98 protein-coding genes and 17 pseudogenes (2 of these 115 cut by a window edge) are annotated in these 114,884 nt (G+C 65.2%); 50 read left to right on the forward strand and 65 right to left on the reverse strand.

The features are described 5' to 3' along the window. Window positions 1-32: the 5' portion of a glutaredoxin family protein gene (locus tag MYXE_RS20275; RefSeq protein ID WP_003919671.1), read on the reverse strand. The gene continues 223 nt to the left of window position 1, outside the view; 32 of the gene's 255 nt are visible here — the first part of the coding sequence; its start codon is at window positions 30-32; its stop codon lies off the left edge, out of view. 98 nt (window positions 33-130) lie between these two features. On the opposite strand from MYXE_RS20275, the pseudogene MYXE_RS20280 reads away from it, so the two are divergent. The 4 genes and pseudogenes from MYXE_RS20280 to MYXE_RS20295 all read left to right on the forward strand — a co-directional run bounded on the left by MYXE_RS20280 (window position 131) and on the right by MYXE_RS20295 (window position 4,532). Then, window positions 131-1,048: pseudogene (locus MYXE_RS20280) on the forward strand (HAD family hydrolase). Window positions 1,049-1,213: 165 nt separating this feature from the next. Beyond that, entirely contained in the window at window positions 1,214-1,726 is a 513-nt protein-coding gene (locus MYXE_RS20285; protein WP_003919673.1) for an FAS1-like dehydratase domain-containing protein, read from the forward strand. 11 nt (window positions 1,727-1,737) lie between these two features. Then, window positions 1,738-2,619, forward strand: a complete 882-nt coding sequence (locus MYXE_RS20290) for a cyclopropane mycolic acid synthase family methyltransferase (protein ID WP_085196425.1) — start codon at window positions 1,738-1,740, stop codon at window positions 2,617-2,619. A 137-nt stretch (window positions 2,620-2,756) separates the two neighbouring features. Then, window positions 2,757-4,532: an IS1634 family transposase gene (locus MYXE_RS20295; protein WP_232061663.1), complete on the forward strand. Its 1,776-nt coding sequence runs from the start codon at window positions 2,757-2,759 to the stop codon at window positions 4,530-4,532. Window positions 4,533-4,685: 153 nt separating this feature from the next. Here the strand turns inward: MYXE_RS20295 and MYXE_RS20300 are convergent, their stop codons facing one another. The 9 genes from MYXE_RS20300 to MYXE_RS20345 form a co-directional block, all read right to left on the reverse strand. Then, a complete protein-coding gene (locus MYXE_RS20300) occupies window positions 4,686-5,768 on the reverse strand; it encodes a lysophospholipid acyltransferase family protein (protein WP_232061664.1) in 1,083 nt (360 codons plus the stop codon). Next, window positions 5,758-6,876 (reverse strand): SDR family oxidoreductase, encoded by a 1,119-nt coding sequence (locus MYXE_RS20305; RefSeq protein ID WP_003919676.1) that lies wholly within the window; start codon window positions 6,874-6,876, stop codon window positions 5,758-5,760. Before MYXE_RS20305 ends, MYXE_RS20300 begins: the two co-directional genes overlap by 11 nt. Window positions 6,877-6,988: 112 nt before the next feature. Further along, entirely contained in the window at window positions 6,989-7,090 is a 102-nt protein-coding gene (locus MYXE_RS20310; protein ID WP_003402602.1) for a 30S ribosomal protein bS22, read from the reverse strand. Between the two features lie 147 nt (window positions 7,091-7,237). Continuing rightward, window positions 7,238-7,501: a helix-turn-helix domain-containing protein gene (locus tag MYXE_RS20315; RefSeq protein WP_003919677.1), complete on the reverse strand. Its 264-nt coding sequence runs from the start codon at window positions 7,499-7,501 to the stop codon at window positions 7,238-7,240. Window positions 7,502-7,640: 139 nt separating this feature from the next. Continuing rightward, a complete protein-coding gene (gene proC, locus MYXE_RS20320; protein ID WP_003919678.1) occupies window positions 7,641-8,516 on the reverse strand; it encodes a pyrroline-5-carboxylate reductase in 876 nt (291 codons plus the stop codon). 250 nt (window positions 8,517-8,766) lie between these two features. Next, on the reverse strand, window positions 8,767-9,582 hold the full coding sequence (locus tag MYXE_RS20330; RefSeq protein WP_085196427.1) for a thioesterase family protein: 816 nt from the start codon (window positions 9,580-9,582) through the stop codon (window positions 8,767-8,769). Between the two features lie 16 nt (window positions 9,583-9,598). Further along, window positions 9,599-10,441 carry a sugar phosphate isomerase/epimerase family protein gene (locus tag MYXE_RS20335; RefSeq protein ID WP_003919680.1) on the reverse strand — a complete coding sequence of 281 codons (843 nt, stop codon included), beginning with the start codon at window positions 10,439-10,441 and terminating at the stop codon, window positions 9,599-9,601. A 17-nt stretch (window positions 10,442-10,458) separates the two neighbouring features. Next, window positions 10,459-11,448 (reverse strand): hypothetical protein, encoded by a 990-nt coding sequence (locus MYXE_RS20340; protein WP_085196429.1) that lies wholly within the window; start codon window positions 11,446-11,448, stop codon window positions 10,459-10,461. After that, entirely contained in the window at window positions 11,445-12,464 is a 1,020-nt protein-coding gene (locus MYXE_RS20345; protein WP_003919682.1) for a Ppx/GppA family phosphatase, read from the reverse strand. Before MYXE_RS20345 ends, MYXE_RS20340 begins: the two co-directional genes overlap by 4 nt. 100 nt (window positions 12,465-12,564) lie before the next feature. Here MYXE_RS20345 and MYXE_RS20350 point away from each other — a divergent pair, with 100 nt between their 5' ends. Beyond that, window positions 12,565-13,359 (forward strand): hypothetical protein, encoded by a 795-nt coding sequence (locus MYXE_RS20350; protein ID WP_085196431.1) that lies wholly within the window; start codon window positions 12,565-12,567, stop codon window positions 13,357-13,359. A 3-nt stretch (window positions 13,360-13,362) separates the two neighbouring features. Here MYXE_RS20350 and MYXE_RS20355 read toward each other — a convergent pair whose 3' ends face one another. Beyond that, window positions 13,363-14,094: a FadR/GntR family transcriptional regulator gene (locus MYXE_RS20355; protein WP_085196433.1), complete on the reverse strand. Its 732-nt coding sequence runs from the start codon at window positions 14,092-14,094 to the stop codon at window positions 13,363-13,365. A 28-nt stretch (window positions 14,095-14,122) separates the two neighbouring features. Here MYXE_RS20355 and MYXE_RS20360 point away from each other — a divergent pair, with 28 nt between their 5' ends. The 5 genes from MYXE_RS20360 (at window position 14,123) to MYXE_RS20380 (ending at window position 19,226) form a co-directional block, all read left to right on the forward strand. Beyond that, complete coding sequence (locus MYXE_RS20360) at window positions 14,123-15,073, forward strand: hypothetical protein (RefSeq protein ID WP_085196448.1); 951 nt, start codon at window positions 14,123-14,125, stop codon at window positions 15,071-15,073. Next, window positions 15,070-15,399, forward strand: coding sequence for a hypothetical protein (locus MYXE_RS20365; protein ID WP_003919686.1), 330 nt, complete (start codon window positions 15,070-15,072; stop codon window positions 15,397-15,399). The genes MYXE_RS20360 and MYXE_RS20365 overlap by 4 nt, the downstream gene beginning before the upstream one ends. After that, entirely contained in the window at window positions 15,396-17,273 is a 1,878-nt protein-coding gene (locus MYXE_RS20370; protein ID WP_085196435.1) for a GMC family oxidoreductase, read from the forward strand. The genes MYXE_RS20365 and MYXE_RS20370 overlap by 4 nt, the downstream gene beginning before the upstream one ends. A gap of 264 nt (window positions 17,274-17,537) precedes the next feature. After that, entirely contained in the window at window positions 17,538-18,236 is a 699-nt protein-coding gene (locus tag MYXE_RS20375; RefSeq protein ID WP_085196437.1) for a TetR/AcrR family transcriptional regulator, read from the forward strand. 135 nt (window positions 18,237-18,371) lie between these two features. Next, window positions 18,372-19,226, forward strand: a complete 855-nt coding sequence (locus MYXE_RS20380) for a metal-dependent hydrolase (protein ID WP_415624499.1) — start codon at window positions 18,372-18,374, stop codon at window positions 19,224-19,226. Window positions 19,227-19,248: 22 nt separating this feature from the next. Here the strand turns inward: MYXE_RS20380 and MYXE_RS20385 are convergent, their stop codons facing one another. The 4 genes from MYXE_RS20385 to MYXE_RS20400 all read right to left on the reverse strand — a co-directional run bounded on the left by MYXE_RS20385 (window position 19,249) and on the right by MYXE_RS20400 (window position 24,581). After that, window positions 19,249-21,162, reverse strand: a complete 1,914-nt coding sequence (locus MYXE_RS20385; RefSeq protein WP_112650231.1) for a flavin-containing monooxygenase — start codon at window positions 21,160-21,162, stop codon at window positions 19,249-19,251. Between the two features lie 434 nt (window positions 21,163-21,596). Continuing rightward, window positions 21,597-22,475, reverse strand: coding sequence for an SDR family oxidoreductase (locus MYXE_RS20390; protein WP_085196440.1), 879 nt, complete (start codon window positions 22,473-22,475; stop codon window positions 21,597-21,599). A gap of 37 nt (window positions 22,476-22,512) precedes the next feature. Then, window positions 22,513-23,712: a lipid-transfer protein gene (locus tag MYXE_RS20395; RefSeq protein ID WP_085196442.1), complete on the reverse strand. Its 1,200-nt coding sequence runs from the start codon at window positions 23,710-23,712 to the stop codon at window positions 22,513-22,515. 11 nt (window positions 23,713-23,723) lie between these two features. Further along, a complete protein-coding gene (locus tag MYXE_RS20400) occupies window positions 23,724-24,581 on the reverse strand; it encodes a MaoC/PaaZ C-terminal domain-containing protein (RefSeq protein WP_085196444.1) in 858 nt (285 codons plus the stop codon). A gap of 151 nt (window positions 24,582-24,732) precedes the next feature. On the opposite strand from MYXE_RS20400, the gene MYXE_RS20405 reads away from it, so the two are divergent. Next, window positions 24,733-25,782, forward strand: a complete 1,050-nt coding sequence (locus MYXE_RS20405) for an AraC family transcriptional regulator (RefSeq protein WP_085196446.1) — start codon at window positions 24,733-24,735, stop codon at window positions 25,780-25,782. A gap of 152 nt (window positions 25,783-25,934) precedes the next feature. Here MYXE_RS20405 and MYXE_RS20410 read toward each other — a convergent pair. From MYXE_RS20410 to MYXE_RS20425, 4 genes and pseudogenes are all read right to left on the reverse strand, one after another. After that, window positions 25,935-27,244, reverse strand: a pseudogene (locus MYXE_RS20410) (IS256 family transposase). 438 nt (window positions 27,245-27,682) lie between these two features. Then, window positions 27,683-28,006 (reverse strand): globin family protein, encoded by a 324-nt coding sequence (locus MYXE_RS20415; RefSeq protein ID WP_085193719.1) that lies wholly within the window; start codon window positions 28,004-28,006, stop codon window positions 27,683-27,685. A 96-nt stretch (window positions 28,007-28,102) separates the two neighbouring features. Then, entirely contained in the window at window positions 28,103-29,482 is a 1,380-nt protein-coding gene (locus MYXE_RS20420; RefSeq protein ID WP_085193717.1) for an aldehyde dehydrogenase family protein, read from the reverse strand. Window positions 29,483-29,600: 118 nt separating this feature from the next. Continuing rightward, window positions 29,601-30,284, reverse strand: a pseudogene (locus MYXE_RS20425) (acyl-CoA dehydrogenase family protein); the annotation flags it as partial. A 121-nt stretch (window positions 30,285-30,405) separates the two neighbouring features. Here MYXE_RS20425 and MYXE_RS20430 point away from each other — a divergent pair. Continuing rightward, complete coding sequence (locus MYXE_RS20430) at window positions 30,406-31,806, forward strand: IS1380 family transposase (RefSeq protein ID WP_161552128.1); 1,401 nt, start codon at window positions 30,406-30,408, stop codon at window positions 31,804-31,806. Window positions 31,807-31,977: 171 nt separating this feature from the next. On the opposite strand, the pseudogene MYXE_RS20435 reads toward MYXE_RS20430, so the two are convergent. The 11 genes and pseudogenes from MYXE_RS20435 to MYXE_RS20485 all read right to left on the reverse strand — a co-directional run. Next, window positions 31,978-32,568: pseudogene (locus MYXE_RS20435) on the reverse strand (acyl-CoA dehydrogenase family protein); the annotation flags it as partial. Window positions 32,569-32,614: 46 nt separating this feature from the next. Next, complete coding sequence (locus MYXE_RS20440; RefSeq protein ID WP_139821128.1) at window positions 32,615-32,824, reverse strand: hypothetical protein; 210 nt, start codon at window positions 32,822-32,824, stop codon at window positions 32,615-32,617. An 80-nt stretch (window positions 32,825-32,904) separates the two neighbouring features. Beyond that, complete coding sequence (locus MYXE_RS20445) at window positions 32,905-33,891, reverse strand: SDR family NAD(P)-dependent oxidoreductase (protein ID WP_085193917.1); 987 nt, start codon at window positions 33,889-33,891, stop codon at window positions 32,905-32,907. Further along, a complete protein-coding gene (locus MYXE_RS20450) occupies window positions 33,888-35,561 on the reverse strand; it encodes an AMP-binding protein (protein WP_085193915.1) in 1,674 nt (557 codons plus the stop codon). Before MYXE_RS20450 ends, MYXE_RS20445 begins: the two co-directional genes overlap by 4 nt. After that, a complete protein-coding gene (locus tag MYXE_RS20455; protein ID WP_161552130.1) occupies window positions 35,558-36,568 on the reverse strand; it encodes an alpha/beta hydrolase in 1,011 nt (336 codons plus the stop codon). The genes MYXE_RS20450 and MYXE_RS20455 overlap by 4 nt, the downstream gene beginning before the upstream one ends. Window positions 36,569-36,621: 53 nt before the next feature. Next, a complete protein-coding gene (locus tag MYXE_RS20460; protein ID WP_085193910.1) occupies window positions 36,622-37,524 on the reverse strand; it encodes a short-chain dehydrogenase/reductase in 903 nt (300 codons plus the stop codon). A 2-nt stretch (window positions 37,525-37,526) separates the two neighbouring features. Then, window positions 37,527-38,954 carry a flavin-containing monooxygenase gene (locus tag MYXE_RS20465; RefSeq protein ID WP_232061666.1) on the reverse strand — a complete coding sequence of 476 codons (1,428 nt, stop codon included), beginning with the start codon at window positions 38,952-38,954 and terminating at the stop codon, window positions 37,527-37,529. Between the two features lie 156 nt (window positions 38,955-39,110). Beyond that, on the reverse strand, window positions 39,111-40,130 hold the full coding sequence (locus MYXE_RS20470) for an LLM class flavin-dependent oxidoreductase (RefSeq protein WP_085193906.1): 1,020 nt from the start codon (window positions 40,128-40,130) through the stop codon (window positions 39,111-39,113). A 13-nt stretch (window positions 40,131-40,143) separates the two neighbouring features. Then, on the reverse strand, window positions 40,144-41,583 hold the full coding sequence (locus MYXE_RS20475) for a flavin-containing monooxygenase (protein WP_085193904.1): 1,440 nt from the start codon (window positions 41,581-41,583) through the stop codon (window positions 40,144-40,146). Between the two features lies 1 nt (window position 41,584). Then, window positions 41,585-42,214, reverse strand: a complete 630-nt coding sequence (locus tag MYXE_RS20480; protein ID WP_085193902.1) for a TetR/AcrR family transcriptional regulator — start codon at window positions 42,212-42,214, stop codon at window positions 41,585-41,587. Next, a pseudogene (locus MYXE_RS20485) lies at window positions 42,211-42,933 on the reverse strand (NAD(P)H-dependent flavin oxidoreductase); the annotation flags it as partial. The gene MYXE_RS20480 and the pseudogene MYXE_RS20485, both read right to left, overlap by 4 nt. Window positions 42,934-43,013: 80 nt before the next feature. Between MYXE_RS20485 and MYXE_RS20490 the strand changes: the two are divergent. The 3 genes from MYXE_RS20490 to MYXE_RS20500 are packed head-to-tail and all read left to right on the forward strand — an operon-like array spanning window position 43,014 to window position 44,962. Continuing rightward, the gene (locus MYXE_RS20490) at window positions 43,014-43,448 is read left to right on the forward strand and encodes a PaaI family thioesterase (RefSeq protein ID WP_085193898.1); all 435 of its coding nucleotides are present in this window, start codon (window positions 43,014-43,016) and stop codon (window positions 43,446-43,448) included. 44 nt (window positions 43,449-43,492) lie between these two features. Continuing rightward, window positions 43,493-44,635, forward strand: a complete 1,143-nt coding sequence (locus tag MYXE_RS20495) for an acyl-CoA dehydrogenase family protein (RefSeq protein WP_085193896.1) — start codon at window positions 43,493-43,495, stop codon at window positions 44,633-44,635. Window positions 44,636-44,680: 45 nt separating this feature from the next. Then, window positions 44,681-44,962, forward strand: coding sequence for an acyl-CoA dehydrogenase family protein (locus MYXE_RS20500; protein ID WP_232061667.1), 282 nt, complete (start codon window positions 44,681-44,683; stop codon window positions 44,960-44,962). Window positions 44,963-45,127: 165 nt separating this feature from the next. Here MYXE_RS20500 and MYXE_RS20505 read toward each other — a convergent pair. Beyond that, window positions 45,128-46,530: pseudogene (locus tag MYXE_RS20505) on the reverse strand (IS1380 family transposase). A gap of 163 nt (window positions 46,531-46,693) precedes the next feature. Here MYXE_RS20505 and MYXE_RS20510 point away from each other — a divergent pair. Continuing rightward, entirely contained in the window at window positions 46,694-47,482 is a 789-nt protein-coding gene (locus MYXE_RS20510; RefSeq protein ID WP_085195685.1) for an acyl-CoA dehydrogenase family protein, read from the forward strand. A 170-nt stretch (window positions 47,483-47,652) separates the two neighbouring features. On the opposite strand, the gene MYXE_RS20515 is transcribed toward MYXE_RS20510, so the two are convergent. Genes MYXE_RS20515 through MYXE_RS20530 form a run of 4 tightly spaced genes read right to left on the reverse strand, consistent with a single transcriptional unit; the run spans window position 47,653 to window position 52,114 of the window. Next, complete coding sequence (locus MYXE_RS20515; RefSeq protein ID WP_139821159.1) at window positions 47,653-47,883, reverse strand: hypothetical protein; 231 nt, start codon at window positions 47,881-47,883, stop codon at window positions 47,653-47,655. Window positions 47,884-47,908: 25 nt separating this feature from the next. Next, on the reverse strand, window positions 47,909-49,375 hold the full coding sequence (locus tag MYXE_RS20520; RefSeq protein WP_085195689.1) for an acetyl-CoA acetyltransferase: 1,467 nt from the start codon (window positions 49,373-49,375) through the stop codon (window positions 47,909-47,911). Between the two features lie 10 nt (window positions 49,376-49,385). Next, the gene (locus tag MYXE_RS20525; protein WP_161552131.1) at window positions 49,386-51,734 is read right to left on the reverse strand and encodes a CaiB/BaiF CoA transferase family protein; all 2,349 of its coding nucleotides are present in this window, start codon (window positions 51,732-51,734) and stop codon (window positions 49,386-49,388) included. 50 nt (window positions 51,735-51,784) lie between these two features. Beyond that, window positions 51,785-52,114: a hypothetical protein gene (locus MYXE_RS20530; RefSeq protein ID WP_085195693.1), complete on the reverse strand. Its 330-nt coding sequence runs from the start codon at window positions 52,112-52,114 to the stop codon at window positions 51,785-51,787. A gap of 366 nt (window positions 52,115-52,480) precedes the next feature. On the opposite strand from MYXE_RS20530, the gene MYXE_RS20535 reads away from it, so the two are divergent. After that, window positions 52,481-53,728, forward strand: a complete 1,248-nt coding sequence (locus MYXE_RS20535; RefSeq protein ID WP_112650229.1) for an IS256 family transposase — start codon at window positions 52,481-52,483, stop codon at window positions 53,726-53,728. A gap of 46 nt (window positions 53,729-53,774) precedes the next feature. Here MYXE_RS20535 and MYXE_RS20540 read toward each other — a convergent pair whose 3' ends face one another. The 7 genes and pseudogenes from MYXE_RS20540 to MYXE_RS20570 form a co-directional block, all read right to left on the reverse strand. Next, entirely contained in the window at window positions 53,775-54,020 is a 246-nt protein-coding gene (locus MYXE_RS20540; protein ID WP_085196170.1) for an acyl-CoA thioesterase domain-containing protein, read from the reverse strand. Beyond that, entirely contained in the window at window positions 54,017-54,448 is a 432-nt protein-coding gene (locus MYXE_RS20545; protein ID WP_085196168.1) for a MaoC/PaaZ C-terminal domain-containing protein, read from the reverse strand. The genes MYXE_RS20540 and MYXE_RS20545 overlap by 4 nt, the downstream gene beginning before the upstream one ends. Continuing rightward, window positions 54,448-54,876 (reverse strand): FAS1-like dehydratase domain-containing protein, encoded by a 429-nt coding sequence (locus tag MYXE_RS20550; RefSeq protein ID WP_161552132.1) that lies wholly within the window; start codon window positions 54,874-54,876, stop codon window positions 54,448-54,450. Before MYXE_RS20550 ends, MYXE_RS20545 begins: the two co-directional genes overlap by 1 nt. Continuing rightward, window positions 54,873-55,454, reverse strand: coding sequence for a carboxymuconolactone decarboxylase family protein (locus tag MYXE_RS20555; protein ID WP_085196164.1), 582 nt, complete (start codon window positions 55,452-55,454; stop codon window positions 54,873-54,875). The genes MYXE_RS20550 and MYXE_RS20555 overlap by 4 nt, the downstream gene beginning before the upstream one ends. Next, a pseudogene (locus tag MYXE_RS20560) lies at window positions 55,451-56,134 on the reverse strand (zinc-binding dehydrogenase); the annotation flags it as partial. The pseudogene MYXE_RS20560 and the gene MYXE_RS20555, both read right to left, overlap by 4 nt. Then, window positions 56,131-57,222 (reverse strand): IS630 family transposase, encoded by a 1,092-nt coding sequence (locus MYXE_RS20565; protein ID WP_085193132.1) that lies wholly within the window; start codon window positions 57,220-57,222, stop codon window positions 56,131-56,133. The pseudogene MYXE_RS20560 and the gene MYXE_RS20565, both read right to left, overlap by 4 nt. Window positions 57,223-57,316: 94 nt before the next feature. Then, window positions 57,317-57,739: pseudogene (locus MYXE_RS20570) on the reverse strand (alcohol dehydrogenase catalytic domain-containing protein); the annotation flags it as partial. 105 nt (window positions 57,740-57,844) lie between these two features. Between MYXE_RS20570 and MYXE_RS20575 the strand changes: the two are divergent. The 12 genes and pseudogenes from MYXE_RS20575 (at window position 57,845) to MYXE_RS20630 (ending at window position 71,398) form a co-directional block, all read left to right on the forward strand. Then, window positions 57,845-58,162 carry a hypothetical protein gene (locus MYXE_RS20575; RefSeq protein WP_085196885.1) on the forward strand — a complete coding sequence of 106 codons (318 nt, stop codon included), beginning with the start codon at window positions 57,845-57,847 and terminating at the stop codon, window positions 58,160-58,162. Continuing rightward, the gene (locus MYXE_RS20580) at window positions 58,159-60,030 is read left to right on the forward strand and encodes a GMC family oxidoreductase (RefSeq protein ID WP_085196887.1); all 1,872 of its coding nucleotides are present in this window, start codon (window positions 58,159-58,161) and stop codon (window positions 60,028-60,030) included. The genes MYXE_RS20575 and MYXE_RS20580 overlap by 4 nt, the downstream gene beginning before the upstream one ends. Before the next feature lie 49 nt (window positions 60,031-60,079). Beyond that, window positions 60,080-60,802, forward strand: coding sequence for a FadR/GntR family transcriptional regulator (locus MYXE_RS20585; RefSeq protein ID WP_085196889.1), 723 nt, complete (start codon window positions 60,080-60,082; stop codon window positions 60,800-60,802). Beyond that, window positions 60,799-61,458 (forward strand): annotated as a pseudogene (locus MYXE_RS20590) (sterol desaturase family protein); the annotation flags it as partial. The gene MYXE_RS20585 and the pseudogene MYXE_RS20590, both read left to right, overlap by 4 nt. A gap of 167 nt (window positions 61,459-61,625) precedes the next feature. Beyond that, a complete protein-coding gene (locus MYXE_RS20595) occupies window positions 61,626-62,423 on the forward strand; it encodes an MlaE family ABC transporter permease (RefSeq protein ID WP_085196893.1) in 798 nt (265 codons plus the stop codon). A 1-nt stretch (window position 62,424) separates the two neighbouring features. Further along, window positions 62,425-63,294: an ABC transporter permease gene (locus MYXE_RS20600; protein WP_085196895.1), complete on the forward strand. Its 870-nt coding sequence runs from the start codon at window positions 62,425-62,427 to the stop codon at window positions 63,292-63,294. Between the two features lie 5 nt (window positions 63,295-63,299). Beyond that, the gene (locus MYXE_RS20605) at window positions 63,300-64,511 is read left to right on the forward strand and encodes an MCE family protein (protein ID WP_085196896.1); all 1,212 of its coding nucleotides are present in this window, start codon (window positions 63,300-63,302) and stop codon (window positions 64,509-64,511) included. Next, the gene (locus MYXE_RS20610; protein ID WP_085196898.1) at window positions 64,508-65,533 is read left to right on the forward strand and encodes a virulence factor Mce family protein; all 1,026 of its coding nucleotides are present in this window, start codon (window positions 64,508-64,510) and stop codon (window positions 65,531-65,533) included. The genes MYXE_RS20605 and MYXE_RS20610 overlap by 4 nt, the downstream gene beginning before the upstream one ends. Next, the gene (locus tag MYXE_RS20615; RefSeq protein ID WP_085196900.1) at window positions 65,530-67,071 is read left to right on the forward strand and encodes a virulence factor Mce family protein; all 1,542 of its coding nucleotides are present in this window, start codon (window positions 65,530-65,532) and stop codon (window positions 67,069-67,071) included. The genes MYXE_RS20610 and MYXE_RS20615 overlap by 4 nt, the downstream gene beginning before the upstream one ends. Then, window positions 67,068-68,630: a virulence factor Mce family protein gene (locus MYXE_RS20620; protein ID WP_085196902.1), complete on the forward strand. Its 1,563-nt coding sequence runs from the start codon at window positions 67,068-67,070 to the stop codon at window positions 68,628-68,630. The genes MYXE_RS20615 and MYXE_RS20620 overlap by 4 nt, the downstream gene beginning before the upstream one ends. A gap of 122 nt (window positions 68,631-68,752) precedes the next feature. Continuing rightward, a complete protein-coding gene (locus MYXE_RS20625; RefSeq protein ID WP_232061878.1) occupies window positions 68,753-69,841 on the forward strand; it encodes a virulence factor Mce family protein in 1,089 nt (362 codons plus the stop codon). A gap of 3 nt (window positions 69,842-69,844) precedes the next feature. Next, the gene (locus MYXE_RS20630) at window positions 69,845-71,398 is read left to right on the forward strand and encodes an MCE family protein (RefSeq protein ID WP_085196906.1); all 1,554 of its coding nucleotides are present in this window, start codon (window positions 69,845-69,847) and stop codon (window positions 71,396-71,398) included. Here the strand turns inward: MYXE_RS20630 and regX are convergent. The 6 genes and pseudogenes from regX to MYXE_RS20660 form a co-directional block, all read right to left on the reverse strand. Next, window positions 71,395-72,078, reverse strand: coding sequence for a two-component sensory transduction protein RegX (regX, locus tag MYXE_RS20635; RefSeq protein ID WP_003919701.1), 684 nt, complete (start codon window positions 72,076-72,078; stop codon window positions 71,395-71,397). The genes MYXE_RS20630 and regX overlap by 4 nt on opposite strands. Window positions 72,079-72,315: 237 nt before the next feature. After that, on the reverse strand, window positions 72,316-73,542 hold the full coding sequence (locus MYXE_RS20640) for a sensor histidine kinase (RefSeq protein WP_112650228.1): 1,227 nt from the start codon (window positions 73,540-73,542) through the stop codon (window positions 72,316-72,318). 132 nt (window positions 73,543-73,674) lie between these two features. After that, on the reverse strand, window positions 73,675-74,424 hold the full coding sequence (locus MYXE_RS20645; RefSeq protein WP_003919703.1) for a phosphoglyceromutase: 750 nt from the start codon (window positions 74,422-74,424) through the stop codon (window positions 73,675-73,677). A 21-nt stretch (window positions 74,425-74,445) separates the two neighbouring features. Next, window positions 74,446-74,967 (reverse strand): type III secretion system chaperone family protein, encoded by a 522-nt coding sequence (locus MYXE_RS20650; protein WP_003919704.1) that lies wholly within the window; start codon window positions 74,965-74,967, stop codon window positions 74,446-74,448. A gap of 141 nt (window positions 74,968-75,108) precedes the next feature. Continuing rightward, window positions 75,109-76,470, reverse strand: a complete 1,362-nt coding sequence (mshA, locus tag MYXE_RS20655; protein ID WP_172468605.1) for a D-inositol-3-phosphate glycosyltransferase — start codon at window positions 76,468-76,470, stop codon at window positions 75,109-75,111. Between the two features lie 47 nt (window positions 76,471-76,517). Further along, window positions 76,518-77,832 (reverse strand): annotated as a pseudogene (locus MYXE_RS20660) (ROK family protein). A gap of 177 nt (window positions 77,833-78,009) precedes the next feature. Here MYXE_RS20660 and MYXE_RS20665 point away from each other — a divergent pair. Beyond that, window positions 78,010-78,756: an SDR family NAD(P)-dependent oxidoreductase gene (locus MYXE_RS20665; protein ID WP_003919707.1), complete on the forward strand. Its 747-nt coding sequence runs from the start codon at window positions 78,010-78,012 to the stop codon at window positions 78,754-78,756. Here MYXE_RS20665 and MYXE_RS20670 read toward each other — a convergent pair. Both MYXE_RS20670 and MYXE_RS20675 read right to left on the reverse strand, forming a co-directional pair. Further along, entirely contained in the window at window positions 78,734-80,104 is a 1,371-nt protein-coding gene (locus tag MYXE_RS20670) for a L,D-transpeptidase (protein ID WP_112650227.1), read from the reverse strand. The genes MYXE_RS20665 and MYXE_RS20670 overlap by 23 nt on opposite strands. Further along, window positions 80,101-81,192, reverse strand: coding sequence for a UDP-N-acetylmuramate dehydrogenase (locus MYXE_RS20675; RefSeq protein ID WP_003919709.1), 1,092 nt, complete (start codon window positions 81,190-81,192; stop codon window positions 80,101-80,103). Before MYXE_RS20675 ends, MYXE_RS20670 begins: the two co-directional genes overlap by 4 nt. Before the next feature lie 26 nt (window positions 81,193-81,218). Here MYXE_RS20675 and MYXE_RS20680 point away from each other — a divergent pair, with 26 nt between their 5' ends. The 4 genes and pseudogenes from MYXE_RS20680 to MYXE_RS20695 all read left to right on the forward strand — a co-directional run bounded on the left by MYXE_RS20680 (window position 81,219) and on the right by MYXE_RS20695 (window position 84,752). Next, window positions 81,219-81,731 carry a DUF2505 domain-containing protein gene (locus MYXE_RS20680; RefSeq protein ID WP_085196912.1) on the forward strand — a complete coding sequence of 171 codons (513 nt, stop codon included), beginning with the start codon at window positions 81,219-81,221 and terminating at the stop codon, window positions 81,729-81,731. A 22-nt stretch (window positions 81,732-81,753) separates the two neighbouring features. Continuing rightward, window positions 81,754-82,566: a carbon-nitrogen hydrolase family protein gene (locus MYXE_RS20685; RefSeq protein ID WP_003919711.1), complete on the forward strand. Its 813-nt coding sequence runs from the start codon at window positions 81,754-81,756 to the stop codon at window positions 82,564-82,566. Beyond that, window positions 82,563-83,605: pseudogene (locus MYXE_RS20690) on the forward strand (LmeA family phospholipid-binding protein). Before MYXE_RS20685 ends, MYXE_RS20690 begins: the two are co-directional and overlap by 4 nt. Before the next feature lie 43 nt (window positions 83,606-83,648). After that, window positions 83,649-84,752: an LmeA family phospholipid-binding protein gene (locus MYXE_RS20695; protein ID WP_050947646.1), complete on the forward strand. Its 1,104-nt coding sequence runs from the start codon at window positions 83,649-83,651 to the stop codon at window positions 84,750-84,752. Window positions 84,753-84,754: 2 nt separating this feature from the next. Here the strand turns inward: MYXE_RS20695 and deoC are convergent, their stop codons facing one another. From deoC to MYXE_RS20725, 6 genes and pseudogenes are all read right to left on the reverse strand, one after another. Beyond that, window positions 84,755-85,426 carry a deoxyribose-phosphate aldolase gene (gene deoC / locus MYXE_RS20700; protein WP_085196916.1) on the reverse strand — a complete coding sequence of 224 codons (672 nt, stop codon included), beginning with the start codon at window positions 85,424-85,426 and terminating at the stop codon, window positions 84,755-84,757. Beyond that, entirely contained in the window at window positions 85,426-85,836 is a 411-nt protein-coding gene (locus tag MYXE_RS20705) for a DUF2599 domain-containing protein (protein WP_003919715.1), read from the reverse strand. Before MYXE_RS20705 ends, deoC begins: the two co-directional genes overlap by 1 nt. Window positions 85,837-85,840: 4 nt before the next feature. Further along, entirely contained in the window at window positions 85,841-86,065 is a 225-nt protein-coding gene (locus MYXE_RS20710) for a DUF2516 family protein (RefSeq protein ID WP_232061879.1), read from the reverse strand. Between the two features lie 176 nt (window positions 86,066-86,241). Next, window positions 86,242-86,858 (reverse strand): annotated as a pseudogene (locus MYXE_RS20715) (heparin-binding hemagglutinin). A 66-nt stretch (window positions 86,859-86,924) separates the two neighbouring features. Further along, a complete protein-coding gene (locus tag MYXE_RS20720; protein ID WP_003919718.1) occupies window positions 86,925-87,332 on the reverse strand; it encodes a helix-turn-helix domain-containing protein in 408 nt (135 codons plus the stop codon). Between the two features lie 84 nt (window positions 87,333-87,416). Then, window positions 87,417-88,699: pseudogene (locus tag MYXE_RS20725) on the reverse strand (DUF445 domain-containing protein). A 235-nt stretch (window positions 88,700-88,934) separates the two neighbouring features. On the opposite strand from MYXE_RS20725, the gene MYXE_RS20730 reads away from it, so the two are divergent. The 3 genes from MYXE_RS20730 (at window position 88,935) to pcaA (ending at window position 91,670) form a co-directional block, all read left to right on the forward strand. Next, window positions 88,935-89,648, forward strand: coding sequence for a TetR/AcrR family transcriptional regulator (locus MYXE_RS20730; RefSeq protein WP_039889623.1), 714 nt, complete (start codon window positions 88,935-88,937; stop codon window positions 89,646-89,648). After that, on the forward strand, window positions 89,641-90,651 hold the full coding sequence (locus MYXE_RS20735; RefSeq protein WP_003919721.1) for a prenyltransferase: 1,011 nt from the start codon (window positions 89,641-89,643) through the stop codon (window positions 90,649-90,651). Before MYXE_RS20730 ends, MYXE_RS20735 begins: the two co-directional genes overlap by 8 nt. 155 nt (window positions 90,652-90,806) lie before the next feature. After that, complete coding sequence (gene pcaA, locus MYXE_RS20740; protein WP_085196918.1) at window positions 90,807-91,670, forward strand: cyclopropane mycolic acid synthase PcaA; 864 nt, start codon at window positions 90,807-90,809, stop codon at window positions 91,668-91,670. Window positions 91,671-91,734: 64 nt separating this feature from the next. On the opposite strand, the gene MYXE_RS20745 is transcribed toward pcaA, so the two are convergent. Both MYXE_RS20745 and MYXE_RS20750 read right to left on the reverse strand, forming a co-directional pair. Next, on the reverse strand, window positions 91,735-92,640 hold the full coding sequence (locus tag MYXE_RS20745; RefSeq protein ID WP_085196921.1) for a cyclopropane mycolic acid synthase family methyltransferase: 906 nt from the start codon (window positions 92,638-92,640) through the stop codon (window positions 91,735-91,737). A 181-nt stretch (window positions 92,641-92,821) separates the two neighbouring features. Next, complete coding sequence (locus MYXE_RS20750; RefSeq protein ID WP_003919724.1) at window positions 92,822-94,072, reverse strand: KasA/KasB family beta-ketoacyl-ACP synthase; 1,251 nt, start codon at window positions 94,070-94,072, stop codon at window positions 92,822-92,824. A gap of 173 nt (window positions 94,073-94,245) precedes the next feature. On the opposite strand from MYXE_RS20750, the gene MYXE_RS20755 reads away from it, so the two are divergent. Continuing rightward, on the forward strand, window positions 94,246-95,151 hold the full coding sequence (locus MYXE_RS20755; RefSeq protein ID WP_003919725.1) for a cyclopropane mycolic acid synthase family methyltransferase: 906 nt from the start codon (window positions 94,246-94,248) through the stop codon (window positions 95,149-95,151). A gap of 28 nt (window positions 95,152-95,179) precedes the next feature. Here MYXE_RS20755 and MYXE_RS20760 read toward each other — a convergent pair whose 3' ends face one another. From MYXE_RS20760 to MYXE_RS20770, 3 genes and pseudogenes are all read right to left on the reverse strand, one after another. Continuing rightward, window positions 95,180-95,995, reverse strand: coding sequence for a 3-hydroxybutyryl-CoA dehydrogenase (locus tag MYXE_RS20760; protein WP_050947647.1), 816 nt, complete (start codon window positions 95,993-95,995; stop codon window positions 95,180-95,182). Window positions 95,996-96,117: 122 nt separating this feature from the next. After that, entirely contained in the window at window positions 96,118-97,401 is a 1,284-nt protein-coding gene (gene aceA, locus MYXE_RS20765) for an isocitrate lyase (protein WP_003919727.1), read from the reverse strand. Window positions 97,402-97,680: 279 nt separating this feature from the next. Next, window positions 97,681-98,477: pseudogene (locus MYXE_RS20770) on the reverse strand (acyl-ACP thioesterase domain-containing protein). A 130-nt stretch (window positions 98,478-98,607) separates the two neighbouring features. Between MYXE_RS20770 and ramB the strand changes: the two are divergent. Beyond that, complete coding sequence (gene ramB / locus MYXE_RS20775) at window positions 98,608-100,023, forward strand: acetate metabolism transcriptional regulator RamB (protein ID WP_003919729.1); 1,416 nt, start codon at window positions 98,608-98,610, stop codon at window positions 100,021-100,023. Further along, window positions 100,020-100,571, forward strand: a complete 552-nt coding sequence (locus MYXE_RS20780; protein WP_003919730.1) for a carboxymuconolactone decarboxylase family protein — start codon at window positions 100,020-100,022, stop codon at window positions 100,569-100,571. Before ramB ends, MYXE_RS20780 begins: the two co-directional genes overlap by 4 nt. Here the strand turns inward: MYXE_RS20780 and MYXE_RS20785 are convergent. Next, window positions 100,562-100,858, reverse strand: a complete 297-nt coding sequence (locus MYXE_RS20785; protein WP_003919731.1) for a hypothetical protein — start codon at window positions 100,856-100,858, stop codon at window positions 100,562-100,564. The two genes, MYXE_RS20780 and MYXE_RS20785, sit on opposite strands and share 10 nt — an antisense overlap. Further along, window positions 100,858-102,255 carry a dihydrolipoyl dehydrogenase gene (gene lpdA / locus MYXE_RS20790; protein ID WP_003919732.1) on the reverse strand — a complete coding sequence of 466 codons (1,398 nt, stop codon included), beginning with the start codon at window positions 102,253-102,255 and terminating at the stop codon, window positions 100,858-100,860. Before lpdA ends, MYXE_RS20785 begins: the two co-directional genes overlap by 1 nt. A gap of 117 nt (window positions 102,256-102,372) precedes the next feature. On the opposite strand from lpdA, the gene MYXE_RS20795 reads away from it, so the two are divergent. The 4 genes and pseudogenes from MYXE_RS20795 (at window position 102,373) to MYXE_RS20810 (ending at window position 106,922) form a co-directional block, all read left to right on the forward strand. Next, window positions 102,373-103,038, forward strand: coding sequence for a fasciclin domain-containing protein (locus MYXE_RS20795; RefSeq protein ID WP_039889628.1), 666 nt, complete (start codon window positions 102,373-102,375; stop codon window positions 103,036-103,038). A gap of 119 nt (window positions 103,039-103,157) precedes the next feature. After that, a pseudogene (locus MYXE_RS20800) lies at window positions 103,158-104,911 on the forward strand (cytochrome c biogenesis protein DipZ). Between the two features lie 99 nt (window positions 104,912-105,010). Then, window positions 105,011-105,598: a fasciclin domain-containing protein gene (locus MYXE_RS20805; RefSeq protein ID WP_003919736.1), complete on the forward strand. Its 588-nt coding sequence runs from the start codon at window positions 105,011-105,013 to the stop codon at window positions 105,596-105,598. 34 nt (window positions 105,599-105,632) lie between these two features. Next, complete coding sequence (locus tag MYXE_RS20810) at window positions 105,633-106,922, forward strand: SAM-dependent methyltransferase (protein ID WP_085196926.1); 1,290 nt, start codon at window positions 105,633-105,635, stop codon at window positions 106,920-106,922. Here the strand turns inward: MYXE_RS20810 and dxs are convergent. Continuing rightward, entirely contained in the window at window positions 106,855-108,783 is a 1,929-nt protein-coding gene (gene dxs / locus MYXE_RS20815) for a 1-deoxy-D-xylulose-5-phosphate synthase (protein ID WP_232061880.1), read from the reverse strand. The genes MYXE_RS20810 and dxs overlap by 68 nt on opposite strands. A 294-nt stretch (window positions 108,784-109,077) precedes the next feature. Here dxs and MYXE_RS20820 point away from each other — a divergent pair, with 294 nt between their 5' ends. The 3 genes and pseudogenes from MYXE_RS20820 to MYXE_RS20830 all read left to right on the forward strand — a co-directional run. Then, the gene (locus tag MYXE_RS20820; RefSeq protein ID WP_085196931.1) at window positions 109,078-109,980 is read left to right on the forward strand and encodes a MerR family transcriptional regulator; all 903 of its coding nucleotides are present in this window, start codon (window positions 109,078-109,080) and stop codon (window positions 109,978-109,980) included. Between the two features lie 49 nt (window positions 109,981-110,029). Further along, a complete protein-coding gene (gene idi / locus MYXE_RS20825; protein ID WP_003919740.1) occupies window positions 110,030-110,596 on the forward strand; it encodes an isopentenyl-diphosphate Delta-isomerase in 567 nt (188 codons plus the stop codon). 37 nt (window positions 110,597-110,633) lie between these two features. Beyond that, window positions 110,634-111,860: pseudogene (locus tag MYXE_RS20830) on the forward strand (glycosyltransferase); the annotation flags it as partial. A gap of 48 nt (window positions 111,861-111,908) precedes the next feature. Here MYXE_RS20830 and MYXE_RS20835 read toward each other — a convergent pair. Further along, a complete protein-coding gene (locus MYXE_RS20835) occupies window positions 111,909-112,352 on the reverse strand; it encodes a DUF2784 domain-containing protein (RefSeq protein ID WP_172468604.1) in 444 nt (147 codons plus the stop codon). A gap of 184 nt (window positions 112,353-112,536) precedes the next feature. Between MYXE_RS20835 and MYXE_RS20840 the strand changes: the two genes are divergently transcribed. From MYXE_RS20840 to crtI, 3 genes and pseudogenes are all read left to right on the forward strand, one after another. After that, a complete protein-coding gene (locus MYXE_RS20840; protein WP_112650224.1) occupies window positions 112,537-113,640 on the forward strand; it encodes a polyprenyl synthetase family protein in 1,104 nt (367 codons plus the stop codon). Continuing rightward, window positions 113,640-113,872 (forward strand): annotated as a pseudogene (locus MYXE_RS25135) (FAD-dependent oxidoreductase); the annotation flags it as partial. The gene MYXE_RS20840 and the pseudogene MYXE_RS25135, both read left to right, overlap by 1 nt. An 87-nt stretch (window positions 113,873-113,959) precedes the next feature. Beyond that, window positions 113,960-114,884: the 5' portion of a phytoene desaturase family protein gene (crtI, locus tag MYXE_RS20845; RefSeq protein WP_332102253.1), read on the forward strand. It continues 269 nt past the right edge of the window; 925 of the gene's 1,194 nt are visible here — the first part of the coding sequence; it begins with the start codon at window positions 113,960-113,962; the stop codon falls past the right edge of the window.

Raw genomic sequence — 114,884 nt, forward strand, 5'->3', positions numbered from 1 at the left:
CGGGTCAGCAGTTCTACTCGGTGACGGCGCATGCCACCAGTGTGGCAGCGAGCAACGCGCGACCCCGAGTACGCGCTGGCCAGATAGGGTTGTAACGGCTACATGCGGGCGCAGCGAAAGGAGGTTGGCGGTGGGTTCCGGTGATCCAGGCGACACAGCCCCGGGCCGTGTCGACCTCGAGGCGCTGGGCGGGGACGCCAGCGCCGAACGGGCGCTCGACGACCTGCACTCCGAGACCACGGCCGCACCCGCCGACGGCACGCCGCAGCCTCCTGTCGATTTGACCGCGGCCGCATTCTTCGACGTCGACAACACGTTGGTGCAAGGGTCCTCGCTGCTGCATTTCGGCCGCGGGCTGGCCGCGCGCAAATACTTCACTTACCGCGACGTGCTCGGGTTCATTTACGCCCAGGCCAAATTCCAGCTGATCGGCAAGGAAAACAGCGACGACGTCGCGGCCGGCCGGGCGCAAGGCGCTGGCGTTCATCGAGGGCCGCTCGACCGCCGAGCTGGAGGCGCTTGGCGAGGAAATCTACGACGAGATCATCGCCGACAAAATCTGGCCCGGCACCCGCGAGCTCGCGCAGATGCATCTCGACGCCGGCCAGCAGGTGTGGCTGGTGACGGCCACCCCGTACGAGCTGGCGATCACCATCGCCCGTCGACTCGGGTTGACTGGGGCGCTGGGCACCGTCGCCGAATCGGTCGACGGGGTGTTTACCGGCAGGCTGGTTGGCGAACTGCTCCACGGCCCCGGCAAAGCGCACGCGGTGCGATCGCTGGCCATCCGCGAGGGCCTGAACCTCAAGCGCTGCACCGCCTACTCCGACAGCATCAACGACGTGCCGCTGTTGTCGCTGGTCGGCACGGCCGTCGCGGTCAATCCCGACCCGCAGTTGCGCGCCTTGGCGCGGGAACGCGGTTGGGAGATCCGCGATTTTCGCACCGCCCGCAAGGCCGCCCGGATCGGGGTGCCGTCGGCGCTGGCGCTGGGCGCGGCGGCGGCGCGCTGGCGGCAGCCGTGTCGCGTCGGCGCGAGCGCGCGTAGCGTGCGAGCGGCGACCGACCGCGACAAACCCCGTGTCGCGTCGGCGCGAGCGCGCGTAGCGTGCGAGCGGCGACCGACCGCGACAAACCCCGTGTCGCGTCGGCGCGAGCGCACACACTGATAAGCTGCGCCGCTGAGCCCACATGTGAGCGGAGTAAGAGCGGCATGACAGTTCCCGTAGAGGCCCAGTCACTCATCGGTAAGCACTACCGGCACGGCGACCACTTCGACGTCGGGCGGGAAAAGATCCGCGAGTTTGCGCGCGCCGTCAAAGACGACCACCCCGCGCACTTCAGCGAAGAAGAAGCGGCCAAGCTGGGCTATCCCGAGCTGGTGGCCCCGTTGACATTTCTCGCGATTGCCGGGCGCCGCGTGCAGCTGGAGTTGTTCACCAAGTTCGACATCCCGATCAACATCGCGCGGGTGTTCCACCGCGACCAGAAGCTGAAGTACCACCGGCCGATCCTGGCGCACGACCGGTTGTACTTCGACGCCTACCTCGACTCGGTCATCCAATCCCACGGCACGGTGATCACCGAGATCCGCAGCGAGGTCACCGACGCCGCCGGCGAGCCCGTTGTGACCAGCGTCGTCACCATGATCGGGGAGGCGGCTGGCCAGGAGGCCGACGCGGCGACGACCGCGGCCGCGATTGCGTCGATCCGCAGCGGCGCCTAGGGTCGGCCGCTATGAAACGGGCTACCCCGACGCGTGATCTCACCCCGCACTTCGAGGACGTGCAGTCGCACTACGACTTGTCCGACGACTTCTACCGGCTCTTTCTCGACCCGACGCAGACCTACAGCTGCGCGTACTTCGAGCGCGACGACATGTCGCTGCAAGAGGCGCAGCTCGCCAAGATCGACCTGTCCTTGGGCAAGCTGGGCCTAGAGCCCGGTATGACGCTCCTCGACATCGGATGTGGTTGGGGCGCAACACTTTTGCGTGCGATCGAGAAGTATGACGTCAACGTGATCGGCTTGACGTTGAGCAAGAACCAGCAGGCGCATGTCGAGCGGTTGTTCGCCGAGTCAGACAGCCCCCGCTCCAAACAGGTTCGCCTGCAGGGCTGGGAGCAGTTCGACGAGCCCGTGGACCGCATCGTGTCGATCGGCGCGTTCGAGCACTTCGGCCGCGACCGCTACGACGACTTTTTCGCCATGGCCTACCGAGTGCTGCCGCCGACCGGGGTGATGCTGCTGCACACCATCATCAAGCCCGCTGACGCCGAGTTCGCCGCGCGCGGGTTGCCGGTCACGATGCGCCACTTGCGGTTCTTCAAGTTCATCATGGACGAGATCTTCCCCGGCGGCGATCTGCCGCAGGCGGTGGTGGTCGAAAAGCACGCGGCTAAAGCCGGCTTCACGCTTGCCAGAAAGCAACAGCTGAGGCTGCATTACGCCCGCACCCTGGATACCTGGGCGCGCAACCTCGAAGCGCACAAGGACGAGGCCATCGCGATCCAGTCCGAAGAGGTCTACCAGCGCTACATGAAATACCTGACAGGCTGCGCCGACCTGTTCCGCGACGGCTACACCGACGTCTGCCAGTTCACGCTTGTCAAGCCCTAGTCCGAAGTTACGACGGCTTGCGCATGGGATTTGTGTGGCTGAGCTGGGGAATGGGCGGAATTCTGTCGGAGTAGCGTAGCCACGAAAGTAGCGTGTCGCGGGTTCTTGTTGCGGGGAGATCGCTTTAGAATTCTGGTATGACGGCTTATAGCGGTGCGATGCACGTAGCCCGGAATAAGCGGAGCTACGTGGCGAAGTCCGGCGAGGAACGCGTCTATGAGACGGTGCTACTGCGGCGCACCTATCGTGAGGCCGGCAAGGTCAGGCATGAGACCTTGGCCAATCTGTCCAAGGTGCCTGCCGAGGCGGTCGCCGCGTTGGAGGCGACGTTGAAGGGGCAGTCGCTGGTGCCGGCCGGTAGCGAGTTCACGCTGACCCGAGCGTTGCCGCACGGCCATGTGGCCGCGGTGGCCGCGATGGCGCATCGGCTGAAGCTGCCCGCGCTGCTGGGACCGCGGTGCCGGTCGCGCGACCTGGTCGTGGCGCTGATTATTTCGCGGGTGGTGCGCCCGGCATCGAAGCTGTCCACCTTGGCGGCCTGGCCCGACACCACCCTCGGTGTCGATCTGGGGGTGGTCGGCGCGTCCACCGACGAGGTCTACGCCGCGATGGACTGGCTGGCCGAGCGGCAGGACAAGATCGAGAAGAAGCTTGCAGCCAAACACCTTGCCCCGGAGTCGAACCCGATGCGGATGGCATTGTTCGACCTGACCAGCTCATGGGTGACCGGCCGCTGCTGCGAACTGGCCGCGCGCGGCTACTCCCGCGACGGTAAGAAAGGCTTGCCGCAGATCGAATACGGCGTGCTCACCGATCCGGTGGGCCGTCCGGTCGCGGTGCGGGTATTGGCGGGCAACACCGCCGATCCCAACGCGTTCACCGACATCGTCGCCCAGATCCGCTACACATTCGCGCTGGATCGGCTGGTGCTGGTCGGAGACCGGGGCATGATCACCTCCGCACGCATCGCCGCGTTGCGCGAACTCAACGAGACCGGAACGGATTTCGGGTGGATCACGGCGCTACGCGCCCCCCAAGTCGCCGCGCTAGCCGCCGCCGACGGGCCGCTGCAGATGAGTCTGTTCGATAGCCAGGACCTGGCCGAGATCGCCCACCCCGACTACCCAGGAGAACGGTTGATCGCCTGCCGCAACCCCGCCCTCGCCCATGAGCGCGCCCGCAAACGTGACGACCTGCTGGCCGCCACCGAAATCCACCTGGCCCGTATCCGCGACCGGGTCGCCGCCGGCACCCTGGCGGGCACCGACAAGATCGCTGAGGCCTACGGCAAGGTCATTGGAAAGTACAAGGTGGGCAAGCACTTTAAGCGCGAGATCACCGACACCACCTTCACGTTCGAACCAGACCAGGCCGCTATCGCGGCCGAAGCCCGCCTAGATGGCATCTACGTGCTACGCACCAGTGTCGACGCCGACACCCTCGATTCGGCCGGGATCGTCGAGGGCTACAAGAAGCTGGCCAACGTCGAACGCGACTTTCGCATCCTCAAGACCGACGACCTGGACCTGCGGCCCATCCACCACTGGCGTGACGAGCGCGTCCGCGCGCACGTGCTGATCTGCCTGCTCGCCTGCTACCTGGTCTGGCACCTACGCAAGGCCTGGGCACCGCTGACCTTCACCGACGAAACTCCACCACAGCGCGACAACCCGGTCGCGCCCGCCCAACGTTCCGCCGCCGCCGATACCAAGGCCGCCCGCAAGCACACCCCCGACGGCACCCCGCTGCGCAGCTTCCGCGGCCTACTCGACCACCTGGCCACCCTCACCCGCGACCGGATCCGCTACCACCACACCAACATCGAGATCGATAAACTCACCGACCCCACCCCAGACCAGCGCCGCGCCTTCGACCTCATCGACAGCCCCATCCCCCTAACCATCGCCGCGTAGCCACAACAGCCACCCACCAAAACACCGCAAATCCCCAGGTCAACCCAGGAATTTACCTACTTCAGCCCTCGTAACTTCGGCCTAGTGCACGGAGCTAAAGCCCCATTTCCCAAGGGAATCGGGGCTTAAATAGCGTCTGCTCGGCCAGGAAAGTCAGCCGAAGAACATGTTGCGACGCCCGGCCAGCAGCCGATACAGCGTCTGCTGGATCGTTTCGCGCACTTGGTCGGTCAACTCGAAGGTGATCATCGGGTCGTCGGCGTCGCCGGGGCCGTAGTCCTCGGTGGAGATCGGCTCGCCGAACGCGATGTACCACTTCGACGGCAGCGGCACCATCCCGGCCGGACCGGCGAGCGGGAACAGCGGCGTGACCGGGAAATAGGGCAGGCCAAACAGCCGCGCCAGCAGCTTGACGTCGGCCAGCATCGGGTAGATCTCCTCCGACCCTACGATCGAGCACGGCACGATCGGCGCTTTGGTGCGCAGCGCCGCCGACACGAATCCGCCCCGGCCGAACCGCTGCAGCCGGTAGCGGTCCTTGAAGCGCTTCCCCAGACCCTTGTAGCCCTCCGGGAACACCGCGGTCAGCTCGCCGGATGCCAGCAGCCGGTGCGCGTCGGTGGTGCAGGCCATGGTGTGCCCGGCCTTGCGGGCGGTCTCGCCTATCACGGGCAGGTCGAACACCATGTCGGCGGCAAGCAGCCGCAAATCGCGTTTCGCCGGATGCTCGTCGTGAACCGCGATCGAGGTCATCAACCCGTCGAATGGCAGGACCCCGGCGTGATTGGCCACCACCAACGCGGCACCCGTGCTCGGCAGGTTCTCGATGCCGCTGACTTCCACCCGAAACCAGGACCGAAAGAAGAATCTCAGCAAAGGCCGCACGATCGCGTCGTTGAAGTGCGGATCGAAGCCGAACTCGTCGACGTTGTATTCACCGGTCAGCCGCTGGCGCAGGAACGCGGCGACGGCGGCGACCCGCTGGGCCAGCTCGGTGGACGGCGCCGGGGTCTCCTCGGCGACCACCCGACGGCGCTGATCAATCTCGCGGACGACGGCGGCGATCTGCTCGGCCGATGCCCTAGCACTCGAATCAGAGAGCACCGAAGGATGACGGCGTGACGCCGCGTTGCGCTGACCAGCGCGCCGCTGCGCGGCTGCACGACTTGAATTCGTGTGCAGCGGAATGACTTTCGCCTTGGAATCGCCCGCCACAGTATTTAACCTACCCCCCAACCCTGAAGGCGCTCGTGAGCGACTGCTCAAGACGTTCGGCTGCCGCCACGGCCCGACCCTCCAAGGAGCGTACCAACTCAGGTTTGATAATGGGAGTGAGAGCTCGGCCGCGAATGTAATCGTCGAACGCTTCAGCCGTCGTCCACTTCGGGTGGTAGTCGAGTTCTTTGCGCATTCGGGTGGTGTCCATCACCCGCCCGAAGCTCAAGTAGTCGAGTTGTTCGCGATTGATCTCGGTGTAGCGATTAGCCCGTCTCAGCGAATCCAGCGCCCACAGCGCGAAACCGGGCACGGGTAGCGGAATTCGGCCCGCTCGCCGGATCGCCTGCGAAAGCATGATGATGCCGTCTGCACCGATGTTGAAGGTGCCGGGCTTGCCGGCCAGAGCGGCGCGCTCCAGGGCGCCCAGTGCGTCTTGTTCATGCAGCAACTGCAGCCGCGCATCGCGGCCGACGATCGTCGGCACCAGCGGTCCAGCCAAGTAGCGCGAGAGCATGGTGTCCATCGCGGGTCCGATCATGTTGGCCAACCGCAGGATCGTCACCGTGATATCGGGCCGGCGTCGAGCCAATCCGCGGGCGTACCCCTCGATATCGATGCTGTCCTTGGGAAAACCCTCACCGAAGGGGCGGCGGCTGCTGCTGTCCTCGGTGAACACGACCGGGTCATGGGCGCTGGACCCGTACACCTCCGACGTCGACTTCAGCACCACGCGGCGCACCGTCGGCGCCTTCTGGCAGGCCGCAAACAACTGCATCGCGCCCATCACGTTGATTTCCTTGAGCGCCGCGCCACCGCCGGCCCGGGGTGCATACGAGGCCGCCGCCGCGTGCACCACGGTGTCGACCTCGCCGTTTCGAATCACCTTGGTGATAAACGGGTTGCGGATGTCGGCTCGGACGAATTCCGCGCGCCCCATCCGCCGCAGCATGTCCTTGCTGGGAGCAATCGCATCCACCGCGATGACGCGATGGATCGACGGGTTCTGCGCCAGCCGGGCGGTCAGGAAGCCGCCCAAGAATCGGCACGCACCGGTGATCAGCACGACCTTTGGGTGATGCACGGGGTCGCTGCCCGCGCCGTTTTTTGTGTCTGCGTTTCGGTCCATTCGGTGGCCTGGAGGGATGCCTGGGTGACCGTCCGCCGAATCCACTCCGTTAGCCTAGCGGGCTTCAGATACCACGGCGTTACTGCCGAGTGAAGCTCAGCGCGCCTGCAGTTTACTTACCGAGTTTTCTGCGCTGTACCCGCGTCCGACGCAGCAGTTTGCGGTGCTTCTTCTTCGACATTCGTTTGCGCCGCTTCTTGATTACTGAGCCCATGACCCCGCTATCTAAGTCCGCCTGGCGACAAGTCCAGTGCCGGCTAGTGAAATGACCCGGACACTTTACCGGCTGGCGGCTTGCAGCGAAAAACCGGCACTGGCGCAATCCCCTCGGCGCCCTTCGCGGCATGCCGGCGCGCTGGGGTCAGCCAGCGTCGAAGTACGAGGTCTCCAGCATGTCGTGTACGGCTTTGGCGTGCACCCGAAACGAGCGCCCGACCCGCACGGCGGGCAGCTCGCCGTTGTGCACCAGCCGGTAGACGGTCATCTTGCTGACCCGCATTAGCGCCGCCACCTCGGCCACAGTGAGAAATTGAGTTCTGGCCTGCTGGCCGTCGGAGGCGCCGGTGTCCCGCGCCGATTTACCGCCAGCTGAATCCCGCGCCGATGGCCCGTTGATAGACGTCATCGCAACCCAATCAGTCAGGCACGTGCAGTCCCACCGGCTTCCCCTCCGCTGGCACCCACACGTGCATACAGATAAGGAGAATAGCGGGACTAGTGGGGTTACTGCGACGGGTGTGGGAAAATCTATGAAAATTGCCGAATTACTCTGATGTGATTCTTAGCTGTTCAGCGCGGGTTTTTGCGGCCCACACCGCGGTGTCGACCGCGGCCCGCAACCCTGCGCGTTCCAGTTCGCGCAGCGCAGCCGCGGTGGTACCGCCGGGCGAGGTGACCATCGCCCGCAGCTGCGCTGCCGTGGTGTCCGCCCGAAAGTCGCTCGGCGAATCGCCGGCGAGGCGACGTTCCTGCTCCATCCGCTCCAGCAGCATCGCCGCCGACCCGGCCATGGTCTGCGCCGCCAACTCGGTGGCCACAGCCCGGCTCAACCCCGCCCCGACCCCGGCGTCCACCAACGCTTCGACCATCAGAAAGAAATACGCCGGTCCCGAGCCGGACACCGCAGTCACCGCGTCCAGCTGGGCTTCGGGCACGGTGAGCACACCCCCAACCGAGCCGAACAGCGCGGAAACTTCCTCAAGCTGTTCAGGCGTGGCGAAGCGACCCGCGGCCAGCGCGCTCACCCCGGCGCCGACCAGCGAGGGCGCATTGGGCATCGCCCGGACGACGGGCGTGCCGGCCGGCAACCGCGATTCGAAGTAGCCTGTAGTAACTCCGGCCGCGACTGTCACGAAAACTTGTTCAGCAGAATCACTTTCGGCCTCGGCGGCTGCCTGGGCGATTTCTCCGAGCACCGATTCGACGTCGGCGGGCTTGACGGCGACGATCACGAATGTCGCGCTTTGGACCGCGTCGGTCACCGAGGTCACCCGCACCGAGTAGCTGTCGGCCAGGTATCGGGCCCGGTCGGGCAACCGTTCGGCCACGACTAGGTCCTTGACCTGCCGGCCGGCCCGCAGCAGCCCCGACAGCAGGGCTTCGCCGATACTGCCGCCGCCGATGATCGCGATTCTGGGCACGGGTCAAAGCATGGCAGACCGGGCCCGGGCGATCGCAAGCGCGGCGAAGCCGGGCGCAGCGGGTCGCCCGCCGACGGGCTCCGGCGATCGCAAGCGCGGCGAAGCCGGGCGCAGCGGGTCGCCCGCCGACGGGCTCCGGCGATCGCAAGCGCGGCGAAGCCGGGCGCAGCGGGTCGCCCGCCGACGGGCTCCGGCGATCGCAAGCGCGGCGAAGCCGGGCGCAGCGGGTCGCCCGCCGACGGGCCACGCTTTAACTCGCGGGAGGCACCATCGCCAGCTGGCGGGTCTGCACCACGATGCGGCCCTCGCAGTCGACGACGAGGTGGTCCTCGTCGAACCAGTCCTGCCCGATTTGCAGGCAGGTGCAGATCACCCGCAGCCATCCGTCGGCCGGTAGCCCACGCAGGTAGGCGGTCAGCTGCACGGTCGGCGCCCAGCCGGTGCGTCCCACAGCGAAACTTACCGGCGCCGAGACGTCCCCGCACATCAGCGCGAACAGCACGTCGGGTGCCGTCCCGCGCGGGCGCACCCACAGTTGGATCACCGGCGGGCGCCCGTCGGTGGGCTGCAGCGTCGACACATCCGGCCGCACATCACAGCCCTCGGCCAAATGCACCAGCCCGGCCAGCGGGTGGCCTGGACCGATCGGGGCGATGCCGGGCGGTGGCTCCGGTGCCATCAGGTCCAGCACCGGATTCGCCGACAACAACGGCGGTGCCAGGTGCTCGGGCTCGCCGAGGGTGACGACCGCGTGTACGGCGGTGCGTTCGCCTTGGCTGAGTTCGACGTCGACAACGCCGATCCGGCGGCCGCGCTTGCGGATCGAGGTGGCCAGCCGCATCGGCCCGGGATCAGGCGCCCACAAAAAGCTGCCCGACACCGCCACGGGCTGGGCGGATCCGCCGTGCGCGGTGCGAGCTGCGTTGGCGCACAACGCCAGCATGGCACCGCCGTGCACCTTCGGGCCGATGGTCCAATGCTTGTTGAGCTCCCCCTCGAATACCCGGCCGTTAGTTGACGTGGCAGCGACTTCACGCAGTTGCATCGCGGTGGTGAACAAGCTCATCGAATTCCTCAAAACGTCAGCGCAACAAATGGGTTCGGGCGAACCGCAAAGATTCGGCCAGCATGGTCCGGCGCTCGTGCACCGAGCGTGCGCTCGATGTCGACACCTCAAGGATCACGTGGCCGGCGAAGTCGCCGTGGGCCAGCATCTGGCAAACCTCGACCGTGGGTTGCGAGCCGCGCCCAGGAACCAGATGCTCGTCGACCGGCAACCCGTTGCCGTCGCAGAGATGCAAATGCACCAGACCCGAACCCATCCGCCGCGCCATGTCCAGCGCGTCACTGTGCGCCGTCGCGGTGTGCGACAGGTCGAGGGTGTAGTGAGCATGGTTGCCGTCCAACGGGTCGTAGGAGGGCGCGAACGCCGAAATCGCCGGGCCCGGACCACCGCCGCGCTTGCGCATCCGTTGCAGCGACTGTTCGGCGCGAAAGAACCGGTCCGCGCGAAACGGGAACATGTTTTCCACGGCCACCATCACGTCGCTGGACGCCTCCAGCTCGGCGATCTGCTCACGGAATCCCTCGGCGTAGCGCCGCTGCCAACGAAACGGTGGATGCACGACGACGGTTTGCGCACCCAGCTGTTCGGCGGCCCGAACGCTGCGCTCCAGCTTCGGGATCGGGTTGGCGCCCCAAACCCGCTGCGAGATCAGCAAGCACGGCGCGTGCACCGAAAGCACCGGCACACGATAGCGATGCGCCAGCTTCTCCACCGCGTCGATGTCCTGGCTGACCGATTCGCCCCACACCATCAGCTCGACCCCGTCGTAGCCAAGTTGTGCGGCGTACTCGAAAGCGGCCTCGGTCCTCAACGGGTAGACCGAGGCCGTCGACAGACCGACCTTGATGGCTGGGCGCACGCTAGTGTCAGCGGCTCCTAGCCCGACTGCAACAGTGCCAACGGCCCCAGCGTGACCAATGCCCCGACTGCCACCGCGGTCAGCGTGCTGCCGATGTCCTCGGTCCGCCGGACCACCCTTACCCCCGCCACCAGGCCGAGAATGACCAGCACCGACAAGACCAACGCCACAATGTTGTTCCACCGCCACAGCTGGTCGAACGCGATGAACAGCCCGGCGCCGAATGCCACCGCCAGGATCGATTGGACAACCACCAGTCCGCCGTGCAGCAACGCCTCGGTCTTGTTGGTCCAGGCATATGCGTACTCGTCGTGTTCGTCGACCTCGTCAGGGGTGTCGGCGTAGTGCTCGTCGAGCTCGTCGGCGTCGGGCAGTTCGGCCAGCCGCGACCCGGTGTGCCCATCCGCGGTCTTGCCGCTGAGCCGCGGGCCCGCGCCGCGCAGGTAGGACCGCACGTACGCGGAGTCCTCGTGTGCCGGCTCGGCTTCACGGACCTCGGTGTCCATCACGTCCACCGGTATCTCGGCATAGTCTTCCGGCGGGTCCGGGCTCATCCGCTCGGCGCCGGATTGCGGATCTGCCTCATCGTGGTCGGCGTCGCTGGGCGCGACCTGGCGAACCGGCCGCGGGTAGGGGCTGCGGCTCGGTCTGACGTCGCGGGCAGACAGCGGCGGGGATTCGGGCCAGCGCGGCTGCGGCTCCGACCAGTATTGGGTGCTGGAGCGCTCTTCGGCGCGCTGATCTGTGGGCGGCTCGGCGAGCCGGTCGGCTGCGGCGCTGCGCAGGGCACCCGTGGTGGGCTCGACGTGCTCGGTTTCGTCGTGGTGGTCGTCGTCGCGCACGACGGGGATCTCGCCGGTCAGTTCGGCGACGGTCACCGCCTCGCTGTTGTTGCGCCGACGGTGACGACGGCCGGCGGGTGGTGGCGCGCCGATGGTGCCGTTTTTGGCCAACAATTCGGCCACCGAGATCGGCCGGGTGCTGTGGCCCTCATGTGTTCCAGTCATCGTGTGTCGCCTCTCGATCGGTCAACCACAGCCCGATCAACTTGCTGGCTAACAGCATCCCCCACGGAAGTCTCCACTAGGGCGGTTCCGTCAGCTTCGCTGTCAAGTTTGCGCAAGATGAGACCTTCGCGCAGTGCCCATGGGCAGATGTCCACCGTTTCTATCGACAGCGCACGCATGCTCGCCTCCGCCACCAGGGCTCCCGCCACGATCTGCGGTGCCCGCTCGGCGCTCACTCCTTCCAGTTCTGCACGGTCAGCGGTGGTCATCCTAGAGATGAAAGCTATGAGTTGTCTGAGGCCGTTGGCGGTCAGCGTCCGTTTGACCCGGGGGCCGGCCGCTGACGGCGCCGCGCCGGTGAGACGGGCAAGCGAGCGAAACGTTTTCGACGTCGCCACCGCAAGGTCGGGGCTGCCGGCTTTCAGCACGATCGCGCTGGGTTCGGCCAGCTCGGTGTCGAGCCAATCGCGCAGCATGGCCACCCTTCGCCGGCCCGGCGGGTCGTCGGGCAGCCATTCGCGGGTCAGCCGCCCGGCGCCCAGCGGCAGCGACAGCGCGACGTCGGGTTCCTCGTCGACGCCGCTGGACAGCTCCAGGGAGCCGCCGCCGATGTCGAGGTTCACGATCCGCCCCGCGCTCCAGCCGTACCAGCGGCGCACCGCCAGGAAGGTCAGCCGCGACTCGTCGACACCGCGCAGCACTTGCAGCTCGACTCCCGTTTCGGCGCGCACCCGGGCCAGCACGTCGTCGGAGTTTTTGGCGTCGCGAACCGCGGAGGTGGCAAAGGCCATCAACTCGGCGCAGCCCGAGCTGACCGCGATCTTGGCGAACTCGTCGATGGTCGAAATCAGTTTGTCGGCGCCCTTGCGGGTGATCTTGCCGGAGTTGTCGATGGCCTCGGCCAGCCGCAGCGTGGCCTTGGTCGAACTCATCGGCGTCGGGTGCCCGCCGCGACGAGCATCCACCACCAACAGATGAACCGTGTTGCTGCCCACGTCGAGCACACCCAACCGCACGAGACAACATTACGTGGCGTCTAGGCAGGTGACGGCGTCAGGAGACGCGCGTCGTTCCGACGCGGCGCGTGACGTTGAGCGAAAGACATTTTCCTCTACGGTGGAGACCGTGGCAGCCTCCCAGCCGGACCACCCGGGTGAGGTGGAGTTGGACTTCACCCGCGAATGGGTGGAGTTCTACGACCCGGACAATCCCGAGCATCTGATCGCCGCGGACCTCACCTGGTTGCTGTCGCGCTGGACGTGCGTGTTCGGCACCCCGGCCTGCCGGGGCACGGTGGCCGGACGCCCCAACGACGGGTGTTGCTCGCACGGAGCGTTTTTGTGCGACGACGACGACCGCGCCCGGCTCGACGACGCGGTGTCGAAGTTGACCGACAAGGAATGGCAATTCCGCGAACAAGGCCTGAGCCGCAAGGGCTATCTGGAACTTGACGAGCACGACGACGAACAGCAATGGCGCACGCGCAAATACAAGGGCGCGTGCATCTTCTTGAACCGGCCCGGGTTCAAAGGGGGCGCCGGGTGTGCGCTGCACATCAAGGCGCTCAAGCTCCGAGTGGCACCGTTGACCATGAAGCCCGACGTCTGCTGGCAATTGCCGATCCGGCGCAGCCAGGAATGGGTTACTCGGCCAGACGGCAGCGAAATCCTCAAGACCACCATCACCGAATACGACCGCCGCAGTTGGGGTCCCGGTGGTGCCGACCTGCACTGGTTCTGCACCGGTGACCCCGCCGCCCACGTCGGCGCCAAGCAGGTCTGGGAAAGCCTCGCCGCGGAACTCACCGAACTAATCGGCGACAAGGCGTACGCCGAAATGGCGGCAATGTGCAAGCGGCGCAACCAGTTAGGACTCGTGGCCGTACACCCGGCAACCAGGGCGGCCGAATAGCGGCTAGCTCTCCGCTTCGCGGTACGTGGCCTTGTAGGACTCCACCATGCGTAGGGCGCTGGACTGCAGATAGGCTTCGACGCTGGTAGCGGCGGCCTTTGCATCGCGCGTTCCCACCGCCTCGGTGATTGCCCGCAGCTCGGCCAGGACCACGCCGCCGTCGTCGTAGGCCGCGGTGAGCTCGTGCTCCCGGCCCCCGAACGCCTGCTCCACCCAGCGGTACAGCAGTCCCAGCGCGCGATTGCGGGTGGCGTGGACGAGCACGCGGAAGAAGGCGAGGTCGGCTTCCTGGCGCGCCCGCGCGGTATCGGCGTCTTGCACCGTCGTCAGCGCGGCGTGGAGCGACTTGACGTCGTCGGGGTTGGCGCGCTCGGCGGCGAGCCGGCCGATGGACGCGCCGAACGCCGCCCGCAGTTCGAGGATCTCCACCAAGAAGTCCGGTCCTAGCTTGCGCACCAGCGCCTCCACCACCGCCGGGTGGGTGAGACCGGTGGGGTCGCGGACCACGTTGCCGCTGCCGTGCCGGGCTTCGATCAGTCCCATGTGCTGCAGCCGCGCCAATCCCTGGCGCAGGGAGGTGCGGTTGACGCCAAATTGCTCGGCAAGCTCGCGCTCCGGGGGCAGCGTCGAGCCGGGCGGAAACGTCCCGTCGAGGATGGCGTCGGCGATCGACGTGGCGATCTGTTCGTCGAGGCGTTGCCGATCCGGCGGCGAAAACGGGGTTGACTGGTTCATTGGCTCAACCAATATAGTGGACGCGACCATGAACGACGAACTGCGATCGGCCGCCGCTCCGCGCTGGCGAGGTCAGCCTGGCCGCCTGGAAGTCTGGTACGCGACATTGTCGGACCCGGTAACCCGCGCCGGGTTGTGGCTGCATCACGAAATCGTGGCACCTACCAGCGGATCCCCATACGGGCACGGCTGGGCGACCTGGTTTCCGGCCGACGGCGCGCCGCGCACCGAGCGGTTCGGACCGGAGCCGGTAGAGCCGGTGGCCGGGCCTGCCTGGTTCGACGCGAGCAGGGTACGGGCCGCGTTCGAAGAACTGTCCGGACAAGCCGGATCGCTGACCTGGCAGCTGCACTGGAAGGACACCGGCGCACCGCTGTGGACTTTTCCGCGGCTGGCCTGGGAGCGCGAGCTGCTGCCGGGCGCGCAGGTAGTGCTGGCTCCGACCGCGCAGTTCACCGGTTCGCTCACCGTTGCCGACGCCGGCCACCGGCTCGACGGCTGGCGGGGCGGGGTGGCCCACATCTACGGGCGCGGCAACGCCAAACGTTGGGGGTGGCTGCACGCTGATCTCGGTGACGGCGACGTGGTCGAGGTCGTCACCGCGGTATCGCACACACCGGGACTGCAAAGGCTGGCGCCGATGGCGTTCGTCCGGTTCCGCATCGACGGAAAGGATTGGCCGGCAAGCGGTTTGCCGTCGCTGCGGATGCGAACGACGCTGGGCGTGCGGCATTGGCAGCTGGAGGGCCGCATCGGCCGACGCGATGTGCTCATCCGGGTGGATCAACCGGAAAGCCGTTGCGTAAGCCTGCAATACACCGATCCCGACGGTGCCACCGCGGTATGCACCAACACCGAGCAAGCCGACATCCATGTCGAGCTCGGCGACCGGCGGTGGTCGGTGCTCGGTACCGGCCATGCCGAAGTGGGTTTGCGCGGCGCGCAAGCGCCCACCGTCAACGAAAGGACCCCCGCATGAGTTTCCTGTTCGACCCGCCGATGCTGCTGGCCTCCGGGGTCTTGATCGAACGCACCGTGCCCGAAGACCGCCGTGACGTCGCCGAGGCCGCCACCCTGGGCGTCTTCTTCGGCGGCTCGTTCGGGCTGTACCACAACGTGCCCGGCCTCGGGCTGCTGTGGCGACCGTTCCGCGCCCAGAACGGACGCGACTTCATGTGGAACAGTGGGGTTTTCGGCGTCGACACCAAAGAGCTGAGCTGGCCGATGCATGCCTTGGCGGGTGGCATCTTCGCGACGTATCCGTTCTTCCTCAAGCTTGGTCGGTGGCTCGGGCGCATGCTATGAGCCGTCTGGCCGAGCGAGCAACTGCGGCGTTCGGTGCGGCGCTGCTGCCTGAGGAGTGCGGCGGCCCGCCATCTGCTCAGCTCGTCGAACGGGTGGAGCGCTACGTCGCGCAGCTGCCGGCGGGCTCGCGGCATGCGGTGCGGGCGGGGCTGTTGAGTCTCGCCGCTGCAAGCTATCTCAGCACCGGCCGCTCGCTGTCGAGGCTGAGCCCGAACGCGCGCGCACAGCTGTTGCGCCGCGTTGCCGCGCTAAGCCCCGATGCCGGTGCGGCCATCGAGGGGCTCAAGGCAATCGTGTTGCTCGCCAACGGTGCCGACACCTACGCACCGGAGTTGCTTGCCCGCGCCGGTGAACACGACGTCGCCCGCCCCGACGCGGCGCTGGACGTCAGGCCATCGGTCGACAGCCCGTCAGTGGTCCGGGCCGACGCAGTGGTGGTCGGCTCTGGTGCGGGCGGGGCGATGGCGGCCCGCGGCTTAGCTCGCGCCGGTCTGCAGACCGTCGTCCTCGAGGAAGGCCGACGCTGGACCGTCGAGGAGTTCCGCACCCGGCACCCGATCGACCGCTACGCCGGCCTGTACCGCGGGGCGGGGGCGACGATCGCGCTGGGACGCCCGGCCGTGGTGCTGCCGATCGGGCGCGCGGTCGGTGGCACCACCGTCGTCAACTCCGGCACCTGCTATCGCCCGCCGGTGACGGTCCAGCGGCGCTGGCGCGACGAGTTCGGGTTGTCGCTGGCCGACCCCGACCGGCTGGCCGGCCACCTCGACGACGTCGAGCGCACCCTGCAGGTGGCGCCGGTGCCGCTGGAGATCATGGGACGCAACGGTCGGCTGCTGCTCGAAGGCGCAGCCGCGCTGGGCTGGCACGCGGCGCCGATTCCCCGCAATGCGCCGGGCTGTGATGCCTGCTGCCAGTGCGCAATTGGTTGTCCACGTAACGCCAAGTTCGGTGTGCACCTCAACGCGTTGCCGCAGGCGTGCGCCGCGGGCGCCCGCATCGTCTGCGATGCCCGCGTCGAACGGGTGATGCACGCCGACGGACGTGCGCGCGGGGTGCGGGCTCGACGGCCTGACGGCACCGCGTTCGATGTGCTCGCCGATACCGTCGTGGTGTCCGCTGGCGCTACTGAGACACCAAACCTATTGCGGCGCAGCGACCTTGGTGCACATCCGCGGTTGGGCCGCAATCTGGCCTTGCATCCGGCGCTGATGGTGGCCGGCCGCTTCCAGGGCGAGGTTTACGCGTGGCGCGGGGTGCTGCAAAGCGCGGCCAGCGACGAGCTGCATTCGTCGTCGGGCGTGCTGATCGAGGCGACGTCGACACCTCCCGGCATGGGTTCGATGGTCTTTCCCGGTTACGGCGCCGAGCTGTTGGGCTGGCTCGACCGTGCATCGCACGTTGCGACTTTGGGGGCGATGGTGGCCGACCAAGGTGTCGGGCGGGTGCTTTCCCTGCGCGGCCAAAGCATGCTGCGTTACGACATTGCCCCGGCCGACACGGCCAAACTCCTAACCGCGATCGAGGCCATGGGCCGGCTGCTGTTCGCCGCCGGCGCGGTCGAGCTGCTGACCGGGCTGCCCGCTGCCCCGACGGTGACCTCACTGCCCGCACTGCGCGACGCCCTGCGCGATGCCGACCCGAAAAGCTTGCACTTGGCCGCATTCCATCCGACAGGGACCGCGGCCGCCGGCGCCGACGAGCAGCGCTGCCCGGTCGACCAGCACGGCCGGCTGCGTGGTGTCGACGGTGTGTGGGTTGCCGACGCGTCGATTTTGCCCAGTTGCCCGGAGGTCAACCCGCAGCTGTCGATCATGGCGCTCGCCCAGGCCGTCGCCGAAGAACTGCTCGCCGAGCGGGGAGCGGTGAATTGAACGACAGCGGACTCAAAGCCATACTCCCGCAAACGGTTACCGAAGACGAGAGGGATTGGGCCCATTGGCGTAGCAGATCGCACACCAGCGCAGTCGGGCCAACGCAAGCGGAGAGAGGCCACCAGCAGATCCCGGGCAACGGCGCACGGCATACGAGATGCGGCGTCGCCGCGTGGCCTGGGCTGTGTAATCGGCTGCATCGGCACGTCGTACAAACCGTTGCAACGGCGCTGTAGCAGCAGGTCAACGGAATACCATTGGCTGGTGTCGACGGAGGCTGCTGGTCACGGGCGCCTCCCCGAATTGACCGGGGATGCCAGGGCCGATCGCTGGCGTGAGCACCGAGCGGCCGTACGGGCCGAGTTAGTCGAGGCCACCCTTCGGGCGATCGAGGAATACGGACCGGACCTGTCCATCGACGACGTCGTCAAGACCGCGGGTGTCACCCGGCCGAAGCTCTACCGGTTCTTCACCGACAAGGACACGTTGTTCAGCGCGGTCGGCGAACGCGTGCAAGCCATGGTGCTCGAGCGGGTCGTGCCGCGTTTCAGCATCGCGGGCACCGCGCTGGACATGGTTCGCTCAGCGGTGGCCGCGTACGTCGACCTGGTTGACGAGCGGCCCAACCTCTTTCGCTTTCTGGTCGGCGCCCAGTTCACCGAACGCCGCTCAACCGAGGCCCTGCTCGAGGGCGGCAGGCCACTTGCCAACGCCACGTGCGACGTCGTGGCGAGCATTGTTCAAGCCCGAGGCGGAAACAGCGAGAACCTCCAATACGTCGTCGACGCTCTTCTCGGCGCGGTGGCGCTCGGTGTGCTGCGCTGGCTGAACGAGCCCACGATCAGCAAGGCGGCACTCGTCGAGCAGCTGACCACCTTCGTCTGGGGCTCACTGGCGGCGACCGCTGCCGAGCGAGGCATCGCCGTCGACCCCGACGAGCAGCTGTCCGCCCAACCGCAATGACGGCCATCAGCGACCCTTGCGGACAACCCGTGACCGGGGGTACTGTCATCTACCACACCTGGTACTCCTAGTACTAGTTACTGCATGTCCGACCAAAGGACGGTGGTCATGGTGAGCGGACACCAGCAGGCCGCGGTGGCGTACCCGCCCGAGAACTATCCGAAGACCCGACGCATCCGGTTCCGGTTCGGCGAGAGCGACGCGTCGGGCAAGTACTTCGCCGACGACAACATCGCACTCAGCCATTTCGTCGCCGGCTTGTCCGGAGTTTTTCCTCCCGGCGAGGATTCCTTCATTCGCTCGGTGCGCCGTGTCGCCGATCGGATCACCGATCCGGTTTTGAAAAAGCGGGTGGCCGGATTTATCGGCCAGGAATCAACGCACGGGCAGGAGCATCGCCATCTCAACGAGAAGCTCGTCGAAATGGGCTACCCGATCGCATGGCACGATTCACAACCATTGAAAGACAGGGTCATTCGACTCGAAGAGCGTGTGCCCGCCCGACTGCACCTAGCGGTCACCGCCGCCCTGGAGCACTACACCGCGATGCTTGCGCAACGGGTGCTGTCCAGTGAGGAAGTCCAGGCGATCCCCGGTGATCCGGAGATCTGGCACCTGCTGAAGTGGCATGCACTGGAGGAGCTGGAGCACAAGTCGGTGGCCTTCGACGTCTACCGGGCAATCGGCGGCTCCGAGCGGATGCGAATCGCGGTGATGGCCGTTCTGATTGCGCTGACCATCCCGCTGGTGACAATCGAACTGGCGATCTCGCTGGCCTATGATCCGGTGGCGCGCCGACACCCGCTTCGGGTGGCTCGGGAGATGCGCGAGCTGTACCGGGGACCGTTACTGAAGGGCACGCTGCGCGACGCCGCCAAGTACCTGCGACGGGGCTTCCACCCCGACGACATCGACACGACGGCGCTGCTGCAGCGTTGGAGGCAAGAGCTTTTCGGCTCCGAGGGCGCCCTCCTCGACCACTTGCGCTGAACCGTCCCCCAACCGGGCGTTTTCAGGCTCCGCCCGCGACCCGGGGCTCGATGTGAAAGTCGGTGATGTCGGCAAATTGTGTCATGTCCCAGTAATCGATGACACGCCAGGGTGAGTTGGTGACCACCCGTCCGGCCTGGTTGCGGAAGTAAGTCGTCATCCCAGGATGCGTCCAGACCATCCGGCTATGGGCGTCATCGACGCGGCGAACGTACTCGTCGTGCACGTCGGACCGACACTCCAACACGCCAAGATCGCGGTCACGCATCTGGCACACGGCGCTGGTGATATAGCGCGCCTGGCATTCAGCAATGAACATGTAACTCCCGCCGCCAGGATTGACGTTGGGGCCATACATCAAGAACAGATTGGGAAAACCCGGAACAGTAATGCCCAGATAAGCGGTGGCATCGTCCTGCCCCCAGCGCGCATGCAATGCCTGTCCTGCTCGGCCGCGGATCTGCATGGGCGCCAAGAACCGAGCGACGGCGAATCCGGTGCACAACACGGCGATCTCCGCCTGATACTCCGTGCCCGAGACTGTGCGCAAGCCTGTGGGGCTGAAACTAGCGACAGGTTCCGTCACCACATCGACGTGCGGCCGGGTGAGTGCCCGATACCAACCGTTGTCCAGTAGCATTCGCTTGCCGTACGGCGGATAAGTAGGTATCAGCGCCTGCTGCAGGTCGGGTCGTCCCTTTAGTTCGGTGCGGATGTAGCGAGTGAAATACGCCCGATGAGCGTCGTTGACGGCGCTGACCGACCGGTCAAGGTGCACCCACCCAGGGTCGATCTGCAGCGACGGGTACACCCGGTCGTTCCACGTCCAAGCCAGCCGGAGCCGATACCATTGGCGGTAGTACGGGACATGGTCGAACAACCAGCGTGCGTCTTTGCCCATCGGCTCGAAGTAGTTCTCGGCAGGAGCGACCCAGCCGGGAGATCTTTGAAACACTGTTAGTGTGGCGACCTCGTCGACAATGGCGGGCACGATTTGCATTGCGCTGGCACCCGTTCCCACCAGCGCCACCCGTCGGTTCCTTAATTCCAGGCCGCGAGGCCATGATGCGGAATGTACTACGGTGCCGGTAAACTCGTTCTGTCGGCTGATCTGGGCCGCTTGGAGGTTGAACAGCCCGACTGCGGTGACCAGTACGTCACCCGCCAACTCACTTTCGTTTCCTTCCCGGTCCCGCACACGCACAATCCAGCGCTGACCGGACTCGTCGTACTCCGCGCCCAATGCCTCGGTCCCAAAGCGGATGTTGTCGCGCAGGCCAAAATGGTCAGCGAAATCACGCAAATAGTCCAACAGCTCTTCACGTTTGGCGAAATGCGCTGACCAGTTACGCGGAAAGAACGAGAGCGAATAGAGATGGCTGGGTATGTCGACTCCGCAGCCCGGGTAGGCGTTTCGCAGCCAAGTGCCACCGACATCCGCATTGCGTTCGACGATCACGTGCGAGATGCCCGCTTCACGTAGACGTGCCGCGAGTGCTAGCCCCGACACACCGGCACCGATGATGATCACCGACGGCCAGCTCCCCGCTCGCGGGCTCGGGTGCCATACCACCTCAGGCGCGACCAGTTCCTCGGCGGCAAGTCGACCATATTCGAGCGGGACCTCTTCGCCCATCGAGACGCTCAACATGTGCGCACACTCCTCAGGAGACGGACAAGCAACCTTCGCAGGAGCGCTGTCGGCCCATCCCGTTACCGCATCGGCCACGGCCTCGGCGATCTCATCTCGCACCGCTTCAGACAGGCCCCCGGCGTCATGCGGACCCAAGCCACGGTTACGCGTCGGCGCATACGGCGGCTGGAGCCACCGGTCGTCGCCGGTCAGCTGGTAGAGAACCATGATCAGTGTCGGCATGTTGCCGCCGCGCGCGGCGGCAACCAGTCGTGCCCGATCGACTTCTCGTTGATGAATCACTGGCCGCCCATCGTGTTCAAGTCAAGTCACGCTGCTCCATACCGTGGCCGTGTACGAAGTGAGCGCCCCTGTCAATTGACAAGCCATCAACGGTGGTCTCCCCAACCCGACGGCTCATGGTCGCACGCCAGACCCAGCATTCGTCAGCGACAATGTTAGGTTCCACCCACTTTGGTCGTGCAGCCATACAGAGTCATTGACCGGAAGATATGATCTGCTGATACAACTGCGAGGTAATGAATTTGCTTCGTCGTAGTTGTATGAGCGCCTTACAGAACTCAGGTGACCGGTCCGGCTTCGCAACGCCTCGCACACCGCCGACTGAGATTTCGGTCCGCGAAGCCCTGGATTGCCGCTGCCAATTCAATGTGTTCGTCAGTCAGTCCGATGCCAAGCAGGTATCCGCTATCCATGGAATTCCTTCTCATTCAACGCTATACCCAGCCGTCGAGTTGTCCGGGCAGCTCGTCGAGTACCCACGGCCCGTCGGTCTTGACGGTCTTCTCAATCGTCCAGCCTTGCAGCAGCGACACCGCTCCACCCTGCACCGCCAGCACCTTGCCGGTCAGCGGGCACTGTTGGCTGGCGAGATAGGCGACGATCGGCGCGATGTTGTCCGGGCTGAATGTGTCGAACGCGCCTGCTGGCACCTCGCGAGCGAACATCGCGCCAAGGCCAGGCGTGGCCAGCGTCAGCCGCGTCCGTGCTACCGGCGCAATAGCGTTGACGCGCACGCCGTACCGTTCGAGTTCGGCCGCCGCTACCAGCGTCAACGCCGCGATACCTGCCTTAGCGGCGCCGTAGTTGGCCTGGCCAGGATTGACCATGGTGGTTCCTGACGCCGAGGCAGTGTTGATCACTGCGGCGTTCGGCTGGTTACCGGCCTTTGACTGGGCCTTCCAAAATGAAGCGGCGTGGTGGAGCAGGTTGAAATGTCCTTTGAGGTGGACCTCGATCACCGCGTCCCACTGCGCCTCGTCGAGTCCAGCAACGAAACCGTCACGCAGGATGCCCGCGTTGTTGACGACAACGTCCAGGCCACCGAATTCCGCAATCGCTTGATCTACCAGCTTCCTGGCGTTTTCCCAGTCCGCAACGCTGTCGGTGTTGGCGATCGCCTTGCCGCCCGACGCGGCGATCTCATTAACAACCTCCTGGGCCGGAGTCGTATCGGCGCCTTCGCCCTCGTTGTTTCCGCCGAGGTCGTTGACCACCACGCTGGCGCCTTCGCGAGCGAACAACAATGCGTGCGCGCGGCCGATGCCACGACCGGCTCCGGTTACGATAGCAACTCGATTTTCCAATAAACCCATGTTGGTGCCTCCTGGTCTGTTGCAGTGCGATGTCGTTTCAGCGTTGGGCAGGCCGGTAGGCGGTGACGACGACCGTCCCGCCAAGACCAATGTTGTGTTGCAGCGCGACCTTCGCGTTTTGGACCTGTCTTTCGGCGGCGTGGCCGCGCAACTGCCAGGTCAGTTCGGCGCATTGCGCCAAACCTGTTGCTCCAAGCGGATGGCCCTTGGAGATGAGTCCGCCTGACGGGTTGACCACCCAACGCCCGCCGTAGGTGGTGTCATTGGCGTCGACCAGTTTGTGACCCTCGCCCTCGCCGCACAGGCCGAGCGCCTCGTAGGTGAGCAGCTCGTTCGGTGCGAAGCAATCATGCAACTCGATCACGTCGACGTCATCAGGCGAGATCTGGGCCTGCTGGTAAACCCGCTGTGCCGCTTTGCGGCTCATCGCGACGCCCACGAGCGTCGCCATGCTGTTGCTGTCAAAGGTGCCCGGCACGTCCGTAACCAACGCCTGGCCAACAATTTCGACGGCCCGTGCGTGGAGGTCGTTGTCGGCGACAAAGCGTTCGCTCGCCACGATCGCGGCGGCGGATCCATCTGAAGTCGGTGAGCACATCGACCGGGTCAGTTGCGCGGCCGGATAAATCATCTTGTCGGCCTTGATCTGTTCTTCGGTGTAAGGTTCGCGAAACTGCGAATACGGATTGCTCATCGAGTGGCGGTGGTTCTTCACCGCGATTTTCACAAAGTGATCGACAGTCGAGCCGTACCGCTCGTTGTGCTCGAGGCCCGCCGCACCGAACATCCATGGAGCAGGCGGAAAGTGGAAGTCGCGCAGCGCAGCCATGGCCATCATGTGTCGCTGCATCGGCTGCTCACGGTCGTTATATGTGCTGCCGAGAGAACCGGGTGCCATCTTCTCAAAGCCGATCGCCAGTGTGCAGTCGGCTATACCGCCGCGAATCGCCTGCGCGGCAAGGAACAGCGCGCTCGATCCAGTGGAACAGTTGCTGTTGACGTTGAACACTGGTATCGCGGTCAACCCGAGCTCGTAGACGGCGCGGTGGCCCGAGCACGATTCCCCAAAGCAAAAGCCCGCGTAGCCTTGCTCAATTCTGTCATAGGCGATTCCGGCGTCCGCCAGTGCCGCAATCCCCGCCTCCTTGGCCATGGCCGGGTAGTCCCAGCCCTCCCGGCGGCCAGGTTTGTCGAACTTAGTCATACCGACACCGATGACGAAGACCTTGTTGGGCATGGCTGTTCCTGTTATGGGGCGAATCCGGCTAGACCGTCGGTGATAACGGACTTGTCGGGGTGCTCATCGCCAGCGGTTTCGAACGCATAGGTCTCACGTCCGGTGCGCCAGATCCTGGTGGTGATTGTTTCCTGGGGCCGGGCAGGCTTGCTGAACCGCACTGCCAGCCGCTTCAACCGCGCCGGATCGTCGGGACTGATATTGGTGATCAGTGCGTGGGATATGAAAGCGACGGTGCACAAGCCGTGGATGATGATGCCGGGCAGTCCCACGGACTTGGCGAAGCCGTCATCGAGGTGGATCGGCATCGGATCACCCGCCGGTCCGGAGTAGCGAAAGGTTTGGTCCTCATCGAAGCGTTGCACCGCTGTCAGGTCCGGATCGCGGTTGCGCAAGGACTCGTCGAAGGTGTGGCCCGGGCTTGGGACACCGACGGTGCCGTCGAACACCCCGCCGCGGAAGAATCCGACAAAGTATTGTTCGTTGACCAGATCACCCCGATAACCACGAGTTTCGGCCAGTGTTGTCACGACAACGCCCGAGTCCTTGCCGGATATGCCGATGGGCTTGGCGCGCACGGTCAGTACCTCGCCGGGTTCGATAGGCCGGTACAGCCGAAAGTCGTGCTCGCCGTGCAGGACTTTGGTCATCAAATTGCCCGGTACCACTGACATGGTCGCCTCGCCCATGATCTGAAATACTGGTACCACCGCGAATACCGGGGGCGCCAAGCTTCCGTCCAGGTGTGCGCTGATCCGGTCGTTAGTTGCCTCGGCGTAGGCGATTGTACGTTCAGCGTCGACCTTGAACTCCCGTTCGTCGGTCCACGTACCGAGCCGGGAAAGGTTGAAGCCATCATCAGCAGTCATGCTTACTCCTCGCTTGTCGAAAGCCAGTGGGCCCGACGTTAGAAGCAGCAGCGCCTGTTTCCGCTGACCGAACGTTTCGATCGCTTGACCGAACTGCTCACGCCGTTACGGTAAGTCTTGGAGCCGATCGCCCCCGAGGAGCCAATTGCCGGTGACCGAATACACGATTCCAATGCGTCGAGCTCAAGCCTGTATCGAATTGGCCGCTCGCCAGGGATGGGATATCGACACGCTCCTGCAGGAGGTTGGGATCTCGCCTGTGCTCGTCGCCGAGGGACGGTCGCGCATTTCGATGGAGCAGTTCGCTGACCTGATACGCGCGTTGTGGCGCACCACTGACGACGAGCTCATGGGGCTGGGGTTGGCACCGGTGCCGCGCGGGACGATGCGGCTCATTTCCTACGCCCTTGTCGGGACTCCAGATTTGGGGTCGGTCCTGCGACGCTACGTTGAGCTTGCCAAGGCCGTCCCCGGGTTCCCATCGATTGTCGTCTCGGCGGGTCCCAGAGAAGTCAGGGTATCGACGGAGTTGACCGTGATAAAGCAACACGATGAGCTGATCATCGATGCACTTTTGGCTGCTGGCCACCGGTTCGCCAGCTGGGCGATCGGGAGGCAAATACCCCTTCGCCGGGTCGAGGTGCCCTATCCCCAGCCCGACGAGATCGACGACTACGACGTGATTTTCGGTGCTCCGGTGGTGTTTGCGGCACCCACCGCCGCGGTGGTGTTTGACTCGAAGATGCTCGCTATGCCGTGCATTCGCACCGAAGTCGAACTAGACGAGTTCCTGCGGCGCGCGCCTGCCGGCCTCCTGCTGCGTCGCGACTACGGCTCGTCGATGAGCGACCAAGTCCGCCGGATCTTGGCTGAAGGTGTCAACGGGCAATGGTCGACCGCCGACGAGATCGCTGCTCGCCTTGCGATGAGCCCGCAAACCCTGCGTCGGCGACTTCGTGATGAACATACGTCCATTCGAAAGATCCGCGAGGCGCTCCTGCGCGATGCCGCGATCGCAAGCTTGGTCCGCGGCGAGGAAACCGTTACAGCGCTCTCGCGGCGGCTGGGCTTCTCCGAACCGAGCGCATTCACCCGGGCGTTTCGGCGGTGGACCGGCTGCAGTCCCGGTTCGTACTTGCCGCGGGGCGCCGTTGAATGCGGGCAGCAAGGGCAGAGTCGTCGCCGCCGGTCGCGTCCCTAGACCCGGGTGAAGAATAAGCTTAACTCCCGCAAGAATAGGCCACTGTGGTGAGCGCTTCGGTCACACGCCGGTCACCCCGAAGACGGCATCGTCGCGCCTGAAGGCACCCTCGATCGGGGCGAGCAATTGTCAATATCTGTGGATGGAGAATTTCAGGCGGCCTCCTTCCGGGCTTCCTCGGTGGCCGGTTCGTCGGTGCGTTCGAGGAGTTTGCCGTTCTCGAACTTGGCGCCGGCCCGGACGAGGGCGACCAGGTGGGGTGCGTTCACCGCGCGCCAGCGTGACTGGGCGGCCTCGATTAGCTTGTAGGCCACGGCGATTCCCGCCGCGCGTGAGCCCGGACCCTTGGTGATCTTGCTTCGATTACGCACCGTTGAGAAGGTGGATTCGATGGGATTTGTCGTTCTCAGGTGCACCCAATGCTCGGCGGGGAAGTCGTAGAAGGCCAGCAGCTGGTCGAGGTCGTCGGTGATTTTGGCGACCGCCTTGGGATACTTGGCGCCGTAGGCCGCCTCGAATGCCTTGACCGCGTTCAGCGCGTGGCGTTTGTCCTCGGCGTTCCAGATCTCTGCGAGCGCCTTCTTCGCGCCGGGGTGCGCGGATTTCGGCAGTGCGGCAAGAACATTCGCAATCTTATGAAACCAGCAGCGCTGTTCCTTGGTCTCCGGGAACACCTCGCGCAGCGCGCCCCAGAACCCCAGTGCGCCATCCCCGATGGCCAGTACCGGCGCGCGCATGCCGCGCCGCTTGCAGTCACGCAACAGATCCGCCCACGACTCGGTGGCCTCGCGGTAGCCGTCATCGAGGGCGATCAGCTCTTTGCGGCCATCCGCGCGCACCCCGATCAGCACCAGCAGGCACAGCTTGGTCTCCTCCAGGCGCACGTTGACGTGGATGCCGTCGGCCCACACGTACACATAGTCCACACCCGAGAGGTCGCGGGCCGAAAACGCCTTCTGCTCGGCTTGCCAGGTCTGGGTCAGCTTGGTGATCGTGGCCGCCGACAGGCCCTTGGTCGAGCCCAGAAACTGGCCCAGCGCCGCCCGAAGTCCTGCGACGAGAGCCCATGCAGGTACAGCAGCGGCAGCACCTGCTCCACCTGCGGGGTCTTGCGCGCCCACGGCGGCAGGATCGCCGAGGAAAACCGCACCCGCTCACCGGTTTCCGGGTCAACCCGCTTATCGTTGACCCGCGGCGCGTGCACCTCGATCGCACCCGCGGCGGTGGTCACCTCACGCGGCTCGTGATAGCCGTTGCGCACCACCAGCCGATGCCCGTTCTCGTCGCGCTCATCGGCGAACTGGGCACAATAGGCGGCCACCTCGGCCCGCAACGCCGCGGCCAGCATCTGCTGCGCACCCTCGCGCACGATCTCATCGATCACCGACGACACCGGGCCCGCCAACACGACAGGCGCAGCCGAACCATCACGATCGCCGGCCTCAGGGACTACATTGAGCATGGGTCGTACCTTCCCGAACCAGCGCGTCAACGCCGGTCCTTGATCAGACAAATGGACTTCAGATCATCCTCGGGAAGGTGCGCCCAATCACGCCGCCTCGCCGAGGCTCATCCACAGGTTCTGATCATTGCTCATCGGGGCAAACACAACATCAAGCTAAATCTGAACGATTCCCGGATCAGGAGGCATTCTACTGCTTTACTCGTTTGCCACTGCGACGTCTTCCTCACGGGGTCCGTCTACGCGTCGCCGGGCGCCTCGGCATCGGCCAGCCCGATCTCGAGCCATGCAACCCGCGACTGGTCTGTGGGCGAATGACGGGCTAACCAGACCGGATCTTTGGCCGACACCGCGCGCCGCGAGATCAACTACATCGCGATCGCCGCGGTTCTCGGCCTATCAGCCGTCCGGACGAACAGCCTGTGCCGCCCGGCAATATCATGCGGCTTCGCCGGCGACGGGATGCTGCTCGGCAGCGTCGCCGCTCTCTACAAACGCCCGCAATCGGGTCGAGGCCAGGTCACCAATGCGGCAATGGATGATACGGCCCTGTACACAGCGTTCGTGTATGGGATGCATGCGGTCGGCTTGTGGAGTGAAGGCCGCGGCATGAGCATCCTCGACGGCGCTCCGAAGAAAGTCCTCGTCTGCATCACTCGAGAGCAGCGTGGCCTTGAGCAGTTCGACATCGCGTGCGGTCACCGGCGACGGCACGACGTCCGGCTGGCCGTAGGTGTATCCGGGAATGGTTCGTGCTTGCATCTGCGCTCTTCGCGTCGACCTCGAATATCGCAGGAGTCCCACAAAAGCCGGGAACACCAGAACCTACACGAACAAGAGCGCCAGGGACTCGTCGCTTCAGAGCAATCTACGCAGTACCTTGACCGCACGGCTGCTGTACGGAGGATAGATGAGACCCGGATCCGGCCGAGCCGACTTGGCCAGGACCGCGCGGCGGTGGCTGAGGGCTTCGAACCCCCACTTGCCGTGGTAGGCGCCGATGCCGCTGGCGCCGACACCTCCGAATGGCAGCTGGGGCACCAAGCAGTGCATGATCGCGTGGTTGATGACCGCCCCGCCCGACGGTGCGCGGTCGATGACTTTTCTAGCCAAGGATGAGGATTGGGTGAAAACGTATAGCGCCAGCGGCTTCTCGCGGCTGTTCACGAATTTTACCGCTGCATCGATGGATTTTACGCTAATGATAGGTAACACGGGGCCGAAAATCTCCTCAGCCATTATCCTATCGGACGGATCAGGGTCGAGGATCACCGTCGGCTCGATCCGCAATGCGGCCCGGTCGAAGTCACCGCCGGTGACGATTTGGCCGTGCATGTCGCCGATCATTGACACCAGTCGGTCAAAATGGTGGTCATTGACGATTCGCAAGGACGGCGCCGAGGCGAATTTCCGCAGATATGCCGTCACCTTCGGTACGAATTGGTTGACGATCGCTTCTTCGGCCAGCACGTAGTCTGGCGCGATGCATGTCTGTCCTGAGTTGATCAGCTTCGTGTAGGCAATCCTTCGCGCGGCCACGTCGATGTCGGCGTCAGCAGCTACGACAGCCGGGCATTTCCCGCCAAGTTCCAACGTGACAGGGGTGAGTGTGGCGGCCGCCGCTGTCATCACCTTACGGCCGACTTCCGTCCCTCCGGTGAAAAACACATGATCGTATCCCTCTGCCAGCAGTTCCTGGGTCTTCTGAGCGCCGCCGAGCACGACGCGAATGGTAGTGCTGTCGAGGTATTGCGGCACCAACTCGCTGATCAACGAAGAGGTCGCCGGGGCCAACTCCGAGGGTTTGATAACCACGCCGTTGCCGGCCGCCACGGCCGCTACGACCGGCGCCATAGTGAGATAGAACGGATAGTTCCATGGCCCGATGATCAAGACCACACCCAACGGTTCGTACTGTATCCACGCGCGAGCTGGTCTCTGCACCAATGGTATCGACGTCCTCGTGCGCCGCATCCAGGACTTTAGGTGCTTACGGGCGAAGGACGCCTCCGTCTTTGTCGAGGCGATATCACCCATCCATGCCTCGAGATGCGGACGGCCGAGATCACTAGCAAGTGCATCTGCGATATCGGATTCTCTTTCCCGGCAGATCTTTTCAACACCTCGAAGCTGTGCGGTCCGCCAATCCAGAGATCGCGTGTGTCCGCGTGCGAATGCTTCACGGACATCAGCTATCACACCTCCTTCGGCGCCACGTCGGGTGGCGGAAACCTTCATTTGCGACCCCCAGATTCCACAATCCGCACCACACCAATGGCAATCAGTTTCTCCGGCGGTGAGGAATCGCTACGTCGCAGCCGAGGGTTTCGCCACCGTCGCCACGGCAAGCCAGGTGTCATCGCCCTGTTAATAGGCCTTTCGCGATGTGGGTGATCTGCACCTCGTTGGTGCCGGCGTAGATCATCAACGACTTTGCGTCGCGCGCAAGCTGTTCCACGCGATATTCCGCCATGTAGCCATTACCACCGAACAACTGAACGGCTTCCATTGCAACCTCAGTAGCCGCCTCTGAGGAATACAACTTGATTGCGGACGCCTCTGCGAGCGTGGGGATCCGCCCGGCTTTCAGCTTCTCTAGTGTCTGGAAAACCATGTTCTGCACGTTGATCCGCGCGACCTCCATCTTGGCTAGCTTCAGTTGGATCAGCTGGAATTGTCCGATCTCCTGCCCCCATAACCTGCGTGTCCGTGCGTATTCGATGCAAAGGCGGTGACATTGTTCGATGATCCCGAGGGCGAGAATCGCAACTCCTACGCGTTCAGCGGTGAAGCTCGATCGCGCGCTATCGCGGCCATCTCTTCCTTCAGCCCGCTCACTTTCGCCGAGCAGCCGGTCCCTGGTGACCCGAACATTATCGAAGAACACCTCGCCGGTCGGCGAGGAGTGCATGCCCATCTTCTTGAAAGGCTTTCCTTGTCTCAGACCCTCCATGCCGGCGTCAAGTACAAACGTCAATACCGTGCGATCACGCTGGTTCACACTTTGGTCTCCATCATCGAGCTTCGCGTAGACTACTAAGCCTAAATCCGTGGATGGTTCCGGTGATTTGATCGGCGTGTGAACAGCGAAAATGCCTTCTGAACTGGGACAATACGAGTGCTGAGGCCGCATTTGTCCATAGTCCGGGAAGGCACTTTCGATGCACTCATCGTATACGTTCACCACCGGATCGGCGGTGTTTGACGAGCAGAATCTGCTGTCGGCGGCCGGGTTGGTGCCAGTGCTGGAACTGGCTGAGCAGACCGGTCTTTCGGAATTGATCAACGAGCGCGTGGATCTGCCGTCGACTCGGGTGAAGTCCGGCGCGGTCAACCCGGCTGGCAAGCTGACCTCGATCGTCGCCGGGATGATGTGCGGCGCGGACAGCATCGATGATGCCAATGTGCTGCGCGCCGGCGGCACACCCCGGGTGTTCAACGAGGTATATGCCCCATCGACGTTGGGGATCTTTTTGCGCGAGTTCACCTTCGGGCATACCAAACAACTCGCCGCAGTGGCCCGCGAGCATCTGATCGCACTGGCGGCGCGCACCCCGCTGCTGGCTGGCGCCGACGAGCGGATGTTTTTGGACATCGACTCGCTGCTGCGCCCGGTCTACGGCCACGCCAAGCAGGGCGCCTCCTTCGGTCATGCCAAGATCGCCAGCCGCGCGCTGCTGCGGCTGGGCCTGTCCCCACAGATCACCACCATCTCCACGGCGACCGCCGCGCCGGTGATCGCCGAGGCGCAGCTACGGAGCGGCAAAGCCGCCTCCGGGCGCGGTGCCGCATACCAGCTCAAGCAGGCGATCACCACCGCGAAAGCGATCAACCCCGACGCGCCGATCCTGGTGCGCGGCGACTCAATGTTTGGCACCAAGAAAGTGATCACCACCTGCATTCAGCGAGGCGCCGAATTCTCCCTGTCGATCAGCCGCAACAAGCGCATCAACGCCGCGATCGCCGCCATCGACGAGGCCGCCTGGACCCCGGTGCACTACCCGGGCGCGGTCGAAGACCCCGACACCGGGGCGTTGATCTCCGATGCCCAGGTCGCCGAAACCCCCTACACCCTGCGCCTGGCCCGCGGCCGAACACTGACCGTGCGGCTGGTAGTGCGCCGGGTCAAAGACGCCCGCCACCTGGATGCGTTGTTTCCGGTGTGGCGCTATCACCCGTTTGTCACCAACTCCGCGCTGCCGGTCGACCAGGCCGATATCACCCACCGACGCCACGCCATCATCGAAACCACCTTCGCCGATTTAATCGACGGCCCACTGGCACACATCCCGTCGGGGCTGTTCGCGGCCTGCGCCTGGCTGGCCTGCGCGGTGATCGCCCATAACCTGCTGCGCGCCGTCGGCACCCTCGCCGGTGGCCACCATGCCGTGGCCCGCGGGGCTACCCTGCGCCGCGACCTGATCAACATCCCGGCCCGCTTCGCCGCCCCGGCCCGCAAACCAATGCTGCACCTACCCGCCCACTGGCATTGGCGAGCCAGATGGAAGGCCCTGTGGCACAACGTCATCGGTTACCCGATCGCGCAACCCCGCGCCGCCTGACCCCACCTTCCAAGCCCTGTCCGCCCCGCCATCCCAGGCCCGACCCAAGGAACCCAAAGGAAAGCTGGTACAGGCCAGCGGATCACCCACGCCCCACCGCGCCACACTCGGCCGCATCCCAAAACAACCGCGTCGACGGCAACACGAAATCACCCATCCACGGATTCAGGCTAAGACGTCCGCATACGGACCGTTGGTGATGAACGTTTTCTGTCCGTTGAGGATGTAATCGTCTCCGTCGCGCTTGACGTATGTCTTCATGCCGCCGAATGCGTCTGATCCGGAGTCGGGCTCGGTGATCGCCCAGGCCGCGATCTTATTGAAGGTCATAAGGTCCGGGAGCCACCGCTCCTTTTGGGCTAACGATCCACGCGACAAGATCGTAGCTGCGCCCAGCCCAAGCGACACACCCGCAGCCGCCACCAGACCAAGGCTCGTCCCGGCCAGCTCGCTTAGCAGAATGGCGATCATGGACGCCTGGGCGGCCATACCGTGGGTGACAGCAATAACTTGTCGTTTCTGTCGCGCTTCAGGTTCGCAAGCGTCGATCTCAGCCTCTTTGGCTCGTTCCCGATCCAGCAAATTCTTAACCGCCTCAGCAGCCATCACGTCGATACCGAACTCGCTGAACAGCTTTCGCAGGATCGGATATGGCGGCATCTCGCCGCTCTCCAACTTCGCGAGGTTTGGGACGATCTCTTTCTTGATGAACCGCCGGATGGCATCGCGCGTGATCAGGTCTGTATCGGACCATTCGATCACAATAGCCTCCGGACATATTGACTGAAGTTTGATTCTTCGTTCGATGTCATCTTCTGCTGCCCTTGAGAAGCCAAGCTTGCTGCGTTCGGTTCACAGCGCCGACAAGCCGCCAAGGCCGCCCGCATATTTTCAAATCCAGTGTGAATGATGATGGGCCGAAGGTCAGCTCGCCGGTGACGCCAATTCGGTGGTATTTCAGACGATCACGGCGCACGTGTTGAATGGCGGGTTGCGCGCGCACGTTGTCGAGCACCATGTGATTGACGTTATCGGCCTGCCGGAGGGGATCCGATGACCGAACTACTCGATTGGTTGATCGAAGCGCTCGCGTCGCGGTTAGCTGCCATTGGTCAAATAGTGGCAGGGCGGGTCGCCGTAAGCCCAATTCTCCTGTGGCAGCCCCCGAGATGTGCTGGCCGCCGTGTCATGGGTGTACTTGAGCGCGAGGCCGCAGACAACCTCCAGAGGGCCGCGCAGCGCTACGGTGAGCGCGTGAACGCCGAACAGCGGTCGCCAAGCTACGGCTCGGGGGCGCTTCACGATGGCTCGGGCTACGCCCCACGCAGCATCCTCGGCCGACTGGTTGGGCAGCAGCTTCAATAGCTGGTCGGGCGCGCTCATCTTGGTCCGGACGCTGCCCAGGTAGTAATGCGTGGTGGCGATGCCGTCGCGACGCACTTCCGAGGCCACCGCTCGCAGCCACCAGTCGAACGCGGCCTTCGATGCCAGGTAAAACCCCCAGCGCGGCGCGGGAAATAGCAGCAAGCCGGCAGTGGCGATGTTGATGATGTGCCCGCTGCGGCGTGCGCGCATATATGGCAGCAGCAACAGGGTTAGCCGGGCAGGGCCCAGATAGTTCACACCGGTGGTGGCGAACAAATCCTTAGGGCGCCGGTAAGACAGGTGGACGGAGCGGTTCAGCGATTTGCCCGCATTATGGATGAGCACATCCACCTGGCCGTGGTCACGCAGAATACTAGTGGCGAAGTCACGCACCTGCTCCGAGTCCGCCATGTCGACCGAGTATGGAAACGCGGGGCCGCCGTCCGCCTGGATCGTGCGGGCCACCCGATCCAGCGCGTCGGTGCTGCGGGCGCACATGACAACGATCGCGCCCGCCCGGCCGCAGTGCCTCGCGACGGCGGCGCCAAGTCCGGTGGACGCACCGGTGATCACCACCACCTTGCCCCGCACCGCTTCGGTGAGCTGGTCATGGTTGCGCAGCATCTTCGGTGAAGTGATGCGGCCGAAAAACCGTGCGAGCGGTTGGGTGTGCCGTTGTTCGAACTTGTCGGGCCACTTTTGAGGCAGCGGGGGTGTCATTCAGGTTTGCCTCCGGCGGCGAGTCCGGGCGGCGCCGCTGATGGCGTGGTTGTCTCGTCGAACTGATGCAAACGCGACCGCAGCAGCTTTCCCGTCGGATTTCGAGGAAGGCTGTTGACGAACACGACATCGCGCGGAGTCTTATAGCGCTCCAAGCGTTCCCGCACGAACGCCTTCACCTCGTCAGGTGTCGGCGCGGCAACGTCGTCGCGCGGCTGGATATAGGCGCGGAGGCGCTGTCCGAATTCGTTGTCTGGCACTCCGATCACCCCGACGTCGGCGATAGCGGGATGGTGCGCAAGGACATTCTCGACCTCAGTGGCGAAGACATTCTCTCCGCCTGAGACGATCATGTCGTCTTCCCGACCAGCGATGTACAACCTGCCAGCCTGGTCGAGGTGGCCCAGATCGCCGGTGTTGAGGTGACCGTCGACCACTTCGACGTCGCTACCACCAAGGTATTCATCGAATTTCATTGGCCCCGCGACGAATACGGTGCCGGTCTCCCCGGATGCCGCGTCGCTGCGGTCTTCCCGGAGGATCCGGACCGAGACGCCGATTACTGGTCTACCGACAGTTCCAGGGGCGGCCGCGATGTCGTCGGGTCCTGCGAGGGCGACCACGCCGAGCTCGGTCGATCCGTAGCCAACTACTAACACGGGGCCGAACAGATCGTCGAGCCGGCGGCACAACTGGATGGATATAGGGGCAGCGCCAGTGATGATCCGGCGAACCCGCGTGCCATGCAGTTGGATCGCAGAGTCGCCGCAACGATCAACCATGCGCTGCAGCATGGTGGGCACAGCGGCCAAGACGGTCACCCGGTGCCGACGCAACGCGTCGAGCATGTGTTCGGCGTCGAACCGTGACCGGGTGACCACCGTGCTGCTGGTCAGCAGGGCGATGGCAAGTTGTGCCAAACCGAAGCCATGGAAGAACGGCGCCGCGATGTAGATCACGCTGCCGCGGCGCACATCGACCAAGGGAGCGGCGCTCAAAGCCGCCCCGACCAGTGCATCCGGGCGGGTCCGGCGAGCTGCACTTTTGGCCAGTCCTGTTGTGCCCGAAGTCAGCAGGATCAGCTTGCCGAGCCGCCGGACCGGTGGCGGAACGGGAGCACGCCGTGCTGCCAGGTTGGCCAAGACATGGTCACTGTCGCCATAGGTGAGCACGCGATCGCAGTCGACGCCCGCTAGCGTCGGGCAATACTCCGGGTCATGGATCAGCATGGCAGGCTGGTGTCGGGCGAGAATCTTGGTCAGCTGCTCGGCAGACATCTCAGCGTTCACTAGCAGCAGGTCGGCGCCCGCTCGCGCGGCGCCCAGCACAGCTTCCGCGAAGTAGCGGTGGTTGCGAGCGAGCACGGCGACCGTGCTGCCCGCCCGGACGCCGTAGACGTAGTGCATCGCCCCTGCGATACGACATACCCGTTCAAATAATTGCCGATATGTGATAGAGCCGAAGTCATCGACGACCGCGAGCGTGTCTGGGCTACGAGCGGCGCCAACCGCCGACAACGTGGCCAGTGAGCGACCATGGCGCCGGACGGCCAGCGCAATCGCCAACGCTCTAAAGGGGTTCCATGGGATCAACCCGGACCGGGCTACTGATGCTGCTGCCCGCACTGCCGGAAGTGAGATCCGATCGGAAGTTTGTGTTCTTGTGCTCACGTGATCACAGTCCCCTGTGCCAGCCGCTTTCTCTGACCGCGGAGCGCCGCGGTGTGTGGTCGGGTGGACGCCTCCACAAAGAGAGCGAGCTCGTGGATCGCAAACCGCGCTTCGGGTAGCACGTCAGCGAGCAGATGAAAAACGTGCATCTGACCGGGGTAGACCTGCAGCTGGCACGGCACACCATCGGCGACAAGCCGCGCGGTGAACGCCTCCGCATCCGACACGAGGATCTCCAGCCCCCCGACTTGTATCAAAGTCGGCGCCACACCGGACAGGTCGCAATCCGAATCGCACAACTCGGTGCGCAAAGGACCGAACCGGCTCTCGTGCAGGTGACCGATCCAACTCAGCATGTTAGGGGTGATGTAGGGGTCACTTCCCACATTCGGACAGCGGTGCACCGCATCGGCAGCCAGGTCGATCCAGGGGGAGATCGCGAAGATCCCTGCCGGTTGCGGAAGTTCGAGCTTTCGCGATGCTACCGCGACCGCCAACGCCAGATGGCCGCCAGCAGAATCGCCCGCCAACACGATCTCCGACGATGCATATCGACGCAGCAGACACTGGTAGGCCCTCACACAGTCGCCGACCGAATCGGCGATGGGAACATCCGGCAGCTGCCGATATTCGACGCTGCACACCGGAGTGCCGCCACACGCCGCCGAAAGCCGGGACACCAGCCGGCGATGGGTTTGCGGACCGCCGATAACGAACCCGCCGCCGTGGAAGTACAGGATCACCCGTTTGACGGCGGCCCGGTGTGCAGCAGCGATCCATTCGGCCTCGCACGTGTCGAGATCGACTCGGTGCACAGAGGCGCCCCGCAGCGGTGTGCTCAGTGGCACATGCAGGTAGCGGGTCCGCCGATCGACAATCGCCAACGCGCGACGGATCTGATCATCCCGCGCTCCCGGCCGGATGCCACGCACGATCGGACGAAGCGTCTGTCGCGCCAGTGCCGCCAGCAGCACCGATGCCCGGCTGGGCTGCGGCGGTACGAACACAGTCGAGAAAGGCGATCGCGCGGAGGACCGGTTCCTGCTCACCTATCGAGCACTTACTCGAAAGCCGACTTGCGGCGTTGCGGTACCGGCCCGGTCGTGTGCACGAGCACCCGCTCCGGTGCTGACGCACTCAGCCCGTCGATCACCGCCATCCCGCGCCTAAGCCGCGAGCGTCCGGCGCTGGCAATGAACCGATCCAGGAGTGAGGAGTACAGCAGCGGGCGCAACCACTGCAGCACTACTGTGCCCCGCGGCACGTACACCCGGCGGGCGCGCTTTTCGATTCCGCGCACGAACAACACGGCGCACTCATCGGCAGTCCGCGTTGCGCCGGCGCGAGCGATGACCCGCTTCAGCGCCTTGAGCGCCGAGGAATTCTCGGTGAGGTCGCCGACAAGGTCCGTGCTGATAACGCTCATGTGAGCTGAGCCGACGGCGACCCCGTGTGGATGCATCTCCAGGCGCAGCGCGTTGGCGAATCCTTCGACACCAGATTTGCTTGCGCCGTAGGCACTTCCGCCTGGCATCGGCACGATGGAGGCCAGTGAAGACACCACGAGTATGTACCCCTTGCTGGCGATCACGTGTGGGATCGTTGCGCGTACCGTTCGAAACACCCCAGTCAGGTTTACGTCGACGGTACGTACCCAGGCGTCGATGTCAGTCGCGGGCACCGTTTGCCAACTGGCAACGCCCGCGTTGGCCACGACCACGTCAAGCCCGCCGAAAGCGTCCACCACAGTCCGCACTGCCTCATCGAGTGAAGCGCTGTCGGTCACATCCGCGACCAGCCCGAGGTGGCCGGGTCCCAACGCCGCGGCGGTGTGCATGACCCGGTCCTGCTCAATGTCCAGCAGGGCCACGCGCGCACCGGCGCCGGCGAGCCGACGCGCGGTGGCCGCGCCAATGCCCCGGCCGCCGCCGGTGATCAGGACACGTTTTCCCCTCAGCTGCATTGTCACATCCTTCTGCCCGGTACTGCGGCGCCGACGAGGTCATCGTCGAAGCAAAACTCTTCGGAATGCAGGTCCGACAACATCCGTGCGTGGTGTTTAGGGGTCCATGGCCACACCTCAGGGGTGCCGTCTTGGCCCAGATACCAGCTAGAGCACCCCGATGCCCAGACCGTGCCCGGCAACGCGGCACGAAGCGCGGCGTTGTAGTTGGCGGTGGATTCTGCTGTCGGTGCAGCGAGAGTGAACTGGCGCTGCTGCCAGGCGCGAATCCATCGCAAGATGTAATCGGACTGGGTTTCGGCGATTGCCACCAGCGAGAAATTGCCGATCGGGCTGTGTGGACCCATCAGCATAAAGAAGTTCGGGAACCCGGGCAGCCCGATCGTGCGGTACGCATGCGGACCGTTCTGCCAGCACTCAGACAAGGTGCGGCCTTCCGGTCCGATCAGTTCCATCGGGCGCAGGTAGGCGTGCGCGTCGAACCCGGTGGCCAGTACGAGGACGTCGACCTCGTGCAGTTGCCCGTCGGTGGTGACGATTCCGCGCGCTTCGACGTGGTCGATCGGTGTGGTGACCACGTCGATGTTGCGGCGCTGCACCGCCCGGTAGAATCCGCCGGACATTACCAACCGCTTGCAGCCCGGCTGGTAGACCGGGGTCAACTTCCGGCGCAGTTCCAGATTACGCACGGTGCGCAGGTGCATTCGGCACAGCGTGCCGACGAGCCAACGCTGCCAGCCCGGCGCGATCAGTGCCTTGGCGAAGAGCGAAAACGCCGATTTGATCAACGCATACTCTGCGGTCATCCACCCAGGCACCTTGGCCCGCAGAAACCTGGTGACCGGGTCGGTCGGCCAGTTGGGCAACGGCAGCACCCATTGCGCGGTGCGCTGAAACAGGTCGAGGTGAGCGACCCGCCCGGCAAGTGCCGTGACGATCTGCGCACCGGTGGAGCCGGTGCCGACAACGGCTACCCGCTTACCGGTCAAACACACCGCGTCGTCCCACCGTGCAGAGTGAAACATAGCCCCCGCGAAATCATCCAATCCTGGAATTTCTGGCCGTAATGGATGATGCAGCACCCCGGTCGCGGCGATCAGAAAATCGGCCTCACGCACCGCGCCGACCGAATCGTGGACTCGCCACACACCGTTTACGAATTCGGCCCGCGTGACCTCGACGCCCAATTCAATGTGTTCGCGCAGACCGTAGTGCTGGACCACGGCGCTGAAATAGTTGTATATCTCCTTGCCCGGCGACAACCAACGCGACCAGTTCGGGTTGTGGTGGAACGAATATTGGTAGAAGGCCGACGGCACATCGCAGTGCAACCCGGGATAGCGGTTATCCCGCCACGTGCCACCAATATCGGTGGCCTTCTCCAGCACGCGGAAGTTGCTGATTCCGACCAGCTTCAGCTTGGCCGCCATGCAAATCCCCGACATGCCGGCTCCCACGATAATGACCCGCGGATCTCTGGTCGATGATGTGCCCGGCGCGCTTCGTCCCACTGACATGGTCCGAAGCTACAAATCGCGGACTGCCTAGTTCCATGACCGACTCGGCCAACGCCTTGACCGATTCGATCAGTGTCGTACCGTTCGATGCAGCGCGATCAGGGCGTCCAGGTTTTCCTGTATCCGCTCAGGCTCCACTCCGATAGCGGGAGCGCATAGCACGATGTGGTCCAGCACACCCTCATAGCGACGCAGGCCGTCGCACACTTGGCTCGCGGTTCCCGCCACGCCCATAGTGTCGATCATTGTGTCGGAGACAGCGTCGACCATGGCGCGAAAGTCATGACGGGCGAAGGCTTCTCGGATGGCATGGCCTTGTCTGGCAAATCCGTTGACGTCGAGAACGGGTTGGTAGGTTTTCACTGAGGCGTAGAACGCGATCTGTTGTGCCAGCTCACGGCGGGCTATCTCCGGGTCGTCGTGGATGGAACACAGGACCATCGAGACGATCTCGATGTCGCGGGGGTCGCGGCCAACGTGGGCGGCTCCCTTGGCGACGGCCGGGCGGACGACTTCATCGACATAGGTGGTCGTGAAGAGCGGATGCCCGGCCAGACCATCGGCCACGCGTCCTGCTGCTTCACACATCCGGGGACGCACACCTGCTGTGAAGATCGGAATTTCACGCTGAGGCGGTTCGACAGCGCCCGTCGGTAACAGGTTAAGCCGATAAAAGCGGCCTTCATGGTGGATAGGCCCTTCGTGGAGGTGCCAAATGCGCCGCACCAGCGGAACCAGTTCTTCGATGCGCAGCGCAGGGGCGGAGGTGTCGGCGATACCGTGCCAGTCATTCATCATCCGCTTGGTGCCGTTGCCGATGCCCAACACGATACGGCCTCCGGATAATTCGTCGAGGTCTCGTGCCTCGGTAGCCAGTACAAGCGGGCTGCGGCCGATGCCGTAGAGGATGGAAGACCCGATCCGGCAAGTCCGGGTCTGCGCCGCTATCACAGCCATCGAGATCGTGCCTGAGCGTACGTAGAACTCTGAAGCCCAAATCGCGTCGAAACCGGCACGATCGGCGGCGTTCGCTGTGGTGCCGAGTGTTCGGAGCCTACCCGCGACGACCGAGATTCCGTAGGTGCTCATCGATTGTCTTCCGCTACACGATTTCGTAGTCGACGAGAGCGGGTCGCTGCATGACTTCCCGGAAGCGACTGAAACTCCATGGCCAGGCGGCGGGTACGCCGCGGTCGTCGAGGTACCAGCTGCGGCAGCCGGTCACCCACACCGTCTTCTGGGCGGCCTTTACCCGCTCAGCCTCGAAGCGGGCCGTGGCCTGGTGGCTGGCGCTGATCTGACTGGCCGCACCGCCGCGCAGGAGCTCGATGAGCTGCATGAGATAACCGATCTGGGCCTCCGCCGCGTCGATCAGCGAGAAGTTTCCGACAGGCCCGTTGGGCCCGTTAAGCATGAACAGATTGGGAAAGTCGGGCACCGACACCGACAGGTATGCGACCGGACGCTGCGCCCACACATCGTCGAGGCTCACGCCGCCGCGGCCAAGCACCTCAATCGGCCGCAGGAAGCGGTCCACCCGGAACCCGGTGGCCAACACCAGCACGTCAAGCCGGTGCAGAACACCGTCTTTGGTGCGCACCCCCGCGGGCTCGACGCGGTCGATGCGCTCGGTGATCAAGTGAGCGTTGGGCCGTTGAATGGCGGCATAAAAGTTCGCGGAGACGACCAGCCGCTTGCATCCGACGCGATAATCAGGCCGCAGCTTCTCGCGCAACACAGGGTCTCTCACATTGTCCTCGAGGTTGGCGTGGCACATCTTCTCCAGCAGTTTCAGTTGCGGCGAATCCGCGTCAACGACGGCGTTGGCGAAGTTCTGCACAAAGTTGGTGTTCAACTCGTCTCGCAATGCAACTAGTGCCGAGGGATTTTCGCGATAGCGGCTCCGGTCCACCTCAGCGATGAGCGGGTTGTCTACCGGCAGGATCCACTGTGGAGTGCGCTGGAACAGGTGCAGCTGTCCGACCCTGTCGACGATGGCGCCGACGATTTGTACGGCCGACGATCCGGTGCCGACCACCCCGAGGCGGGCACCCGCCAACGGCACGTCGTGATCCCAACGGGCGCTGTGGAACAGCTCGCCGGCGAATTCGTCGAGCCCGTCGATGTCCGGGTAGCGCGGGTGATGCAGCACACCCGTGGCGGCGATGACGACCTCGGCCTCATCTCGCTTGCCGGCGGAAGTCTCGATGCGCCAACGGTTTCCGTCGTGTTGTAATCGGCGCACCTCAGCGCCGTAACAGATCAGCCTGTCGATGCCGTGACGACGGGCGACGTTCTCGAAGTAGGCGAGAATCTCAGCGCCCGGCGCGAACATGTGGCTCCATTCCGGGTTGGGGGCGAACGTGTAGCTGTACAGGTGGGCCGGCACGTCGCACGCGATCCCAGGATAGGTGTTCTCCCGCCAGGTCCCGCCGAGCCGATCGGCCTTTTCATACACCGTGACATCGCTGAACCCGGCCTCGCGCAGCTTGATCGCGGCCAGGATCCCGGCCATGCCGGCTCCGATGATGACGAATCGCATGTCAGCTCTCCCTGGGTCGCAGCCCGTGAAGCACCAGCGAGGCGACGAAATCGGCGACTTGTGCCGCGGTTACGCCGTCACCGGTGGACAGCCGCCGGTGTGCCAGCTGGCCAATCAGCGCCGCCAGCGTATAGGCGACCATCCGGGGCGGGGCGGCCACCACCTCGCCGCGCTCCTGGCCGGCGACGATGAAGGTTTCGATGTCGTCGATGAACCGCTCGTAGATGCCGCCGAGGTGCTTTTCGAACCGGTCGCCCAGCGCGTAGGCGTCGCGGAACAGTAGTTTCACGCATGCCTTGTCGGCTTCGAAAAATTCCAACGTCGCTTGCACCGCGGTGCGAAATGACGCCTCGTCGTCGTCATCGCGGCCCGCAGCGACAGCCGCTGAAACGTGAGCGCGCAATGCTTGCTCCTCGACGGCCATCAACGCGTGGAATAACTCATCCTTGGAGTCGAAATACCAGTAGATCGACCCGTAAGCCAGCCCGGATTCTTTGGCGACGTCGGCGATGGTCGTGGCGTGAAAACCCTTGCGGGCGAACACTTTCTTAGCCGCCATCAAAATCTGATCGCGCCGCGCCGACTTGTCCTCCTCGCTGACCGCACGGTGGCGGCGCGTGGTAGTGCTCATCGCTGCACCAGCTTGCCCAGGCGCTGCACCTCGTCGATGAACTCGTCGACCATGTCGAGCACCCCCGAGCGCGCCGGCCGCACCTTTTGCAGCGAGCCCACGACCTGCCCGACAAAGGTCGCCAGCTCGCGGGCCCGCGAATCCGCATTGCTGGCCGCTTGGTGGATACACAACTGCGGGTCGCCGATCAGGGCGCTCTGCAACGGCATGCCCAATGGTTCCGGGGCGTCGTGCCGATCGCACTCGTCGGTCCAGGCGGTGCGCACCGTGCGGGCCAACTTGCCGATCAGCGACGGCACCGTGTCCGAGGAGGAAGCAGCTAGAAACTTGTCCTTGACCACCGACGGCATCTCGGCCTCCTCGGTGGTCAGCCATACCGATCCGCACCACACGCCCTCGGGACCCGACGCCAGCGTGGCGGCGACCTGGCAGCCGCGGGCAATGCCGCCCGCCGCCAGAACGGCTGTCGGCGACACCGCCTCGACGACCTCGGGGTCTACCACCGTCGTCGAGAGCTCCCCGGTGTGTCCGCTCGCCTCGGTGCCCTGCGCGACGACGAGATCCACTCCCGCCGCGGCGTGCTGTACCGCATGCTGCCTGGTGCCGGCCAGCGCCGCGACCACTTCGTTGGCGTGGGCGCGTGTGACCACGTCGGCCAGCGGCGGGCCAAGGGCACTGGCGATCAGCCGGATGTCGTGCGCGAACGCCACACCGAGCAGCACGGCGGCCCTGGTTCGCATTTCCACGACGGTACGAGTTATTGATTGACATGTCAATCGAGTGCGGTACTGTGCCGGCTATGGCCGAACCGTTGACCGACGAACAGCAAGACAGGCACCGGCAGGCGGTGCGGGAGTTCATGCCGTCCACCCCTTTTCTGGCTGGCCTTGACATCGTCTTCGAACGTTACGAACCCGACGCCGTCACCATCCGGTTGCCCTACCGTGCGGACTTGACCAACGACGGCGTCTACTTTCACGGCGGGGTCATCGCGTCTTTGATGGACACCACTGGAGCCGCGGCCGCATGGTCTAACCACGATTTCGCCAAGGGCATGCGCGCGTCGACGGTAGCGATGAGCATCCAATATGTGGGCACCGCCAAAAAGTCTGACCTGCTGTGCCATGCCCGCACTGTGCGGCGACGCAAGGAACTCGTCTTCACCGAGATCACCGCCACCGACACCAATGGCGACGCGGTCGCACATGCGGTGCAGACCTACCGCATCGTCTGATGCCCGTGAGCCCGCGGCCACGAGAGGCGTCGAAAGGGGCAAACATGACAGAACAACCGGCCGCGGCTGGCGCCGTGGACCTCGATGCGCAGGTCGAGGCCTTGGTGTGTCGCTATCCGCCCGGGGATTGCGACCGCCAAACGTTTCTGGGTGCCCGCTTCGACGCCGGTCTGGCCTGGGTGTGGGCGGCACCGCAGGATGGCGGCGCGCAGGCCGATCGGTCTTTGCAGTCGCGGGTGGAGCGGCGGCTGGCCGCCGCCGGAGCGCCGATCGCTTTCCGGTACAACCCGATCGGGTTGGGCATGGTGGCGCCGGCGCTGTTCGCCCACGGCGAGCCCGAGCAGCGCAGCAGGTACTTGCGTGCGCTGTTCACCGGCGAGGAGATCTGGTGTCAGCTGTTCAGCGAACCCTCAGCCGGCTCGGACGTGGCCGGGCTGGCCACCCGCGCACGGCGTGATGGTGACAACTGGGTCGTCAACGGCCAGAAGGTCTGGACCTCCGCCGCGCAGCACGCCCGTCGTGGACTGTTAATTGCACGCACCGATCCCGACGTGCCCAAGCATGCCGGGCTGACCGCTTTCGTGGTCGACATGACCGCACCGGGCATCGACGTGCGTCCACTTCGGCAAATCACCGGTGACGCCGAGTTCAACGAGGTCTACCTCACCGACGTGCGGATAGCCGACCGTGACCGGATCGGGGAAGTCGGCCAGGGCTGGCAGGTAGCGACCACGATGTTGATGAACGAGCGGGTGGCCCTCGGTGGTGCGATGGCGGCTGGCGGCGAACGCCCCGGCGTGCGAATTCTCGACGCCTACCGGGCCGCCGCGCGCCCCGATAAGGCGCGCCGCGATCGAGCAGTGCAGCTCTGGGTCGAAGCCAACGTCGTCGCCCTGACCGCCACCCGGCTCGCTGCTGAGACCGGCCGTGGGCAGCCCGGCCCCATGGGCTCGGTGCTCAAACTCGCTGGTGCCGAACACAATCAGCGGGTCACCGAGTATCTGCTCGACTTGCAGGGGCTGGCGAGCTCTAACGACACCGTTCGCGACTATCTGCGGGCGCGCGCCAACACCATTGAGGGCGGTACCTCGGAGATTATGCGCAACATCCTCGGCGAGCGGGTCTTGGGTCTGCCCGCGGAGGCCCGGGTCGACAAGAACGTCGCGTGGCGAGACGTCCCACGCTAACGGCAGGCAGGCAACGACAGCACTAGACGAGGGACGGTGACGGCGGTGGCGTTCTCCACGGAACAACACGAACTGCGGCGCACTGTGCGCGATTTCCTCGAAAGAAAGTCGCCCGAATCCGAGGTGCGCCGCCTGATGGACACCCCGACCGGTTTCGACGCTGCGGTCTGGCAGCAGATGGGAGCACAGCTCGGGCTGCCCGGCATTCACATCCCAGAAGAGTTCGGCGGAGTGGGATTGGGCTACGTCGACTTGTGCATCGCGCTTGAGGAGATGGGCACGCACCTGTTCGGCGGGCCGTTCTTCGCCTCGGCCGTCTTAGCCTGAATCCGTGGATGGGTGATTTCGTGTTGCCGTCGACGCGGTTGTTTTGGGATGCGGCCGAGTGTGGCGCGGTGGGGCGTGGGTGATCCGCTGGCCTGTACCAGCTTTCCTTTGGGTTCCTTGGGTCGGGCCTGGGATGGCGGGGCGGACAGGGCTTGGAAGGTGGGGTCAGGCGGCGCGGGGTTGCGCGATCGGGTAACCGATGACGTTGTGCCACAGGGCCTTCCATCTGGCTCGCCAATGCCAGTGGGCGGGTAGGTGCAGCATTGGTTTGCGGGCCGGGGCGGCGAAGCGGGCCGGGATGTTGATCAGGTCGCGGCGCAGGGTAGCCCCGCGGGCCACGGCATGGTGGCCACCGGCGAGGGTGCCGACGGCGCGCAGCAGGTTATGGGCGATCACCGCGCAGGCCAGCCAGGCGCAGTTGGCCGCGAACAGCCCCGACGGGATGTGTGCCAGTGGGCCGTCGATTAAATCGGCGAAGGTGGTTTCGATGATGGCGTGGCGTCGGTGGGTGATATCGGCCTGGTCGACCGGCAGCGCGGAGTTGGTGACAAACGGGTGATAGCGCCACACCGGAAACAACGCATCCAGGTGGCGGGCGTCTTGACCCGGCGCACTACCAGCCGCACGGTCAGTGTTCGGCCGCGGGCCAGGCGCAGGGTGTAGGGGGTTTCGGCGACCTGGGCATCGGAGATCAACGCCCCGGTGTCGGGGTCTTCGACCGCGCCCGGGTAGTGCACCGGGGTCCAGGCGGCCTCGTCGATGGCGGCGATCGCGGCGTTGATGCGCTTGTTGCGGCTGATCGACAGGGAGAATTCGGCGCCTCGCTGAATGCAGGTGGTGATCACTTTCTTGGTGCCAAACATTGAGTCGCCGCGCACCAGGATCGGCGCGTCGGGGTTGATCGCTTTCGCGGTGGTGATCGCCTGCTTGAGCTGGTATGCGGCACCGCGCCCGGAGGCGGCTTTGCCGCTCCGTAGCTGCGCCTCGGCGATCACCGGCGCGGCGGTCGCCGTGGAGATGGTGGTGATCTGTGGGGACAGGCCCAGCCGCAGCAGCGCGCGGCTGGCGATCTTGGCATGACCGAAGGAGGCGCCCTGCTTGGCGTGGCCGTAGACCGGGCGCAGCAGCGAGTCGATGTCCAAAAACATCCGCTCGTCGGCGCCAGCCAGCAGCGGGGTGCGCGCCGCCAGTGCGATCAGATGCTCGCGGGCCACTGCGGCGAGTTGTTTGGTATGCCCGAAGGTGAACTCGCGCAAAAAGATCCCCAACGTCGATGGGGCATATACCTCGTTGAACACCCGGGGTGTGCCGCCGGCGCGCAGCACATTGGCATCATCGATGCTGTCCGCGCCGCACATCATCCCGGCGACGATCGAGGTCAGCTTGCCAGCCGGGTTGACCGCGCCGGACTTCACCCGAGTCGACGGCAGATCCACGCGCTCGTTGATCAATTCCGAAAGACCGGTCTGCTCAGCCAGTTCCAGCACTGGCACCAACCCGGCCGCCGACAGCAGATTCTGCTCGTCAAACACCGCCGATCCGGTGGTGAACGTATACGATGAGTGCATCGAAAGTGCCTTCCCGGACTATGGACAAATGCGGCCTCAGCACTCGTATTGTCCCAGTTCAGAAGGCATTTTCGCTGTTCACACGCCGATCAAATCACCGGAACCATCCACGGATTTAGGCTTAGGGGCCGAAGTTGTGTTGCGGTCGGGCGACCGTGCGGCAATGGCCGACTTCTTGCCAAAGATCGCGACCGGCGAAGCCATCGCTACCGTCGCCTTTCCTAACGGTGACGATCCGTTCGCAGACATCCAGCTGACGGCGGCACCCACCGCTGACGGTCACATCGTTTCCGGGACTGCCGGATTCGTTCTCGACGCCGCAGTGGCCGACATCATCTACGTGTTCGCCCGCAGCGCAGGCGAACTCGAGCTCTTGGCCGTGAGCACCGATGCCACCGGTGTGGTGATCACCCCGGCACCGACCATGGACGCGACTCGCAAGCACGCCACCGTCAGCTTCGACGCGGCGGAGGCGCGGATCATCCGCACCGAGCGTGGCGCGGCGCAGGTCTACCGCGACGTCGTCAACCTGGCGTGTGTCGCCTTGGCCAACGAGGGCGTTGGTGGTGCAAAGGCAGTGCTCAACGCGTCGGTTACCTACGCCAAGACGAGATACCAGTTCGGCCGACCCATCGGTTCGTTCCAAGCGATCAAACACAAGTGCGCCGACATGTTGGTGGCGGTTGAACTCGCCAGGTCGGTGGCCTACCACGCCGCCGCGGTCGCCGACGAGAAACCCGGCGACTTCGGCGTCGAGGCCGCGATGGCCAAAGCCTATGTCGGTGACGTCTATGTCCGCGCGGCCGCTGACAACATTCAGATCCACGGCGGGGTGGGTTTTACCTGGGAGCACCCCGCACACCTGTATCTCAAGCGGGCCAAGTGCGCACAGCTGATGTTCGGTGATCCAGTCCACTACCGCCACGCCCTTGCCGACACGCTCGGTCTATAGGCGCCGCCTCGCTGAAGTCGTAAGGGCTGCCTTGGCCGACGGCTGGTTCGGCCTTATCGAAATATGGACCGACTCTGCTCATCGATTGCTAGGTCACCGACGACCTTTCGGAACAGTGTGGTGAAACTCATGGCGGTGTAAAGAGGTCCGGGATTCGGGCTGTTCGGAGATCAGAAGATGGTGGCGCCATTCTCGGCAGTTCGCAACGGGCAATCGTCGCGAAGCTGCGGCTGCTCATCATTATTTGCGTCGCTAACCTTGGCCGACGGCACCGCGGTTGGACTGGATGCGAAATGAAACCGCTTGGCTGACAGGCGGAATTTTCTCAGCGCAGAGTACCTCAAAGACGCGAATACGCGACCACTGACCATCCGGACCACGTGTGCGATGACCTCAGTCACGCCCCCTATCTTCTCGATGTAGGCGCTACGCGAGCGTTGCGGTGCCATCGCCGTGAACGGCAACCTTGGCTCCCGCGATGTCGTCACGCACGCTTGCCTGCGCATCGGCTGCGGCGGTGAGCACCGCCAGCGTGCGCACATCATCGGGAGTGCGCACGGCGACGAATGTTCTCTCGGGACGCCCATCGCGGCTGAACGGCGTAGTCCAGGTTTCGATGGTGCCGGTGCCCTCCCATTGCTCGAAGGCCTTGCGGGTCGGCTCCTGGTTGACCTCCGATTGCACGTCTTCCCAGCGGAATCCGGTGTCCGGCGGGTTGGTGCCGTAGACGCCGATGCTGTGCTTGGTGAGGTAGCCGCCGTTTGCGGTGATCAGCCCGAAACTGCCGGGGTTCTCGATGAGCAAGCCGGTCATGGTGGCGATGGAGTGGGTGACATAGTTGTTCCACGGCCCCCCGGCGAAGGTCATTCCGCCGGTCACCGTCAGCGGACGTGTCGAATTGCCGATCGGAAGGCCGAGTTCGGTCGCGGCGATTTGAACCGCGGACGGAAAGCACGAGTAGATGTCGACGAACCTAATATCCCCGACCGCCAACCCGGCGAGCTCAAGGACGCGTCGACCCGCGATCCGGATCGCCGGGGACTGATGGTAGTCGAGGCGCTCGCTGAGCGCGTAGGTGTCGTGCGAGTCGGTCCCGGCATGAGGGAAAATCCACCGATCCGGCGGAACCTTGAGCCGCGCAGCCGCTTCGGCAGAAGCCAGGATGATGGCCGCACTCTGGTCGACCATGTTGTTGGAATTCATCAGCTTGGTGTAGGGCCAGCTGATCATCCGGTTCGCCGGCCCGGGCTGCCAAATCTTTTCTGCTGGGACAGCTTTCGGGCTCCAGGCATTCGGGTTGCCTTCAGCGACCGCACTGAACTGCGACCATAACTCACCGATCCGGCGCCGGTGCCGGTCCGGCGATTCGCCGGCGGCGATCCGCAACGCCTGCTCGAACATCGGGTACACATGCGCCGGCTGGATCAGTTCGATGCGCAGTTCGGCCGGACCCGCCAGCGGCACGTCGTCGCCGCCCTCGGCGATCGCCACCGAGTCGTCCTGCTGTGGCCACTGCGGCTTGCTACCGGCGACACGCAACCGCATCCGGGTGCGCCAACACTCAGCGCCGGCGATGAGCACGACGTCGGCCCGCCCGCGCTGCACATCCAGGCAGGCCTGATTTAGCAGGACCTGAGGTACGTTGCCGCCCACCCCGCTGTAGCGGGTCGAGAAGTTCCTGGCCCCGATCTGCTGCCCGAGCAACAGTCCTGGATCGCGATAGCGCCAGGACAGTATATTCACGACCCGAATCGAATCGACCGCTTCCAGAACCCTGGCATTGCCGGCTTGCCGGGCGGCTAGTGTCATCAACCCGACCGGGTCGACGTCGCCGTCGCGCTGGTTGACCTGTCCGGCGCCGATGAGCACCGCAGTTCTGGAATCCACGGGCATGAGTTACACCTCATGTTTGCGCGAACAGCACACCGGCGTTGATCAGGCGGTCAATCTCGGCGTCATCCAGGCCGATCAGCTTTTGGCAGATCTCGCGGGTGTGCTCTCCCAGCATCGGCGCAGGCCGCAACTCGGCAGCCGGAATGTTGCGGTACGGCGCGGGCCAGGACTCGGTGGGCAGCGGGCCTTCGAACAGCGGATGCACCATGGCCGAGAACAACTTTCGATGCTGAACTTGGGGATCGACAAGCACATCGCTGGCTCGATTCATCGGACCCGCCGGCACACCGGCCTGCTGCAGCAGCTTGGTCACCGTCTTGTTGTCGAGGGTGCGGGTCCATCGCGTTATCTCGGCCGAGACATCACAGCTGTTCCGGTCCAGGGCGGACCGGCCGATCACCGCCGCCAATGCCCGCCAATCGCGGTCGTCGCGTATGCCGATCACACACCACTCGTCGTTCCCGGCGCAGGGAAATACCCCGTGCCAGCTCGGGTTGTCGCGCACCGGCAGGCCCGCCGCGCGCGCTTGATGGCTGACGTAGGTCACGTCGAGTTGGTTGACCGCCACCTCGGCCTGCGAGATGTGCACGTGCGCGCCGCGCCCAGTATGGTGCCTGCGGACCAACGCTGCCAGCGCCGCGATCGCGCTGACTCGCGCGGCGACGTGATCGGGAAAGACGGTGACGGCATCCATAAATGACGGCCGGCCATCGTCGACATCATCGGAGGTCCACAGCCGAGTGATACCGGTTGCCGCACGCACCAACGGGCCGTACCCCAACTGGACGCTCCATGGACCCTGGTCGCCGAATGCGCTGCTTTCGACTAGGACAATGCCCGGATTGAGCGATCGCAGCCTCTGATACGGAAAGCCCAGGCCGGCAAGTGTTCCGGGCTTGAAGTTCGCGGACACCATGTCGGCGTCGGCCACCAGACGAGCGAAAATGTCGGCGCCCTCGGGCTGCCGCAAATCTAGGCCCAGCCCGTACTTGTTGCGATTCGTCCAAGCAATGGCCTCGCTCATCGGTTGACCCGCGCGGGTCTGGCGCAGTCCGTCGGGAAATTGCGCACTCTCGACCTTGATGACCTCGGCGCCCATGTCGGCGAAAAGCCGGCCGACCTCCCCGCCTGCGACGATTATGCCCAGGTCCAAGATGCGGATCCCATCGAACGGCCGGCGCACAGACTCACCGTCGGCTCGTGGCGCCGTGTCCCGGCTGTGCCATTCGGGACGGTGCTGTCCGGCGACCGGTGCGGGATGGCGCAGACCCGCCCGGCGGCCATCGACGACAAACGGACCGACTGGAACAGTGAGGTGATGAGCGGAGGGCAACTCCAATCCAGTCAGCGCACCGACTGCACGGAAGTGATCGGAAGACAGCACTTCCGAACAGCTCAACACCGGGGCAATCGGGACTCCGTAGGCTCTCCCGGCCGCGACCAGGTCGTCCATCGGCTGGTCGGCGAATAGCGCCGCGGTGAGCGCACCGATCTCCTGACTCGCCAAGAACCGGGCTCCCACTGTGTCGTACTTGGGATCTTGAAACTGCACCGGCTCGCCCAGCCACGCCCTCATGCCGCGCCACTGCCGCGGCGACATCACGCAGGTCCGCACATAGCCGTCCTTGCAAGCGAATATCGGATAGACGTCCTGATGCCGCGGACGGCCGCGCCACGCACCGGAACTTCGCTGCGCCAAAGCGCCTTGCCCCATCGCGCCGAAGGGCGGATCGAGCGCCTGTAGGACAGCCTCGAATCGCGAGAAGTCGATGTAATCGCCTCTGCCGCAACGCAGCCGGTGATAATAGGCCGTCAGCGCTGCCCAGGCTGCCTGCACTGCCGCGGTCGCCGACGCGATTCCATCCGGCGGCAGCACCGGCATTCCAGTGGGCGGCCCCGACCGCGACAGCGCGGTCGACAGCGCATACATCACCGGATCGGTGGCCTGCCAGGACGCGTGCGGGCCGTCGGCGCCGAAATCAGTGACGTGCATCGCGACCAGCCGCTCAAACCGGTCGGCCAGTCTTGGGCAGGACGTGCCGAACGCTCTTGCCAAACCCGGAATTCCGCTGTCAACGACGATGTCTGCGCCGGCGACCAACTCAAGAAACCGGCGCCGGTCTGCGTCGGCGTCGGGGTTGAGCACCGCGCTGCGCTTGTTCGCGTTATGCAGCGCGAATCCGATACTGAAGCCGGCCACCGCGGGCAGCGCCACGCGGCTCGGGCTACCGCCCGGAGGTTCGATCTTGAGGACGTCGGCGCCGAGGTCGGCGAGGATCCGGCTGATCGCGTCGGCTTCACCACTGGCAAGGTCGAGCACCCGGACGTCGACGAGCGGCAGCGGATCGTGCGTCGTCATCGTTGCGTCGCCGCCACAACCTGACGCGCCGCCTTCGGCGCATGCTTCCGTCATCGACCGGCCGCCAGCAGCATTGACGAGCAGACTCCGACCGCGACAAGCTCGTTGCCCGACCACACGCTGATGTTGACCGCGGCCAAGCCGGCGCTGATGCGGTCCAGCCTTCCAATGCCGACCAGCTCGGGGCCAGCAACCTGGCCGACGAAACGCAGCGATAGGTCGGGGTTGGGATGTGGAATCCATCGGCCAGCGCAGGCGGTGGCCACCGGCGGGCCGACGCACATGTCGGCGGCCAGACAGGCTGATTCGGCACCGGCACCCGAATCCGTCCATGGCAGCCGCAGTCCGGTTGCGACCCATGAGCAACCGGATCCCAGCACTCGCGGGCGCAGTGTGGACAGGATCGGAATCTCGACACCGTCGGGCGCCTGCCAGTCCGCACCGCTGTCATAGTCATCGAGCGGTGGCTTCTTGGAGGCCGTGGGCTGGTCGATGGGGCGCAGTGCGGCGGAGTCGGTAAGCCCAATGGTCGCTCGAGCTGATAGCCGACCTTCGCCGTCGCGGATGTCGATACTGACTGTGGTGAGCGAACGTCCGGCTCGCAGGATTGTCGCCTTTGCGAAGTTGCGTCCAGGGGCGTGGTGTATGAGCCGGTAGGGCCGGTGGGCGTGTCGTAGCGCGGTAGAGGGCGGTCATCGCGTGATCCTTCGAACGATCAGCAAAGTCAACCGAAGGAGAGCAACGCGATGACCTCACCACACCTTATCGACGCCGAGCAGCTGTTGGCCGACCAACTCGCCGAGGCCAGCCCGGACTTGCTGCGAGGGCTGCTGTCGGTGTTCATCCACGCCTTGATGGGCGCGGAAGCCGACGCCATCTGCGGGGCCGGCTACCGCCAGCGCAGCGATGAGCGGTCCAACAGCCGCAACGGCTACCGGCATCGTGATTTCGACACCCGCGCCGGCACCATCGATGTGGCCATTCCCAAGCTGCGTCAGGGCAGCTATTTCCCGGACTGGCTATTGGAGCGACGCAAACGCGCCGAGCGTGCCCTGACCAGCGTGGTGGCCACCTGCTATCTGCTGGGAGTGTCCACCCGGCGGATGGAACGCCTCGTTGAAACACTGGGTGTGACGAGGCTTTCCAAGTCGCAGGTGTCGATCATGGCCAAAGAACTCGATGAGCAGGTTGAGGCGTTTCGCACCCGCCCGCTTGACGCCGGCCCGTACACGTTCGTCGCCGCTGATGCCCTGGTGCTCAAAGTCCGCGAGGCGGGCCGCGTCGTGGGCGTGCACACCCTGATTGCCACCGGCGTCAACGCCGAGGGCTACCGCGAGATCCTGGGTGTGCAGGTCAGCTCGGCCGAGGACGGGGCAGGCTGGCTGGCGTTCTTCCGCGACCTGGTGGCCCGCGGCCTGTCCGGGGTGGCGCTGGTCACCAGCGACGCCCACCCCGGCCTGGTCGCCGCGATCGGGGCCACCTTGCCCGGAGCGGCCTGGCAGCGCTGCCGCACCCATTACGCGAACAACCTGATGGCGGCCACCCCGAAGTCCTCCTGGCCGTGGGTGCGCACTCTGCTGCACTCGGTCTTCGACCAGCCCGACGCCGAATCGGTTGTTGCCCAATACGATCGAGTCCTCGACGCATTGTCGGACAAGCTCCCCAAAGTGGCCGAACACCTCGACGCAGCCCGCCCGGATCTGTTGGCGTTCACCGCTTTTCCCAAACAGATCTGGCGCCAAATCTGGAGCAACAATCCCCAGGAACGGCTCAACAAAGAAATCAGGCGCAGGACCGACGTCGTGGGCATCTTCCCCGACCGGGCCTCGATCATCCGCCTCGTCGGTGCCGTGCTGGCCGAACAACACGACGAATGGATCGAAGGACGACGCTACCTGGGCCTTGACGTGCTCACCCGCGCCCGCACAGCACTGACCAGCACCGACGAGCCCGCCGGACAGCAAACCAACACCACCCCAGCCCTGACCGCCTAGACTGCCACCCGAAGGGTCACGCGATCGAACGAACTCTTACACCACGTCACTGGGCTTGGCCCTTTGCGAGAGCGGTGCCGGCTGGCAGACCACGTAGGAACCGTATATCCAGCGACGCGGGCATCCGCCCGGAAACCGCATGGCGCGCCGTTTGCAGAGCGGCGGCCGCGACCGCACCACCGAAGGCCCCGCCGAAGGCGCCGTGCAGGTGACGCCCAAGCCCAAACGACAGCCCATCACCGTCGGCCCGGCAATCAAGTACGGCGTCGATGGAGGTCACCACGTCGCTCATAGCGGGTACTCCGCCGTCGCCGACCCTGACAGCGTCCGCTTACCCCCCTGGTTGTGACACGTGACTTCGGCCTCCACTCGCTCGACGCCGTCGCTGCGGTCGACGACGATGATGCGGCCCGCGAACGTCAGCACGTCACCGGGCCATACCCGTTCCTCGAATCGGACGCGGTAGCGGCGCACGCTCGCCAATCCCAGCCAGTCCGCGACGAGGTGGGCAAGCATGCCGGCGTGCATCATGCCCATCGCGAATACGCTCGGAAGTCCGACGCTGTGGGCCAGCGGTTCATCGTGGTGGATGGCCGTGAAATCGCCGGACGCGCCAGCGTAACGGACGATGTGGGTTCGGGTGATGGGTCCCACCGCAAACCCGGGCGCCTCGTCGCCGAGCCGGAAGGTTCCTGCTGCATGTGTGGCCCTATCGATCATCACGCCTCCACCGTCGTCGCCGTCTCAACGAGGCGCCACCGCTCCACGAGCACGACCTCGCCAGCGGCGTCGCGGTAGGTGTTCTCGAGGGTGTGGATTCGCATCCGCCCGCCCCGTTGGCCCTGTTTTTCCTCGGTGCCCGCAAACGTCGGCTCGACGATGAGCTCGTCACCGGCCAGCAGCGGCCTGCACAGTTCGATTTCGGTCTCGCCGTGCAGCACTCGTGTCAAGTCGAGCCGCCGACCGGCCAATGGATGCGGGCCGCGGTACCATAACGCCGAGCTCGCACAGAATGTCAGTGGCGCCGGGATTGCCGGAAAACCTTGGGCGGCAGCGGCTTCGCGGTCGCGATGCGCAGGGTTGTCGTCGCCTACGGCGGCGGCGAATTCGGCGATCTTGCCTTCTTCGACGACGAAGCGGTAAGTCACGGCGGCTCCTTCCGGGTAGGTTGCTGACCGTCGGGCGGCCAGCTTTCGAGGCCGTCCTCCAGTGGGATTTGCAAGCTGTGCAGGATCGAGGCGATCATCCGCCAAGCCCCGATCGCGGTGACGAGTTCGATCAGCACTTTGCGGTCGGAGCCGAATGCGCGTTCGCACGCCGCCCAGCTCGCGGCGCTCACGACGCCGTCGCACACCACGTCGTCAGTGGCTGCCAGTGCCGCTTGCTCCGCAGCCCCGAATCCCTCGTAGGCCTGCCAATCACGCACGGCCAACAGGTCGTCGGCGCTCACGCCGAGGCCCCGCGCGACGCGCCAATGCTGAGTCCATTCGTAGTCTGAGGCAGTTAGCCAACCGATGCGCATGATCACTAGCTCGCGCAGCCGCGTATCGAGCGCGCCGTGCCAGAGCATGGCCGTCAGCAGATCGTTGACCACCCGGGCCAGGCTCGGATGGTTCAGCAGCGCCTGGAAGATCGCCAGCTCAGCCATGTAGTTGGGCACACCGGCCTCATCGGCGGCGGTCTTGGCCTCGTCGATCGGCAAGAGGGGCACGCGGGGTTGGGTCATGGTATGAGCACTCCGTGAACGGGCGCGACACCGTCGCGCTCACCGGCCATGGTGGCGAGCAGGTCTTCAGCATCATCGAGTCCTACACAACGACGCGGCAGGCTCGCGAATGGGTACCGGCCGCAAGCCAGCAAATCCAGCGCCGCCCGGTAGGCGGTGACGTCCACGCCAAGGGCCCCGAGCACCCGCAACTCCTTGAAGACGATCACGTCCGGCGAAAACCCCGGGGCGCCAACACCGAAACCTCGGGTACCGGCGATGACGACTGTCCCCGCGGGACGAGCCAGCGCGATCGCTTGCATGAACGCCGCCGGCGCGCGGGCGGTGACATCGACGACGACGTCGGCCAGCCCTCCGGTCGTCTTCTTCAACGCAGCAACCGGGTCCTCGGCACCGGCGTCGACGGCCAGATCGGCGCCGAACTTCGATGCCAGCGCCAAGCGGTCGGCGTCACGTGGGCCCAGCCCCGTCACCATCACAAACCGGGCCCCGGCCTCTTTGGCTGCGGCAGCGGCACACAGCCCGCGCACACCCGGTCCGAGCACCGCAACCACGTCACCGGGTCCGGTGCCGGGAACCGTTACCCCCCAACGAATCCCGGCACCGAGCGGGTTGAACAAGGTGGCCACGATGGGATCGAGACCAGCAGGCACCGGCAACACCATCGAATCAGCAGCTAGTGTCCCGCGCCAGAAATTCGTTTCATTAGTCGTTGGATGGACTGGAGGATCTGTTCGGCGGTCTTGGTCCACACGAATGGTTTGGGGTTGTCGTTCCAGGCGGCGACCCAGGCACGGATGTCTTTTTCGAGTGCTTGGACGCTGCGGTGGTCGCCGCGTTCAAGGAGTTGGCGGGTCAGCTCGGCGAACCAGCGCTCAACTTGGTTGATCCAGCTGGAATAGGTTGGGGTGTAGTGCATGTGGAAGCGAGGGTGGCGCTCGAGCCAGCTTTGCACGGTGGGCGCTTTGTGAGTGCCGTAGTTGTCGCAGACCAGGTGGACGTCGAGGTGGTCGGGGACCTGGGCGTCGATCCTGGCCAGGAACTTGCGGAACTCGATGGCGCGGTGGCGCCGGTGCAGCGCGGTGATCACGGTGCCGTCGGCGATGTCGAAGGCGGCGAACAGGCTGGTGGTGCCCGAGCGCACGTAGTCGTGGGTGCGTTTCTCGGGCATGCCGGGCATCATCGGGAACGCCGGCTGGCTGCGCGCCAGCGCCTGGACCTGGCTCTTTTCGTCCACGCACAGCACCACCGCGGCCTCGGGCGGGTCAAGATAGAGCCCGACGATGTCATAGACCTTCTCCACAAACAGCGGATCATTGGACAGTTTGAAGTGCTCGGCCCGATGTGGTTGCAGCTCAAATGCTTTCCAGATCCGCCCGATCGTGGACTTCGACAGCCCGCAGCGTTGGGCCATCGAGGCCCGCGACCAGTGCGTGGCGTTGGCCGGAGTGGACTCCAAGGTGGCCACCACCACGTTCTCGACCTGCTCGGCGCTCACCGACGCCGGCCGGCCCGGCCGGGGGTCATCGACCAGCCCGTCTAGCCGTGCCTCGACGAACCGGCTCCGCCACTTGCCCACGGTCGGCTGCGATACCCGCTCGCGCGCCGCGACCTGCTTGTTGGTCAAGCCCTCGGCGCAACCGAGCACGATCCGTGACCGCAACGCCAGCGCCTGGGCGGATTTGCGCCGCCGCGCCCACCGGGTCAGCGTCTCGTGTTCTTCATCGGTCAACACCAATTCCGCTTTCGGTCGCCCCTGTGATGCCACATGCGAATCATCCCACGCACCAATGCGTTTCGCCGTGGAACACCGCCGATCCGCACCGATTACATTTATGTAACGAATTTCTGGCGCGAGACACTAGGTACTGGTATTCGGCGTAGCCACCCCACAGTCCTGGCTCGCGGTCGGCCGGGATGAAGCCGTACATATCGGCCAGCCCGTGCCGCTCGCAGTGCCGGTACTCCCCGGCCCGGCATGCGGCACAGTCACGACAGGACTGGAACACCTCGACAGCGACTCGATCGCCAGCAGCGACACCCCAACGCTTCGCCGCCTTTGACCCGATGGCCTCGATCGTCCCCACAGTCTCGTGACCGGGCACGAAGGCGAAACCACTTGCGAGCTCGCCGGTGTACTGCTCGTGATCGGTGCCGCACAAACCGCAGGCGGATACGCGCAGCAGCGCGTCGTCGTCTCCGACCGTTGGCACGCGAAACTCCCGGACGACCAGCCGTCGCGGGGCATCCAACACCAGCGCCCGCGCCACCGCGTCGTCCACCATGATCGCACCGTAGGGTGTTATTGATTGATATGTCAATCTATTGTGCACCGCATACCCGACACTCGCAGGTGCGGACGCACCCATCGTCAACGAAGGGACTCAGTGATGAGCTTTCTGTTCGACCCGCCGTTGCTGCTCGCCTCCGGCGCTTTCATTGAACGCGTCCTGCCGGCTGCTCAGCGTGAAGTCGCCGAGGCCGCCACCCTCGCCGTGTTCATCGGCACCTCGTTCGGGCTGTATAACAACGTGCCAGGGCTCGGGTTGCTCTGCCGTCCGTTTCGCGCGCAAGGCGGGCGCGACTTCATGTGGAATAGCGGAGTTTTCGGTGTTAACGCCGATGACATCGGCTGGCCGATGCACATGCTGGCGGGTCTTATCTTCGCGACATATCCGTTTTTCCTCAAGCTCGGGCGCCTGCTATGAGCCGCCTCGCCAAACGGGCGACCGCGGCATTCGGCGTCGCCCTGCTCCCCGAAGAGCACGGCGGTCCGTCTGCGGCCCTGCTTGTCGAGCGCGTCGAGCGGTACGTCAACCAGCTCCCCATGTCCTCTCGGCTCGCATTGCGAGGCGGCCTGCTTGCCATCCAGGTCACGGGCCATCTCATGACCGGGCGCTCGCTGTCGCAGCTAAGTCCGGAGACCCGCGCCAACGTGCTGCGCCGCCTTGCCTCACTCGGCCCCGATGCCAGCGCCGCCCTGGAGGGACTTAAAGCCGTTGTGCTGATGGCCAACGGCGCCGACACCTACGCAACTGAACTGTTCGCACGCGCCCGCGAGCACGAGCCCGCCCGTCCTGATGCGGTGTTGAACGTCATTTCTTCGATCGACAGCCCGTCCGTGGTCACAGCCGATGCGGTAGTCGTCGGTTCTGGCGCGGGCGGCGCGATGGTCGCCCGGACACTGGCCCAGGCTGGCCTCGACACGGTCGTGGTCGAGGAGGGACGACGCTGGACGGTCGACGAGTTCCGCAGTCGGCATCCAATCGATCGCTTTGCCGGCCTGTACCGCGGAGCCGGCGCCACCGTCGCACTAGGACGCCCGGCGATCGTGATGCCGATGGGCCGTGCAGTGGGTGGTAGCACGGTCGTCAACTCCGGCACCTGCTACCGACCTCCGCTCACCGTGCAGCGGCACTGGCGCGACGAGTACGGACTCGGGCTTGCCGATCCTGCGCAGCTATCCGGCTACCTCGACGAGGTTGAACGGACGTTGCAAGTCGCCCCGGTGCCACTGGAGATCATGGGACGCAACGGGACTCTGCTGCTCGTCGGTGCCGAGGCGCTGGGCTGGCGGGCAGCGCCGATCCCCCGCAACGCACCGGGGTGTGACGCCTGCTGCCAGTGCGCGATCGGCTGTCCGCGCAATGCCAAGTTCGGAGTGCATCTCAACGCGCTGCCGCAGGCCTGCGTGGCCGGAGCGCGGATTTTAGCCGACGCGCGGGTCGAGCGGGTGCTCCACACTGCCGGACGAACCTGCGGGGTGCGGGCGCGCCGGCCCGACGGCACCGCGGTGGACGTGCTTGCCACCACAGTGGTGGTGGCTGCCGGTGCCACCGAGACGCCAACATTGTTGCAGCGCAGCGGTCTTGGTGCTCATCCACGGCTGGGCCGCAATCTCGCCCTGCATCCGGCCGTGGCGTTGGCCGGGCATTTCGAGGACGACGTCTTCGCGTGGCGCGGCGTGCTGCAGAGCGCAGCCACCCAGGAACTGCACGAAGACAGCGGCGTCCTGATCGAGGCGACCGCGACTCCCCCGGGCATGGGATCGATGGTCCTGCCCGGCTACGGCACCGATTTGCTCAGCTGGCTGGATCGAGCCTCACACGTCGCGACATTGGGGGCGATGGTAGCCGACGAGGGTGTCGGGCGAGTCATTCGCGGTCCAGCCAGTGGGGCACTGGTCCGCTACGACATCACCCGGACCGATGCCGACAAGCTCATGGTCGCGATCGAGGCCATGGGTAAGCTGCTGTTCGCGGCCGGGGCCGACCAGGTGCTGACCGGTCTGCCGGCCGGGGCGACGGTGAACTCGGTAACCGCGCTGCAGGAAGTACTGCGCCGCACAAACCCAAAAAGCTTGCACCTGGCAGCTTTTCACCCCACCGGCACCGCAGCGGCCGGCGCAGACGCGCAGCGCTGCCCCGTCGACCAGCGGGGAAGGTTGCGCGGCATCGGCGGCTTGTGGGTCGCCGATGCGTCGATCCTGCCGAGCTGCCCTACGGTGAACCCACAGGTATCGATCATGGCCCTGGCCTTGGCCGTCGCCGACGAAATTGTCGCCGCGATCGGCTGAATTGGTCTGGCCACTTGACGTCTTACCTAGCTTCAAGCACACTGCTCCCATGCCGCTTCAGCCGGTGAATCGCCGATCGGTGCCCGAAGAGGTGTTCGAGCAGATCGCTGCGGATGTGCTCAGCGGGGAGATGCGGCCCGGTGAGGCGCTGCCCAGCGAACGCCGGTTGGCGGAGTTGCTTGGGGTATCGCGCCCTACTGTCCGCGAGGCGCTCAAGAAGCTTTCGGCCGTTGGCCTGGTCGAGGTGCGTCAGGGCGATGGCACCACCGTGCGTGACTTTCGACGGCACGCCGGCTTGGATCTGCTGCCACGATTGCTGTTTCGGGGTGGGGAGCTCGACACTTCGGTTGCGCATAGCCTTCTGGAGGCCAGACTGCGCATAGGGCCGAAGGCCGCAGAGTTAGCCGCCGAACGGCACGGGCCAGAGCTGGCCCAAGTGCTCCAAGACTCATTAAGCACGCTGGAGATCGAAGACGATCCAACCGAGTGGCAACGTCAGGCGCTGACATTCTGGGACCATGTTTTGGACGGCGCTGGCTCGATCGTCTTTCGGCTGATGTTCAACGCATTTCGTGGTGCGTACGAGCCAGCACTGCCGATGCTCTCCACCGTGATGACCTCCGAGATCAGGCGCCCAGGGGACTATCGGAAACTGGCTGATGCGATCAGCGTCGGCGATTCTGCCGCCGCGAAGAAAGCTGCCTACGAGCTAATCGAATGCGCGAATGAAGCAGTGATGGCTGCGCTCGACAAACTGGAAAGCAAACGATGAGTGCGCCAACGGTTCCCGCCAACCGTAAAGACTTCACGCTTGCTGACGCCGCGCGACAGTTCAGCAAGCATCCTTCACCCTTAATGATCGGCGCCATGCTGGTTGCAGCGTTGGCGATGCGAATCGCGTTGGGCGACTGGCAGATCACCGATGCGTTGGTGTCGGCGTCGATCGTGACGGCTTTTCCATTCTTGGAGTGGGCCATTCACGTATTCATCTTGCACTGGCGACCAAAGCATATCGGCAAACTGGTCATAGATCCATTGCTGGCACACAAGCACCGCCAACACCATGCCGACCCCCGCGTCCCGGCCTTGGTATTTATACCGGCCGAGACGCTGCCGTGGATACTCGCCGGCGCCGTTGCTATTGCACTACTGGCGTTTCCGCGAGTCGGGCTGGGGCTAACCTTCCTCACATTAGCCATGGCACTTGGGCTTTGCTACGAATGGACTCACCACCTGATCCACACTGACTACAAGCCTAAAACGTCTATCTACCGCGCTATCTGGCGTAATCACCGATTGCACCATTTCAAGAACGAGCACTACTGGTTCACCATTACAACTTCTGGTACCGCCGACCGAGTACTGCGGACCTACCCCGACCCCGCAACGGTTCCAACCTCGCCTACGGCGAAAGACCTGCATGCTAGTCGGAGCGGTGGTGCAGCACGCAACCAGCAACGCCCAGCACGGTCTCGACAAAATCCGGTCACCGACCGCGGTGGTGGTCCAAAAGACGCCGGTCTTCGGAACCGCCTACCGCACATCGGCGTTCGGCTTTCATCGGTACTGCAATCAGGTGTCGGAAGGTCGCGTCAATGACAACCCAGGCTGCAATTACCGGCTATATCCGCGACCAGGTCCAGCCCGGTATCGATGCGGTTGGAGGCTTTTACCGGATGTGCGTGCTGACTGCCAAGGCGCTCTTCCGGCCGCGCTTCCAGTGGCGCGAGATGATCCAGCAGGGCTGGTTCATCACAAGTGTCTCGTTGCTGCCGACGCTTGCGGTCTCGATTCCGCTAACTGTGCTCATCGTCTTCACACTCAACATCCTGCTGGCTGAGTTCGGTGCCGCCGACATCTCCGGCGCGGGGGCGGCGTTGGGTGCGGTCACCCAGTTGGGCCCGCTGACCACGGTGCTGGTGGTGGCCGGCGCTGGGTCGACGGCCATCTGCGCCGACCTAGGTGCGCGCACCATCCGGGAGGAGATCGACGCGATGGAGGTCCTCGGCATCGACCCCATTTACCGACTGGTGGTGCCTCGGGTCGTCGCCGCGACCATCGTGGGCACCCTGCTCAACGGCGCCGTGATCACCATCGGTCTGGTCGGCGGCTTCGTGTTCGGCGTGTTCATCCAGCACGTTTCGGCCGGTGCGTACGTCGGCACCCTGACGCTGGTCACCGGATTGCCCGAGGTAGTCATCTCGGTGGTCAAGTCGGCTACATTCGGGCTCATCGCCGGCCTAGTCGGCTGTTATCGCGGCCTGACCACGAAGGGTGGCCCTAAAGGCGTCGGCGTCGCGGTCAACGAAACCTTGGTGTTGTGCGTGATCGCGTTATTCGCGGTGAACGTGGTGCTGACCACCATCGGTGTGCGTTTCGGGACAGGCCGCTGAGATGTCGACGACCGTGGTGCTGCGGGCCCGCTTCCCCCGGGCAGCGGCCAGCCTCGATCGGTATGGTGGCAGCGCATTCCGAGGGCTCGTGGAAGTCGGCAACCTGGCACGGTTTACCAGAATCAGCGTCGGCCATGTGGTCTGGGCGCTGCGCCGCTATCGCAAGGAGACACTGCGGCTGATCGCCGAAATCGGCATGGGCACTGGCGCAATGGCTGTGGTGGGAGGCACAGTCGCGATTATCGGTTTGGTGACGCTCTCGGGTGGCTCACTGATCGCGATCCAGGGCTTTGCGTCGCTGGGCAATATCGGTGTTGAGGCGTTTACGGGATTTTTTGCCGCACTTGCTAATACACGCGTCGCAGCCCCAATCGTCGCCGGTGTCGCGCTGGCGGCCACAGTTGGCGCCGGCGCCACCGCTCAGCTAGGTGCCATGCGCATCAGCGAGGAGATCGATGCCCTGGAGGTTATGGGTATCAAGTCGGTTGCATTCCTGGTGTCCACCAGGATCTTGGGCGGCTTGGTGGTGATCGTCCCGCTATACGCGCTGGCGCTCGACATGGCATTCACGTCGGGGCAGGTGGTCACCACAGTGTTCTATGGACAGTCAAATGGTACCTACGAGCACTACTTTCGGACGTTCCTGCGACCAGAGGACGTAGGTTGGTCGGTGGTGCAGGTCGTAGTCATGGCAGTGATCGTGATGATCACCCATTGCTATTACGGTTACACGGCCAGCGGCGGACCGGTAGGCGTCGGTCACGCAGTAGGGCGGTCGATGCGCTTCTCCCTGGTATCTGTGGTGGTCGTTGTTCTGTTGGGTGAGTTGGCGCTCTACGGAGTCGACCCGAACTTCAACCTCACGGTGTAGTCGCCATGACGCCGATGAAGCAAAGCAAGATGCGCATTCCACTGTACATCGAGGGTCTGGCGTTCTTGTTACTCGGCGCATTGGTGCTGACCCTAGTATATCTGCAGTTTCGCGGAGATCTTAAGCCAAGAACCACACTTACGTTGGTGACTTCGCGCGCAGGATTGCTGATGGATCCAGGGTCGAAGGTCACCTATAACGGAGTTGAAATCGGTTGGGTGGAAGACATATCGGAGTTCGAGCATCGTAGCGAGCCAGCTGCAAAGCTAGTGTTGAACGTCAATCCGAAATATATCAAGCTGATTCCGGCTAATGTGGTTGCAAACATCGAGGCTGCCACCATCTTTGGCAACAAGTATGTTGCGTTCAGTTCGCCTAGAAATCCGACTCTACGCCGGATCTCCCCGCACGACGTGATTGATGTACGTTCGGTGACTACAGAATTCAACACTTTGTTCGAAACTCTTACCTCAATCGCTGAGAAAGTCGACCCAATCAAACTGAACGCCACGTTGGCCGCGTTGGCGCAAGCACTGGACGGGTTGGGCGGTAAATTCGGCGCGTCGATCAGCAACAGCAATGACATTCTGGCGCAGCTGAATCCGAAGATGCCGCAAATTCGTTATGACGTGCGGCAGATCGCGAACCTGGCGGAGGTGTACATCAAGGCTTCACCAGATTTATGGGGCTTTTTGCAGAACGCGGTGACCACAGCGCGCACCCTGACTCAGCAACAGGGCGATGTGGACGCAGCATTGTTGTCAGCAGTGGGGGTGGGCGACACTGGCCGAGAAATCTTGCAGCGGGGCGGACCGTATCTACAGCGCGGCGCTGCAGATCTGGTGCCGACCGCTCAGCTGCTCGACGCGTACAGCCCCGAGCTGTTCTGCATGATTCGCACCATCCATGACCTCGTGCCCAAAGTCGCGAAAGCCGTCGGCGGCAACGGCTATTCGCTATCAGGCACCGGAACCGTCCTGGCCGCACCTAATCCGTACATCTATCCGGACAATCTGCCACGGGTGAATGCCAGAGGTGGGCCAGGCGGGGCACCGGGCTGCTGGCAGACCATCACCCGCCAATTATGGCCAGCGCCGTATCTGGTGATGGACACCGCTGCCAGCATCGCCCCATACAACCACGTCGAGCTCGGCCAGCCAGCGCTAAACGAATACGTCTGGGGCCGTCAATACGGGGAGTACACGATCAACCCATGAGAGCCACAGTGATCAAACTCAGCCTCTTTTGGCTCGTGCTGCTCGTATTTACTGCGGCCATCGTCGTCGTTTTCGGCCACGTGCGGTTTAACCGCACCACGGGCTACTCCGCAGTGTTCACCGACGCCAGCGGGCTGCGGCCCGGGCAGTTCGTTCGCGCTGCCGGTGTGGAGGTCGGCAAGGTCTCCCAGGTGGTGCTGATCGACCGAGACAAGCGGGTACGGGTCGATTTCGAGGTCGATCGCTCGCTGCCGCTCGATCAGGCGACAACAGCGTCGATCCGCTACCTCAATCTGCTCGGCGACCGCTACCTGGAATTGACACGTGGCAGTAGCGGCAAGCGGCTTGCCCCGGGTGGGACCATCCCGGTCGAACAGACCGAGCCAGCCCTAGATCTCGACGCCCTGATCGGCGGGTTCCGTCCACTTTTCAAGGCACTGGACCCGGACAAGGTCAACCGTATCGCGCAGTCAATCATAAGCGTGTTCCAGGGAGAGGGCGGCACCATCAGCGACATCCTCGACCAGACAGCCTCGCTCACTTCGACTTTGGCTGACCGCGACCGTGCGATAGGTGAGGTGATCAACAACCTAAACATCGTGCTGTTGACCACCGTCAAGCACCAGAAAGAGTTCGACCGAACCATCCACAACTTTCAGGTGCTGATCACCGGACTCAGGCAGAGGGCCGATCCGCTTGCAACTGCCGTGGCGCATATCAGCAACGCCGCCGGAACGCTCGCGGATCTTTTGACCGACAATCGGACTTTGCTGCACAGCAGCCTCGGATACCTCGAGGGCATTCAGCAACCATTGATCGACGAAATGCCAGCGCTCGACGACGTGCTGACAAAGCTGCCCGGCGCCTACCGGCTCATCGGCCGTAGCGGTGGCCTCTACGGTGACTTCTTCAACTTCTACTTGTGCGATATCTCGCTCAAGGTCAACGGATTACAGCCGGGCGGCCCAGTCCGCACGGTCAGGCTCTTCCACCAGCCCACGGGGAGGTGCACGCCGCAGTGAGGATACTGACGGAATTCAACCGCAGCCGAGTCGGGCTGATGGGCATTGTGGTCACGCTGCTTGTCATCGGTGTGGGTCAGAGCTTCACCAGCCTTCCGCTGCTGACAGCGACACCCACCTACTACGCGCAATTCAGCGATACGGGCGGTTTGAGCAAGGGCGACAAGGTCCAAATCGCCGGAGTGAACGTCGGCTTGGTGCGCTCACTGGCCATCCAGGGAAATAAGGTGCTGATCGGATTCTCGCTGACCGGCAGGACCATCGGGTCGCAGAGCCGAGCGGCGATTCGCACCGACACAATCCTCGGACGCAAGAATATGGCGATCGAACCCCGCGGCTCAAATCCGTTGCGGCCAAACGGTGTTCTTTCGCTGGGGCAAACGACGACGCCATACCAGATCTACGATGCGTTCGTTGACGTTACCAAGGCGGCAACCGGCTGGGACGTCAACACCGTCAAGCGCTCGCTGAACGTGCTGTCGGAGACGCTCGATCAGACCTATCCACACCTCAGCGCCGCGCTGGGCGGTGTGAAGAGATTGTCCGACACCATCGGTAAGCGCGACGATCAGATCAAGGAATTGCTGGCCAACGCCAGCAAGGTCGCCCGTGTGTTCGGCGAGCGCAGCGAGCAGATCGACAACCTGTTCGTCAACGCGAATACGCTGCTGGCCGCGTTCACAGAGCGTAGCAAAGAAATGGATGTCCTGCTGAGCAACGTATCTGCGGTTTCAACACACGTCTCAAGCCTGATAAGGGACAACCCAAACCTCGACCGGGTACTCCGCCAGTTAGGCGCGGTCGGTGATGAATTGGTCAAACGCAAAAAAGAACTGGCCGACGTGCTGGTACTGCTCAGTCGCTACACGGCGTCGCTGACGGAGGCGGTTGCTTCCGGACCGTACTTCAAGGCCATCGCGGTGAACCTGCTGCCATATCAGATATTGCAACCGTGGGTCGATGCGGCGTTCAAGAAACGTGGTATCGATCCCGAAGAGTTTTGGCGCAACGCCGGACTGCCGGCGTTCCGCTTCCCGGATCCCAATGGCACTCGCTTCCCCAACGGCGCCCCGCCTCCAGCACCAACGGTACTGGAGGGTATCCCTGATCACCCCGGGCCGGCCGTTTCGCCGGGATCGCCGTGCTCCTACACCCCGCCGGCCGACGGCTTGCCGCGGCCTGGAAATCCACTGCCTTGCGCAGCTCTGGATGTCGGGCCGTTCGGTGGTGGTGGTTTCCCGGCGCCGCTCGACGTCCAGACCTCCCCGCCAAAGCCAGAGGGTCTGCCGCGGACAGCCGGTGTCCCGATCGCCGGCCAGCCGGGTCAGCCGCCGCCTGATGTCCCCGGCACACCAGTGCCGCTATCGCCTAACGCGCCACCGGGGGCGCGGGCTGAGAACCCGCAAACCGCTCGCCCCACGCCGCCGTCGACCTCCGCACTGCCGCTAGCGCCTGCGCCACCAGCACCGCCAGGACCCGGACCTCAGCTCCCGGCTCCGTTCATCACCCCGGATGGAACCGGAGGCAGCAGCCAATGAGCACCATCTTTGACGTCCGCAGCCTTCGGCCGCCGAGAGTTTCCGGCAGGACGCTGCTCGTCGGATCGCTAGTGGTGGTTTTCGGCCTGATCGCCGCTGTCGCAGGCTCACAGCTATACACGCAGTTGACCACGAATACGGTTGTCGCATATTTTCCGGAGACTTTGGGCCTGTACCCGGGCGACAAGGTTCAGATCATGGGGGTGCGGGTCGGCGCGATCGACAAGATCGAGCCCGCAGGCGACAAGATGCGGGTCACTTTCCACTACAGAAATAGGTATCAGGTGCCCGCCGACGCCACTGCGTCGATTCTCAACCCCAGCTTGGTGGCCTCCCGTGTCATCCAGCTTTCACCGGCCTACACCGGCGGGCCGACGATGAGGACGCGCGCGGTGATCCCCATCGAGCGCACCCAGGTGCCCGTCGAGTGGGATGAGCTACGCGATTCTCTCAACGGGATTCTCAGCCAGCTGGGTCCGACACCGCAGCAGCCGAAAGGACCATTTGGCGACATCATCGAATCGGCCGCCGACAACCTTGCCGGCAAGGGAACGCAGATCAACGAAACCTTGAGGAGTTTGTCCGATGCGGCGACCGCGCTCAACGAGGATCAGGGAGATTTCTTCGCAATCACTCGTGACCTGGCGCGATTCGTCAGCGCGCTTTACCAAAGCGATCAACAGTTCACCGCGCTCAACAAGAAGCTGGCCGAGTTCACGGACTTTTTTGACAAATCCGATCATGCGTTGGCCGACACAGTTCAACACATCGACGACGCACTGGTTACCGTACGAAAGTTCATCAGCGACAACGGATCGATAGTCACGCACGACGTCGACAACCTCGCTGACGCGACCACCACGCTCCTGCAGCCCGAGCCGCGCGACGGTTTGGAGACCGCGTTGCACGTATTGCCCACCTATGCGGGCAACTTCAACAACATCTACCATCCGGTGCACGGCGCGCTCGTGGCTATGGGCGTGTTTCCAAACTTCGCTAACCCCATGCAGATGATCTGCAGTGCGATCCAGGCTGGCAGCCGGCTGGGATATCAGGAATCAGCCGAATTGTGCGCGCAGTACCTGGCACCGATCTTGGATGCAATCAAATTCAATTACCTGCCGTTCGGTGTGAACTTGCTGACCACGGCTGCCGCCTTGCCCAAGGAGGTTGCTTACTCGGAGGAGCGACTGCGGCCGCCTCCCGGATACAAGGACACCACCGTCCCAGGAATCTTCTCCCGCGACACACCATTTTCGCACCGCAACTCTGAACCGGGCTGGATCGTCGCACCAGGGATGCAGGGTCTGCAGGTTCAGCGATTCACCGAAAACATGCTTACACCGGAATCGCTGGCCGAACTCATGGGAGGACCCGACATCGCGCCCCCGCCACCTGGGACCAACCTGCCTGGACCGCCGGATGCGTACGACGAGAACAACCCATTGCCCCCTCCGTGGTATCCGCAGCCCGGACCGCCGCCAGCCCAGGCACCGGGTGTAATTCCGGGACCACCACCGGCGATGGACGCCGGCGCAAAGGCAGGACCGAGCCAGTGAGATGGGGCCCGAGCGCGGTAGGCGTGAACGATAACTCGAAACCAACTGCATCGAAACAGATGCTGAAGCAGTGGTTTTTTGGGATCAGCTCCCGCGCACTGGTGTTCGTAGCGATCGCGGCAATGTTGAGTTCGTGTAGTTGGCGTGGCATTGCCAACGTGCCGCTACCTGTTGGCCGTGGCACCGGGCCCAACCACATGACGATTTATGTGCAGATGCCCGATACGTTAGCCCTAAATGCCAACAGCCGGGTGCGAGTCGCAGATGTATGGGTCGGGACCGTGCGAGATATCAGTTTGAAGAATTGGATTGCGACGCTGACACTGAGCCTTGACCCGCGCGTAAAGCTGCCAGCCAACGCTACCGCGAAGATCGGCCAGACCAGTCTGCTCGGCACCCAACATGTGGAGCTAGCGCCACCGCGGGAGAATCCGTCGTCGCAGCCGTTGAAAAACGGCGATACCATTCCGATGAAGAACTCCTCGGCGTACCCCACTGTGGAACGGACGTTGGCCAGCCTCGCGATCATCCTTCACGGCGGCGGAATCCCGGACCTCGACGTGATACAAACCGAAGTGCTCAACCTACTTGACGGCCGCGTCGAGCAAATCCGTGAATTCCTCAATCGGCTAGACACATTCACCGTCGAACTGAACCGTCAGAGGGATGACCTTACCCACGCGATCGACTTGACCAACCAACTCCTAAGTATCACGGCGGACCACAACGACACGCTGGATCAAGCGTTGAACGAAATCCCGCCTCTGGTAGAGCATTTCGCTGAAAAGCGGGATTTGTTCAGCGATGCCATCGAATCTCTAGGAAGTTTTAGTGAGGTAGCCGATGCGACGCTGTCGGCCACGCGGCCGGATCTTCATCGAAACCTACAGTTGTTGCAGCGAGCACTCAAGCAACTTCTTCGAGCGGCACCTTATGTGGTCGGCTCACTGAGGTTGGCACTCACTGCTCCGTACACCATTGACAACGTGCCGAAGGTGATTCGCGGCGACTACATCAACGTATCGGGGACCGCCGATTTGACCCTCAGTACCCTCGACAATGCACTTTTGAGCGGAACGGGCGTTTCGGGGATGTTGCGAGCCCTTGAGCAGTCATGGGGACGAGACCCGAACACGATGATTCCGGACGTCAGGTACACACCAAACCCCAACGACGTGCCGGGCGGACCACTGGTGGAAAGAGGAGAGTGAGCAGTGCTGACTCGCCTGATCAAGATTCAACTGGTCTTGTTGACCGTGGTCGCGGTCATCGCGGTTGTCGTTCTCGGCTGGTACTACCTACGGATACCAAGCCTCGTGGGCATCGGCAGGTACACCCTGTACGCCGATTTGCCCGCATCGGGCGGCCTCTATCGAACCGCCAACGTGACCTATCGGGGCATCACAATCGGCAAGGTCACCGCCGTGGAACCAACTGAGCAGGGCGCTCGCGCGACGATGAGCATCGACAACCGCTACCCGATACCGAGGGACGCGTCAGCCAACGTTCACTCCGTGTCGGCGGTCGGCGAGCAGTACCTCGATCTGGTATCGATGAGCAACCGCGGTCCGTACGTCGAGAATGGGCAGACGATCGCTAATAGTAAGGTTCCCAGCCAGATTGGACCGGCGCTGGATGCCGCAAACCGCGCTTTGGAAGCGCTGCCCAAAGACAAGATCGCGACCCTGCTTTCCGAGACGTCAGCTGCTGTGGGCGGGCTAGGGCCATCGCTTCGGCGGCTGGTCGACGCCACTCAGGCGCTCGCTCACGGCTTCAAGGGCAATATCAACGACATCAACGACATCATCGAGCATTCGGCACCTATCATCGACAGTCAGGTGAACTCCGGCAACACAATCCAGCAGTGGGCCGCTAACCTCAATTCCCTGGCTGCACAAACCGCGCGGCAAGACCACGCATTGCACAGCATTTTGTCCAACGTGGCGCCAACGGCTGATCAGGTGCACGCGACATTCCGCGATGTGGGTAACTCGTTGCCACAGACGCTGGCAAACCTCGAAGTGGTGCTCGATATGCTCAAGCGCTACCACAAAGGGGTTGAGCAGGCGTTGGTGTTCTTGCCACAATCCGGTGCTGTCGCCCAGTCAGCTACCTCAGCGTATCCCGGTCAGGCGTCACTGGATGTTGCCCTGGCAATCAACCAACCGCCGCCATGCTTGACCGGGTTCTTGCCCGCATCCGAGTGGCGCTCACCGGCCGATACCAGCGCAGCGCCGCTACCGGCGGGCACTTACTGCAAGATTCCGAAGGACACTCCGGCCAACGCCGTGCGGGGCGCCCGCAACTACCCGTGCGTGGATGTCCCCGGCAAGCGTGCGGCTACACCTCGCGAGTGCCGCAGCAACCAGCCATATGTCCCGCTGGGCACCAACCCTTGGTACGGCGACCCCAATCAGATCCGCAATTGCCCCGCACCAGGTGCACGGTGTGATCAGCCGGTGGTTCCCGGCGAAGTGATTCCGGCGCCGTCGATCAACAACGGCCTAAACCCGTTGCCCGCCGAAGGGCTTCCAGGCACGCCACCACCGGTTAGCGACCCGCTGCAGCGGCCGCGATCAGGCACCGTCCAGTGCAATGGGCAGCAGCCAAACCCCTGCATCTATACACCGAGCGATGTTCCGATCGCGATCTATAGTCCGCAAAGCGGCGAACTTCTAGGACCCGACGGAGTGAAGTACTCCGTTGAGAACTCGCGCCACAACGGAGACGACGGATGGAAAGGCATGCTGGCACCTGCCCGCGATTAGCCCTCCAGCTTGTAGCCCAGGCCGCGCACTGTCACCAGGTGCACCGGGTTGGCAGGGTCCGCTTCGATCTTCGAGCGCAGCCGCTTGACGTGGACATCGAGAGTCTTGGTGTCTCCGACGTAGTCCGCGCCCCACACCCGATCGATCAGCTGGCCGCGGGTCAACACCCGGCCGCTGTTGCGCATCAGGTATTCGAGCAAGTCAAATTCCTTGAGCGGCAGCGTAATTGGCTTGCCATTCACTGAGACAATGTGCCGCTCGACATCCATCCGCACCGGCCCGGCCTCCAACACGCCGTCGGTGACTTCGGAGTCGTCGTCCCCGCCGCGGCGTAGCACCGCACGAATTCGGGCGATCAGCTCCCGCGCCGAATATGGTTTGGTCACGTAGTCGTCGGCGCCCAGCTCGAGGCCGACCACCTTGTCGATTTCACTGTCGCGGGCGGTGACCATGATCACCGGCACACTGGAGCGGGCCCGCAGCTGCTTGCACACGTCGGTGCCGGACATGCCCGGCAGCATCAGGTCGAGCAGCACGATGTCGGCACCGGCCCGGTCGAACTCGGCCAGTGCCGACGGCCCGTCGGTGACCACGGTCGCTTCGAATCCCTCGCGGCGCAACAGAAACGCGAGGGGATCGGCCAGCGACTCCTCGTCCTCAACGATCAGCACGCTAGTCATCGGCGCCACTCCTCCTCATCGCTGCGCTCTGCATCGTCGTAGGCGCGTGTCATCGGCGCCACTCCTCCTCATCGCTGCGCTCTGCATCGTCGTAGGCGCGTGTCATCGGCGCCACTCCTCCTCATCGCTGCGCTCTGCATCGTCGTTGGCGCGTGTCATCGGCGCCACTCCTCCTCATCGCTGCGCTCTGCATCGTCGTAGGCGCGTGTCATCGGCGCCACTCCTTATCCCGCAGCGTCATCGGCGTAGTTCTTCCTCTCGTTGGGATCGCGTGGGGCGCACCTCGCGCCGCACTGGTTCGTCGCGCTTCTCATCGTTGTCGCGGTAGGCCGGAATCGACAATGTGAACGTCGAGCCGGTCCCCGGCTGGCTCCACAGCCCGATACTGCCGTTGTGGTTGGCCGCGACGTGCTTGACGATCGCCAACCCCAACCCGCTACCGCCGGTGGCACGCGAGCGGGCCTTGTCGCCCCGAAAGAAGCGCTCGAATACCCGCTCTTGGTCTTTGCGCGGGATGCCGATGCCGCGGTCGGTGACAGCGATTTCGACGTTGTCGCCGCGACGACGACGGCTGATCGACACCAGTGACCCACGCGGTGAATAGGCGATCGCGTTGGACACCAGGTTGGCCAGCGCGGTGACCAGCAGGCTTTGGTTGCCCAGTACCCGCAAGCCGCTGGGTTCGTCGGTTCGGACCTCAATATCAGCATTGTCCGCGGCAACTTTATGGCGTGAAATCGCCTCGGCCACAACGGTATCGACATCGACGTTGGACAGATCGGGCAACCGCTCGGCGCCTTGCAGCCGGGACAGTTCGATCAATTCGCCGACCATGTCGCCCAGCCGATTGGCCTCGACAAGTACCTTCTCGGCGAACCGCCGCACGGTCTCGGGGTCGTCGGCGGACGCCAACAAAGCCTCGGCCAGCACGGCCATCGCACCGACCGGTGTCTTGAGTTCGTGGCTGACGTTGGCCACGAAATCGCGCCGCGTTGCCTCCATCCGCGCGTACTCCGACTGGTCGTAAACGAAAACCACGGCAAAGCGGCGGTCTTCCTCGCTGAGCAACCGGGCAATTCCGTGCACCGACAGCCCGGACCGGCCCGGCGCGGGGCGCTTGTCCGGCGCGATGTCGAACTCGAAATCGTCGCCACTGCCCAGCACCCGCTGCGCGGCCCGCCAAGCCTCGTCGTCGAGTTGGCGGTCGTGCACCAACCCCAGTTCCTTGGCCTGCTCATTGAGATAGACCACATCGCGGTGCCGATCGACGACCGCGGTTCCCACCGGAGACAGCGCGACGATGCGCTCCAGCATTTGCGAAACAGTGATCCCGGCCCATTCGGCGGCCACCCGTCGTCGGCGCTCGACAACTCGTGTTGCCCACCGGGCCCCCGCTGTAATACCGACGCCCAATGCCATCGAAGACAACACCCCGGCCAGCAACAGCGCCGAGAACACAGTCACACAAAAATCCTACAAATCGGGTGAACGCCTCCCTAGCGGCGCGCGGCCAAATTCGGACAAGTCACACGTCGCATCGCAGGTATTCGGCCATTGTTTACGCGATGTTTGCCGACCAGTCGCCAACTAGCCGAATTACCTGGCGCCCTGGCTCGCGACCGCTGCCGCACCGGCCGCGGCCGCCTCCGGGTCGAGATAGCTGCCGCCCGCCACCACTGGCTTGAGGTTCGCGTCGAGGTCGTAGCGCAGCGGAATGCCGGTGGGGATGTTCAGCCCGACGACTTCTTCGTTGGACATGCCGTCCAAATACTTGACCAGGGCCCGCAACGAGTTGCCGTGCGCGGCGATCAACACCGTCTTACCGAACCGCAGGTCGGGCACGATGACGTCGGTGAAATACGGCAGGAACCGCGCGACCACGTCGGCCAGGCACTCGGTGAGCGGACCGCCGCCGATGTCCGCGTAGCGCGGGTCGGTGTCCTGGCTGAACCGGCTGCCCCTCTCGATCGGCGGCGGCCGGGTGTCATAGCTGCGCCGCCACGCCATGAACTGCTCCTCGCCGTAACGCGCCTTGATGTCGGACTTGTCCAACCCCTGCAGCGCGCCGTAGTGCCGTTCGTTGAGCCGCCAACTGCGGTGCACCGGAATCCAATGCCGGTCGGCGGTGTCCAACGCCAGGTTCGCGGTGGTGATCGCGCGGCGCAGCAGCGAGGTGTAGACCACGTCGGGGAGCAGGTTGTGCTCGACGAGCAGCTCGCCGCTGCGCACCGCTTCGGCGCGGCCCTTGTCGGTCAGGTCGACGTCGACCCAGCCGGTGAACAAGTTGCGCGCGTTCCAGTCGCTTTCGCCGTGCCGCAAGAGCACCAGCGTGCCAGCGTTTCGCATGCGGGCAAGTCTCTCACGAAATCAGCCCCGACCGTCGCGACGGTCTTCTTCGTCGATGAGATGGGCGAACGCCTGCAGGTTCTTCAGCGACGCGCCTCGGGACACCCGCCACTCCCACTCTTTCTGGATCGACGAACGAAAACCCAACTCCAGCAACGTATTAAAGTCCGAATCCACCGCCTCAAGCACCTGGCCGAGCACTCGGTCGATCTCGTCAGCGTCGACGGAGGCCAATGACATGCGGCCCACCAGGTAGATATCGCCGACATTGTCCAGCGTGTAGGCCACCCCGTAGAGCCGCCGGTTGCGTTGAAGCAGGAACCGGTAGACGCCCTCGTGGTTTTCGTCGGGCTTGCGGCACACGAACGCCTCGACGCGCACCGAGTGTTCGCCGATGGTCAGGATGGTGTTGGTCTTGAGCTTGCGTTCGCCGGGCAGCTCGACGATCAGCCCGGGCAGCCCGCCGTGGGCACCCTCATGACGGGTGTAGGTCAGCTTGCTGGCCTTCAGCGCGTCCTCGATCACCTGCTGCACGTCGGTCATGGCCGCTGCGCTCCCCCGCCGCCGCGCGAGCAGACGCAAAAGCCCCCAAAAATGCGTCTTCTTTGGGGACTTTGCGTCTGCTCGGCACCCCTCACTGCTCGGCACCCCTCACTGCTCAGGACCCCTCACTGCTCAGGACCCTCACGCGCCCACCCCCCGCGACGCCGCCCACTGGCGCGGGCGGCGCGCCGCTGCCAGACCGCGGACCCGCCGCCGCCGGGCCCCGCCGAACTCGCTGATCGCGCGACGGTAGCTGGCCAGCAGCGCGTCAACGGTGTTCTCCCAGGAAAACCGCGCGGCGTGCCGCACCGCCGAGTGACTCATCGCCCAGGCGCGCGGCCCGGCGCCCAGCCGCAGCAGCTCGTCGATGGCGTCGGCCCACCGGTCGACGTCGTGGCCGGCAACCAGGGTGCCGCTGATCCCGTCGCGCACGGCCACCGGCAGCCCGCCGACCGCGGCCGCCACCACCGGCGTGCCGCAGGCCTGCGCCTCCACCGCGACCAACCCGAACGACTCCGAATAACTGGGAACCGCGACCAGGTCTGCGGCCTGAAACAGCCGGGCCAGCTCCTCGCGGTCCTGGGGCGGCAGGAACCTCACCCGAGCGGAGATACCCAATTCGTCGGCCAGGCGAACCAAACCGTCCGGCGCCGCCAATCCGCTGCCCGACGGTCCGCCGGCCACCACGATGCGCACCCGCGGCAGTTTGGCCGCGGCCCGCAGCAAAATGTCGGGGCCTTTCAGCGGCTGAATCCGGCCGACGAAGGCCACCACACGCTCGTCGAGCGGCAGCCCCAGCGCGGCCCGGGCCGCGCGGCGATCACCGGGCCTGAACACGTCGAGGTCCACCCCGGGATGAGCCACGTCAATCCGAGACGGGTCGGCGCTATGCAACGAAACCAGTTGTCCCGCTTCAGCATTGGTGTTGACTATCAGCCGGTCGGCCTCGTCGACCACCTGCTGTTCGCCGACCGTGCGCAGCGGCGGCTCAGGCGTGTCGCCCTCGGCCAGCGCCGCGTTCTTCACCGCGGCCAGCGTGTGCGCGGTGTGTACCAGCGGCACCGCCCAGCGGTCCCGGGCCAGCCAGCCTACCTGCCCGGACAACCAGTAGTGCGAGTGCACGATGTCGTAATAGCCGGGCTCGTGGGCCGCTTCTGCGCGCAACACTCCGGCGGCGAACGCACACAGCTGGGTGGGCAGGTCGTATTTGTCGAGGCCTTCGAACGGACCGGCCACCACGTTGCGGACCAGCACCCCGGGCGCGACCTGCACCGTCGGTGGATCGGTCGACGCCGTGGCCCGGGTGAAGATCTCCACCTCCACCCCGCGGCGGGCCAAATGCAGCGCGGTTTGCAGCACGTAGACGTTCATCCCGCCGGCATCGCCGATGCCCGGCTGGGCCAGCGGCGAGGTGTGCACCGACAGCACCGCCACCCGGCGCGGATCGGTCAAGCGGGATCTCGATGGGGAAAAGCCGAGCCGGGGCAGTTCGCTGTTCCGCACATCGCCATCTTTACAGCACCGCGTGCGATCGCCCCGAGCGCCGCCGGTCACGCCGACGTGTCGGGAGCGGCGGCGCCGGTGACACGCAGCGGCGACCCGAGCGCGCCACGGGCGGGTGCGCCCAGCGCGCGGCGCATCCCGCCGAGCGGATCTGCGTAGAGCCCGCCCAGGGAGACGATCCCCGCCCCGGCTTCCTGCACCCGGTTGCCGAACGCGGTGAGCTGGATATCGCGCGCGGGCAGCACCGAGCGCGCCGCGAACGCCGCTTCGACGTGCTCCATGCCCTCCGGGTACTCGGTGAACGCCTGGCCGCCCACCACTAGGTCGTCGGGATTGAGCAGATCGCGCAGCAACGCCACAGCCTCGCCGAGCACTCGCGCGCGTTCGGCCAGTAGCTCGCGGGCTTGCTGGTTGCCGGTGCGCGCCGCCTTGATCAGCTCGGTGATCGCGGTGGCCGGCCCGCCGTTGCGCACTGCAGGCAGGATCCGCAACCGGCGCGCCGCCGCGAGCACCGCCTCGTCGCTGACCGTGGATTCCAGCTGCCCCGAGCCGCCCAGCAGCTCCGAATGGGCCGGCAGGTTGGCAATGGTGCCCGGGCCGCTGGCCGGGCTGTGCACCCGACCGCCGATCACCAGCGCGTATCCCACGGTCTCGCGGGCGTAGACGTACAGGCTGGTCGACGAGTTGGGCGCGAAGCGGCGCATCCCAAGCAGCAACTCGGCACCGGCCATCGCGTCGACGTGAGACGCCACCGACACCGGCAGGCCCAGCGCTTCGGCCAGCACCGGGCCCACCGGTGCCTGACGCCAGCCCAACCGCGGGTGGTCGACGTGACCGGTGGTGCCGTCGACCACCCCGCCGATGGCCACCCCAACCCACAGCGGCCGGCGCCGCTGCCAGCGCCCGCAGGTACCGACGCGCGCCGTCAGCCAGCAACCCCAGCGCGGGACCTTGCGCCGACAGCGGGGTCGGGGTTTCGACGGCGTCGAGGGTGCGGCCCAGCAGGTCGGTGGCCACGATGCTGGTGGTCCGCGCCCCGATGTGGATGCCCAGCGTCAGGAACGGCTCGTGGTTGACTTCGACGGGAACGCGGGGCCGTCCGATGGCGCCGGCGACGGCCAGGTCGGCGCGTTCACGCAACAGTCCGGCCTCGAGCAGGGCGATGACCTGGCGGTTCACCGTCGCGATGCTGAGCGAGGTGACGGTGGCGATGACGTCGCGGGCGATCGGTCCGCGCAGCCGCACGGCCCGGAACACCGCGGCCACGGCGGCGTCGGACAGGTGCAGCGACGGCGTCACCACGTTGCGGCGGGAACGCAGTACTGGCTTGCGGGTATGGGAGTGAAGGGTGGTCGAGCGCACGGGTGTCCTTGTCGAGTTCCTGCGGCGGGCCTGGCCACACCAGCTATTGGATTTTTGGTCGCTCAGCAGGCGCAGACTGCGCGGCAACAACACGCACAGTCTGCGATGGGACACAGACCCAGCAAGGAGCTCAGGTACACACGAGGGAATTTAGCACGGTTATCTAGAGTTGGTCCGATGACGATCGCTCCGGCGGACAAGCGTGTCGCGGTGGTCACCGGCGCCAGCTCCGGGATCGGCGCCGCGACCGCGAGAACCCTTGCCGGACAAGGCTTTCATGTGGTCGCGGTGGCGCGCCGCGCGGACCGGGTCGCGGAGCTGGCCGACGAGATCGGCGGCACCGCCGTGGTCGCCGATGTGACCGACGACACAGCTGTGGATGCTCTGGCTCGCGGACTGAGCCGGGTCGACGTTCTGGTCAACAATGCCGGCGGCGCCAAGGGGCTCGAACCGGTCGCCGACGCCGACCTCGAGCATTGGCGCTGGATGTGGGAGACCAATGTGCTGGGCACGCTGCGGGTAACCCGGGCGCTATTGCCCAAGCTGATCGACTCCGGCGACGGGCTGATCGTCACCGTCACCTCGGTTGCCGCATTCGAGATCTACGACGGCGGCTCCGGCTACACCTCGGCCAAGCATGCCCAAAGCGCGCTGCACCGCACCCTGCGCGGCGAACTGCTGGGAAAGCCGGTGCGGCTCACCGAGATTGCGCCCGGCGCGGTACAGACCGAATTCTCGTTGGTCCGCTTCGCCGGCGATCAGCAGCGCGCCGACGCCGTCTACGCCGGCATGACACCGCTGGTGGCCGAAGATGTCGCCGAGGTGATCGGCTTCGTGGCATCTCGGCCGTCGCATGTCAACATCGACCAGGTCGTGATCCGGCCTCGCGACCAGGCCACGGCTAGCCGCCGGGTCGCACGCTAGGCCGCGTCGTGGTGGCCGTGCCCGACAGGGTGGGGGCGTCGCTGGGGGTGGCCGGAGCGGTGCGCGGCATCGCCGCCGGTGCCGGTTTGGATCCGCTGGGCTGCGGCAGCGCCGACATGCCCCGCCAGGTGTCCCAATCGACGGCCCAGTCCCAGATGTCGCCGTCGGCGTAGGACAGCTGGATCGAGCTGCCGGTCACCTCGACCGGGTCGCCGTAGATCGCGCTGTTGAAGTACTGTTCGGCGTCGGCGGTGGAGAGATTGATGCAGCCGTTGGTGACGTTCGTATTGCCTTGTGCGCCAGCACTTGCCGGATTGGCGTGAATGAATTCGCCGTTGTTGGAAATGCGAACGGCCCAGCGCTCGTGGATATTGCTGTAGCCCGCGGCCGGGTTGGACATGTAGAAGTCGGCGTACTTCTCGCTGACGACATGGATCCCGTTGCGGGTGACATTGCGCGGCTTGTCGGCTTCGCCGTAGCTGCACGGGAAGTCCATGATGACGCCCTCGTCCCGGATCACCTGGATGCGATGCGAGGACACTTCGGCCTTGACGATTTGGCGACGCCCGATCTGGAAGTTCAGGCTCATGTCTTGCTTGCCGTAGGCGCCGTCGCCGAACGCCAGTCCATAGAGCTTGGCCTCGACGCTGACCTTGGTGCCCGCCGGGTAGTACTCGCGGGTGCGCCAGTGCACCCGCGATCCCTGCGCTTCGTCGGGCAGCCACGCCCAGCTGCCTTCCACCGGCGGGTCGGTGGTGACGGTCAGGGCCCGCTCGACGGCGGCCTTGTCGGCGATCGGCGCGTCGAACTGGATGATGATCGGCGCCGCAATCCCGACCGTCTGCCCGTCCGCGAGTTGGAATCCGCCGTCGATGACCCTGGTGGGTGTCACGGTGGTGAACTTGCTCGCCACCGGAACGGCCTTGCCGTCGTGGCCGACCACCGAACCGCTCCACGTGTAGGTGGCGTCGTAGCCGAGCGGCTCGGTGATGGTGTAGACCGTGCGGTCGCGGTTGAGCCTGCCGGCGACGACCTTGCCGGCCGGATTCGTCAGCGCCACATGCTGAAACCAGCCGTCGCGAACCTCGACGCTGACCGGTGCTGTGGGCAACACATCGCTGGCGGCGTTGACAGGGTGAAACGTCAGGCTTGGTGGCGGCGGAGCTTTGCGCTTTTCGGTTTGTTTGCTGGCACCGCCGGCGCAGGCGGCCAGCACGCTGGGGGCGAACATCCCCGCCGCAAGCACGGTCAATGCCCGACGCCGGTCGATCGGCGGCAGGGCGCGCGGTGTGCTCACGGCAGACAAAGATACCGGTGGTAACGGTCGGCTCTGTGCAGCCGCGGCTATAGAACGCAGCCGACCAGCACCGGTTCTGGGGTAAGTGTGATGCCAAACACATCCCGGACCCCGTCGCGCACGGTGCGGGCGAGCGCCACCACGTCGGCGGCGCTGGCGTGGCCCCGGTTGGTCAAAGCAAGCGCATGCTTGGTCGACAGCCGGCAGGCGGCACCTTCCTCAGCCGGGTAGCCTTTGCTGAATCCGGCTTGCTCGACCAGCCAGCCCGCGGCCAGCTTGATTCCACCCGGCGCCGGCCAGTGCGGCACCGGCCCGTCGGCCCGATCGGCCACTCGCTGGTAAACATCCTGTGTCACAACCGGATTGGTGAAAAACGAGCCGACACTCCACGTGTCGTGGTCGGCGGGGTCCAGCACCATGCCTTTGCGTCTGCGCAGGGCCAGCACCGCCTGGCGGACCGCGGCAGGGTCAGCCCGGTCGCCGGTGTCCACGCCCAGCGCAGCGGTGAGCTCGCCGTAGCGCAGCGGCGCGCTGCGGCCCGAGCCGTCCAGCGCGAACTCCACCTCCAACACCACGGCCGGCACCCGCAGCCCGCCGTCGGCGTGCTTGAGGATGCTGGTCCGGTACCCGAACCGCAGCTCGCTCGCCGGTACCCAACGCACCTGGCCGCTGTGCCGCTCCAGCAGCCGGACCCGGGTGATGGTGTCGGCGACCTCGGCACCGTACGCGCCGACGTTTTGCACCGGGGTGGCGCCCGCGGAGCCCGGGATACCGGACATGCATTCCAGCCCGCCGAGGCCGTGCTCGATCGCCGCAACGACGACGTCGTCCCATACCGCTCCGGCCTCGGCGCGCACGATGTGGCCGTCGACCGTGACGTTGTCATTGGCCAGCCGCACCACGGTCAGCTCGGTCAGGTCGTCGGCGACGACCACGTTGGAGCCCCCGGCCAACACCAGCACCGGGTCGACGTGGTCAGCATCGAGCTGCCGCAGCGTGACGACCACCTGCTCGGCACTGGTGCAGGTGATGACGCGCGTGGCGATGGGGCCGATCCGCAACGTGGTCAGCGGCGCCAACGGCACCGACTGCGCGACGTGCGCGCCGGCGAACCGCGAACCGACACCGCCCCGTTTCATGGGCCGTAACGGTAGCCTGACCTGCTATGCCGCGTTCATTCGACATGTCCACGGACTACGGCGCGACTGTCGAAGAGGTGCATCGGGCATTCAGCGAGGAAAGCTATTGGCTGGCCCGACTAGCCGATTCCGGTGCCGACGACGCCACCCTGGAGTCGATGAGCGTCGGCGACGACGGCAGCATCGACGTGGTCACCACCCAGGTGTTGCGCAGCGACCGGCTGCCCGGTTTGGTCACCCAGTTTCACCGCGGGGACTTGTGCATCCGGCGTGAGGAGACGTGGGGCCCGGTCACCGGGGGCACCGCGCAGGCCACGGTCACCGGATCGATCCTCGACGCGCCGGTAGGACTCACCGGTACGGCGGTGTTGGCGCCGCTGCCGGAGTCCGGCGGAGCACGGCTGACCTTCCGGGCCACGGTCGAGGTGCGCATCCCGCTGGTGGGCGGCAAGATCGAGAACTTCATCGGCAGCCAACTCGTCGAGTTGCTGATCGCCGAGCAGCGTTTCACCACCATCTGGATCAGCCAGAACGCCTGACCGCCCCCGATAGGCTGGGCTCGTGCGGATTGCGTTAGCGCAGATCCTCAGCGGCACCGATCCGGCGGCGAACCTCCAGCTGGTGCGCGAGTACAGCGGCCGGGCCGCCGAAGCGGGCGCCACGCTGGTGGTGTTCCCCGAAGCGGCCATGTGCCGATTCGGTGTACCGTTGGCGCCGATCGCGCAGCCGGTCGACGGGCCGTGGGCCACCGAGGTGCGCTTGATCGCGGCGGACACCGGTATCACCGTGATCGTGGGCATGTTCACCCCCGCCGACGACGGGCGGGTCACCAACACGCTGATCGCGACGGGGCGAGGCGTCGACGCGCACTATCACAAGATCCACCTCTATGACGCGTTCGGTTTCACCGAGTCGCGCACCGTCGCCCCGGGCCGCGAGCCGGTGACGATCAGCGTCGACGGCGTCGACGTCGGGTTGACCACGTGCTATGACATCCGCTTTCCCCAGCTCTACGTCGAGCTGGCCCGCCGCGGTGCTCAGCTGATCACGGTCAGCGCCTCGTGGGGCGCTGGCCCCGGCAAGCTCGAGCAGTGGACGCTGTTGGCCCGGGCCCGCGCGCTCGACTCCACGAGCTACATCGCCGCCGCGGGACAGGCCGACCCGGGCCGGACCGATTCCAAAGCGCCGCTGGGCGTCGGCGGCAGCCTGGTGGCGTCCCCGTTCGGGGAGGTGGTGGCGTCGACGGGGGCCCAACCCGCGCTGGTGGTCGCCGACATCGACCTCGACGCCGTCGCGGCGGCCCGCGACACCATCGCCGTGCTGCAAAATCAAGCAGCAATCCCTCAGGTCGATAAGGCAGAATCGCGCGGGTGACCAATCCGCAAGGGCCGCCGCAAGAGGACCCGTCGCAATGGGCCCGCCCGGAAGGCGAGGGCCCGGCCGAACAACCCCGGCGCCGGCCGAGGCGCCGACCGGCCAGATGCCGTCGGATCAGCAGTCTGAAGGTGAGCGCACTGAGCAGGTGCCCGGTCCGGCCGAACCGCCACCCGGCGCACCGGCGCAGCCGACCCTGGACTACCCGGCTGTGCCGCCGCCGTACCCGCAGGAATACCCGGCTGCGCCGCCGCCCGGCCAGCCGCCGTCGGAGGCCACGCCAGCACCAGTGAAGACCAAGCGCCGCCTGTTCCGCGACCCACTGTCGGTCGTCCTGGTTGTCGTGATCGTGCTGGCGCTGCTGATCGCCGGTGTCATCGCAGCCGAGCTATATGCCCGCCACCGCGCCGACAGTGTGGTGGCCGCGGCCACCGAATGCGTGGTGCAGGATAAGGTCAGCGTGTCGTTTGGGCCAACCCCGTTTTTGCTGCAGCATGTCACCGGCAACTACGGCGATATCTCCATTCACACCGCGGGCAACCAAATCCGCGGCGCCAAGGGCATGAAAGCCGACATTCGCATCGACAAGGTCGACCTGCACGGCACCGCCGACTCGAAGGGCACCATCGGCGCGCTGGAGGCCGATGTGACCTGGACATCGGACGGCATCAAGCAGACGGTGGCGGACGCGGTCCCGTTCCTCGGCGGCCTGGTCAACACCGTGCGGACCAACCCCGGCGACGGCACCATCGAATTGCGGGGCGCGATGGGACTGGGCAGTGTCACGGTCAAGCCCCAGGTGGCAAGCAACGGGCTGTCGCTGCAGGTGGTCAAGGTGACGGCGCTGGGCACCACGGTGCCGCACGAGACCGCGCAATCGGCATTGGACACTTTTGCGTCGACCCTGACCAACGACTATCCGCTCGGCATCCACGCCGACAGTGTGAAAGTCACCAGTGACGGTGTGGCTGCTCATTTTTCGACTCGTGACGCGTCGATTCCACCGGGTGATTCGGATCCGTGCTTCGCCAAGCTGTAGACCGCGTGGACGTCAATCCGCCCGATAGGGCACAATCGCGCTGGTGACGACTCCGCAAGGGCCCTCGCGCGGCGACCCGTCCGAATGGGCGCGCCCGACCGCACCTCGGCCGCAGCCCACCTCGCCGCCGTCTCAGTCGCCGACCCAGCGGATCCCACATCCCGGCCGCCCGCAGGAGCCGCGCCGTCAGCCCGGCCCGCCGCCGCGTCAGCCCGGTCCGCCGCCGGTTCAACGACCGCAACATCCCGGCCCGCCACCGGCCGCACCGCCGCCGCACGTCGGTCGGTCCCCTAGCCCGCAACCGCAGCCGCCCGGGCCCCCGCAGCCGGCCGAGCAGGCCACGACCCGACTGTCGACCCACCCGCCGTCGAAGGACACCCCGGTGAAAACGCAGCGCGGCTTCTTCCGAAACCCGACGGCCGTCGTCCTGGTCCTGGTGACCGTGGTGGCGCTGGTACTGGCCGGGCTGATCGGCGCCGAGCTCTACACCCGCCACACCGCGGACGCCAAGGTGACCAACGCCGTGCAGTGCGAGGTGCAAGACAGCGCCAGCGTGTCCTTTGCCGTGACGCCCCCGGTGCTGTGGCAGTACATCACCGGCCATTACACCAACATCTCCGTGCAGACCGCGGGCAATCAGGTCCGCAGCGCCAAGGGCATGAAGATCAGCCTCGACATCCACGACGTGCGGCTGGCCAACTCCGGCAACTCCAAGGGCACGATCGGGGCGCTCAACGGCACCATCACCTGGTCATCGGAAGGCATCAAGGAGTCCATCCAGGATGCCATCCCGGTGCTGGGCAGCCTGGTGACCAGCAAGGTCACCACCAACCCCACCGACGGCACCGTGCAGCTAAAGGGCCTGCTGGACAGCGCCACCGTCAAGCCGCAGATCGCCAACAATGGGCTGTCGCTGCAGCTCGTCGAACTGCGGGCGCTGGGCTCGAAACTGTCGACGAATACGGTGCAACGAAACCTCGACGACCTCACCGCCAAAGCGACCCAGAACTATCCGCTGGGCATCCACGCCGACAGCGTCAAGGTCACCGATTCCGGTGTAGAGGCCACATTTTCCAGCCAAAACGCCACCATCCCGGCGTCGTCGTCGCAGCCGCAGACCGGTCAGGACTGCTTCGGGAACCTCTGAGGTCAGCCCAGCCCGTCGAGCACCGCGCGGGTAGCGGACAACCCCAGCCGGGTCGCGCCCGCCTCCAGCATGGCCACCGCGTCCGCGGCGGTGCGGATGCCGCCGCTGGCCTTGATCCCGATCCGCCCGCCGACGGCGTCGGCCATCAGCGCGACGGCACGCACCGACGCCCCGCCGGCGGGATGAAACCCGGTTGAGGTCTTGACGAAATCGGCGCCGCCGTCCTCGGCGACGCGGCACACCCGCACGAGGGTGTCGTCGTCGCGCAGCCTCAGCAGCGCCGCGGACTCCACGATCACCTTCAGCACCGCCGCGGGCACGGCAGCGCGCACCGCGGCCACCTCGGAGCAAACCGCGGCCAGGTCGCCGGCCACCGCGGCACCGATGTCGATCACCATGTCGATCTCGCTGGCGCCTGCACCCACCGCCAGTGCCGCCTCCTGCGCCTTGACGGCCGGCAGGTGCTTGCCGGACGGAAAGCCCGCGACCGCGGCGACGCGCACACCGGCGTCGACCGCGACGGGCACCATCGACGGCGAGACGCACACCGCGTAGGCACCGAGCTCGGCGGCTTCCGCGGCGACGGCAGCCACGTCGGCGGCCGTCGCCTCGGGTTTGAGCAGGGTGTGGTCGACGAGGGCCGCTACCTCGCTACGGGTGAGCTGGGCCGGCACTACACCGGTTCTTCGGGGCCGCCGGGGTTGCAGCCGGACGCGAGCATCGTGGTGTCATCGACGACCGGCCGCCACGGCTCGAGGTTCCAACTGGCCTTACCGGGTTGCGCGAGCTCGGCCAGCTGCCAGTGGCAGACGAACTGCGCACGCATCCCGGCGGTGTCGGCGTCGGGTGCCTGGGAGAGCACCTCACTCCAGGCCTTGTCGGCTTGCGGGCCCAAGCGGCCCGCCGCCGCACGGGCGGCCGGCGTTGGGTAGACCCGCAGGCTGGCTAGCGCGCCCCATCGCACCCATTCGGTGTGGTCCACAAACCGTGGTGCCGTGGCCGTGCCCGCGCCCGGGTCGGCCCACGCCGGAGCGGCGCCCGCCAGCGCCACGACCACCGCCGCGACGGTCACCGGGGCTCGCATGCCGCTAGTGCGATTTGCCTTGGACTTCCAAAAGTTTCGGCCGCACATCGACCAGGTAGACACCCGCCGCGCACGCACCGATCGCCATGCCCAGCGGACCCAGCAGCAGGGTCAACACAATCGCCGCGCCCAGGATGATCAGCCACACCGGCTTGGTCAGCTTCTCGGCGGCGGTGTAGGCGTCGGGCCGCTGCATTGCCGCGTGCACAAACGAGTACAGCGCCGTCATCGCTATCGCGATCTGCAAGACGATGAGGACGTCACCCGCCAAGCCTTGGAGTATCACGCCGTAAGCCTATGCGGGTTGTGTCCCAGACGTCGACTCCGAGTCACCCGACCGGGCAACTCGGAGTCGCGTGCCGCGCTGACCTGCCGTTGCACCCACGGGTTACGGCAGCAGCGAACTTACTTTTGGGTGACCTTTTTGGCCGGCGACTTCTTGGCAGGCGCCTTCTTGACCGGGGTCTTTTTCGCGGTCTTCTTGGCCGGGGCGGTCTTGGCGGCGTCTTCTTAGCGGCCGGCTGCTTCTTGGGCAACTCAATGCCGACCAACTTGGCGGCGCGCTCGCCGACCGCGCGGGTTTGCGAGGCGACGGTGCCCAGCGCCTCCTGGGTCAACTCGACGGCCTGGTCGACGTAGCCTTCGGCACGCGCCGACGCCTCCTCGAACCGACCCTGGCTGCGCAGCCGCTCCAGGGCCAGCTCGCCGCGCTCGACCAGCTCGTTGTACCGGTTGGTGGCGGCTTCCAGATAGCCTTCGGCTGCCGAGCGCAACTCGTCGGCGGTGAACCGCTGACGCAGATCGCGCAGCTGTTCGCGCAGCTGCTCGGGCAGCTCTTCTCGGCGCTTGGCCAGGCGCGCGCGTCGCTCCTCGACCCGGCTGCGGGTGTCGGTGCGAGCCTCTCCCGCGCGCTCACGCAACTCGGCGAGCAGGTCGTTGACGGTGGCCAGGGCCAAGTCGGCGGCACCCAGCGCGGCGAGCAACGGGGCCCGCAGGTCGTCGGTGGTCGGGTTTTCCGGCATGGTGTTTCCTTTCATGCAGTGTTGGCGGGGTGGTTTCTCGGCGCGGTTTTGACCGGCTATCGGAAGTTAGGCAGGGGTGGACTCCTCACGGGCAGCGTCGTTTTGCTGGGCTTCGTTTTGCTGGACGAATGACGTGTAGATGTCGAGCAGCACCTGCTTTTGCCGCTCGGTGATCGCGGTGTCGGTGATGATGGCGTCCCGCACTTCGCTGGTCTCACTGGGTTCCAGAATCCCGGCCCGTACGTAGAGAACTTCGGCGGAGACTCGCAACGCCTTGGCGATCTGGTTCAACACGTCGGCGGACGGCTTGCGCAACCCGCGCTCTATCTGGGAGAGATACGGATTGCTGACGCCGGCCTTTTCGGCCAGTTGTCGCACCGACACCTGCGCCGCCTCGCGCTGTGCCCTGATAAAACTGCCGATGTCGGCCGCAGCGGTGGACACCACTGCGGCAAGCTTGTCCTCCTGCGGCATTGGTGAACTCCCTCGGTTGATCGGTGCGACGAACACCCACCGTACGACCAAGTGCTAACTTTTGCAAGCACTGTTAGCAGTGCTTCAGAATAGGAGCTGCGCAACGGTGTAGATCGCCAGTCCGGCCAGCGCGCCCACCACCGTGCCGTTGATCCGGATGAACTGCAGGTCGCGGCCCACGTGCAGCTCGATGCGCCGGCTGGCCTCCTCGGCGTCCCAGCGTTCGATGGTGTCGGTAATGATCGCGGTGATCTCCACCCCGTACTGCGAGACCAGGTGTTGCGCGGCCCGCACGATCCAGTTGTCGACCTTGTCGCGCAGCTCGGCGTCGTCGCGCAGCGATTCGCCAATACGGATGACGGTGTCGGTGATGCGGGTGCGCAGCGCGCTGGAGGGGTCGTCGACACCCTCGAGCACCAGCCTTTTGAGCGTCTTCCACGCCGTAGCGGCGGCATTGGTGATCTCGTCGCGCGCCATCAGCTGCTCCTTGACGGCTTCGGCGCGGGCGATGGTGGCCGGATCGTGTTGCAGGTCGTCGGCGAAGTCGAACAAGAACCGCGTCGCCGAGCGGCGCAGTTCGTGATTCGGGTTGCGGCGCACCTTGTCGGTGAAATCCATCAACTCACGGTGGATGCGGTCGCCGACGAGGTGGTCGATGAACCGGGGCGACCAGCTCGGGGAGTCGCGCTCGACCACACGTTGGATGACTTCGCCGGCGTTCAGCGACCAGTGAAAGGCCCGGTCAGCCAGCAGCTGGAGCAGGGCCTCCTGCCGGTTTTCGGCCAGCAACGTGGCCAACAGCCGACCGGCCGGCGGCCCCCATTGGGGTTCGGCAACACGCTTCATGATCGTGCGGTCGATGACGTGCTGGACGTCGTCGTCGCGCAGCAGTTCCACCAGCACCCGCAGCACCGTCGCGGTCTCGGCGGCCACCCGCTGGGCGTGCTCGATCTGGGAGAGCCACTTGCCGAGCCGGCTGGGGATTTGGGCGTCCCGCAGCTTCGATTCGACGATCGGCGGGGACAGGAAATTCTCCCGCACGAAGGTTCCCAGACCCTCGCCGAGCTGGTCTTTTTTGCGTTTGATGATCGCAGTGTGCGGGATCGGTATGCCGAGCGGATGCTTGAACAGCGCGGTGACGGCGAACCAGTCGGCCAGCGCGCCAACCATGCCGGCCTCGGCGGCCGCACGGACGTAGCCCACCCAGGCGGCCGCGGTTCCGCCGCCTGCGCCCAGCGGCAGCCGAGAAACACCACGCTGGCACCGACTAGGAAACTGAGCGCCACCACCTTCATCCGGCGCAGTGCCCGCCGCCGATCCGCATCGGCCTGGGGATCGGCGGCGACGAACGATTCAGCGAAGGAAATACCGGCCCGGCGTGCCGGCGCCGCACTGTCGCCGGGGCCGACGGCAGGTCTGGCCGATGCGGTTCAGCTGGCACCACACCATCATCCGCTATCGGTGCGGGCTGGATCTGAGAACGATTCAGCCGCTGGCGTCCAGTTACTGTAACTGTGCCTGGTGCGACATGCCGGATAGCGCGGGAAACACGCCCTGGAAACCCGTAGTATCGAGGCGTCTAGGGAATGGGAATCCGCGATAGTGGCAGAGCTTGTCCCGGCTGGGACCGTGAAGACTGATGGTCGGAAACGGCGCTGGCACCGACACAAGGTTGAGCGCCGCAATGAGTTGATCGACGGCACCATCGAAGCGATTCGCCGGCACGGCCGGTTTTTGAGCATGGACGAGATCGCCGCCGAGATCGGTGTCTCCAAGACCGTGCTGTACCGCTACTTCGTCGACAAGAACGATCTGACCAGCGCGGTGATGATGCGCTTCGCGCAGACCACGCTGATACCCAACATGGCCGCGGCGCTGTCGGCCAACATGGACGGCTTCGACCTGACCCGGGAGATCATCCGGGTCTACGTCGATACGGTCTCGGCTGAGCCCGAACCCTATCGGTTTGTGATGGCCAACAGCTCACCGAGCAAGAACAAGGTGATCGCGGATTCCGAGCGCATCATTGCCCGCATGCTGTCGGTCATGCTGCGCCGCCGTATGCAAGAGGTCGGGATGGACACCGGGGGCGTGGAGCCGTGGGCCTACATGATCGTCGGCGGTGTGCAACTGGCCACCCACTCGTGGATTTCCGATCCGCGGATGAGCAAGGAGGAGCTGATCGACTACCTCACCATGCTCAGCTGGAGCGCGCTGTGCGGGATTGTGGAAGCTGGCGGCTCGCTGGAGAAGTTCAACGCCCAACCGCATCCGGCGCCGATCGTGCCGCCGCGGCGCGAAAACGTCGATGCCTGAGCTGATTTCCCGATCGCGGCTGAGGTCGTGGGGGTACGCGCTGCGCACCACCAACCCGCCCCCGAACGGACCCGTCGACGCCGTCACGCGCTGGATCGTCGTCACCCGGGCCGCGGTGCTGCCCATGACACTGTTCGCGGGATTGGTCGCGGCGTTGCTGGCGGTCGGCAAGCCGGGGCTGGACTGGCGCTGGCTGGTGCTGGCGATCACTGGAATCACGTTGGCGCACATAGCCAATAACCTGATGAACGACCTGTACGACACGCAGGTGGGCACCGACAGCGCAAGCTATCCGCGGGCGCTTTACGCGCCGCATCCGGTGCTTTCGGGTCTGGTCACCCGTCGGAAACTGCTGACTGCGATCATCGCCGTCAACCTGGCCGACCTAGCGATTCTGGTGGTGTTGACGCTAGTTCGCGGCTGGCCGGTAATTGCCTTCGCGCTGACCGGGTTTGTGCTGAGCGTCGCTTACACAGCTCCGCCGCTGCGGCTGAAGAAGCGCGGCCTCGGAGAGCCCGACGTCTTCGTCGTCTGGGGGCCGCTGATGGTGTGCGGCACCTACTACTCAGCGGTGGGCACGGTGGGCTGGCCGGTGTTGCTGGCTTCACTGCCCTACGGGCTGCTGTGCACAACGGTGTTGATGGGCAAGCACATTGACAAGATTCCCTACGACCAGCCGCTGGGCATCCACACGCTGCCGGTGCTGCTGGGTGCTGCCCGCGCCCGCGATGCCACGCTCGCCATGATGGCCGGCTTCTATGTTTTGGTCGCGATGGCGGTGGGTGTCGGCGCGATGCCGTGGCCAGCGTTGCTGGTGGTCGTGGCGCTGCCGCGGTTGGCGAAGGTATGGCCGCATTTCCGCCGCCCGCCGCCGGACCAGCCGCCCGCCGACTACCCGGTGTGGCCACTGTGGTATGCCGCGCTGGCTTGGGTGCACGTGCGCCAGGCGGGCGCCTTGTTGGTGGTCGGCCTGGCCGTGGGCGCTATGCTGAACGCGGTCTAGCGACGTTCCCGAGGATTGTCGTGTTCGCACTCGGGCCGTGTCGGTGAGCCGAATCGACCCGCAGTCACTACCATGCAACGACGGCATCAGGGTTTACCGCCGCCTGTTCGACGAGCACCGTGAATCCTCGCCACTGCAGAAAGGCTTACATCCGTATGTCCGTGCCGCTGACGCCGTTTTTCGAGGACGTGCAGGCCCACTACGACCTTTCGGACGACTTCTTTCGCTTGTTCCTAGACCGCACCCAGACTTACAGCTGCGCGTACTTCGAGCGCGACGACATGACGCTGGAAGAGGCGCAGATCGCCAAGATCGACTTGGCGCTTGACAAGTTGCGTCTCGAACCCGGGATGACGTTGCTCGACATCGGCTGCGGCTGGGGTGCCACGCTGCGGCGGGCGGTCGAGAAGTACGACGTCCACGTTGTGGGTCTGACCCTGTCGGAAAACCAGGCCGCCCACGTCCGGCAGATGTTCGACCAGATGGACACCCCGCGCTCCCGACGGGTGTTGGTCGAAGGCTGGGAAAAATTCCACGACCCCGTCGACCGGATCGTGTCGATCGGTGCGTTTGAACACTTCGGTCACCAGCGCTACCCGCGCTTCTTCAAGATGGCCTACGACGCATTGCCGGCGGGCGGCGTGATGCTGCTGCATACCATCACGCGTCCCACGTTTTCGGAGGGCAGGACGATGGGCTTGGCGTTGACCCGTGAAGTGGTCCGGTTCGCCAAGTTCATCCTGGACGAAATCTTCCCGGGCGGTTGGCTGCCGGCGATACCGACTGTCGAAGAACATGCCCGCAAGGCTGGCTTCAGGGTGACCCGGGTTCAGTCGCTGCAACCGCACTATGCGCGCACCCTCGACCTGTGGGCGGCCGCGTTGCAGGCCAACAAGGATCGAGCGATCGCTCTTCAGTCGCAAGAGGTTTACGACCGCTACATGCACTACTTGACCGGTTGCGCGCAGCTGTTCCGCGACGGCTACACCGACGTCTGCCAGTTCACCTGCGCGAAATAGCCTGCGGGCGTTTCGCTTCCCTGTCCGTCGCGGTCGCGCCTGTGTCCCTGGGGGCGGCTCGGAATCAATCGACCCCTTGGCCGTCAACTCCCTTGGTCAGCGTGAACTGCCCGACCTCGGTGATGCCCTTGCGGAACAGCTGCGCGCAACCGGTCAAGTAGTGCATGTAGCGGTTGTAGACCTCTTCGGACTGCACTGCGATGGCCTCGTCTTTGTGGGCCTTGAGATTCGCCGCCCAGATGTCAAGTGTGCGGACATAGTGCGGATTCATCAGCTGGATTTCGTCGGTCGAAAATCCGGCTTTGCGGGAGTATTCTACGACGTCCTCAGCCGCGGGCAATGCGCCACCGGGAAATATCTCTCGATCGATAAACTTCCAGAACCGCAGATCGCTCATCGTGATTTTGATCCCGTTCGGCACCCAATAGCTCGGCGGATGAGTGAATATGGTCTCCAAAACCATCCGGCCGTCCGCGGGCATCACGCGGTATGCCGTTTCGAAGAACGGCGCCCACCGCGATTTCCCGAATGCCTCGAACGCTTCGATGCTGACGATTCGGTCCACGGGCTCGTCGAACTGCTCCCAGCCCTGCAGCAGCACTCGCCTACTGCGCGGGCTGTCCATTTCGTCGAACATCCGTGTCACGTGGGCGCACTGGTTTTTCGACAGCGTCAGCCCGATCACGTCGACGTCGTATTTCTCGATCGCGCGTCGCATGGTGGAGCCCCAGCCGCAGCCGACGTCGAGCAGCGTCATGCCAGGCTTCAGGTCCAGCTTGCCCAACGCCAGGTCGATCTTGGCGATCTGCGCCTCTTCCAGCGTCATGTCGTCGCGCTCGAAGTAAGCGCAACTGTAAGTCTGAGTGGGGTCCTGGAATAGCCGGAAGAATTCGTCTGACAGATCGTAGTGCGCTTGTACGTCTTCGAACGGGGGCGTCAATGTTTGCGTTTCACTCGGTGTCTTAGTCACTGTTCGTCCTGCTGAACACTGCTGATCCGGTCACAAATTAGACGTCGGGCCCGAAACGTCGCTCCAGGTGACATCTGTGCAATAGAGGATACGACTAAGTACCGCCACGGCGACAACACGGGGCAACGCGCACCGTACGGGCCAACGGCGTCGATCGCGATGCATCATTTGCCAACCGCCATCAGTATTTACCGAACACCAGCGCGACGTTGAGGCCACCGAAGCCAAACGAATTGCTGATCGCGTACTGGTAGTCACCCACGCGCGGTTCTCCGGCCACCACATCCAGATCGATCTCGGGGTCGAGATTGCGCAGGTTCAGCGTCGGCGGGATGATGCCGTCCCGCAGCGCCAATACGGTCAGAATCGCCTCCACCGCGCCGACCGCGCCAATCGACTGGCCCAATGCGGCCTTGGGCGCGTAGACCGCAGGCCGGTGGGAGCCCAATGCGTTGTTGATTGCCTTACTTTCAGCCAGGTCGCCGACGACGGTCCCGGTGGCGTGGGCGTTGACGTGGTCGATGTCGGTGGCTGTCAGCCCAGCCAGTTCGATTGCCCGGGTGATGGCATACCCGGCCTGCTCGCCTCGAGGATCGGGAGCCACGACGTGGTAGCCGTCGGAGGTGATGCCGGCGCCCATCAGCCGACCGAGAATTGTGGCCCCGCGGGCCTTCGCGTGCGCCTCCGTCTCGATGACCAGCATTGCTCCTGCTTCGCCGAACACGAAGCCGTCGCGGTCTTTGTCGAACGGGCGACACGCGCCGGCCGGGTCGTCGTTGTTGGTCGACAGCAAGCCCATCGAAGCAAACGCCGCGATGGGGATTGCCTCGATTCTGGTCTCGATGCCCCCGCAGATCGCAATGTCGGCTTCCCCGAGCACGAGATTGCGCCATGCGAGGGCAATCGCCTCGGCGCCTGAGGCGTCCGCAGACACCGGCGTGATGACCCCCGCTTTGGCGCCGCGTTCCAGCCCGACCCAGGCACTTCCCGAGTTGGGCATGCACATCAGCACGCCCACCGGGTTGACGGCCTTCAGGCCGCGTGCGCGGATGTCGTCGTAGCCGAAGACCATCTCCTCGGTCGAACCCATTCCGGTGCCGATCGAGACCATCAAGCGGTTGGTGTCGACCTCAGGCGAACCGGCGTTCGCCCAGACGCGGCGGCCCAACACCACGGAGATCTTCTGCAGAAACAGCATCCGCCGCAGCTCGACGCGCGTCAGCTCCTGGTCAAAGTCCTCGAGCAGATGCCCGCCGATGCGCACCGGTAGCTTGAACTGCTCGATGAACGGATCATCGATCTTGCGGATCCCGCTCTGCCCGTCCAGCAACTTCTTCCAGGTGCTGTCGGCGTCGGTCGCCAGCGCGGTGGACATCGCGATGCCGGTGACAACCACATCAGGAAATCCATTTCCGGTCGAGAGCGCCGCCATAGTGTTTTCCTGCTTTCCTTTCCTCGACGGCTCATCCCATTTATCCAGTTACCCAAGACCATTACCAACCAAGCCTAATCGGAGCGATTGTGCTGGGGCACAACTAAAGCAGCCGCAATAGCCGGTGCGAGGTGATTGCAGCGGGCGCGCGTCGGCGTATATCGTCGGCCCCTATGGGCAGTAAACCGCTAGCAACCACGGAACTGAAGCCGAATGTCGAGCACATCCAGTCGCACTACGACCGGTCCAACGACTTCTTCCGGCTGTGGCTCGACCCGACGATGACGTACAGCTGCGCCTACTTCGAGCGCGAGGATATGACGCTGGAAGAGGCCCAGATGGCCAAGGTCGACCTGGCGTTGGGCAAGCTGGGGCTGCGGCCGGGCATGACACTGCTGGATATCGGTTGTGGCTGGGGATCGACGATGCGGCGCGCGATCGAGAAATACGACGTCAACGTGATCGGGCTGACGCTCTCGGAAAACCAGGTGGCCCACAACCAGCAAAAATTCGCCGAGATGGACAGCCCGCGCCGCAAAGAAGTGCGGCTACAGGGCTGGGAACAGTTCGACGAGCCGGTGGATCGCATCGTGTCGCTGGGTGCCTTCGAGCACTTCGCCGACGGCATCGGCCGCTTCGACCGCTACACCGACTTCTTCAAGATGTGCTACAACGTGCTGCCCGACGACGGCGTGATGCTCTTGCACACGATCGTGGTGCCCAGCGAAGAAGAGGCCAAGCAGCGCAACCTGCAGGTGACCATGTCGCTGATGCGCTTCATCAACTTCATCTTGACCGAGATCTTCCCCGGGGGCCGGCTGCCGATGATCTCGATCGTCGACGAATACGCCACCGCCGCCGGTTTCACGATCACCCGCCACCACCGCATCGGCTCGAACTATGTGCGGACCCTCGACACCTGGGCACAGCAACTCGAAGCGCACAAGGACCAAGCCATTGCGCTGCAAGGTGAAGAGGTCTACCAGCGTTACATGAAATACCTGACCGGCTGCCGGGAGTTGTTCCGCGACGGCTACACCGACGTCTGCCAATTCACCATGGAGAAGAAAGCCGCCTAAGCGGCGTCGGCTTCTGCGCGGCCTAGTCTTAGTACGCGTAGAAGCCCTGACCGGACTTCTTGCCGAGCAGACCGGCTTCGACCATGCGCACCAACAGCGGCGGCGAGGCGTACTGCTGTTCCTTGAACTCCTCAAACATCTTGTCCGCGATCAGCTTCAGGGTGTCCAGACCTACCAGGTCCGCGAGCCGCAGCGGGCCCATCGGGTGCGAGAGCCCGGCGACCACCGCCTTGTCGACGTCTTCGACGGTGGCGAACTTATTCTCGACCATCCGGATCGCCGACAACAAAAACGGCACCAACAGCGCGTTCACCACGAAACCGGAGCGGTCGGAGCAGCGCACCACCTGTTTGCCCAGCACCGCGCTGGCGAATTCCTCGGTGCGGGCGGCGGCTTGTTCGTCGGTGACGAGCGTGCACACCAACTCGACCAGCGGCAAAACCGGGACCGGGTTGAAGAAATGCAGGCCCAACACCCGCTGCGGGTTCTTGGTGGCCGCGGCCAGTTTCATGATCGGGATGCTGGAGGTGTTGGAAGCCAGCACCGCGGCCGGATCGGTGAGGATCCGGTCGAGTTCGGCGAAGATCTCTGCCTTGACGGCCTCGTCTTCGATGACGGCCTCGACCACCAGTTGCCGGTCGGCGAAGTCTTTGAGATCGGTGGTGAACGTGAGGTTGTCGATCGCGCCGTCGCGTTCGCGTTCGGTGATCTTGCCCGCGCTGACACCGCGTTCCAGCGATTTCACGATGCGGTTGCGGCCCGCCGCGATCAGCGCGTCCGTGGTCTCGAATACCGTGACGTCGACACCCGCTCGTGCTGACACCTCGGCGATGCCGGCACCCATCTGCCCGGCTCCGACAACACCTACTCGTTCGATAGTCACGGTGTCCTTTCTACCGGCGAGCAGACGCAGAATCGCATCATTGCGGCCGCAAATGTGCGATTCTGCGTCTGCTCGGCACTAGGTCAGAACTGACCCTCTTCGGTCGAGCCGGTCAGGGCCGTCGTCGACGAGTTCGGGTCGACCGTGGTGGCGATGCGGTCGAAGTAACCGGCGCCGACCTCACGTTGGTGTTTGGTCGCGGTGTACCCGCGCTCCTCGGCGGCGAACTCGCGTTCCTGCAGCTCCACGTAGGCGCTCATCTGATTGCGGGCATAGCCGTAGGCCAGGTCAAACATCGAGTAGTTGAGTGCGTGGAAGCCAGCCAGCGTGATGAACTGGAACTTGAATCCCATTGCGGCAAGCTCTTTTTGGAACTTGGCGATGGTCGAGTCGTCGAGGTGCTTTTTCCAGTTGAACGACGGCGAGCAGTTGTAGGCCAGCATCTGGTCCGGGAACTCGGCCTTGACCGCCTCAGCGAACTGCTTGGCGAGCTCCAGGTCGGGTGTGCCGGTCTCCATCCAGATCAGGTCGGCGAACGGCGCGTAGGCCTTGGCCCGGGCGATGCACGGCTCGATGCCGTTTTGCGTGCGGTAGAAGCCCTCTCGGGTGCGCTCACCGGTGATGAACGGCCGGTCGCGCTCGTCGATGTCGGAGGTGATCAGCGTGGCCGCCTCGGCGTCGGTGCGCGCGATGATCACCGTGGGGACGTCACACACGTCGGCGGCCAGCCGCGCCGACGTCAACGTGCGGATGTGCTGCTGGGTCGGGATCAGCACCTTGCCGCCCAGGTGCCCGCATTTCTTCTCCGAGGCCAACTGGTCTTCCCAGTGGGTGCCCGCCGCGCCAGCGGCGATCATCGCCTTCTGCAATTCGAAGACGTTGAGCGCACCGCCGAAGCCGGCCTCGGCGTCGGCGACGATCGGTGCCAGCCAGTTCTCCACCGACTTGTCGCCTTCGATCTTGGCGATCTGGTCGGCGCGCTGCAGCGCGTTGTTGATGCGGCGCACGATCTGCGGCACCGAATTCGCTGGGTAGAGGCTCTGGTCGGGATAGGTCTGCGCGGCCAGGTTGGCATCACCGGCAACCTGCCATCCGGACAGGTAGATCGCCTTCAGGCCAGCGCGCACCTGCTGCACGGCCTGGTTGCCGGTCAGCGCGCCCAGCGCGTTGACCCACTCGAGGTCGTGCAGTTGCTCCCACAGCACCTCGGCGCCGCGGCGAGCCAGCGTGTGCTCCTCGACCACACTGCCCTGCAAAGCCACCACATCGGCAGCGGTGTAGGTCCGGGTGACGTCCTTCCAGCGCGGATTGGTGTCCCAGTCGTGCTGAATCTGCTCCGCGCTTTTGGGCGTGCCAACGGTCGACATCGAAGACGGCTCCTTCTTGTTTTCGCATCGCTGGCAGGCCCCGGCTTTCCAGGATTGCTAACCCGCCAGCGGCTTCCTTGGTGTGTTAAGCCGACAATGGCACACGTTAGCTTCGCTGGTCCACCGCTTGCAGGTGCGAACTTCCGCTACGACTTAGCTCAGTTTTGCAAATCCTGCCAAGTCCAGCTTGGCGGAATCCGGTCAGTAGCTACCCGCTGGTAACACAAAGCCGCAGGTCAACCCGCGTGTTGATCGACGGCGCCGATCGCCGCGCCGCGGCTACAAAGCGAAGATCGATGCGACCGCTTTGACCTCGTCGCCGACGACGTATGTGAGCGTTGTAACAGTGCGGTCGCTCATTCCGGGACCGAACTGGTCGGTCGAGCAGGGCGGGTGCACGTGCGACATGATTTCCAGCTTGTCGCCCAACGCCACCGGCGCATCGTGCTCGATGGTCACCCGCAGCGGTACGTTGAGCATCTCGGGATAGCCGGACAGGTAGTCCTCGATCACGCTCCAATACACCGCGTTGTTCATGTGATCGAACAGGTCGATGTCGGTGAAGCGGACCGGATACTCGTGGATCTCCAGGGCGTCGTCGCGGCTTTCCGCCGTCAGATAGGGCTTCCACCGCAGCCGGTCGATATCGGTGGTGCGGCGCAGGCCGGCCAAAAAAAATCGTCGGCGATGCGCGCCGGCATCTGGGTATCGCGGTTGATGTTGATCCAGAACGCCTCCGACTCGAGCAATCCGCCCTTGCGCCCATCGATGCGAACCCGCATCTCGCACCAGCGGTTGGACGTGCCGGAGCACCAGCGCCGCAGCCGCAGCATGTCCTGAAACTTGATCGGCCTGACCAGGTCCACCATGGTGCGCCGAACGATCCACAGCGGATGCGTTTCCTCAAAACCCAACTCCCGCAGATGGTCCTGGCCGATGTCCTGGATGTGACGGGCGGCCGCATCCAGCCGCAGCCGGCCTTCGCGGTCGATGTCAGCGACCCGTAGCGGCCATTCCCGTTCGAAGACGGCAGGATGGCCGTCCGGCACCGGCATCATCACTTTGTCCAGGCTCAACGCGGTACTCCCCTGTGCTCCCCCTAAACGACTTCTGCGAATCATGCCAAACCAGCTAGCTACCGCACCAATCGACGCAGTCGTGCCAAGCCTGCGAAGCCGAACTTCGCAACCCGGTACGCTGACCCTCGTGACCAAGACGTTTGTCGGCTCACGGGTTCGTCAGCTGCGCAAGGAGCGCGGCTTCAGCCAGGCCGCGTTGGCCCAGATGCTCGACATTTCCCCGAGCTACCTCAATCAGATCGAACATGACGTGCGGCCGCTGACTGTGGCGGTGCTGCTGCGGATCACCGAGGTGTTCGGGGTGGACGCGACGTTCTTCGCCTCTCAGGACGACACCCGACTGGTGGCCGAATTGCGTGAGGTGATGTTGGACCGCGACTTAAATGTCGACGTCGACATGACCGAGGTCGCCGAAATGGTTGCCGCCCACCCGAAGCTGGCCCGTGCCATGGTCAACCTGCACCGGCGCTACCGGATCACCGCCGCGCAACTGGCGGCCGCCACCGAGGAGCGATATTTCGACGGCAGCGGCAGCGGGCTGCTCACCATGCCGCACGAAGAGGTTCGCGACTACTTCTACCAGCGCCAGAACTACCTGCACGAGCTCGACACCGCCGCCGAGGACCTCACCATCCGGATGCGCATGCACCGCGGCGATCTGGGCCGAGAGTTGGCTCGCCGACTCACCGACGTGCACGGTGTGCACATCAACAAGCGCATCGACCTCGGCGACACCGTGTTGCACCGCTACGACCCGAAGACCAAAACCCTGGAAATCAGCAGCCACCTGTCGCCGGGCCAGCAGGTGTTCAAGATGGCCGCCGAATTGGCCTACCTGGAATTCGGTGAGCTGATCGATGCCATGGTCGAAGAGGGCAAGTTCACCTCCGAGGAGTCCCGCAAGCTGGCCAGGCTTGGGCTGGCCAACTACTTCGCGGCCGCGACAGTGTTGCCGTATCGGCAGTTTCACGATGTCGCCGAGAACTTCCGCTACGACATCGAACGGCTCTCGGCGTTCTACGGTGTCAGCTACGAGACCATCTGCCACCGGCTTTCGACCCTGCAGCGGCCGTCGATGCGTGGAGTGCCGTTCTCGTTCGTCCGCGTCGACCGCGCAGGCAACATGTCAAAACGACAGTCCGCCACAGGGTTTCACTTCTCGTCCAGCGGCGGCACCTGCCCGTTGTGGAACGTCTACGAGACGTTCGCCAACCCCGGCAAGATCCTGGTACAGATCGCGCAGATGCCCGACGGGCGCAACTACATGTGGGTGGCCCGCACCGTCGAGCGGCGGGCGTCACGGTATGGTCAGCCCGGTAAGACGTTCGCGATCGGGCTGGGCTGCGAGCTTCGCCACGCCCACCGGCTCGTCTACTCGGAAGGACTGGACTTGTCGGGAGATAACGCCACACCGATCGGCGCGGGCTGCCGGGTGTGCGAACGCGACAACTGCCCGCAGCGGGCGTTTCCGGCGCTGGGCCGCGCGCTCGATCTCGACGAGCACCGCAGCACGGTATCCCCCTATCTGGTGAAGCCGGCGTGACGGCGCACGTGGGCCGCATCCCGTCGGGGGGTGTGCGCGAGCTCGGGCTGATCAATTGGGTGCTGGCCAAATTCGGCGCGCGGACCGTCAGCGCCCCGGAAATGCATCTGTTCACCACGCTCGGTCAGCACAAGCGGCTGTTCTGGCTGTGGCTGCCGTATTCGGGCGCACTGTTGCGCGGGCGGTTACCGCGCGCCGACACCGAGCTGGTGATCCTGCGCGTCGCGCATCTGCGCTCGTGCGAATACGAGCTACAGCATCACCGCCGGATGGCACGCCGCCGCGGGCTCGATGAGCAGACGCAGGAGGCGATCTTCAACTGGCCCGCGGCGTCCAACCGGCTCACTCCCCGCCAGCAGGGGCTGCTGAAGGCCACCGACGAGTTCGTCCTCGACCGCTCGATCAGCGACGACACCTGGCAGGAGCTTTCCGGCCATCTCGATCGCCGCCAACTGATCGAATTCTGCATGCTCGCGGGCCAATACGACGGGCTGGCAGCGACGATGTCCGCGCTCGACCTACCGCTGGACCACCCGGATCACAGGTAGGTCGAGCTCAGCACGGCCAACGTCAACACGACCGGAAGGACCGGCAGCGCAAATGCGAATGCTGCCCACGGATAGTTTCGCCGCCGGCGCAGCCGCCAGCCCCACCACCCGGCGCACGCGGCCAGCACCAGCGACAAGATGAGCACCACCGCGCTCCACCGGCTCACCGTCGTGGTGGCAGCGCCGATCGAGATTGCCAGCAGCCAGCCGATATAACCGACCAGGACTCCGGCGACGACACCGAGAATCGTCGCGCCGTGCTCCGGCCCGTCGCCCAGCAGCAGCATCAGAAGTTGATCATGTGGCCAACCAGACCGTGGAAGCATTCCTGCAGTGCCTCCGACATCGTCGGATGGGTGTGCACGTTGCGCGCCAACTCATTCGCGCTCAGGTCCCACTTTTGCGCCAACGTGAGCTCGGGCAGCAGCTCGGACACGTCGTGGCCGACCAGATGCCCCCCGAGCAATTCGCCGTAGCGGGCGTCGGCGACGAGTTTGACGAAACCGCTCGGATCGCCGAGCCCATGCGCTTTTCCGTTGGCGGTGAACGGGAACTTGGCAACCTTGACGTCGTAGCCCTCGTCGCGGGCCTGCTGCTCGGTGAGCCCGAAACTGGCGACCTGCGGCTGGCAGAAGGTGGCGCGCGGCAGCATACGATAGTCGCCGAGCGTCAAAGTCTCTGCGCCGGCGATGGTTTCGGCTGCAATTACACCCTGTGCCTCGGCAACGTGCGCGAGCATTGCCTTACCGGTTACGTCGCCGATCGCGTAGATGTGGCCCACGCTGGTGCGCATGTTGTCGTTGATACCGATAGCATTGCCGTCGGTCAGCGCCACACCCGCCTTCTCCAGGCCGTAGCCCTCGACGTTGGGTGCAAAACCGATGGCCTGCAACACTTTTTCGGCAGTGAGCTCTTGAGGTTGGCCGTCCCTGCTGACCGTGACGCTCACCTGGGTGCCATCGTCATTGATGCCCTCGACCTTGGTCCCGGTGAGGATCTTGACCCCGAGTTTCTTGAACTGCTTCTCGATTTCTTTGGACACGTCGGCGTCTTCGTTGGGCAGCGCCCTCGGCAGAAACTCGACGATCGTCACATCGACACCGTAATTAGACAGCACGTAGCCGAACTCCATGCCGATCGCGCCGGCCCCGGCGATGACGATCGACGTGGGTAGCTCCCGAGTCATGATCAGCTCTTCGTACGTGACGACGTTTCGCGAAAGCGATGTGCCCGGCACCAGTCGCGTGCTACTGCCGGTGGCGATGATCGCGTGGTCGAAGGTCACGGACTGTGTGCCGCCGTCGTTGAGCTCGACCGAAACGGTGTTGGCGTCGACAAAGCTGCCGTAGCCGTGGATCTCGGTGATCTTGTTCTTCTTCATCAAGAAGTGGACACCGGCAACGCGACCCTCGGCCACCTTGCGGCTGCGGTCGTAGGCGATGCCGTAGTCGAGGCTCACCTCGCCGCTGATGCCGAACGTTTTGGCTTCCTTGGTGACGATGTGGGCCAGTTCGGCGTTGCGCAGTAGCGACTTGGACGGGATGCAGCCGACGTTGAGGCATACCCCGCCCCAGTACTTGGGTTCGACGACTGCGGTGTTCAGCCCCAGTTGCGCGGCCCGAATGGCTGCGACGTAGCCGCCGGGACCCGCTCCGAGAACGACGACATCGTAGTGAGAACTCACCGTGCCCACCCTAGTGGGATCCGATACCCATCCGTCATCGTGGTCGCTCCGAATACCCGATGTCCGACCAGGAGGGCGGCGGCAGCAGGCCGTCCGTGACGCAGGAGTGACAACCCGATGACGAACATTTCGACCAAGACACTCGCGGCGGCCGGCCTTGCGGCCACCGCCATCGTGGGCTTCGCGGCTTGCTCAAGCCACAAGTCCGAGTCGGAGCAGACGACAAGCATGAAGCCGGCCACCAGCACGGCTGCACCCGCGACGTCGTCGGCGATGGCGGACCCGGCGGCCGACCTGGTCGGTCCCGGGTGCTCGGACTATGCGGCGCTGCACCCCAGCGGTCCGGCCTCGGTGGCCGGCATGGCGCAGGACCCGGTTGCCACCGCCGCGTCGAACAACCCGATGCTTTCGACGCTGACGTCGGCGCTCTCAGGCCAGCTGAATCCGAACGTGAACCTGGTCGATACCCTCAACAACGGTCAATACACGGTGTTCGCCCCGACCAACGACGCCTTCAACAAGCTCCCGGCGGGCACGATCGACCAGCTCAAGACCGACTCGCAGATGCTGAAAAGCATCCTGACCTACCACGTGGTGCAGGGCCAGCTGAGCCCGGCAAAGGTCGACGGCACACACAAAACCCTCCAAGGCGCTGACGTGACGGTGGCCGGCCAGGGCAACGACCTCAAAGTCAACAACGCCGGACTGGTCTGCGGCGGGGTCCATACCGCCAACGCGACGGTGTACATGATCGACACGGTGCTGATGCCGCCCGCGCAGTAATCACCCGGCCGTCATGCACGGCAGTCCGGTTTGCCGGACTGCCGTGCATGCTGTTGCGGCCCAACCGATCCGGCGCTTTGCCCACCCATCCGTGGCCGATGCGGCAGCGAATAACGGATATGTTCACCCTCGCGCTGATCGGCTTCGTCGGCGGCCTGATCACTGGTATTTCACCGTGCATCCTCCCGGTCTTGCCGGTGATCTTTTTCGCCGGCGCGCAACGCGCCCCGGCGACTCCGCCCAGGCGGCGGACTCCGGTGGCGCCGTCGTCGTCGCAGCGAAGCGCTCACTGTCGGAAACCTTGCGGCCTTACCTGGTGATCGGTGGACTGGTGCTGAGCTTCAGCCTGGTCACCCTGCTCGGCTCGGCGTTGCTGTCACTGCTGCACCTGCCGCAAGACGCGATTCGCTGGGTCGCGCTGGCGGCGTTGGTGGCGATCGGGTTGGGCCTCATCTTCCCCCGGTTCGAACAGCTGCTGGAGCGCCCGTTCACCCGCATACCCCAGATGCGGATCACCACCCGCCGCAACGGCTTCGGGCTGGGTCTGGCGCTCGGCGTGCTGTATGTGCCGTGCGCGGGCCCGGTGCTGGCCGCGATCGTCGTCGCCGGGGCCACCGCGAGCATCGGCGTGGGAGTTGTCGTGCTCACCGTGGCGTTCGCGGTGGGCACCGCGGTGCCGTTGTTGTTCTTCGCTTTGGCCGGCCAGCGGGTGGCCGAACGGGTCAGTGCTTTTCGGCGGCGTCAGCGTGAGATTCGTGTCGCCGCAGGCATTGTGACGATTTTGCTCGCTGTTGCGTTGGTCTTGAACCTGCCTGCGGTGCTGCAGCGCGCGATTCCCGACTACACCAACTCACTGCAGGAGAAAGTCGGCGGCGGCGAGCAGATCCGGCAGAAGCTCAATCTGGGCGGGATCGTCACCGACCAGAACAGGCAGCTGTCGAACTGCAGCAACGGGGCCTCGCAGCTGGAAAACTGCGGCCCGGCACCCGATCTCAAAGGCATCGCCGCATGGCTGAACACGCCCGGCAACAAACCCGTCGACCTGCGCTCGCTGCGCGGCAAGGTGGTGCTCATCGACTTTTGGGCGTATTCGTGCATCAACTGCCAACGCGCCATCCCGCACGTCGAAGGCTGGTACCGGGCCTACAAAGACAGCGGCCGCGGTTTCGAGGTGATCGGCGTGCACACCCCCGAGTACGCATTCGAGAAGGTCACCGGCAACGTCGAAAAGGGCGCCGCCGACTTGGGCATCACCTACCCGATCGCGCTGGACAACGGTTACTCCACCTGGACTAACTACCGCAACAGGTATTGGCCCGCTGAGTACCTGATCGACGCCAACGGAGTGGTGCGGCATATCAAGTTCGGCGAGGGCGACTACACCGTCACCGAGCGGCTGATCAGGCAACTGCTCACCGACGCCGATCCTGGGGTCAGGCTGCCCCCGGCCGTCGACGCGCCCGATCTCACCCCCAAGCAGCACACCACCCCCGAGACCTACCTCGGGGTCGGCAAGGTGGTCAACTACGCCGGCGGCGGGGTATACGACGAGGGCACCGCCACATTCAGCTATCCGCCGAGCCTGCCCGCGGACAGCTTCGCGCTGAGCGGCCCCTGGTCATTGGACTATCAGGGCGCCACCGCCCAGGACGACAACTCGAGCATCGAACTCAACTATCACGCCAAGAACGTCTACCTCGTCGCCGGCGGCACCGGGACGGTCACGGTGATCCGTGACGGCAAGTCGACGGCGCTACCGATCAGCGGACCACCGACGTCCCATCAAATCGTCTCCGGCGACCGGGTGGCGTCCGGAACACTGGAGGTGCGCCTCACCAAGGGGCTGCAGGTGTACTCCTTCACCTACGGCTGAACGCAATCCGCGCCATGTGTGACCCGTCCAACAGGTGGTCGGCTCCGAAGAATCCATGTCCGGGTGTCAACACAGGCAGTCACCAAAGGAGTAAAGGCAATGAAAATCGCAACCAAGACGCTGGCGGCGACCGGTTTTGCCGCGGCCACGATGGTGGGTCTCGCGGTGGGCATGTCGCCGACCGCGTCGGCAGCCGATCTGGTCGGCCCGGGATGCGCGGACTACGCGGCGCTGCATCCCAGCGGTCCCGCGTCGGTGGAAGGCATGTCGCAGGACCCGGTCGCGACCGCGGCGTCGAACAACCCCGAGCTGACCACACTGACCGCGGCGGTCTCCGGCCAGCTCAACCCGCAGGTCAACCTGGTCGACACCCTCAACAACGGTCAGTACACCGTTTTCGCGCCGACCGATGATGCGTTCAACAAGCTCCCCTCGTCGACCATCGACCAACTGAAGACCAACGCGGACTTGCTGAAAAGCATCCTGACCTACCACGTGGTGCAGGGCCAGCTGAGCCCCGCCAAGATCCCCGGCACGCACAAGACGCTGCAGGGCGGCAACGTGACGGTGACCGGTCAGGGCAACAACCTGCGGATCAACAACGCCGGGCTGGTGTGCGGCGGAGTGCCCACCGCCAACGCGACGGTGTACATGATCGACACCGTGCTGATGCCACCCGGTATGTAGGCGACACCCGAACCCTGCCCGGATTCGCGCCGTCGTGATCGCCGACCGTTTAGCAGAATTGTTCTGCGAGGTCGTCGGATTTACGCTTCCGGTGCGAATCCGGGCGTGGGACGGCAGCGAGGCCGGGCCGTCCAGCGCGCCCGTGCTGGTCATCCGCTCACGGCGTGCGCTACGCCGATTGCTCTGGGCACCAGGGGAATTGGGCCTCGCACGGGCGTACGTGTCTGGCGACATCGACGTCGACGGCGACCTTGCCGACGGCTTGCGACTGGCCTGGGCCGGTGCCCGGCAGTCGAACAACCGGCACCGAACTGGGCGAATCTCGTGGCGGGACAAGACAAGAGCAGTGCTCGTCGCGGCAAGCTTAGGAGCGCTCGGAGCGCCGCCCGCCCCGCCCGCCGCTGAGGCGCGGCTGACCGGTCGGCGACACTCCCGCAGGCGGGACCGGGCGGCGATCGCGCACCACTACGACCTGTCCAACGAGTTCTATCGGCTGCTGCTCGACGAGCAGATGACCTACTCGTCGGCGTATTTCACCCACGACGGACAGTCGCTCGACGAGGCGCAGACCGCGAAACTGGATCTGATCTGCCGCAAGCTGGACCTCCGCCCAGGCATGCGGCTGCTGGACGTCGGCTGCGGCTGGGGGTCGCTAATCTGTTATGCGGCAACGCATTACGGCGTGCACGCCACCGGGATTACGCTGTCGCAGCAACAACGGGACTTCATCGCCGGTCGGCTGGCCGAACGCCGGGTGGACAACGTCGACGTGAGACTGCTGGACTACCGCGATTTCGACGCGCTGCCTGGTACCAGCGAGTCTTTCGATGCGGTCAGCTCGATCGAGATGGGCGAGCACGTCGGCGAAAAGCGCTACCTCGACTATGCGCGCATGCTGTTTCGGGCACTCACGCCGACGGGGCGGCTCCTGCTGCAGCAGATGTCGCGGCGAAGCGATGCCGCGCCGGGCGGTGGGCCGTTCATCGAGCGCTACATCGCGCCCGACATGCACATGCGCCCACTGGCGCACACGCTGAGTTATCTAGAGAAGGCGGGCTTCGAGGTGCGCGACGTCGAGGCCATGCGCGAACACTACGCACGCACCGCACGGCACTGGATCGAGACATTCGACAAGCACTACGACCAGTTCGTCGCCCTGCAGGGCGACCAGGCGGCCCGGGTGTGGCGGCTGTATCTGGTGGGCGGCGCGCTGGCGTTCGAGCAGGGCCGCATGGGCGTCGACCAGATTCTGGCGGTCAAGCCCACCGCCGACGGTCAGGCCGCGATGCCGTGGACCCGCCCTTGGGCGACGCCGGCGTCATAGCCCTCGCACCGAAGGCGTCGACCAAGGCGCCCGCGATCTGCCGGTCAGACAGACCGTGCTCGCGCAGCAGGTCGGCGCGGGCGCCGTGGTCGATGAACCGGGCCGGCAGCCCGAACACGCGGACCGGGACATCCACGCCGGTGTCAGCCAGTTCCAGAGCAAGCCGAGCACCCACACCGCCGACGCGAACGTTGTCCTCGACGGCGGCCACCAGGCGATAGTCACCGGCCATGGCCACCAGGGCAGGGTTCACCGGCAGCAGGAAGCCCGGGTCGACGACGGTGACCCCGATGCCGTGGGCGGCGGCCCGCGCGGCCACCCGCAGCGCGAGGGCCGCCATCGCCCCCACACCGACAAGCAGCACGTCGCGGGTCTGGGCCCGGGCGAGCACGTCGACACCGTCAACGGTTTCCAGCGCTTTGATGTCCGGGCCGACCGGCGCCTTCGGGAAGCGGATCACACTGGGGCCGTCGCTGCGCCTCACGCATGCGTGTAGCAGCGCGGCCGCGCTGCTGGCGTCGCGGGGGGCTGCCAACGCCAAGCCGGGAACCAGCTGCAGGTAGGACAGGTCCCACATGCCATGGTGCGACGGCCCGTCCGGCCCGGTGATTCCGGCCCGGTTGAGCACGAATGTGACCGGCTGGCGATGCAGGGCGACGTCCATGAGCAACTGGTCGAAGGCGCGGTTGAGGAAGGTGGCGTAGAGACAGACCACGGGCTTGAGCCCACCCATCGCCAGGCCGGCTGCATGGGTCACGGCGTGCTGTTCGGCGATGCCGACGTCGAAGACCCGGTCGGGGAATTCGGCGGCCATCGCGGCCAGGTTGACCGAGTGTGTCATTGCCGCAGTGACCGCGACTACTGCCGGGTCTCGGCGCGCTAGCGCCACCAGCTGCTCGCCGACCACGTCGTCCCAGCTGCGGGCGGCCGGTCGCTGGGCCCCGGTGGCCACGTCGAACGCGCCGACCCCGTGCAGGCAGTCGACCGGGTCACGCAGCGCCGGTGGGTAGCCGAAGCCTTTGCGGGTGATGCAGTGCACGACGACCGGTGCACCGAAGTCGCGGGCCCGGCACAACGCTTTCTCCAGCGACGCGATGTTATGGCCATCGATGGGGCCCAGGTACTTCAGGCCAAGATCTTCGAACAGCGGCTGGGGCGCCACCAAATCTTTGATCCCTCGCTTGAGGCGGCGCAACGCCTGGTAGAGCGGCAGCCCGGCCAGCGGCACGCGCGGCAGCGCCGCCTTGGCTAGCGACTTGTACCGCTCGTAGTCGGGGCGCATCCGCAGGTGGGCCAGATGCTCGGCCAGCGCCCCAGTGGTCGGATCGTAGGAGCGGCCGTTGTCGTTGATGACGATGACGATCGGGTGGCGGGGCTGGGCGGCGATGTTGTTGAGCGCCTCCCAGCACATGCCGCCGGTCAGTGCGCCGTCACCCACGACGGCAACCACCCGCCGGCCATGCTGCCCGCGCAACGCGAAGGCCTTAGCCAGCCCGTCGGCGTAGGACAGCGCCGCGGAGGCGTGGGAGTTCTCGACCACATCATGCGGAGATTCCCCGCGGCTCGGATAGCCCGACAGGCCGCCAGCTCGACGCAGAGTGGCGAAGCCGCCCTGTCGGCCGGTGAGCATCTTGTGCACGTAGGCCTGGTGGCCGACGTCGAACAGGATCAGATCGCGCGGCGAGTCGAAGACGCGGTGCAACGCAATGGTGAGCTCCACCACGCCGAGGTTCGACCCGAGATGCCCACCTGTTATTGCGAGCGCGGCGACCAAGAACTCCCGAACCTCCGCGGCGAGCTGCATCAGCTGCGCTTTATCAAGGGCCTTCAGGTCGTACGGTCCGCGGATCGTGGACAACAGCTGCACCGGTTACCCCTCGTCATCAAACCGGTGCGGCAGAGTCGCACTTGTCGGTTTGGGTGTCATCCTGGCCACCGCTTCCGTTGCTCCCACAAGCTATTCGGAGCCCTAGCCGCCGCAGATCGGAAACCGACGCCCGTATCGGGAGAAGCGGGCGGCCCCGACACCGCAGCGCCTATCCTGGCCGCGTCGAGGCAGTGCACGCCGGCGACTGTCCGGGGGCTGTGAGGGCGCGTGAATCGAACCACACCGGGAGCTAGCCGCAGGCAGTTGCGCTCCGGCTGGTCTCCTGCGGTGACGGCAGACGAGCCGGCGGTTGCCGAACGCGGTCCACAGTCCGACGACGAAGCCCGGCCGAGATATACCGTGCGGGCGGCCGCACAGTTGCTGGGTGTGCCGACCGCGACCCTGCGCAGCTGGACCCGGCGCTACGGCATCGGTCCGGCCGAGCATCGACCGGGTGCCCATCGCCTTTACAGCGACAACGACCTTCAGACGTTGCGCCACATGCGAACGCTGATCGACCAAGGCGTCAGCCCCCGAAGTGCGGCGCGGACCGCGATGGCGTCGGCGACACCCGGCTATGCCGAGACGGCTCCGCTCTTGGCCGCCGCGTTCGGGCTCGACGCGATCAATGCTGCGCTGATCATCGAGCGTCATCTGCGCCACTACGGGGTGCTCGACACCTGGGACTTGCTGGTGCGGCCGGTCTTCGCGGTTATCGAAGGCCGCCAACGCGAGGGCGAGAAATGCATCGACATCGAACACATGCTGTCGTGGGCGGTTGCGCGCTCGTTCCAGAAGGTACCGATGCCGCCCACCTGGACGCCGACCTCGGTGATCTTGGCCTGCACCGCCGACGAAACCCATGCCCTGCCGCTGGAAGCACTTCGTGCCGCGTTGTGTGAGCGCGGCTGCGGGGTGTTGATGCTGGGGGCCGCGGTCCCCGTCGAGGCGGTGGTCGACGCGCTGGCGCGGGGCTCACAGCCGAGGGCGGTGGTGATCTGGTCGCAAACTGCCGACACCGCGGATGCGGCCATGATCAGGACGGTCGCCAAGGCGGCACCACAGGTGATGGCCGCGGGACCCGGGTGGGACTCCGTGCGCCTGCCACCGGCGACGGTGCGCCCAAAATCGCTTCGTGATGCGGTGCAAATACTGACCACGCGAATCAGCCAGGCTTCCCGAGAGGGCTGATCGGATGCCATCTTCGACGGTTAGTGCATCGGCTGTGCATCAGTCGGGTATGTGTGGTGGTGTGCTCGATAGCTTGCCGCTGCCACGCGAAGAACTCGTCGTCTTGGTCGACGAACACGCCCGGCCCATCGGAACCCTGCCCAAGGCGGTAGTGCATCACCGGGCAACCCCGCTTCATCTGGGTTTTTCCTGCTACCTGTTCGATCGGCGCGGACAGGTCCTGTTGACCCGGCGGGCATTGACGAAGCGTACATGGCCCGGAGTGTGGACGAACTCGTGCTGCGGCCATCCACTGCCCGACGAACCGCTGTCCGAAGCGGTGCGGCGCCGCGCCCGTCATGAGTTGGGTTTGCAGATCGACCACTTGGAATGCGTGCTGCCGCATTTTCGCTATCGCGCCACCGCAACCGACGGCACCGTCGAAAACGAACTGTGTCCGGTGTTTTTCGCCCGCGCCCAGGGGCCGGTGCAGCCGGCGGCCGACGAGGTGATGGACTGGCGCTGGGTCTCGTGGCCCGAGTTGCGGGCGGCGGCCGAGCTGTCCTGGCCGCTGAGCCCGTGGGCCGCCGCCCAGATTTTGCTGCTGGAGGATGCCGACCTTGGGCGCTGGCGCTAGGGCAGCGGGTACAGGCGCGCGGGTTTAGGGACACGGCATGTCGGTCATCCTCGCCTACGGCTCCCCATCGCTGGGTCACCTGTTCCCGTTGTGCGCGCTGCTGTCGGAACTGGTCGCGCGCGGACACCAGGTTCACCTTCGGACAATGGCCGCCGGGGTCGTCGACGCGCGCCGGATTGGCGTCAAGGCCCAAGCCGTTGACCCGCGCATCGAGGCGATCGTGGGACGGGATTGGACCACCCGAAATGCGCTCGACGTGTTGAAGATGTCGATCGATGTTTTCTGCCGGCGCGCCGCGCTTGAAGTCGACGACCTGCGCGGGGCGATCGAGCTGGTGTGCCCGGATGTGGTGATCGTGGATGCCAACTGCTGGGGCGCAATGTCCTTCGCTGATGCGAAAACCCTTCGCTGGGGTGTCTTTTCGCCGTTCACGCCGTTCCTTCGCTCGCCCGGCGTGCCGCCATTCGGTCCAGGCTTGCGGCCATGGCCCGGCACGCTGGGCCGGATCCGGGACGCCGCCGTGCGCCCCGTTGTGGCGCACTTGTTCGACCGTCGGATCCTGCCGCCACTCAACGCCATTCGCAGCCGGCTGGGCGCGCCGGCAGTCCGGTCGGTCGACGAGTTTCTACGTCGAGCACCGCTGCTGCTGGCCGTGGGTGGCGAACCGCTGGAATACCCGCACCCCGGCTGGGGTGACTCTGTGCATCTGATCGGCGCTTGCGCGTTCGAGCCAGCGCCCTCGACCGCTCCGGCGTGGCTGTCACGAATCGAACAGCCCCTCGTGTTGGTGTCCACGTCGTCGATCCGCCAAGCGGATACGGTGCTGGGAGCGACCGCGCTGGAGGCGTTGGCCGGTGAACCGGTCCATGTGGTCGCCACCTTCCCGGCCGGCATACCCGCGGGCATGCCGAGGACACCCAATGCGACTGTGTGCCAATACGTCTCCCACCGCGCGGTGCTGGCCCGAGCCGTCTGCGCGATCACCCACGGCGGCATGGGAACCACGCAAAAGGCGCTCGACTGCGGTGTTCCGGTGTGTGTCGTACCGTTCGCGCGAGATCAGGCCGAGGTGGCGCGACGTGTCGAAATGGCACGCTGCGGAACCCGGCTGCCGGCGAAAAAGCTGACCGCGCGGCGGCTGCGGGCCAGCATGTACGAGGCAATGACGATGACCGACGGGGCACGGCGGGTGGCCGCCGGTTTCGCCGCCACCGGAGGCGTCGCGCGCGGCGCCGACCTGATCGAGAGCCGTCTGCTCAGCCAGCCGCCGCGGCGCAGTAGCTCGACTCGACGGCGCCGGGTCGGAAGACGGTCAGCGCTGGCCGCGCCGCGGCAAGCGGCGCGGCGCGGCGCGGGCGAACACCAGCCAGGACACGCCCGCCGCTACGAATGCGAGCAACTGCAGGGCCCTGGTCGCGTCGGCCGGGTAGAGCACTCCTTCGACGTAATGGTCGATGAATCCGCCCTGATCCAGCGGACGCATCTGCGCCTTTTCGCGAGCCATATTCTCCAGCCACGTCAACGGGCACGGGGCGGCCCATCTGACCACGGCCACCCCCCACACCACGGTCGCCACGTGCAGCCAGATGGTGCGCGGCCAGCGCAGCGCCAAAAATCCTCCGCTCGGCACGTAGATCAGGTACGCGAAATGGGCAGCGGCCGCTACGACGACGACGGCGCGGTACAGAAGTCTCATGGGGATGCCCAGGTTAGCGTGAAGGTCGACGCAACCGTGGCCGATCCGGCTTCGATGCATCTCCCTTCAGCCCGGCCGCAGTCTGCCCCCACTATCAAACGATGCACAATCGATGCATGTGGTCAACATTGGAAACGGGGTACTCCGACAGCCATGAAGCGACTCGCCCCCGAAGCCACGGCCCGGCAGACGCCCACGCTGCAGCTGGGCCGGAGGGGCCGCGTTGAGCGCCGTTGACGAACGCATGCTCGCGTTACCCACTGTGGGGTGGGCATACCGCGACGGGAATGCCGCCTTCGAGACCTGGCGGGCCAGCGTGCGCGACGCCGTGCTGGCTTCGGTGGCCGACTTCGTCGCCACCCGCTGCGCGGTCGACCTGCGCGGGCCAGGCGCCGACATTGCCGCCGAGGTCGTGCAGGGATTCGTCGGTGGCGGCAAGTGCGTGCGCTCGACCTTCGCATTGCTGGGCTGGCTGTGCGGGGCCGATGCCGGGGCGGCGGCGCTGCGGGCGGCCGCCAGCCTCGAGTTGCTGCACGCATTCGCGCTGCTGCAAGACGACGTAATGGACGATTCGCCGGTGCGCCGCGGGCGCGCCTCGGCGCACGTGCAATTCGCTTGCTGGCATCGCGACCGTGGGCTGTCCGGGTCGTCGAGCCGATTCGGGGAGTCGGCCGCGATGCTGCTCGGCGATCTGTGCCTGGTGTGGGCCGAGCAAATGCTGCGGGGAAGCGGACTCGCCCGCGACGCCCTCGACCGCGCCTGGCCGCGCTACGACACCATGCGGACCGAACTCGCGGTCGGGCAACTCGGTGACATTGTCGTCGATGCCGCGAGCCTGCCCAGTCTGGTTGAGGTGCTCGACGTCGCGCGCCGCAAGTCGGGTAACTACACCGTGCGCTGGCCGCTGGAAATCGGAGCCGTCCTCGCTGGCTGCGATGACGATGTGCTCACGCTGCTCAGCGGCTACGGTGAGGCCGTGGGCGAGGCCTTTCAGATGCGAGACGACCTGCTCGGTATCTACGGCTCGCCGCGGGTTACCGGTAAGCCCGCGGGCGCCGATCTGTCGGAGCGCAAGGCCACCACCGTCGTGGTGGCCGCCTATCAGCTGGCGGACAACGGGTTACGGCGTCGGTTGTCGGAGTTGATGGGCTCGGCTGAGCTTGACCAGTCCGCCGTCGACCAGTGGCGCACACTGATCGCGGCCACCGGCGCAGTGGAGTTGATCGAGCAGATGATCGCCGAGCGGGTCGCCGCCGCGCTGGAACTGCTCAGCAGCGACCGTATCGACCACGGCGTGCGCGACGCGTTGGCCGACATGGCCGTGGCATGCTCGCAGCGGGCGGCATGATGCGCACGGTCGTGGGCACAACTGACCACGTCGTGGTGGTGGGGGCTGGGCTGGCCGGGCTGTCGGCGGCTCTGCATCTGGCGGGTCGCGGCCGCGCGGTCACCGTGGTCGAGCGCGCCGGCGTTCCCGGCGGCCGGGCGGGCCGCAAAGACGTCGACGGCTACCGCCTGGACACCGGGCCGACGGTGCTGACCATGCCGGAGGTCATCGACGATGTCTTTGCGGCCGTGGGCGAGTCGACCGCGGACCGGCTGGAGCTGCGCGCGGTGCGTCCGGCTTACCGGGCGGTGTTCGCCGACGGCGAAAGCCTCGATGTGCACTGCGACGCGGCCGCGATGACCGCCGAGATCCGGCGGTTCGCCGCCCGGATCAGGCCCACGGCTACCGACGGTTGCGGGACTGGCTCACCCGGCTGTATCGGGTCGAGTTCGACAGTTTCATCGCCGCCAACTTCGACTCGCCACTGTCGCTGGTCACCCCCCAGCTGGCGCGGCTGGCCGCCATCGGGGGCTTCCGCCGGTGGGACACGATGGTGGGCCGGTTCATCACCGACGAACGACTGCGGCGAGTATTCACCTTCCAGGCCCTCTACGCCGGGGTCCCTCCGCAGCGCGCGCTGGCTGTTTACGCCGTGATCGCCTACATGGACACCGTCGCCGGGGTGTACTTTCCGCGCGGTGGAGTGCGGGCGTTGCCCGATGCACTGGCCGCGGCGGCGGCCAATGCCGGAGTCGAATTCCGTTACGGTGCAACAGTATCCGCCTTAGAATCCCGCGCCGGGCGGGTGGTTGGGTTGCGCACCGATACGGGTGAGCGGATCGGGTGCGACGCGCTGGTGCTGACCACCGAACTGCCCGACACCTACCGGCTGTTGGGCCGAACGCCGCGCCGGCTGCTGCCGCTGCGGCACGCGCCGTCGGCGGTCGTCGTGCACGTCGGATGCCGGGCGGCAGAGCACGAAACTGCCCTGCACACAATCCTTTTCGGCCGCGCTTGGGAAAAGACATTTCGCGACATCATCGACGACGGCCGCCTGATGGCTGACCCCTCGCTGCTGGTCAGCAGGCTCACCGCCGGCGATCCCGCTTTGGCGCCGGCCGGCCGTGACCTGCTCTACATCCTGGCGCCGGCCCCCAACACCGTTGTCGGGACTGTCGATTGGGACGTAACCGGGCGGGCCTACACCGACGAGCTGATCGCCACGGTGACCGATCGGCTGCCCCAACTCGGGGCCGACGCAGAAG

Source organism: Mycobacterium xenopi, assembly GCF_009936235.1.
GTDB classification, from domain to species: domain Bacteria; phylum Actinomycetota; class Actinomycetes; order Mycobacteriales; family Mycobacteriaceae; genus Mycobacterium; species Mycobacterium xenopi.

Bases quoted from the DNA above. Each gene is read 5' to 3' on its own strand.
- MYXE_RS20720 (WP_003919718.1), bottom strand. From the start codon at position 87,332: ATGCCGCAGGAGGACAAGCTTGCCGCAGTGGTGTCCACCGCTGCGGCC.
- MYXE_RS20440 (WP_139821128.1), bottom strand. From the start codon at position 32,824: ATGGTGCTCGACAACGTGCGCGCGCAACCCGCCATTCAACACGTGCGC.
- MYXE_RS20840 (WP_112650224.1), top strand. From the start codon at position 112,537: ATGCTCGCGTTACCCACTGTGGGGTGGGCATACCGCGACGGGAATGCC.
- MYXE_RS20305 (WP_003919676.1), bottom strand. From the start codon at position 6,876: ATGGACCGAAACGCAGACACAAAAAACGGCGCGGGCAGCGACCCCGTG.
- MYXE_RS20575 (WP_085196885.1), top strand. From the start codon at position 57,845: ATGAGCTTTCTGTTCGACCCGCCGTTGCTGCTCGCCTCCGGCGCTTTC.
- MYXE_RS20760 (WP_050947647.1), bottom strand. From the start codon at position 95,995: ATGGGTGCCGGCATCGCCGAGGTGTCAGCACGAGCGGGTGTCGACGTC.
- regX (WP_003919701.1), bottom strand. From the start codon at position 72,078: ATGACTAGCGTGCTGATCGTTGAGGACGAGGAGTCGCTGGCCGATCCC.
- MYXE_RS20400 (WP_085196444.1), bottom strand. From the start codon at position 24,581: ATGACTGCTGATGATGGCTTCAACCTTTCCCGGCTCGGTACGTGGACC.
- MYXE_RS20705 (WP_003919715.1), bottom strand. From the start codon at position 85,836: ATGCGAGCCCCGGTGACCGTCGCGGCGGTGGTCGTGGCGCTGGCGGGC.
- MYXE_RS20580 (WP_085196887.1), top strand. From the start codon at position 58,159: ATGAGCCGCCTCGCCAAACGGGCGACCGCGGCATTCGGCGTCGCCCTG.
- MYXE_RS20370 (WP_085196435.1), top strand. From the start codon at position 15,396: ATGAGCCGTCTGGCCGAGCGAGCAACTGCGGCGTTCGGTGCGGCGCTG.
- MYXE_RS20470 (WP_085193906.1), bottom strand. From the start codon at position 40,130: ATGAGCACCTACGGAATCTCGGTCGTCGCGGGTAGGCTCCGAACACTC.
- MYXE_RS20645 (WP_003919703.1), bottom strand. From the start codon at position 74,424: ATGCGAAACGCTGGCACGCTGGTGCTCTTGCGGCACGGCGAAAGCGAC.
- MYXE_RS20595 (WP_085196893.1), top strand. From the start codon at position 61,626: ATGACAACCCAGGCTGCAATTACCGGCTATATCCGCGACCAGGTCCAG.
- MYXE_RS20415 (WP_085193719.1), bottom strand. From the start codon at position 28,006: ATGCAAGCACGAACCATTCCCGGATACACCTACGGCCAGCCGGACGTC.
- MYXE_RS20610 (WP_085196898.1), top strand. From the start codon at position 64,508: ATGAGAGCCACAGTGATCAAACTCAGCCTCTTTTGGCTCGTGCTGCTC.
- MYXE_RS20360 (WP_085196448.1), top strand. From the start codon at position 14,123: ATGAACGACGAACTGCGATCGGCCGCCGCTCCGCGCTGGCGAGGTCAG.
- MYXE_RS20710 (WP_232061879.1), bottom strand. From the start codon at position 86,065: ATGACGGCGCTGTACTCGTTTGTGCACGCGGCAATGCAGCGGCCCGAC.
- MYXE_RS20480 (WP_085193902.1), bottom strand. From the start codon at position 42,214: ATGAGCACTACCACGCGCCGCCACCGTGCGGTCAGCGAGGAGGACAAG.
- MYXE_RS20555 (WP_085196164.1), bottom strand. From the start codon at position 55,454: ATGACCCAACCCCGCGTGCCCCTCTTGCCGATCGACGAGGCCAAGACC.
- MYXE_RS20390 (WP_085196440.1), bottom strand. From the start codon at position 22,475: ATGGGTTTATTGGAAAATCGAGTTGCTATCGTAACCGGAGCCGGTCGT.
- MYXE_RS20330 (WP_085196427.1), bottom strand. From the start codon at position 9,582: ATGAGCTTGTTCACCACCGCGATGCAACTGCGTGAAGTCGCTGCCACG.
- MYXE_RS20805 (WP_003919736.1), top strand. From the start codon at position 105,011: ATGAAAATCGCAACCAAGACGCTGGCGGCGACCGGTTTTGCCGCGGCC.
- MYXE_RS20620 (WP_085196902.1), top strand. From the start codon at position 67,068: ATGAGCACCATCTTTGACGTCCGCAGCCTTCGGCCGCCGAGAGTTTCC.
- MYXE_RS20735 (WP_003919721.1), top strand. From the start codon at position 89,641: ATGCCTGAGCTGATTTCCCGATCGCGGCTGAGGTCGTGGGGGTACGCG.
- MYXE_RS20755 (WP_003919725.1), top strand. From the start codon at position 94,246: ATGGGCAGTAAACCGCTAGCAACCACGGAACTGAAGCCGAATGTCGAG.
- MYXE_RS20465 (WP_232061666.1), bottom strand. From the start codon at position 38,954: ATGGCGGCCAAGCTGAAGCTGGTCGGAATCAGCAACTTCCGCGTGCTG.
- MYXE_RS20665 (WP_003919707.1), top strand. From the start codon at position 78,010: ATGACGATCGCTCCGGCGGACAAGCGTGTCGCGGTGGTCACCGGCGCC.
- MYXE_RS20680 (WP_085196912.1), top strand. From the start codon at position 81,219: ATGCCGCGTTCATTCGACATGTCCACGGACTACGGCGCGACTGTCGAA.
- MYXE_RS20540 (WP_085196170.1), bottom strand. From the start codon at position 54,020: ATGAGCGACGTGGTGACCTCCATCGACGCCGTACTTGATTGCCGGGCC.
- MYXE_RS20445 (WP_085193917.1), bottom strand. From the start codon at position 33,891: ATGACACCCCCGCTGCCTCAAAAGTGGCCCGACAAGTTCGAACAACGG.
- MYXE_RS20355 (WP_085196433.1), bottom strand. From the start codon at position 14,094: ATGAACCAGTCAACCCCGTTTTCGCCGCCGGATCGGCAACGCCTCGAC.
- MYXE_RS20365 (WP_003919686.1), top strand. From the start codon at position 15,070: ATGAGTTTCCTGTTCGACCCGCCGATGCTGCTGGCCTCCGGGGTCTTG.
- MYXE_RS20285 (WP_003919673.1), top strand. From the start codon at position 1,214: ATGACAGTTCCCGTAGAGGCCCAGTCACTCATCGGTAAGCACTACCGG.
- MYXE_RS20545 (WP_085196168.1), bottom strand. From the start codon at position 54,448: ATGATCGATAGGGCCACACATGCAGCAGGAACCTTCCGGCTCGGCGAC.
- MYXE_RS20795 (WP_039889628.1), top strand. From the start codon at position 102,373: ATGACGAACATTTCGACCAAGACACTCGCGGCGGCCGGCCTTGCGGCC.
- MYXE_RS20785 (WP_003919731.1), bottom strand. From the start codon at position 100,858: ATGCTGCTGCTGGGCGACGGGCCGGAGCACGGCGCGACGATTCTCGGT.
- MYXE_RS20495 (WP_085193896.1), top strand. From the start codon at position 43,493: ATGACAGAACAACCGGCCGCGGCTGGCGCCGTGGACCTCGATGCGCAG.
- MYXE_RS20290 (WP_085196425.1), top strand. From the start codon at position 1,738: ATGAAACGGGCTACCCCGACGCGTGATCTCACCCCGCACTTCGAGGAC.
- MYXE_RS20460 (WP_085193910.1), bottom strand. From the start codon at position 37,524: ATGCAGCTGAGGGGAAAACGTGTCCTGATCACCGGCGGCGGCCGGGGC.
- MYXE_RS20525 (WP_161552131.1), bottom strand. From the start codon at position 51,734: ATGACGACGCACGATCCGCTGCCGCTCGTCGACGTCCGGGTGCTCGAC.
- MYXE_RS20310 (WP_003402602.1), bottom strand. From the start codon at position 7,090: ATGGGCTCAGTAATCAAGAAGCGGCGCAAACGAATGTCGAAGAAGAAG.
- MYXE_RS20395 (WP_085196442.1), bottom strand. From the start codon at position 23,712: ATGCCCAACAAGGTCTTCGTCATCGGTGTCGGTATGACTAAGTTCGAC.
- MYXE_RS20600 (WP_085196895.1), top strand. From the start codon at position 62,425: ATGTCGACGACCGTGGTGCTGCGGGCCCGCTTCCCCCGGGCAGCGGCC.
- MYXE_RS20650 (WP_003919704.1), bottom strand. From the start codon at position 74,967: ATGACCGACGTGCAGCAGGTGATCGAGGACGCGCTGAAGGCCAGCAAG.
- MYXE_RS20585 (WP_085196889.1), top strand. From the start codon at position 60,080: ATGCCGCTTCAGCCGGTGAATCGCCGATCGGTGCCCGAAGAGGTGTTC.
- idi (WP_003919740.1), top strand. From the start codon at position 110,030: ATGTGTGGTGGTGTGCTCGATAGCTTGCCGCTGCCACGCGAAGAACTC.
- MYXE_RS20750 (WP_003919724.1), bottom strand. From the start codon at position 94,072: ATGGCGGCGCTCTCGACCGGAAATGGATTTCCTGATGTGGTTGTCACC.
- MYXE_RS20510 (WP_085195685.1), top strand. From the start codon at position 46,694: ATGGCCGACTTCTTGCCAAAGATCGCGACCGGCGAAGCCATCGCTACC.
- MYXE_RS20430 (WP_161552128.1), top strand. From the start codon at position 30,406: ATGCACTCATCGTATACGTTCACCACCGGATCGGCGGTGTTTGACGAG.
- MYXE_RS20520 (WP_085195689.1), bottom strand. From the start codon at position 49,375: ATGCCCGTGGATTCCAGAACTGCGGTGCTCATCGGCGCCGGACAGGTC.
- pcaA (WP_085196918.1), top strand. From the start codon at position 90,807: ATGTCCGTGCCGCTGACGCCGTTTTTCGAGGACGTGCAGGCCCACTAC.
- aceA (WP_003919727.1), bottom strand. From the start codon at position 97,401: ATGTCGACCGTTGGCACGCCCAAAAGCGCGGAGCAGATTCAGCACGAC.
- MYXE_RS20625 (WP_232061878.1), top strand. From the start codon at position 68,753: ATGTTGAGTTCGTGTAGTTGGCGTGGCATTGCCAACGTGCCGCTACCT.
- MYXE_RS20420 (WP_085193717.1), bottom strand. From the start codon at position 29,482: ATGAAGGTTTCCGCCACCCGACGTGGCGCCGAAGGAGGTGTGATAGCT.
- MYXE_RS20475 (WP_085193904.1), bottom strand. From the start codon at position 41,583: ATGCGATTCGTCATCATCGGAGCCGGCATGGCCGGGATCCTGGCCGCG.
- MYXE_RS20340 (WP_085196429.1), bottom strand. From the start codon at position 11,448: ATGACTGGAACACATGAGGGCCACAGCACCCGGCCGATCTCGGTGGCC.
- MYXE_RS20605 (WP_085196896.1), top strand. From the start codon at position 63,300: ATGACGCCGATGAAGCAAAGCAAGATGCGCATTCCACTGTACATCGAG.
- MYXE_RS20295 (WP_232061663.1), top strand. From the start codon at position 2,757: ATGACGGCTTATAGCGGTGCGATGCACGTAGCCCGGAATAAGCGGAGC.
- MYXE_RS20535 (WP_112650229.1), top strand. From the start codon at position 52,481: ATGACCTCACCACACCTTATCGACGCCGAGCAGCTGTTGGCCGACCAA.
- MYXE_RS20490 (WP_085193898.1), top strand. From the start codon at position 43,014: ATGGCCGAACCGTTGACCGACGAACAGCAAGACAGGCACCGGCAGGCG.
- MYXE_RS20315 (WP_003919677.1), bottom strand. From the start codon at position 7,501: ATGACGTCTATCAACGGGCCATCGGCGCGGGATTCAGCTGGCGGTAAA.
- MYXE_RS20675 (WP_003919709.1), bottom strand. From the start codon at position 81,192: ATGAAACGGGGCGGTGTCGGTTCGCGGTTCGCCGGCGCGCACGTCGCG.
- MYXE_RS20835 (WP_172468604.1), bottom strand. From the start codon at position 112,352: ATGCATCGAAGCCGGATCGGCCACGGTTGCGTCGACCTTCACGCTAAC.